This window comes from Marinobacter sp. BSs20148 (assembly GCF_000283275.1).
GTDB lineage: Bacteria > Pseudomonadota > Gammaproteobacteria > Pseudomonadales > Oleiphilaceae > Marinobacter > Marinobacter psychrophilus.
Map to the genome: position 1 here is coordinate 685,961 of NC_018268.1, position 115,343 is coordinate 801,303.

Annotated in this window: 94 protein-coding genes, 2 tRNA genes and 3 rRNA genes (1 of these 99 cut by a window edge); 74 read left to right on the forward strand and 25 right to left on the reverse strand. The window is 54.6% G+C overall.

The features are described from left to right. Positions 1-14: 14 nt before the first annotated feature. The 4 genes from MRBBS_RS03105 to MRBBS_RS03120 form a co-directional block, all read right to left on the reverse strand. On the reverse strand, positions 15-944 hold the full coding sequence (locus MRBBS_RS03105; protein WP_014869960.1) for a polysaccharide pyruvyl transferase family protein: 930 nt from the start codon (positions 942-944) through the stop codon (positions 15-17). 40 nt (positions 945-984) lie between these two features. Beyond that, positions 985-3,006, reverse strand: coding sequence for an O-antigen ligase family protein (locus MRBBS_RS03110; protein ID WP_014869961.1), 2,022 nt, complete (start codon positions 3,004-3,006; stop codon positions 985-987). A gap of 83 nt (positions 3,007-3,089) precedes the next feature. Further along, the gene (locus MRBBS_RS03115) at positions 3,090-3,995 is read right to left on the reverse strand and encodes a lysophospholipid acyltransferase family protein (RefSeq protein WP_014869962.1); all 906 of its coding nucleotides are present in this window, start codon (positions 3,993-3,995) and stop codon (positions 3,090-3,092) included. Then, positions 3,992-5,413, reverse strand: coding sequence for a mannose-1-phosphate guanylyltransferase/mannose-6-phosphate isomerase (locus tag MRBBS_RS03120; RefSeq protein ID WP_014869963.1), 1,422 nt, complete (start codon positions 5,411-5,413; stop codon positions 3,992-3,994). The genes MRBBS_RS03115 and MRBBS_RS03120 overlap by 4 nt, the downstream gene beginning before the upstream one ends. A gap of 133 nt (positions 5,414-5,546) precedes the next feature. Between MRBBS_RS03120 and MRBBS_RS03125 the strand changes: the two genes are divergently transcribed. Further along, positions 5,547-6,347: a glycosyltransferase family 2 protein gene (locus MRBBS_RS03125; protein WP_014869964.1), complete on the forward strand. Its 801-nt coding sequence runs from the start codon at positions 5,547-5,549 to the stop codon at positions 6,345-6,347. Between the two features lie 49 nt (positions 6,348-6,396). Here MRBBS_RS03125 and MRBBS_RS03130 read toward each other — a convergent pair whose 3' ends face one another. The 4 genes from MRBBS_RS03130 to lpxL are packed head-to-tail and all read right to left on the reverse strand — an operon-like array spanning position 6,397 to position 10,448. Continuing rightward, complete coding sequence (locus MRBBS_RS03130; RefSeq protein ID WP_041635049.1) at positions 6,397-7,437, reverse strand: glycosyltransferase; 1,041 nt, start codon at positions 7,435-7,437, stop codon at positions 6,397-6,399. Then, positions 7,434-8,567 (reverse strand): glycosyltransferase family 4 protein, encoded by a 1,134-nt coding sequence (locus MRBBS_RS03135; RefSeq protein ID WP_014869966.1) that lies wholly within the window; start codon positions 8,565-8,567, stop codon positions 7,434-7,436. Before MRBBS_RS03135 ends, MRBBS_RS03130 begins: the two co-directional genes overlap by 4 nt. Before the next feature lie 2 nt (positions 8,568-8,569). Continuing rightward, positions 8,570-9,514 carry a mitochondrial fission ELM1 family protein gene (locus tag MRBBS_RS03140; RefSeq protein WP_014869967.1) on the reverse strand — a complete coding sequence of 315 codons (945 nt, stop codon included), beginning with the start codon at positions 9,512-9,514 and terminating at the stop codon, positions 8,570-8,572. Then, complete coding sequence (gene lpxL / locus MRBBS_RS03145) at positions 9,498-10,448, reverse strand: LpxL/LpxP family Kdo(2)-lipid IV(A) lauroyl/palmitoleoyl acyltransferase (protein ID WP_083847096.1); 951 nt, start codon at positions 10,446-10,448, stop codon at positions 9,498-9,500. The genes MRBBS_RS03140 and lpxL overlap by 17 nt, the downstream gene beginning before the upstream one ends. A 144-nt stretch (positions 10,449-10,592) precedes the next feature. On the opposite strand from lpxL, the gene waaA reads away from it, so the two are divergent. Further along, a complete protein-coding gene (gene waaA, locus MRBBS_RS03150) occupies positions 10,593-11,846 on the forward strand; it encodes a lipid IV(A) 3-deoxy-D-manno-octulosonic acid transferase (RefSeq protein WP_014869970.1) in 1,254 nt (417 codons plus the stop codon). Between the two features lie 30 nt (positions 11,847-11,876). On the opposite strand, the gene MRBBS_RS03155 is transcribed toward waaA, so the two are convergent. Continuing rightward, on the reverse strand, positions 11,877-13,262 hold the full coding sequence (locus tag MRBBS_RS03155) for a TolC family outer membrane protein (protein WP_014869971.1): 1,386 nt from the start codon (positions 13,260-13,262) through the stop codon (positions 11,877-11,879). Positions 13,263-13,479: 217 nt separating this feature from the next. Here MRBBS_RS03155 and MRBBS_RS03160 point away from each other — a divergent pair, with 217 nt between their 5' ends. The 3 genes from MRBBS_RS03160 (at position 13,480) to cpdA (ending at position 15,554) form a co-directional block, all read left to right on the forward strand. Next, positions 13,480-14,100 carry an NUDIX domain-containing protein gene (locus MRBBS_RS03160; RefSeq protein WP_014869972.1) on the forward strand — a complete coding sequence of 207 codons (621 nt, stop codon included), beginning with the start codon at positions 13,480-13,482 and terminating at the stop codon, positions 14,098-14,100. Continuing rightward, a complete protein-coding gene (locus tag MRBBS_RS03165) occupies positions 14,097-14,582 on the forward strand; it encodes a DUF1249 domain-containing protein (RefSeq protein ID WP_014869973.1) in 486 nt (161 codons plus the stop codon). Before MRBBS_RS03160 ends, MRBBS_RS03165 begins: the two co-directional genes overlap by 4 nt. Before the next feature lie 156 nt (positions 14,583-14,738). Continuing rightward, positions 14,739-15,554, forward strand: a complete 816-nt coding sequence (cpdA, locus tag MRBBS_RS03170; protein ID WP_014869974.1) for a 3',5'-cyclic-AMP phosphodiesterase — start codon at positions 14,739-14,741, stop codon at positions 15,552-15,554. Between the two features lie 69 nt (positions 15,555-15,623). Here cpdA and metE read toward each other — a convergent pair whose 3' ends face one another. Further along, the gene (gene metE / locus MRBBS_RS03175; protein WP_014869975.1) at positions 15,624-17,951 is read right to left on the reverse strand and encodes a 5-methyltetrahydropteroyltriglutamate--homocysteine S-methyltransferase; all 2,328 of its coding nucleotides are present in this window, start codon (positions 17,949-17,951) and stop codon (positions 15,624-15,626) included. 147 nt (positions 17,952-18,098) lie between these two features. Here metE and MRBBS_RS03180 point away from each other — a divergent pair, with 147 nt between their 5' ends. From MRBBS_RS03180 to MRBBS_RS03190, 3 genes are all read left to right on the forward strand, one after another. Beyond that, complete coding sequence (locus tag MRBBS_RS03180) at positions 18,099-19,031, forward strand: LysR family transcriptional regulator (RefSeq protein WP_014869976.1); 933 nt, start codon at positions 18,099-18,101, stop codon at positions 19,029-19,031. Between the two features lie 80 nt (positions 19,032-19,111). Next, entirely contained in the window at positions 19,112-19,501 is a 390-nt protein-coding gene (gene gcvH / locus MRBBS_RS03185) for a glycine cleavage system protein GcvH (RefSeq protein WP_014869977.1), read from the forward strand. A 9-nt stretch (positions 19,502-19,510) separates the two neighbouring features. Continuing rightward, complete coding sequence (locus tag MRBBS_RS03190) at positions 19,511-20,707, forward strand: class I SAM-dependent rRNA methyltransferase (protein WP_014869978.1); 1,197 nt, start codon at positions 19,511-19,513, stop codon at positions 20,705-20,707. 37 nt (positions 20,708-20,744) lie between these two features. Here the strand turns inward: MRBBS_RS03190 and MRBBS_RS03195 are convergent, their stop codons facing one another. Further along, complete coding sequence (locus tag MRBBS_RS03195) at positions 20,745-21,401, reverse strand: HAD family hydrolase (protein ID WP_014869979.1); 657 nt, start codon at positions 21,399-21,401, stop codon at positions 20,745-20,747. Positions 21,402-21,597: 196 nt separating this feature from the next. On the opposite strand from MRBBS_RS03195, the gene MRBBS_RS03200 reads away from it, so the two are divergent. Genes MRBBS_RS03200 through MRBBS_RS03210 form a run of 3 tightly spaced genes read left to right on the forward strand, consistent with a single transcriptional unit; the run spans position 21,598 to position 25,746 of the window. Next, the gene (locus MRBBS_RS03200) at positions 21,598-22,125 is read left to right on the forward strand and encodes an RNA pyrophosphohydrolase (RefSeq protein WP_041635050.1); all 528 of its coding nucleotides are present in this window, start codon (positions 21,598-21,600) and stop codon (positions 22,123-22,125) included. 18 nt (positions 22,126-22,143) lie between these two features. Next, positions 22,144-24,456, forward strand: a complete 2,313-nt coding sequence (ptsP, locus tag MRBBS_RS03205) for a phosphoenolpyruvate--protein phosphotransferase (protein ID WP_014869983.1) — start codon at positions 22,144-22,146, stop codon at positions 24,454-24,456. A gap of 21 nt (positions 24,457-24,477) precedes the next feature. Further along, a complete protein-coding gene (locus tag MRBBS_RS03210; protein WP_014869984.1) occupies positions 24,478-25,746 on the forward strand; it encodes a patatin-like phospholipase family protein in 1,269 nt (422 codons plus the stop codon). 54 nt (positions 25,747-25,800) lie between these two features. Here the strand turns inward: MRBBS_RS03210 and hslU are convergent, their stop codons facing one another. From hslU to MRBBS_RS03235, 5 genes are all read right to left on the reverse strand, one after another. After that, on the reverse strand, positions 25,801-27,129 hold the full coding sequence (gene hslU / locus MRBBS_RS03215) for an ATP-dependent protease ATPase subunit HslU (protein ID WP_014869985.1): 1,329 nt from the start codon (positions 27,127-27,129) through the stop codon (positions 25,801-25,803). A gap of 12 nt (positions 27,130-27,141) precedes the next feature. Further along, positions 27,142-27,672, reverse strand: a complete 531-nt coding sequence (hslV, locus tag MRBBS_RS03220; RefSeq protein ID WP_014869986.1) for an ATP-dependent protease subunit HslV — start codon at positions 27,670-27,672, stop codon at positions 27,142-27,144. 116 nt (positions 27,673-27,788) lie between these two features. After that, positions 27,789-28,415 carry an SPOR domain-containing protein gene (locus tag MRBBS_RS03225; protein ID WP_014869987.1) on the reverse strand — a complete coding sequence of 209 codons (627 nt, stop codon included), beginning with the start codon at positions 28,413-28,415 and terminating at the stop codon, positions 27,789-27,791. Positions 28,416-28,423: 8 nt separating this feature from the next. Next, entirely contained in the window at positions 28,424-30,109 is a 1,686-nt protein-coding gene (gene argS / locus MRBBS_RS03230) for an arginine--tRNA ligase (RefSeq protein ID WP_041635450.1), read from the reverse strand. Positions 30,110-30,230: 121 nt separating this feature from the next. Next, complete coding sequence (locus MRBBS_RS03235) at positions 30,231-32,393, reverse strand: primosomal protein N' (RefSeq protein ID WP_014869989.1); 2,163 nt, start codon at positions 32,391-32,393, stop codon at positions 30,231-30,233. Positions 32,394-32,708: 315 nt separating this feature from the next. Here MRBBS_RS03235 and rpmE point away from each other — a divergent pair, with 315 nt between their 5' ends. Continuing rightward, positions 32,709-32,933, forward strand: a complete 225-nt coding sequence (gene rpmE, locus MRBBS_RS03240) for a 50S ribosomal protein L31 (RefSeq protein ID WP_014869990.1) — start codon at positions 32,709-32,711, stop codon at positions 32,931-32,933. A 249-nt stretch (positions 32,934-33,182) separates the two neighbouring features. Further along, positions 33,183-34,448, forward strand: coding sequence for a malic enzyme-like NAD(P)-binding protein (locus MRBBS_RS03245; RefSeq protein WP_014869991.1), 1,266 nt, complete (start codon positions 33,183-33,185; stop codon positions 34,446-34,448). A gap of 128 nt (positions 34,449-34,576) precedes the next feature. On the opposite strand, the gene MRBBS_RS03250 is transcribed toward MRBBS_RS03245, so the two are convergent. Continuing rightward, entirely contained in the window at positions 34,577-37,114 is a 2,538-nt protein-coding gene (locus MRBBS_RS03250) for a penicillin-binding protein 1A (protein WP_014869992.1), read from the reverse strand. Positions 37,115-37,307: 193 nt separating this feature from the next. On the opposite strand from MRBBS_RS03250, the gene MRBBS_RS03255 reads away from it, so the two are divergent. From MRBBS_RS03255 to MRBBS_RS03315, 13 genes are all read left to right on the forward strand, one after another. Beyond that, positions 37,308-38,372: a pilus assembly protein PilM gene (locus MRBBS_RS03255; RefSeq protein ID WP_014869993.1), complete on the forward strand. Its 1,065-nt coding sequence runs from the start codon at positions 37,308-37,310 to the stop codon at positions 38,370-38,372. Beyond that, positions 38,372-38,938, forward strand: a complete 567-nt coding sequence (locus MRBBS_RS03260; RefSeq protein ID WP_014869994.1) for a PilN domain-containing protein — start codon at positions 38,372-38,374, stop codon at positions 38,936-38,938. Before MRBBS_RS03255 ends, MRBBS_RS03260 begins: the two co-directional genes overlap by 1 nt. Then, positions 38,935-39,546 carry a type 4a pilus biogenesis protein PilO gene (locus MRBBS_RS03265; protein ID WP_014869995.1) on the forward strand — a complete coding sequence of 204 codons (612 nt, stop codon included), beginning with the start codon at positions 38,935-38,937 and terminating at the stop codon, positions 39,544-39,546. Before MRBBS_RS03260 ends, MRBBS_RS03265 begins: the two co-directional genes overlap by 4 nt. Positions 39,547-39,548: 2 nt before the next feature. Then, a complete protein-coding gene (locus MRBBS_RS03270) occupies positions 39,549-40,121 on the forward strand; it encodes a pilus assembly protein PilP (RefSeq protein WP_014869996.1) in 573 nt (190 codons plus the stop codon). Beyond that, a complete protein-coding gene (gene pilQ, locus MRBBS_RS03275; protein WP_014869997.1) occupies positions 40,121-42,238 on the forward strand; it encodes a type IV pilus secretin PilQ in 2,118 nt (705 codons plus the stop codon). The genes MRBBS_RS03270 and pilQ overlap by 1 nt, the downstream gene beginning before the upstream one ends. 139 nt (positions 42,239-42,377) lie before the next feature. Continuing rightward, positions 42,378-42,944 (forward strand): shikimate kinase AroK, encoded by a 567-nt coding sequence (gene aroK / locus MRBBS_RS03280; protein ID WP_014869998.1) that lies wholly within the window; start codon positions 42,378-42,380, stop codon positions 42,942-42,944. Next, positions 42,937-44,028, forward strand: coding sequence for a 3-dehydroquinate synthase (gene aroB / locus MRBBS_RS03285; protein WP_014869999.1), 1,092 nt, complete (start codon positions 42,937-42,939; stop codon positions 44,026-44,028). Before aroK ends, aroB begins: the two co-directional genes overlap by 8 nt. A 25-nt stretch (positions 44,029-44,053) precedes the next feature. Beyond that, a complete protein-coding gene (locus MRBBS_RS03290; RefSeq protein ID WP_014870000.1) occupies positions 44,054-45,652 on the forward strand; it encodes an SPOR domain-containing protein in 1,599 nt (532 codons plus the stop codon). A 220-nt stretch (positions 45,653-45,872) separates the two neighbouring features. Continuing rightward, a complete protein-coding gene (gene gltB, locus MRBBS_RS03295; RefSeq protein ID WP_014870001.1) occupies positions 45,873-50,321 on the forward strand; it encodes a glutamate synthase large subunit in 4,449 nt (1,482 codons plus the stop codon). A gap of 84 nt (positions 50,322-50,405) precedes the next feature. Continuing rightward, positions 50,406-51,824, forward strand: a complete 1,419-nt coding sequence (locus MRBBS_RS03300) for an FAD-dependent oxidoreductase (protein ID WP_014870002.1) — start codon at positions 50,406-50,408, stop codon at positions 51,822-51,824. A gap of 129 nt (positions 51,825-51,953) precedes the next feature. Then, positions 51,954-53,039: a uroporphyrinogen decarboxylase gene (gene hemE / locus MRBBS_RS03305; RefSeq protein WP_014870003.1), complete on the forward strand. Its 1,086-nt coding sequence runs from the start codon at positions 51,954-51,956 to the stop codon at positions 53,037-53,039. A gap of 54 nt (positions 53,040-53,093) precedes the next feature. After that, positions 53,094-54,473 carry a DNA repair protein RadA gene (radA, locus tag MRBBS_RS03310; protein WP_014870004.1) on the forward strand — a complete coding sequence of 460 codons (1,380 nt, stop codon included), beginning with the start codon at positions 53,094-53,096 and terminating at the stop codon, positions 54,471-54,473. Between the two features lie 261 nt (positions 54,474-54,734). Beyond that, positions 54,735-55,133, forward strand: coding sequence for a PilZ domain-containing protein (locus tag MRBBS_RS03315; protein ID WP_014870005.1), 399 nt, complete (start codon positions 54,735-54,737; stop codon positions 55,131-55,133). A 1-nt stretch (position 55,134) separates the two neighbouring features. Here the strand turns inward: MRBBS_RS03315 and ettA are convergent, their stop codons facing one another. Then, entirely contained in the window at positions 55,135-56,796 is a 1,662-nt protein-coding gene (gene ettA / locus MRBBS_RS03320; protein ID WP_014870006.1) for an energy-dependent translational throttle protein EttA, read from the reverse strand. 280 nt (positions 56,797-57,076) lie between these two features. On the opposite strand from ettA, the gene glyA reads away from it, so the two are divergent. The 9 genes from glyA to MRBBS_RS03365 all read left to right on the forward strand — a co-directional run bounded on the left by glyA (position 57,077) and on the right by MRBBS_RS03365 (position 64,567). Continuing rightward, on the forward strand, positions 57,077-58,330 hold the full coding sequence (glyA, locus tag MRBBS_RS03325; protein ID WP_014870007.1) for a serine hydroxymethyltransferase: 1,254 nt from the start codon (positions 57,077-57,079) through the stop codon (positions 58,328-58,330). Between the two features lie 69 nt (positions 58,331-58,399). After that, the gene (gene nrdR / locus MRBBS_RS03330) at positions 58,400-58,915 is read left to right on the forward strand and encodes a transcriptional regulator NrdR (protein ID WP_014870008.1); all 516 of its coding nucleotides are present in this window, start codon (positions 58,400-58,402) and stop codon (positions 58,913-58,915) included. Then, entirely contained in the window at positions 58,912-60,027 is a 1,116-nt protein-coding gene (ribD, locus tag MRBBS_RS03335) for a bifunctional diaminohydroxyphosphoribosylaminopyrimidine deaminase/5-amino-6-(5-phosphoribosylamino)uracil reductase RibD (protein ID WP_014870009.1), read from the forward strand. The genes nrdR and ribD overlap by 4 nt, the downstream gene beginning before the upstream one ends. Before the next feature lie 52 nt (positions 60,028-60,079). Beyond that, entirely contained in the window at positions 60,080-61,195 is a 1,116-nt protein-coding gene (gene ribBA, locus MRBBS_RS03340; protein ID WP_014870010.1) for a bifunctional 3,4-dihydroxy-2-butanone-4-phosphate synthase/GTP cyclohydrolase II, read from the forward strand. A 44-nt stretch (positions 61,196-61,239) separates the two neighbouring features. Further along, a complete protein-coding gene (ribE, locus tag MRBBS_RS03345; protein WP_014870011.1) occupies positions 61,240-61,716 on the forward strand; it encodes a 6,7-dimethyl-8-ribityllumazine synthase in 477 nt (158 codons plus the stop codon). After that, entirely contained in the window at positions 61,716-62,216 is a 501-nt protein-coding gene (nusB, locus tag MRBBS_RS03350; protein WP_014870012.1) for a transcription antitermination factor NusB, read from the forward strand. The genes ribE and nusB overlap by 1 nt, the downstream gene beginning before the upstream one ends. Positions 62,217-62,224: 8 nt before the next feature. Continuing rightward, positions 62,225-63,190, forward strand: coding sequence for a thiamine-phosphate kinase (gene thiL, locus MRBBS_RS03355; protein WP_014870013.1), 966 nt, complete (start codon positions 62,225-62,227; stop codon positions 63,188-63,190). A 41-nt stretch (positions 63,191-63,231) separates the two neighbouring features. After that, positions 63,232-63,762, forward strand: a complete 531-nt coding sequence (locus MRBBS_RS03360) for a phosphatidylglycerophosphatase A (RefSeq protein WP_014870014.1) — start codon at positions 63,232-63,234, stop codon at positions 63,760-63,762. A gap of 142 nt (positions 63,763-63,904) precedes the next feature. Next, positions 63,905-64,567 (forward strand): DUF2057 family protein, encoded by a 663-nt coding sequence (locus MRBBS_RS03365; RefSeq protein WP_014870016.1) that lies wholly within the window; start codon positions 63,905-63,907, stop codon positions 64,565-64,567. A 103-nt stretch (positions 64,568-64,670) separates the two neighbouring features. Here the strand turns inward: MRBBS_RS03365 and MRBBS_RS03370 are convergent, their stop codons facing one another. Beyond that, the gene (locus MRBBS_RS03370) at positions 64,671-65,639 is read right to left on the reverse strand and encodes a polyprenyl synthetase family protein (RefSeq protein ID WP_014870017.1); all 969 of its coding nucleotides are present in this window, start codon (positions 65,637-65,639) and stop codon (positions 64,671-64,673) included. A gap of 231 nt (positions 65,640-65,870) precedes the next feature. On the opposite strand from MRBBS_RS03370, the gene rplU reads away from it, so the two are divergent. The 4 genes from rplU (at position 65,871) to proB (ending at position 68,979) form a co-directional block, all read left to right on the forward strand. Continuing rightward, positions 65,871-66,182, forward strand: coding sequence for a 50S ribosomal protein L21 (gene rplU / locus MRBBS_RS03375; RefSeq protein ID WP_014870018.1), 312 nt, complete (start codon positions 65,871-65,873; stop codon positions 66,180-66,182). A gap of 34 nt (positions 66,183-66,216) precedes the next feature. Then, on the forward strand, positions 66,217-66,477 hold the full coding sequence (gene rpmA / locus MRBBS_RS03380; RefSeq protein WP_014870019.1) for a 50S ribosomal protein L27: 261 nt from the start codon (positions 66,217-66,219) through the stop codon (positions 66,475-66,477). Positions 66,478-66,627: 150 nt separating this feature from the next. Beyond that, the gene (gene cgtA / locus MRBBS_RS03385; RefSeq protein ID WP_014870020.1) at positions 66,628-67,821 is read left to right on the forward strand and encodes an Obg family GTPase CgtA; all 1,194 of its coding nucleotides are present in this window, start codon (positions 66,628-66,630) and stop codon (positions 67,819-67,821) included. 30 nt (positions 67,822-67,851) lie between these two features. Then, positions 67,852-68,979: a glutamate 5-kinase gene (proB, locus tag MRBBS_RS03390; protein ID WP_041635051.1), complete on the forward strand. Its 1,128-nt coding sequence runs from the start codon at positions 67,852-67,854 to the stop codon at positions 68,977-68,979. Between the two features lie 90 nt (positions 68,980-69,069). On the opposite strand, the gene rpsT is transcribed toward proB, so the two are convergent. Then, positions 69,070-69,339: a 30S ribosomal protein S20 gene (rpsT, locus tag MRBBS_RS03395; protein ID WP_014870022.1), complete on the reverse strand. Its 270-nt coding sequence runs from the start codon at positions 69,337-69,339 to the stop codon at positions 69,070-69,072. Positions 69,340-69,726: 387 nt separating this feature from the next. Between rpsT and murJ the strand changes: the two genes are divergently transcribed. From murJ to MRBBS_RS03455, 12 genes are all read left to right on the forward strand, one after another. Next, entirely contained in the window at positions 69,727-71,220 is a 1,494-nt protein-coding gene (murJ, locus tag MRBBS_RS03400; RefSeq protein ID WP_041635451.1) for a murein biosynthesis integral membrane protein MurJ, read from the forward strand. Between the two features lie 112 nt (positions 71,221-71,332). After that, on the forward strand, positions 71,333-72,313 hold the full coding sequence (ribF, locus tag MRBBS_RS03405; RefSeq protein WP_014870024.1) for a bifunctional riboflavin kinase/FAD synthetase: 981 nt from the start codon (positions 71,333-71,335) through the stop codon (positions 72,311-72,313). Positions 72,314-72,347: 34 nt separating this feature from the next. Then, on the forward strand, positions 72,348-75,167 hold the full coding sequence (gene ileS / locus MRBBS_RS03410) for an isoleucine--tRNA ligase (protein ID WP_014870025.1): 2,820 nt from the start codon (positions 72,348-72,350) through the stop codon (positions 75,165-75,167). Then, the gene (lspA, locus tag MRBBS_RS03415; RefSeq protein ID WP_041635052.1) at positions 75,167-75,697 is read left to right on the forward strand and encodes a signal peptidase II; all 531 of its coding nucleotides are present in this window, start codon (positions 75,167-75,169) and stop codon (positions 75,695-75,697) included. Before ileS ends, lspA begins: the two co-directional genes overlap by 1 nt. A gap of 5 nt (positions 75,698-75,702) precedes the next feature. Beyond that, positions 75,703-76,155 carry an FKBP-type peptidyl-prolyl cis-trans isomerase gene (locus tag MRBBS_RS03420; protein ID WP_014870027.1) on the forward strand — a complete coding sequence of 151 codons (453 nt, stop codon included), beginning with the start codon at positions 75,703-75,705 and terminating at the stop codon, positions 76,153-76,155. A gap of 14 nt (positions 76,156-76,169) precedes the next feature. Continuing rightward, complete coding sequence (gene ispH / locus MRBBS_RS03425) at positions 76,170-77,120, forward strand: 4-hydroxy-3-methylbut-2-enyl diphosphate reductase (protein WP_014870028.1); 951 nt, start codon at positions 76,170-76,172, stop codon at positions 77,118-77,120. A 189-nt stretch (positions 77,121-77,309) separates the two neighbouring features. After that, the gene (locus MRBBS_RS03430) at positions 77,310-77,807 is read left to right on the forward strand and encodes a GspH/FimT family pseudopilin (protein WP_041635053.1); all 498 of its coding nucleotides are present in this window, start codon (positions 77,310-77,312) and stop codon (positions 77,805-77,807) included. After that, positions 77,807-78,289: a type IV pilus modification protein PilV gene (gene pilV / locus MRBBS_RS03435; protein WP_144012682.1), complete on the forward strand. Its 483-nt coding sequence runs from the start codon at positions 77,807-77,809 to the stop codon at positions 78,287-78,289. The genes MRBBS_RS03430 and pilV overlap by 1 nt, the downstream gene beginning before the upstream one ends. Before the next feature lies 1 nt (position 78,290). After that, complete coding sequence (locus tag MRBBS_RS03440; RefSeq protein WP_050996581.1) at positions 78,291-79,397, forward strand: PilW family protein; 1,107 nt, start codon at positions 78,291-78,293, stop codon at positions 79,395-79,397. A gap of 4 nt (positions 79,398-79,401) precedes the next feature. Further along, on the forward strand, positions 79,402-79,911 hold the full coding sequence (locus tag MRBBS_RS03445) for a PilX N-terminal domain-containing pilus assembly protein (protein ID WP_041635055.1): 510 nt from the start codon (positions 79,402-79,404) through the stop codon (positions 79,909-79,911). A 44-nt stretch (positions 79,912-79,955) separates the two neighbouring features. After that, on the forward strand, positions 79,956-83,804 hold the full coding sequence (locus MRBBS_RS03450) for a pilus assembly protein (RefSeq protein ID WP_014870032.1): 3,849 nt from the start codon (positions 79,956-79,958) through the stop codon (positions 83,802-83,804). 55 nt (positions 83,805-83,859) lie between these two features. After that, a complete protein-coding gene (locus tag MRBBS_RS03455) occupies positions 83,860-84,282 on the forward strand; it encodes a type IV pilin protein (RefSeq protein ID WP_041635056.1) in 423 nt (140 codons plus the stop codon). On the opposite strand, the gene MRBBS_RS03460 is transcribed toward MRBBS_RS03455, so the two are convergent. The 3 genes from MRBBS_RS03460 to MRBBS_RS03470 form a co-directional block, all read right to left on the reverse strand. Beyond that, positions 84,283-84,858 carry a GspH/FimT family pseudopilin gene (locus tag MRBBS_RS03460; RefSeq protein ID WP_319795902.1) on the reverse strand — a complete coding sequence of 192 codons (576 nt, stop codon included), beginning with the start codon at positions 84,856-84,858 and terminating at the stop codon, positions 84,283-84,285. It lies immediately after the preceding gene. 111 nt (positions 84,859-84,969) lie between these two features. Continuing rightward, positions 84,970-86,343, reverse strand: coding sequence for a sigma-54-dependent transcriptional regulator (locus tag MRBBS_RS03465; protein ID WP_014870034.1), 1,374 nt, complete (start codon positions 86,341-86,343; stop codon positions 84,970-84,972). A gap of 8 nt (positions 86,344-86,351) precedes the next feature. Then, the gene (locus MRBBS_RS03470) at positions 86,352-88,022 is read right to left on the reverse strand and encodes a sensor histidine kinase (protein ID WP_014870035.1); all 1,671 of its coding nucleotides are present in this window, start codon (positions 88,020-88,022) and stop codon (positions 86,352-86,354) included. A 153-nt stretch (positions 88,023-88,175) separates the two neighbouring features. On the opposite strand from MRBBS_RS03470, the gene MRBBS_RS03475 reads away from it, so the two are divergent. Next, the gene (locus MRBBS_RS03475) at positions 88,176-89,840 is read left to right on the forward strand and encodes an NAD+ synthase (protein WP_014870036.1); all 1,665 of its coding nucleotides are present in this window, start codon (positions 88,176-88,178) and stop codon (positions 89,838-89,840) included. Positions 89,841-89,895: 55 nt separating this feature from the next. Here the strand turns inward: MRBBS_RS03475 and MRBBS_RS03480 are convergent, their stop codons facing one another. After that, on the reverse strand, positions 89,896-90,726 hold the full coding sequence (locus MRBBS_RS03480; RefSeq protein WP_041635057.1) for an outer membrane protein assembly factor BamD: 831 nt from the start codon (positions 90,724-90,726) through the stop codon (positions 89,896-89,898). Positions 90,727-90,871: 145 nt separating this feature from the next. Here MRBBS_RS03480 and rluD point away from each other — a divergent pair, with 145 nt between their 5' ends. From rluD to clpB, 3 genes are all read left to right on the forward strand, one after another. Further along, positions 90,872-91,849, forward strand: a complete 978-nt coding sequence (rluD, locus tag MRBBS_RS03485; protein ID WP_014870038.1) for a 23S rRNA pseudouridine(1911/1915/1917) synthase RluD — start codon at positions 90,872-90,874, stop codon at positions 91,847-91,849. Beyond that, positions 91,839-92,594 (forward strand): peptidoglycan editing factor PgeF, encoded by a 756-nt coding sequence (gene pgeF, locus MRBBS_RS03490; protein ID WP_014870039.1) that lies wholly within the window; start codon positions 91,839-91,841, stop codon positions 92,592-92,594. The genes rluD and pgeF overlap by 11 nt, the downstream gene beginning before the upstream one ends. A 163-nt stretch (positions 92,595-92,757) precedes the next feature. After that, positions 92,758-95,334, forward strand: coding sequence for an ATP-dependent chaperone ClpB (clpB, locus tag MRBBS_RS03495; protein WP_014870040.1), 2,577 nt, complete (start codon positions 92,758-92,760; stop codon positions 95,332-95,334). Between the two features lie 72 nt (positions 95,335-95,406). Here clpB and MRBBS_RS03500 read toward each other — a convergent pair whose 3' ends face one another. Further along, positions 95,407-95,868, reverse strand: coding sequence for a DUF4124 domain-containing protein (locus MRBBS_RS03500; protein WP_014870041.1), 462 nt, complete (start codon positions 95,866-95,868; stop codon positions 95,407-95,409). A 478-nt stretch (positions 95,869-96,346) separates the two neighbouring features. Here MRBBS_RS03500 and MRBBS_RS03505 point away from each other — a divergent pair, with 478 nt between their 5' ends. From MRBBS_RS03505 to MRBBS_RS03595, 19 genes are all read left to right on the forward strand, one after another. Next, complete coding sequence (locus tag MRBBS_RS03505) at positions 96,347-98,065, forward strand: acetolactate synthase 3 large subunit (RefSeq protein ID WP_014870043.1); 1,719 nt, start codon at positions 96,347-96,349, stop codon at positions 98,063-98,065. Between the two features lie 2 nt (positions 98,066-98,067). Then, on the forward strand, positions 98,068-98,559 hold the full coding sequence (gene ilvN, locus MRBBS_RS03510; protein WP_014870044.1) for an acetolactate synthase small subunit: 492 nt from the start codon (positions 98,068-98,070) through the stop codon (positions 98,557-98,559). Positions 98,560-98,631: 72 nt separating this feature from the next. Next, complete coding sequence (gene ilvC / locus MRBBS_RS03515) at positions 98,632-99,648, forward strand: ketol-acid reductoisomerase (protein WP_014870045.1); 1,017 nt, start codon at positions 98,632-98,634, stop codon at positions 99,646-99,648. Between the two features lie 89 nt (positions 99,649-99,737). Then, positions 99,738-100,586, forward strand: coding sequence for a CDP-diacylglycerol--serine O-phosphatidyltransferase (pssA, locus tag MRBBS_RS03520; RefSeq protein ID WP_014870046.1), 849 nt, complete (start codon positions 99,738-99,740; stop codon positions 100,584-100,586). Between the two features lie 582 nt (positions 100,587-101,168). Next, positions 101,169-102,709: ribosomal RNA gene (locus MRBBS_RS03525) — 16S ribosomal RNA — on the forward strand. Between the two features lie 110 nt (positions 102,710-102,819). Then, a tRNA-Ile gene (locus tag MRBBS_RS03530) sits at positions 102,820-102,896 on the forward strand. A 16-nt stretch (positions 102,897-102,912) separates the two neighbouring features. Next, positions 102,913-102,988, forward strand: a tRNA-Ala gene (locus tag MRBBS_RS03535). Between the two features lie 375 nt (positions 102,989-103,363). Beyond that, a 23S ribosomal RNA gene (locus MRBBS_RS03540) occupies positions 103,364-106,256 on the forward strand. A 99-nt stretch (positions 106,257-106,355) separates the two neighbouring features. Continuing rightward, positions 106,356-106,469 (forward strand): 5S ribosomal RNA (rrf, locus tag MRBBS_RS03545). Together the 16S, 23S and 5S rRNA genes with 2 tRNA genes alongside form the textbook arrangement of a ribosomal RNA operon. Before the next feature lie 225 nt (positions 106,470-106,694). Continuing rightward, on the forward strand, positions 106,695-108,245 hold the full coding sequence (locus MRBBS_RS03550; protein WP_014870047.1) for a 2-isopropylmalate synthase: 1,551 nt from the start codon (positions 106,695-106,697) through the stop codon (positions 108,243-108,245). Between the two features lie 40 nt (positions 108,246-108,285). Continuing rightward, positions 108,286-109,206, forward strand: a complete 921-nt coding sequence (locus MRBBS_RS03555; RefSeq protein ID WP_014870048.1) for a hypothetical protein — start codon at positions 108,286-108,288, stop codon at positions 109,204-109,206. A 3-nt stretch (positions 109,207-109,209) separates the two neighbouring features. Beyond that, entirely contained in the window at positions 109,210-109,698 is a 489-nt protein-coding gene (gene rimI, locus MRBBS_RS03560) for a ribosomal protein S18-alanine N-acetyltransferase (protein WP_014870049.1), read from the forward strand. 87 nt (positions 109,699-109,785) lie between these two features. Further along, entirely contained in the window at positions 109,786-111,375 is a 1,590-nt protein-coding gene (gene prfC, locus MRBBS_RS03565; RefSeq protein WP_014870050.1) for a peptide chain release factor 3, read from the forward strand. Between the two features lie 36 nt (positions 111,376-111,411). Further along, entirely contained in the window at positions 111,412-112,221 is an 810-nt protein-coding gene (locus MRBBS_RS03570) for a TatD family hydrolase (RefSeq protein WP_014870051.1), read from the forward strand. A gap of 183 nt (positions 112,222-112,404) precedes the next feature. Continuing rightward, positions 112,405-112,833, forward strand: coding sequence for a 50S ribosomal protein L13 (rplM, locus tag MRBBS_RS03575; protein ID WP_041635453.1), 429 nt, complete (start codon positions 112,405-112,407; stop codon positions 112,831-112,833). 12 nt (positions 112,834-112,845) lie between these two features. Then, positions 112,846-113,238 carry a 30S ribosomal protein S9 gene (gene rpsI / locus MRBBS_RS03580; RefSeq protein ID WP_007348971.1) on the forward strand — a complete coding sequence of 131 codons (393 nt, stop codon included), beginning with the start codon at positions 112,846-112,848 and terminating at the stop codon, positions 113,236-113,238. A 237-nt stretch (positions 113,239-113,475) separates the two neighbouring features. Beyond that, on the forward strand, positions 113,476-114,069 hold the full coding sequence (petA, locus tag MRBBS_RS03585) for a ubiquinol-cytochrome c reductase iron-sulfur subunit (protein ID WP_014870053.1): 594 nt from the start codon (positions 113,476-113,478) through the stop codon (positions 114,067-114,069). After that, entirely contained in the window at positions 114,069-115,301 is a 1,233-nt protein-coding gene (locus MRBBS_RS03590) for a cytochrome b (protein ID WP_014870054.1), read from the forward strand. Before petA ends, MRBBS_RS03590 begins: the two co-directional genes overlap by 1 nt. Next, positions 115,301-115,343: the beginning of a cytochrome c1 gene (locus MRBBS_RS03595; RefSeq protein WP_014870055.1), read on the forward strand. The gene runs 713 nt beyond the window's last position; only the first 43 of its 756 coding nucleotides appear in the window; it begins with the start codon at positions 115,301-115,303; its stop codon lies off the right edge, out of view. The genes MRBBS_RS03590 and MRBBS_RS03595 overlap by 1 nt, the downstream gene beginning before the upstream one ends.

Sequence of the window (115,343 nt, forward strand, 5' to 3'; positions counted from 1 at the left end):
CCCTGATAATCTTTTTAAATGTTACCACTTTTATAGTCCCTCGCGAGTTTATTGACCTGCCGTCGCAGCTTTTCAGTTATTTCCGCTACTTTTTTATCGGAACTCATGTTTGTTTCTGCTTTCGTGTCGATGGCTATTAATGCCTGAACCAACCGCTTTACATCGGTACTGGATGCTTTTCTAAATGATACCGGTAAGTTTTTCCACTTTTCGTTTTTTGAAATGAATTTTAGAGAATTCTTTTTTATATAATTTTCTAAGGATCGTTGGAGTGGTTGTCGTTTTTGATAAACCATAGGAAGTGTATGTAACTCGAGGTTTATTTTTAGTGCCTCACTCCAGTCCAACCATTTTTCTTCATTGAAGTTGGGGGCGAATCGTGTTCCGATCCAAGGTATGCGGAATGCATCGGCTGCTATGGCTCCGTGCATGGCTTCGGAGATTACTTTTTTGCAGGAGCGAACCTCTGAAATAAAGGTATCGACAGGTTGGCGCGTTGAAATTAATTTCAAGCCTGCTGCGTCGCAAATGGTCTCCCAGTCAATGTACTGCTCACTTCTATGATGCGGTATGAATGCTGTTTTGAAACTGCTCTCTACTGGATTGAGCTGCAAGGCCCTTAGTAGATATGCGCCGTCACCAACCACAAAATCTTCCGAGATGCCAAGCGTCTTTGCGGTTCTTGGACCACGCACACCATAAATCACGGTTCTACTGTCTAGCACTGCGTGATCCCGCTCCCACGCACCTGATGAGAATATGACAATTTTTTTTGCTTTAGACAGTGTTTTATTAAACCGCTTTGAAGTAAGCAAAGTGCCAATCCCAACCAGGTAAATGTTATCCGATGGGTCAAGGCAATCCCCAAGCAACTTTGGCCATAACCATTCATTGAGGTCATCGCCAAAATTAAAGTCGTCATTACGGCAGTACTCAATAATCATTCTATTTCTCTGTGATCGCTCTATAAAGAAAAAATCTCGTTCATAACTGCCTGTTTTTCAAAAGGCTATCTTTGCGAGAAAGAGTCCATAGGCCAACGTATTTGTTAAAGGTTACCTGGGCATAGGTAACAGCTGTCAAGTAACCGACTGCTCCGTCAAGAAACCCGAAACGTACAAAATATACTTGAATAAAAGTCAGTATTCCTCTCAAAGTTGGATAAATCATTGTCCGGGTTTTTTTACCACGCCGGTGTTTCTCCAAAGACCCAAGCCAGGCATATTTAGCACTTTTCTCCAGTGAGTGACCAAAGTCGCGATGGGTGTAGTGGGTAAGCCGGCCGCACAATGTTCTGGTTTTTCGGCCTTTAGGGATCAGAATACGTTCGTGTACCAGTGCGTCGGAAAAACGTACGCCTTCTCGGCGGAACAGTCTTAGTGGCGCTCGTCCGCTGCGGCCAAAATCCAGGCGCGTGCCGTAAATAGTCACCGCCCAGGGTAGTTTGTAGGCGTCTGCATCGGGCGCCGCGAGCCGGTGGTTAATTTCACGGCCCAACTCCGGGCTGATGCGCTCATCGGCATCCAGAGACAATACCCAGTCACCGGTTGCTTTTTCTAGAGCTCGTTGTTTTTGAACGCCAAATCCTGGCCAGTCTGTCACTTCTACGATATCCGCATATTGCTTTGCAATCTCTACCGTTCTGTCGGTGCTGCCGCTATCAAGAACGATAATTTCATCCGCCACAAGCCGCGCTGACTGCAGGCAGTCGGCAATATGATGTTCTTCGTTTTTGGTAATGATGGTCGCCGACACTTTTACCGATCGTCGGCCGGTATACGATGCGCCAAGTTCTTGGAACAGTGCAGCGGCGACACCCGAAATCGACAGCAGATAAAAGGTCAAAAACAGCGTGCGGTTGAACGTGGCTTCGGTCAATCCAAACAGGAAATAGCCGGCACTGATCATGGTGCCGGTCACCGCTAGGTGAGCGCTCGGCTTGTGCGTGCTGAACAGATGTCGGCCGAACAGTGTCAGCGGTATCAATAACAGAAGCGCCCAGCTTAGAATTCCCGGAATGCCGCTGGTGGCAGCGACATTGAAAAAGTCACTGTGGGCATGGCCGGTGCAGCATTGCAGCAGAACTTCCGGCGCCTGCCCTGATGCCACGGCGGCTTCTATGCCACGGCTGTAACCGCCAAGCCCTGCACCGGTCAGCGGATTTTCGCTGAACATCTGCCAGGCCTGGCCCCAGACTTCAAACCTGATGGAAATACCTGAGTCGGGATTGTTGTGCTGCATCAGGTTGCGGATGGAGCTTACCATGCGATCGTTGCTGACGAGAGCGCCGGCCAGAATAACGGGGATAACGACGGCCGCGACAATCCGCAGTCGCTTCCCAAACAGCGGTATTAACAGCAGCAAAAACACCGGTAGGGCAACAAGGTTGCTGCGGGTTTGCGAGAGCATGGCGACAAAAACGCTGGCAATACCCAAAAATAGCAGTAGAAAGCCCGCGGGTTGGCGCCGGGTATGCAAGAAGTAGATGCCGCCGGTTAGCGTTATCATGCCTCCCAAGAGCGCAATATTGCCAAAGCTGATGGGGTTTATTCCGCCTCCAAAACGACCAGTTAGCATCTGCCCCAGCGAACTATTATCGGAGATCATGGCCGCTGCCAGCAAAATTACCGTGGATGCCGATAGCAAAGCGGTGCTCGTGAACACCGTGGTTGCGCCAATGCGTGCGTAAGTAAGCGCCAGAAGCAGTGGCCATAGCAGAATGAAACGGGCGTGAGCACCGAGGGTTTTGCCACCCTCGTAACTAAAGCCTTCCAGGGCCCAGGAGGCTGTACTTATAAGAACAAAAAACCAGAAGGCAAAATGCAGCAACCGCAGTTCTTTGGGTTTGTCCCAGCCGTTGGCGTAAAGAGCCTTACGATAGCCGATTACCATACCCCCAATCGCAATAAGCAGCGTTGCACCCGCCAAAATGTCTGAAGACAAAAGGGATCCGCCAATGCCAAAGCAAAAAAGCAGAGCGACAAGCCATCGGCTAGGGGGTGTCATAGATTTATTCATCCAATATTAGGTGGTTAGCAAAGGCTTTTTATGTGCGGTTTTTAGCGTTTGTCGTTTGTCGTTTGTCGTTTTTAGCACACCTTGTCGGGGTTATAGGGGTTGATTTCCCCGGGTGGCCGATGTCTCAAACGCTTGTATTCCCATTGATACTGCGCCGGTATCTTGCGTATGCAATGCTCTATGGAGCGGTTCAGTGCTGTGGCGGCCTGCACCGGGTCTTTGCTGTCTATGTTTGGCTCTGTTTCGCGCACAACAATGCGAAAGCCCTCGGCGTTGTTGAGCCGTTCGGTATAGGTGATCAGCACTTTTGCACCAGTGCGTTGCATCAGTTTCGCAACCAGTGTCATGGTTTTAACCTCCATGCCGAAAAAGGGCGCAAAGGCGTTTCCAGCACCTCGGGGTGACTGGTCCGGAAGAATTCCGGCAACGCCGCCTTCCCGTAAAATGGAGGCTAGTCGTGCCAGCCCTCGGCGGTCGCCGCGCACCAGTTCCGAACCCAGGCGGCCGCGAACCCGAATCATGTAGTCCTCAAACTCTGCCATGTTCGGAGGGCTGTACAGAGCGGCCATTTTGTAGCGTGAAGAGAAGAATAGGCCTGCGAGTTCCCAATTCCCAAGGTGTGGTGCGAGCAGGATCAACCCACTGCCATCAGTCATTGCCTCGTTAATTAGCGCCAGGCCTTGCGTCTCTTTTATCAAATCAAGGCACTTTTCGACCGGCCACTCCCACATCAAGGGTACTTCGAGCATCGTCATTCCGGTGCTGGCCAATGAGGCTTTTGTTAGTTCGGCGCGTTCGGTCGACGTCAATTCTGGCAGGCAAATTGCCAAATTGGTTGCCGTGACGTCACGGGGCTGGGTTTGCAGCTTCCATAAGAACCACCCCACCATGCGGCCTAGCTTCTGGGCCGTGGCTAGTGACAAAGAGCCAGCGATGCCAAGCACACTGGTTATAAAAAAGTATTTCAGTTTTCTCATTTGCGCCCGTACCTATCTTCGTATCTCACAATGTCGTCTTCTCCGAGATAAGAGCCGGACTGCACTTCAATCAGCTCCAGATTGATGACGCCCGGATTTTCCAGCGAATGAACCTGACCGACAGGAATGTAGGTGGATTGGTTTTCCGTAACAAGGTAGGTTTTTTCGCCGTTGGTCACTTTTGCCGTCCCACTGACCACAATCCAGTGTTCGGCTCGGTGGTGGTGCATTTGCACCGACAGCTTGGCCCCGGGTTTTACGGTAATCCGTTTAACCTGGTAGCGTTCGCCGCTGTCGATGGAGTCGTACACGCCCCAGGGCCGGTAAACTTCTCGATGATTCAGGTGCTCGAAGCGCCCGTCAGCTTGCAGCTGCGCCACCAGTTTTTTTACATCCTGCACTTTGTCTTTATGGGCCACCAGCACCGCGTCTTTGGTTTCGATGATCACCAGGTCGTCTACGCCAAGGGTCGCCAGCAAACGGCTGTCGGCGCGTACCAGGGTGTTATGGGTGTCCAGAGTCATCACGTCGCCACTGGTACTGTTGCCGTGGGAATCTTTAGGGCTGACTTCCCACAGCGCAGACCAGGAACCGATATCGCTCCAACCAGCGTCTAGCGCCACAACCGCCGCAGCGTCGGTTTTTTCCATCACCGCGTAGTCTACCGATTCATTTGCGCATTCGGCGAAACGAGCTTCGTCAACACGGGTAAAATCAAAATCCTGGCTAACGTTTTCCATGGCTGCCTCGCAGGCGGCCAGAATATCCGGGCGATGTTTGCCCAGTTCTTCCAGATAGCGCCCTGCGCGGAACATGAACATACCGCTGTTCCACAGGTAGTTGCCGGACTTCAGATAGCTTTTGGCGGTGTCCATATCCGGCTTTTCAGCAAAGGCTTCGACCCTGTGGCCATGTTCATTGATTGCTTCGCCCTGGCAGATATAACCGTAGCCGGTTTCCGGATGCGTGGGCGTAATGCCAAACGTAACCAGCTTGTCTGCCAGTGCCAGGGTATTGGCCTGCTGAACACATCTTTGGAAGGCTGGCACGTTCTGAATAAGATGGTCGGCCGCCAAAACCAGCATGACAGGGTCTTCTTCGCCTTGCTGGCGAGCCTTTTGCAATTGCAGTGCGGCGAGCGCAATGGCCGGCGCTGTGTTGCGGCCGCAGGGCTCTAGTATAATATGGGCACCCTGAAAGCCCGCCTGACGCATTTGTTCGGCAGCAATGAAACGGTGTTGCTCATTGCAGATGATTAACGGCGGTTGCGCCGCTAGGCCATTGAGCCGGGCAACGGTGGATTGCAGCATCGACCACTTTGGGTCCGTCAGTTTCAGAAACTGCTTGGGATTCAGCTGGCGCGAAAGTGGCCAAAGTCGTGAGCCGGTACCGCCAGCCATAATGACGGGGTGAATCATGAGTTTACTCCGGGCCTGAGTTTGTGAAAGCTTTGGAAAAGCACCAACCTGAGGTGAAATACTTTACCATACTGGCATCGTAATAATGACCGGCCTGAGGCTTGAGTCGACTGCTTTAATGCCAGGAGCTGTGATGAAACTACCGCTATCCGTTTACTACATTACCCAGAACGAAGAGATGAGGCTCCCGGAGTCGCTGGCAAAGGTGATTGGCTGGGTTGATGAAGTCATTGTCGTGGACTCTGGCAGTACAGACAACACCAGGGATATTGTGAAATCGGCAGGTGCCCGGTTTGTGCACAATGATTGGTACGGCTTCGCGTGTCAGAAGGCGTATGCCGCAAGTCTTTGCCGCAACGACTGGGTACTGGATCTGGATGCTGATGAAATCCTGTCGGACGAACTTGTTGAAAATATAAAGGCGCTTTTCGAGGCACCCATCCCGGCTGACATAGCGGGCTTTAAAATGCGCTGGGTGTTGTCTCAACCGAACCCCGGGCACCCGTTCAGGCATGATAAAAGCAAGAAGATCCTGCGGCTATACAACCGGAAAAAGGCTGCAATTGAGGCGGAGAAAGATAGCAATAATGATCGGCCCCAAGTGAGGGAGGGGAAGGTAGAGTATCTAAAGGGAGATGTTCTCCACAGGACGCTTATATCGCTTGAACAGATGGAGAGAAAATACTGCCAGCTTTCATCAGAGCAAGCGCGGTATCTGGTGGCGAAAGGCCGAAAAATTTCCGCTGGCCGATTGTTTGTGGAATTCCCTCTCAAGTTTCTCAAATATTATCTGATTCACCGGCAGGTCATGAACGGCTGGTTTGGGCTCAGTGTTTCTATTACGGCTGCGAATAGAAATTTCATGAGGCTGGCCAAGGCAAAAGAGTTACAGATGCTGGCGGAGATAGATGGCCAGAGCCGCGCAGAAAAGTGATTTTAGGATAGACCAGAGATTGCGCAGAGCCACGGCGGGAATTGTGTGGTCAGTCCACGGATTTTTTGCCTAGAAGCTCATAATAAAAAGCTTCTGTCCGGCTTGCCATGGCCTCTAGGGTAAGCTCTCGGGAGGCACGCCCAAAGCATGCTTCCTGACTCTTCTTCAGGCCTCCCAGGCCGGCAAGTTGCACCGACAGGAGTGTCTGCAGCGCGTTCAGGCTGGTCGAGTCTGCCAGGCTTTCCGCAGGAAGAAGATCAAGCGCACCGTTGACCGGCGTTGACAGCACAGGACACCTTGCAAGTAACGCTTCAACCAGTGCATAAGGGAAACCCTCGCGCTCAGAACTGATTACGCAGACCGACGCTTGTTGCAGCCAGGCCGCAGGGTTGTCTTCGTAACCGGGTAGTTTTATGAACGTTTCAGCGCCAAGGCGTTGTACCTGCGCCTTCAATAGATCCATCCTGGAGCCATCGCCCAGAATGTAAAGTGGCAGTGGCGGTTTGAGCGCGGCCCACGCAGAAATCAGGTTGTCGAACTGCTTGACTGGCTCAAGGCGACCTATAGCCAGCGCAAAGGCTTGGACATCAGGAATCGCATTGGTTGTTCTAGCTCCGTCGTTCTGAGGCTTTACGCCGTTGTATATCAGCTTTGTATTGGCGTGCGAAAGGCGCTGATAGATCCCGGTACTGACGGCAATTACCCCGTCAAGCTTGCAGAAATCCTTATGGCTGGTTTTTGTCCCGTGGATAGTGCCCACCGTTATGTTTCCGTGTCTTCCCGTTCCAGACAGCAGTGCGGCAGCTTTATTGCCTTGGGCGTGGAGTACATCGGGTGACAGCTTGCGAATAATTTGCCTTAAACGCAGCTTAAGCAAGGGGTTCCGTCTTCCCCATTGAACCGGTAAAGGGTGGAAATTAACCCTGTGTGAAAAGCGTTGTCTGTAATCAGGGTGAGCAAGAACATGGACTTTATGGCCGCAGCGCGCAAGTTCCTCCGAAAGGTCGGCTGTATGCTTCTCCATGCCTCCCCAATTGCTTCCCGAAGTGGCGATTAGCTGAACGACGGTGAGATGGTCTGGTGCGCTCATGATGACGGGGGCGCTTTGCCAAGAACTTTGCGGTAGACCTCTAGTGTCGACTCTGTTTGCGCCTGAAGACGAAACCTGAAAGGGATCTCGATATTCGATGTTTTATCGTTCAACAGCCTGAGTGCAACCCGGGCGAATTCCCGGGTGTCATCGGGAGTTACAAGTCCGTCACGGAAGCATGCCTGTAATGTTTCGGCAGCACCACCGCGGTTGAATGCGGCAACCGGCGTGCCGGACGCCAGTGCTTCGGTAACCGTACGGCCGAAGGGTTCGGGTTTGGTGGACAGATGACACACTAGGTCTGCTAGCTGGTACAACTCAGCCATATCGCTGCGCTGGCCCAGAAAGCTGACGTGTTGCTGCAGGCCAAGCTCGGCACGGCGCTGGGTAAGTTCTTCCATAAAGTGTTTCTTACCCGGTTCGGCTCCGCCCACCACAATACCGTGGTAAGGCCGTTCGTTTGCTCCAACAGGGGTGTTATGAACCAGCTCAGCCATCACGTCTAAAAATTGTAACTGTCCTTTCCAACGGGTAATTCGCCCCGGCATCATTAGGATGCGTTTATCACTGAGCTGGGGATAGTTTTGTAACAAATCCTGGCGCCACTGCTCGGAAGGCAGACGCTTGCGGAAATAGTTCACGTCGACACCGCGCTGAATCACGGTAATCTTTTGCTCGGGCACAGAAAAATTGTCGATTACGTAGTCTTTTACGCAGTTCGACACCGCAATAATATGATCTGCTTTGGTCATCACCGCGCTGTAGGGGCTTACCGAATACATTCCATGGAAGCTGGTAACAATGGCCGGGCGCAATTGTTTGTCCAGGGTTTTCAACGCCAGTTGAATAATCCAGGCGGGCATGCGCGAGCGCACGTGCACAATATCGGGTTGCACCTCTTTCAGTAGCCGCGCCATTGGCCAGATCTGGCCAAATGAGGCCAGTGATTTGCGGTGTATGGGCAGGGTGATGTGGGTGCTGCCCTCTTGCTCCAGCATATCCGCCAGAGGTCCGCCGCTAGACACAACATAGGAACTGTGGCCCAAGTGCGTTAGCTGTCTGGCGAATTCGACGGTACCCCGCTCTACACCGCCACTGTGCAGCGCTGGCAGCGCCTGAAGAATTTTCATCGTTAAAGCCCAGTTGGTAAAAAGTGTGTCATAACCCAGCGTGCCGCAGCGTCTGCCTGCCAGAATAGAATACGTGATCCGGGGCTAACGGTCATAACCTTGTAGTGGTCATCCCAGGTGGCCACCAGATGCTGCTCCTGCATGGCGGCCAGGCCCAGGGCAACGCGGCTGCGGCGCTTAGCTGGCAGCTGAAACACCCCGGTGGGTACGCCAGAGGTTGCCGCTTCGCACACCATCGACATGCTATCGGGGGTTATCCAGGCGCAACGGCTGTGCGCCAATGCGGTGCTGAGCCAGTTCTCACCGGTATCCTGCGGGGTCAAGACCTGAATTCGGCTGGTTTCAAGCGCAGCCAACGCCTGCTGGCAGCTGGCGGGCGTCCGCCGGGAGCTGCTGATGATCCAGCTCCATTTTGGGTAGTTGTGCAGTAACTCATGAATCTGGGCCATTATCGTGTCATCGCTCCAGAAAAAATGCGCCGACGGGCCACCCACCAGAATTAATCCGCGTGGCTGGGTGCTCGGTTCTGCAACAGGGGTGATGGCGTTGATCGCGCCTTGAGTCAGAAACAGGTTCGGGCCCGGTTTCACCCGGTCGTGTTGGGGGATGATGGCTCCACTTACCCAGCGCAGTGGGAAGCCCGGTTTCATCAGCACCAGTGTGCGCGCACCTTTAACCTTGCGCAGGGCCAACAGTAAGCGATGGGATCCGGAGCCGGCGGCGATGATCAGGTCTGGCTTTGGTAGAGCAGGGTCGAGCACGGGCGGCCGCCCCAGGAGTACTCGCCATAGTGGCGTCTTGACGGTGCTCACGTCTACCCAGTGCAGCGAGGCGCCAGCCAGCACCCGCAGGCGGTTGCCAAGGCCTTTGAGTTGGTTGCGGTGGCCCGGCTTGTTGTCGGTTAGCAGCCAGATAACCGGACAGGATGTGTTAGCGTTTGCGGCCATAGAAGCCTGGGTCATCTGGATCGGGTCGGGTTTTGAAACGACGGTGCATCCATAGGTACTGGTCCGGTGAACGTTTTATTTCCTGCTCTATGGTCTGGTTGATCGCGGTTGCGTCAACAAGGTCGTCGCCACTTGGAAAGTTCTCCAGAGCTGGATGAAAATAAATGTCGTAGCCCGGTTTGCCGCTGCGGCGAAAGTGGCTGAAGGGCACCACCTTGCAGCCACTGCGTTCGGCAATGCGGGAGGTGGCAGTAATGGTGCCGGTTGGTATCCCGAAAAAAGGCGCAAACACGATGTCTTTGCGGCCGTAATCCTGGTCGGTAGCGTACCAGACTGCGTGGTTCTGTTTCAGACTGCGAAACAGTCCACGCAAGTCGCGGGCGCCATGCACCATGCCGTAGCGGCGTTCACGGGCCCGGGTCATTATCGCGTTCACCAACGGGTTGTTATGGTCCCGCTGCATGACGCTTGATTCTATGAAATGGGTGGCAAGGCTGCCCCCCATTTCCAGAGTACTGTAGTGCCCGCCGACCAACAGCACGCCTTTGCCGCCCTCGAGTGCGCGCTCGAAGTTCTCCAGCCCATGTAGGGTGGTAATGGCTTTGAGTTTGGCGGTATCGCAAAACCAACACACCCCAATTTCCAGCAAGCCAATGCCATTGGCGATAAACGATTTTTTGACCAATTCGCGTTGCTGCTGCTCCGTGAGTTGCGGAAAACACAGGCGAATGTTGGTTTCAGTGATGCGCCGCCGGCTGCTACTCAGGCGTAAAACCAGACGGCCCAGGCTGGAGCCGAGCCACCACTGCACGCGTAAGGGCAGCTGCGCTACCAGCCACATAAAAGACATGGCAGCCCAGGTAGGCCACCAGCGTGGGTGACGATACGCACTCAAGTCAGTATTTCGCGGTTGTTTACGGTATTTATTCTTCACTAAGGTCAAACTCGCACGTCTTGGAAATTTTGGGTAAGCCAGAGCTCCAGCATACCCAGGCGCTAGCAATAGCGGGTGCCGCTGTTAAAGGCAAATCGCTGGTGTTTGGTCTATGATAGCGCACTGCCTTATTCGGAGCCCGCTGTGCTGCAATTTATCTATTCCCAACTGATCCGCCTGCTGCTGCCTTACATTTTTCTGCGCCTGTGGTGGGGCGGTCGCCATTCTCCGCGCTTGCGCCGTAACTGGGCCCAGCGTCTTGGCTTTGCGCCGGCGGTCAGCGCACCTGTTATCTGGGTGCACGCAGTGTCGGTAGGGGAGACGATTGCCGCGGCACCCATGATACGGCGACTTTTGGAACGTAATCCGGATGTTACCATTTTGATGACGGCGATGACCGACACCGGGCTAGCCCAAGCTCAGAAAATGTTTGGCAATAAGGTGCAATACGCTTACGTGCCTTACGATACACCAGGCGCGGTAAAGCGTTTTCTGGCGCGGGTTCAGCCAAGTATTCTGGTTATCATGGAAACGGAGATCTGGCCTAATCTAATCAGCCAGAGCCGTAAAGCGCGCGTGCCTGTGTTTTTGATCAACGCGCGCCTGTCGGAGCGTTCGGCGCGGGGTTATGAGCGCGTTCGAAGTTTGGCGAGACCCGTCATGCAGAGCATTAGCTGGGTGGCGGCGCAAGCTGAACAAGATGCAGCGCGGTTTCGTCGAATTGGCGTGGCTGCTGACAAAGTTGCCGTTACTGGCAGTGTGAAGTTTGACGTGGACATTGAACCGCGGGTACGTGAGCAGGCTCAGCAGTTGAAGGCGCAGTTTGGCGGTCGCCCTGTCTGGATCGCCGGTAGCACCCACGATGGTGAAAGTAGGCAGCTGCTTAAAGCCCACCGAAAACTACTGGCGGCTGTACCCAATGCACTGATGATTATTGTGCCGCGCCATCCCGAGCGTTTCGAGCTGGTCGCCAGCGCTGTTAAAAAGGCAGGTCTCAGCCTCGCTCGTCGATCGTTGAACGATAGCCCCGCTGCTGCTCAGGTGTATTTAGGCGATACCATGGGCGAATTGATGATGCTGTATGGCGCCAGTGATCTTGCTTTTATTGGCGGCTCGTTGATTGAGCGCGGCGGCCACAATCCTTTGGAACCGGCGGCCTGGGGGATAGGGGTGATCTCTGGCCCCCACGTATTCAACTTCGAGTCGATTTATGAGTGCCTGCAGGAGCACGACGGAGTAACCATCGTAAAGTCTGCTGGGGAGTTGTTGGTGTGCCTGACTCGGCTATTAAATAATCAACAGGCGTTGCACGAAAGCGGTCAGCGCGCTTTGGCGGTAGTGAAAAGTAATCGAGGCGCTTTGGACCGTGTGGTGGCCGGCATAAGCCAGCGGGTTTAGGCCCGCCGGCTGAAAAATACGGCTACTGGCTTACTGGCTCATTGTTTGGCTGTTTAAGGTTGTATCGTCGTTGGCCAGGGCTTCGATGCCCGGTGCGTTTGCGCTCAGCCAGTTGTTCAGCTCTACCAGGTCCTGCGGGCTTAGGGTGCCAGCTGATTGCTTGAGCCGTAACGAGTTCACCACGTAGTCGTAACGGGCGTTGGCGAAGTCTCGCAGCGCTACATAGTAAGCGCGCTCAGCATCCAGCACTTCAACAATGTTACGTGTGCCTACGTCATAACCGGCGCGGGTGGCGTCTAGCGCGCTGCGTCGCGATATAATGGTCTGGTTCAGGGCCGACGCGGTTTCAATATTGTTGTTGATGGTCAGGAAGCGGCTGCGGGTGTCTACGCGAACGTCACGGCGCACCGTGTTCAGCGACTCTTCTGCCACGGTTAGCAAAGAGCGCTGCTGGCGCACACCGGCCTGAATGCCGCCGCCGGAGTAAAGCGGAACGTTTAGTTGGAAGCCAATGACGCCCTGAGTGGTGGTGCCGTTGCGCTGCTGAGTTAACGGGCCGCTGCTATCGAGTCCGCCGATTTTTGACTTACCATAAGAGGCTTGAAAATCCACCGTTGGATAATGCCCTGCCTTGGCCGCTTTCAAAGTTTCCTCGCTGGCTTTCAGGTCAAACATGGCTGCCTGAATGGTCCAGTTCTGCTCCAGCGCGGTGGTTTCCCACAAATCCGGATTCATCGGCTCGGGCGGGTTCAGGGGGAAGTTCTGGCGCAGATTTTCAAGCTGCTCTGTGTATTCGCCAGTTAAACGAGCCAGTTGCTCGCGGGCGATGTTAAGACTGTTTTCCGCAGCAATTCTCTGGCTGCGGATGTCATCAAACGTGGCGCGGGCTTCAAGCACTTCGGTAATCGCAATCAAACCCACATCGAAGCGTTCCTGGGCCTGGTCATATTGGCGCTGTATAGCCGTTTCGGTGGCTCGCAGGGTGGTCACTGTATCTTGCGCCCGCAGTACGTCAAAATAGGCGGAGGCCACATCAAGAATCAGCTGCTGTTGGGCAAGATGGTACTGAGCGCGAGCCGAGTCGGTCTGGAATTTGCTGGCATCGTAGTTGAACCAGGCGTCAGCGCGAAACACCGGCTGGGTCAACTGCAGGCCAAGCCCCAGGGTTGTGTAGTCCACATTCTGTGACGGGCCATCGCTATCCGTATAATTAGCGTCGGCGGAGGCGCCAAGCTGCGGCAGCAATTTGCTACGGCTAATATCGCTGGCCGCCTGCCGGGCTTCAAAACTGGCGCGGGCAGACGCAATACCGGAGTCGTAGGAAAGTGCTTTTTCGTAGGTTTGAATCAGGTCCATGGCAAATACGGGCGACACCGCAAAAAGGCCGATAAGCCCGGATAGCAATTGTTTCTTCATTTCATCTCCTGAAAACCTGTGCGCTTGGGCGAGAGCCCGCTTGATGGCAAGCAAATCTGTATCCCTCATTATGGCCAATTATCGCCGCCAGCTCTACCGTTGTAGAAGGCATGTATTAGAGCGCGCCAGTCAATCCTCAAACCAGCTCCACACCGTACTTGCAATTCATGCAGGCCAGCGACTATCTTTCAGAACTGTTTTTAGCTTAGGGCAAACCATGACCAAACCGTTCCAGTTTCAAGCCAACAACGTCAGCGTCGAAAAGCGTGAAACCGTGTTTCAGGGTTTTTTCCGCATGGACAAACTGTGGCTAAGCCACCCGCGTTTTGACGGCCGCACTATGCCCACTTTCACCCGCGAGTTGTTTGTCCGTGGCGACGCCACTTGCGTGCTGCCTTATGATCCGCAGCGCGATCAAGTCGTATTAATAGAGCAGTTTCGCCTAGGGGCGATCGGGCGCAACCAGTCGCCCTGGCTGCTGGAATTGGTGGCGGGCATGAACGAAGAGGGCGAAAACCCGGAAGACGTGGCCCACCGTGAAGCCGACGAAGAAGCTGGCTTGAGTTTTAAACGCCTGGACCCTATTTGCAGTTACCTGGTGTCGCCCGGTGGCACCACCGAAATGATTTACCTGTATTATGGTGAAATCAACAGCGCAAACGCTGGCGGTCTGTTTGGCCTTGAATACGAAAATGAGGACATTCGCGCCCACGTTCTGGCTGCTGAAGACGCCATAGCGATGATCAAGGACGGTCGTATCAACAACGCCGCCGCCATTATTGCTTTGCAATGGCTGGAGCTGAATCGCCCGCGCCTGCGGGAAGGTATGAATCGATGAATCAGTGGACCATGAAGCCCAAGCGCTACGTGCCAGATCTGCGGCAGCTGGGCGCCTTGGGTGATGGTAATTATCAAAGGCTGCATAAGCTGCGCCAGCTGGAAGCCGACGGTCAGCCCGTTGCAGAGTTTGAGCTTCACCGCGAACACCAGTACTTAGGCCGGGTGCGTATCGAAATTCTGCAAATCGCGCGCTTTACCGAAACTCTGCTGCTTGAGCAGGTGCACAACGCCGGGCGCTGGCTGAACAATCCGCAAATGACGGTGCGGGTGTATCACGACGCCAAGATGGCGGAAGTGATCAGTTGTTACCGTGACCGCCAGATTGCGCCGGTGAACGACTATCCCAATCGCTATATGCACCACCCCGATGAAAAAGCGCAGGTGAACAGTTTTTTGGCTGACTGGCTGGATTACTGCCTGCGTTTTGGCCACCTGCCAATGGAGCATGCGGTCTGGACATCGGGCGATTGTCAGAATTAATTCCGCCCAACCGTTTTGATAACCTGCTGAACCGCACAAAAACACGGTCTGAACTAGCCAGAATGTGACTTCTTTAGCATTCAGCAAAGGGTCTGCAAGCTCCGGGCAGCGTAAACTAGGGTTCACCCTTAACGACATGTTTGCCGGATCTGCCCGATGACGACTCAATCTTTGTTGCAAGAGCTGCGACCGCTAAGAGTTCTGCAGCTGACAGACCCCCACCTGAAAGCCGGCCGCGATGGTAAGTTGTTTGGCATGAACACTCGCGACAGTCTGGCCGCGGTGATTGATGACGTACTGAAACACTGCGGTCAGCCAGATTTGGTGCTGGCCACCGGTGATTTGGCACAGGATGGCAGCGTTGATGCCTACGAGGCATTGGCGCAGGCGCTGGCGAGATTTGATTGCGACAGCGTTTGGATTCCGGGTAACCACGACAATATCGAGCGGCTGTGGCCGGTTGCCCGCCGCTACCGTGCCGAGCGCAAACACCTGAAGCAGGGTGGCTGGCAGATTCTGATGCTGGACTCATCGGTCCCGCTCAAGGTGCACGGCGAGTTAACGCGGCAAGAGTTGGGCTGGCTAGAAGCAACCCTGGCAGCGAACCCCCGGTTGCCCGCGCTCATAGCTTTGCATCATCACCCAGTGGATATAACCGCCAACTGGATGGCCGACATCGGCCTGCACAATCGTGACGCTTTCTGGAAAATTATTAATCGCCACCCACAGGTCAGGGTGGTTACCTGGGGCCATATTCATCAGGAAGTGGACCGGCAGGAAAACGGCGTGCGCCTGTTGGGCACGCCCTCAACCTGTATTCAGTTTACCGCCGGCGCCCGTGAGTTCTCGGTTGAAGAGCGCCCGCCCGGGTATCGTTGGTTCGAGCTGGGCAGCGCCGGTGGGTTCACTACCAAGGTGCACCGGGCGCTGGATTTCAAGGTCGTACTGGATCGCGATGGCGGGGGCTACTAAGCTCCCATCTACTAAGTCACTATCTTATTGGGCCCTTGCCTACTAAATCCTTGTTTACTCCGCCCTATTTCAAGCGGCTTGCTCTGCCAGTTTCTGGCGCAGCTCTTTGGCGGCGTCTACCATGGCCCGCAGCGCTGGCTGCACTTCTTCCCAACGGCGGGTTTTCAGGCCGCAATCCGGGTTTACCCACAACCGCTGCGCCGGAATCCGTTCTGCTGCCTTGTTCATCAAGCCGGTAATCTGATCGACCCGCGGAATGTTCGGGGAGTGAATGTCGTAAACACCAGGACCAATGTCGTTAGGGTAGTCAAAGTTCTTGAAAGCGTTCAGCAGTTCCATGTCAGAACGCGATGTTTCAATGGTAATTACGTCGGCGTCCATGCGGGCGATGGCAGCAATAATGTCGTTGAACTCCGAATAGCACATGTGGGTGTGAATCTGGGTTTGATCACTCACGCCGTTAGCGGTTATGCGGAAAGCGTCTACCGCCCATTGAAGATAGCTGTCCCAATCGGTCTGGCGTAATGGCAGGCCTTCGCGCAGCGCGGCTTCATCAATCTGGATAATCTTCACGCCATCTGCCTCCAAATCTTGTACTTCCTCGCGAATGGCCAGCGCCAGCTGCAAACACGTGTCACGGCGGGGTTGATCGTCGCGCACAAAGGACCAGTTCAGAATGGTGACCGGGCCGGTCAGCATGCCTTTAAGCGGCTTGCTGGTAAGCGACTGGGCGTAGTTTATCCAGTCTATCGTCATCGCTTTTGGCCGCGAGATATCGCCGAACAGAATCGGTGGCTTCACACAGCGGGAACCATAAGACTGCACCCAACCGAAACGACTGAAGACATAGCCCTCCAGCTGTTCGCCAAAATACTCCACCATGTCATTGCGCTCGGCTTCACCATGCACCAGTACATCCAGTCCCAATTCTTCCTGCTGGCGGACACAGTGGGCGATTTCCTCGCGAATGCGCTCCTGGTAAGCGGCGGCGTCCAGCTCACCCTTGCGAAATTGCAGTCGGGTTTGGCGAATCTCAGCGGTTTGCGGAAAAGATCCGATGGTGGTGGTTGGAAAGGCCGGCAGATTCAAGTGCTGCTGTTGCAGCACAATGCGCTTGTCGAACGGGCTCTTGCGCTGGCCTAGTTCGGGCGTGATCGCCGCCACCGATGAGGCCACGTTTGGGTTGTGCACCCGCGGTGACCGGCGCCGGCTGGCCAGCGCTTCAGCGTTGGCGCTAAGTTCTGCAGCAACGGTGTCGCGGCCGTGGGTCAAGGCCCGGGCCAGCAAGTTCAGTTCTTCCAGTTTCTGTTGGGCGAAGGCCAGCCAGTTGTGTACTTCGGCATCAAGCTCGGTTTCTTGGGCAAGGTCCACCGGCACGTGCAGCAGTGAACAGGAAGGCGCTAGCCATAGCCTGTCACCCAGTTTCTGTTGTATTGGCTCCAGCCAGTCCAGTGTTGCTGTCAGGTCGGTTTTCCAGATGTTGCGACCGCTGATGATTCCCAGCGACAGCACTTTGTGGCTTGGCAACCAGTCAACCAGGCGTTGAACTTCCGCCGGTGCACTAACGGCGTCCAGGTGCAGGCCCGCCACTGGCAGTTCGCAGGCCAACTGCAAATTCTCCCGCAGCTCACCAAAGTAGGTCGTCAGCAACAGTTTTACAGGTGCAGATTTTAGCCGGTGGTAAGTCAGAGTAATGGCATGGCGCCAGTCGCTGTTGAGTTCGGTGACCAGCGCCGGCTCGTCAATCTGTACCCAGCTGGCGCCATTGTCCGCCAGGGTTTGCAACAGTTGGCCGTACACCGGCAGCAGTTTGTCCAGCAGGTCCAGGCGGTCGCTGTCGTCTTTGCTTTTGCCCAGAAAAAGATACGATACCGGGCCAAGAATCACCGGTTTTGCGGCAACGCCTTGCGCGCGAGCCTCAGCCAGTTGTGCAACCAGGCGATCGGCGTTCAGACTAAATTCCGTGTCGGCGTGAAACTCTGGCACGATGTAGTGGTAGTTGGTGTCGAACCACTTGGTCATTTCGCCTGCGTGACACTCGTTCGTCTCACCGGCATGGACATGGGCAGGGCCGCAGGCGTTGTCGCTGGCCGAACGGCCGCGGGCCACGCGAAAGTAATGATCCAACTCGGTGCCGTCCGCGGCGCTGGCGCGCTCGGGCAAATTGCCGAGGGTAGCGCTCATGTCGAGCACTTGGTCGTATAAAGAAAAGTCTCCTACGGGTACCCAGCTCAGCCCCTGCACCTTTTGGCACTGCCAATGTTGGGTGCGTAAAGAGGCTGCCGCAGACTGCAACTCGTCTGCGCTGAGTTTGCCTTGCCAGAAAGCTTCCTGGGCAAGTTTCAGTTCGCGCTGGGCGCCAATGCGGGGAAAACCCAGGTTGTGGGTAATGGTCATATTTATCTCCGGAATAAAGCGTGTGTGTTGATTGCTATTGGTTATGAGCAATCAGATTACCGCTGAGGAGTTATGAAAAATAATGGTATTATTTCACGTATCCATGAATTTTATTCACGTTAGGCTGAGCTATGATTGAGCAGATCTGTGATTGAACGTAACCATCTGGAGGTTCTGCGGGCCGTCGAAGCGGGTGGCTCCTTGACCGCCGCCGCCGAGCGCTTGCACCTGACCCAGTCGGCGCTGAGTCATTCCATCCGTAAATTGGAGCAGCAGCTAGGCACCCCTTTATGGTTGCGCGAAGGTCGGCAACTGCAGCTGACCCAGGCGGGCAAATACCTGCTGGCTCTGGCGAATCGTTTGCTGCCGCAATTCGAGCATGCTGAATTGCAAATCGATCAGTTCGCCCGCGGCCAGGCAGGCACGCTGCGAATTGGTATGGAATGCCATCCCTGTTATCAGTGGCTGTTAAAAGTGGTGGGGCCTTATCTGGGGCACTGGCCCACGGTAGACGTAGACGTAAAGCAGAAATTTCAGTTTGGCGGTATTGGCGCGCTCTTTGGCCATGACATTGATCTGCTGGTAACGCCAGACCCGCTGCATCGGCCAGGCCTGGTGTTTGAACCGGTGTTCGATTACGAGCAGGTGCTGGTGGTCCACAGTGGCCATCGATTGGCACACAACGATTGGATCAGCGCGCAAGATCTGGAATCGGAAACTCTGATCACTTACCCGGTGGCGGTGGAGCGCCTGGATGTATACACACATCTGTTACTTCCGGCCAACATTCGCCCGGCGCGGCACAAAACCATCGAAACCACCGATATTATGTTGCAGATGGTCGCTGCCGGCCGCGGTGTAGCGGCTCTGCCTCGCTGGCTGGTGCAGGAATACCAGCAGCGTATGTCCATTGTGCCGGTACAGCTGGGCGAAACGGGCATCGGTAAACAGATCTTTCTGGGCTGTCGCGAGCGCGACCGCAATGTGGATTACCTCAGCGCGTTTCTGAAGCTGGCCACAGAGGTTCGCTGGCAGGGCATTGCGCCAGGCGTTTTATCAGGTGTCGTATTGACGAATTAGCCAGACGAGACGCCCCTTGTTCAGCTAAAATGCGGCCAATCCGTTACTAAAAACTTATTTTAACTTATCAGGATTCGACCATGAGCGATGTTCCCTCTGATTTGAAATACCTTGAAACCCACCAGTGGGTGCGGGTAGATAAAAGCGGCTTGGCCACCGTGGGCATAACCGATTTTGCCCAACAGCAGTTGGGCGACGTGGTTTATATTGGGGTTCCGGAGCTGGGCGCTACCGTAACCGGCGGCGAAGAAGCCGGCGTGGCGGAGTCCGTTAAATCTGCCTCAGACGTATTCAGCCCGGTGACTGGCGAAGTGGTCGAAATTAACGAGTTGTTAGAAGACGAGCCAGAAAAAGTGAACGAAGACCCTTACGGCGAAGGCTGGCTGTTTCGGGTGAAAATGACCGACGACGGCGAGCTTGATGGCCTGATGGATGCAGACACTTACAGCGACCTGGTCGCAGCGGAGTAACAATCTTTTATGAATTTCCCGGTATTATACCTCCGCAAAGGCGCCGAGCGCCGACTGCGGGCAGGCCACTTGTGGGTCTACAGTAATGAAGTGGATATTAAGCGCTCGCCGCTGACAGGCTTCGAAGCCGGTGTTCAGGCAGAGCTGCGCGCATCGAACGACAAGCCTTTGGGCACCGTGTTTGTGAATCCCCATGCGCTGATTTGTGGCCGGCTGATTAGCCGTGACCCAACCCATGGCATGACTTCGCAACGGCTTACCCAGCGCATGGAAGTTGCGCTGGAATTGCGCCAGCGGCTGTTTAACAAGCCGTTTTACCGCTGGGTGTTTGGTGACAGTGATGGCCTGTCCGGGCTGGTGATTGACCGCTTTGGGGACACCGTGGTGGTGCAAATTTCCAGCGCCGGCATGGAACAGATGAAGGACGCCATTGTACGGGCAATACAAAGGCTGACCCAAGTTAGCTCTATTGTGCTGAAGAACGATGGCAAAATGCGCAAAGTGGAAGGTCTGGAAAGCTATGTGGAGCAGGCCCACGGCAGCGCCCCTGAAATGCTTCAACTGGAAGAAAACGGCGTCAAGTTTGAAGTGCCGCTGGCGGGCGGGCAGAAAACCGGCTGGTTTTACGACCACCGTATGAATCGTGCGCGTTTGCAGGCCTACGCGCCGGGCAAGCGGGTGCTGGATGTATTCAGTTACGTGGGCGGTTGGGGCATACAAGCCGCCAGTGCAGGCGCCACCAGCGTGACCTGCATAGACAGCTCGGCGTCAGCCATTGAGTCGGTGCATCACAACGCCCGCCTGAACGGACTGACGAATGTTGATACGATTGAAGGCGACGCCTTTGACGCGTTAAAAGCATTGGCGGATGAAAAACAGAAATTCGACATTGTGGTGCTAGACCCGCCTGCACTGATACCCCGCCGCCGTGACCAGAAAGCCGGTGAGCAAGCTTATGCGCGCCTGAATCAGCTGGGTTTGCGCCTGCTGGAGCGGGACGGCTTACTGGTGTCGGCATCTTGCTCTATGCACTTGTCCCAGGAAAAGTTGGTAGACATTATCCGCGGTAGCGGTCGCAAAATTGACCGCTTTGTGCAGCTGCTGGAGCAGGGCCATCAGGCGCCGGACCACCCGATCATTCCGGGCATTGCGGAAACCGATTACATCAAATCCTGTTTTGTGCGTTCGCTAACCGGGTTTTTATAGTCCCGGCTATCCAGCGCCTAAAAATTCGCTGGGGGAATCAGTCCCGCAGCGACATAACGGGCCAATCGCGCTCGCGGGCCATGGCTTCCAGGCGCGAATCCGGGTCGACCACCACCGGATTCGCAACCTGTTCTAGCAGTGGTGCGTCGTTGATGGAGTCGCTGTAGAACCAGGCGCCGTCCAATGACTCATTGTTTTCACTCAGCCACTGCGTCAGACGCGTTACCTTTCCGCCCTGAAAACTGGGCGTGCCCGACACCTCTCCGGTAAAGCGGCCATTCACCACTTCCGGGTTGGTGGCAATCAAGTGCTCAATGCCCAAAAGGTCGGCGATTGGCCTGGTAATAAAATGATTGGTGGCGGTAATAATCATCAGTGTATGGCCTTGGCTGCGGTGCTGGTGTAGCAGCTCGGCGGCTTTGGTTTGCAACATCGGTTGCACGTGGCTGACCATAAAACGCCCGTGCATGGTGTGCAGCTCGTCCTGTGAAAACTGCGCCAGGGGTTCCAGCACAAAACGCTGATAGCGAAACACGTCCAGCTCGCCGTTCAGGTAGTCCTGATAAAATCGGTCGTTGGCTTTGCGGTGTACATCGGCGTCTACAATGCCCTGCGCCGCCAGAAAAATGCCCCAGGCGTGGTCGCTGTCGCCATTCAGCAAGGTGTTGTCCAGATCGAATATGGCCAGAGTCATGGTGCTGCCTCGGTGATTAAGGTGGCTGAAAACCGGCACTTGCCAGCGTCTTGCAGTGCGCCGCAGTTTATCATGGCCGCACGCAAACAGTCGTGATTGCCGATTTCTTGGGATTCTGCAAGAATGAGAGCAACTTGGAAAAACCTGACCGTCGCATTTTGCTACGGTTAACCGACTATTAACGAGGTACTGTACCGTGATCGACTCAGACGGTTTCAGACCCAACGTCGGAATCATTCTGGCCAACCACAAAGGGCAAGTGTTGTGGGCGAGGCGCATAGGCCAAAACTCCTGGCAGTTCCCGCAAGGCGGAATTCATCAGGATGAAACACCGGAACAGGCATTGTACCGGGAGCTTGGGGAGGAAGTCGGGCTGTGTGCCCGCGACGTGGAAATTATCAGCTGTACGCGAGGCTGGTTAAGATACCGCTTGCCGCGGCGGATGGTTCGCCACAATTCGCACCCATTGTGTGTAGGGCAAAAACAGAAATGGTTCCTGTTGAGGATGCTTTCACCAGACGCGCAGGTATGCGTAGATGGAACCGATTCACCGGAATTCGACGGCTGGCAGTGGGTAAGCTACTGGTATCCGTTGGGGCAGGTGATCTCATTCAAAAAAGAAGTCTACCGACGTGCGCTGCGCGAACTGGCGCCGCGGCTGTTCCACAACATGGAGCAGGTGCGACGTGCCGAGCACAACCGGCGCTCGAAGGAACAATCATGACGACGGGCTAATCCCAACATGCTGAGTACATTGCGAACGATCGTCCAGGAAGTAAACAGCGCCCGCGACCTGCAGGAGGCGCTGAGCATTATTGTCTCGCGTGTGCAAAAAGCCATGAACACCGAAGTTTGCTCGGTGTATCTGCTAGACCCTGCTACCAACCGCTACGTACTGATGGCCACTGAAGGGCTGTACCGCAAAGCCGTTGGCAAAGTTAGCCTGGGTTATTCCGAGGGCCTTGTGGGCCTTGTGGGCTCGCGGGAAGAGCCGATTAATCTGGAGGATGCGCCTTCCCATCCTCGTTACCGTTACTTTCCTGAAACCGGCGAAGAACGCTTCCGCTCGTTTCTGGGTGTGCCCATTATTCACCATCGCCGCCTGATGGGTGTTCTAGTAGTGCAGCAGCGTGAGAGTTCGCGCAGTTTTAATGAAGGCGAAGAAGCCTTTATGGTGACTATCTCGGCTCAGCTCAGCGGGGTGATCGCCCACAGCGAGGCCACGGGCGCCATTGGTGGTTTGTCGCTCACCGGCGAGGAAGCGCATGACATCGGTTTTGACGGCGTGCCCGGAGCACCCGGCGTGGCCATTGGCACCGGTGTAACCGTTTACCCGGCGGCAGACCTGGACCTTGTGCCAGAAAAAACCACGGATGATATTGAGCACGAACTGGGCCTGTTCCAGTGCGCGGTAAGTGCCGTGCGCGGGGACATCGAGCGGGTCGCAGCACGATTGGCCTCGCAGCTGAGGCCGCAGGAGCAGGCGTTGTTTGATGTGTACCTACGCATGCTCAGCGATGAAGCCCTGCCGGACGAAGTTAACGGCAAAATTCGCGAAGGTAACTGGGCCCAAGGATCGCTGAAACAGGTTGTGCAGCAGTACGTGCGCAATTTCGAGATGATGGATGATCATTATCTGCAGGAGCGGGCGGTAGACGTGCGCGATCTGGGTCGGCGGTTGTTGTCGCATTTGCAGGAAGGCGAGCAAGCCAGCCTTGAATACCCCGAACGCACCGTATTGGTGAGTGAAGAGATCACCCCCGCTATGCTGGGCGAAGTGCCCAAGGGCCAGTTGGTGGGATTGGTGTCGGTGAAAGGTTCCAGCCACTCCCACGTGGCTATTCTGGCCCGCGCTATGGGCATACCCACGGTAATGGGGCTGGTCGACATACCCGTGAATCAGCTCGACGGCAAGGAACTGGTTGTCGACGGCTTCGAAGGTCAGATCTTCGCGTCGCCATCGGCGGATCTGCGCGCTTATTACCAAGTTATCTGCGACGAAGAAAATGAGCTGATTCGGGGTCTCGAAGCCCTGCGCGATTTGCCTTGTGAAACCACCGACCATCACAGGGTATCAATGCTGGTAAACACCGGGTTGATGACCGATGTGGTGCGGTCGCTGACTCACGGCGCCGAAGGCATTGGTCTGTACCGCACGGAAGTGCCGTTCATGATTAAAGATCGCTTCCCTTCGGAACAGGAACAGCGCGAATACTACCGCGAGCAGTTGGAAGCCTTTGCGCCTAACCCGGTGACCATGCGCACCCTGGACATCGGCGGCGACAAGTGCCTGACGTATTTCCCCATCCAAGAGGAAAACCCGTTTCTGGGCTGGCGTGGCATACGGGTCACCCTGGATCACCCGGAGATTTTCCAGCTGCAGGTGCGGGCGATGATGAAGGCCAGCGAAGGCCTGAACAATTTGCAGATCATGCTGCCAATGATCAGCAATATTTCCGAAGTAGAAGAGTCTCTTCATCTGATTTACCGCGTATATCACGAAGTGCGTAAAGACGGTTACAACATCCACATGCCAAAAGTGGGCGTGTTGATCGAAGTGCCGGCAGCGGTATATCAGATACGCGAATTGGCCGACCGGGTGGATTTTCTGTCGGTGGGTACCAACGATTTAACCCAATATTTATTGGCAGTAGACCGTAACAACCCCCGTGTGGCCCCGCTGTACCATTCTTACCATCCTGCTGTGCTGCAGGCGCTGGTACGTATTGCCCAAGACGCTCATGCCGTGGGCAAGCCGGTGGGTGTGTGTGGCGAATTAGCGGGGGACCCGGGCGGCGCCGTATTGCTGATGGCCATGGGCTACGATTCACTATCGATGAACGCAGCCAGCCTGCCAAAAGTAAAATCGGTGATTCGCAGTGTCAGCCTTGAGTGGGCGACAAATTTGTTAGCAGACATCCTGCTGCTTGATTCGCCCCATGTAATCAAAAGCTGTGTTGACTTGGCGCTGCGTAATGCCGGCTTTGGCCGCTATATGCGGCCCGGAAAATCCACTGGCAAAACGTTGGCAGAGGTAGCCTCGGCATCTGCCTGAATAACTCGAGAAGGCCAAGTTATGAGTAATGGCAAACTAACAAAAAAACCGAAGCCGACGACCGCAGCGAACGGCAAAAAACCCCGAATCGGTGTGGCGTTAGGCGGCGGAGGCCCGATTGGTGGTATTTACGAAATAGGGGCGCTGAGGGCACTTGACGAAGCTCTGGAAGGGCTAGATTTCAATGATCTGGATGTTTACGTAGGGGTAAACTCAGGGTCGTTTGTGGCGGCTCATCTGGTGAACCAGGTAACCACCGCCCAGCTGTGTCGAATTTTTGTGCGCAACGAATCCGAATTGCACCCGTTTCATCCCGGTGTTTTTTACCGTCCGGCCTTCGCTGAAATGGGCCGCCGTTTACTGGCCATACCGGGGCTGATTACCACCGCGCTCACCCGCTTCTTTCACAACCCCTACGATCAAAGCCTGCTGGAAGCCTTGACCATTCTGGCTCAAGCCGCACCCGCCGGGCTGTTCAATAACGAAGGCCTGCACCATTACTTAAGGCGCGCGTTCACCATGCTGGGCCGCACCAACGATTTTCGCCAACTCAAGCGCCAACTGTTCATTGTGGTCGCCGATGTGGAGAGTTCGAAGTCGGTGTGTTTTGGTGCGCCGGGGTTTGACGCCGTGCCCATTTCCAAAGCCATTCAGGCCAGCACGGCGTCGGCTGGCATTTACGTACCGGTGGAAATAGACGGCCATTACTACGTCGATGGAACCCTGCGTAAAGGCCTTCACGCATCGGTGGCGTTCGATCATCAGGCTGACTTGGTGCTGGCAATCAATCCTCAGGTACCGCTAGACGCCACTGCCGCCATGAAAGCCGGCACCTTGGCAGCCGGCGAGATGACCCGCTCTGGCATGCCAAATGTGCTGGCGCAAACCTACCGCACCATGGTGCATTCGCGCATGCAGTCCGGGATAGACCGTTACGCCCAGGACTATCCGGATAAGGACATTGTGCTGTTTGAGCCCCGCAGCGAAGACGCCATTCTGTTTGGCTCCAATGTGTTCAGTTTTGAATCCCGGCGTTTGCTGTGCGAACACGCCTACCAGGCTACTCGACGCGATTTGCGCCTTCGTGCTGCAGAACTGGAACCCAAATTGGCGAAATACGGCATTGCTCTGCGCCACGATTGTTTGAACGACACAGATCGCACAGTCAGCACCAGTCTGTTTGGCGAGTTACCACCGGCCACGTTAAAGGCAAAGTCGCAGACACAGAAAAGCCGGCGGGCGGCCGGCTTGCAAAGTGTTACCGGGCAGACAGAAAAGGCCCGATCTTGATAGCGCGCGACCAGAATGCATTTTTACCTTGGTCGCGGCTTTAGTTATCGCCCGCTACAGAATGTAGCGGCTTAAATCTTCATCTTCCGCCAATTTGCCAAGTTTCTCCTCGACGTACTCGGCGGTGACTTCGAACTCTTCCGTGATCTTGTCGCCGGCATCGAATGACAGGCTTTCCAACAGTCTTTCCAACATCGTGTGCAAACGTCGCGCGCCGATATTTTCGGTGTTCTCGTTCACTTTCCACGCCACTTCTGCCAAGCGGGTAATGGCGTCGTCGGTAAAGCTGAGCTTCAGGCCTTCGGCGCCCATCAATGCTTCATACTGCTGCACCAATGAGGCATCCGGCTCTGTCAGAATGCGCTTGAAATCGTTTGGCGTTAGCGCATGCAGTTCGACCCGAATCGGCAAGCGGCCCTGCAACTCTGGAATCAGGTCTGACGGCTTGGTCATGTGGAAAGCGCCAGAAGCAATAAAAAGGATGTGATCGGTGCGAATAGCGCCGTATTTGGTGGTGACCGTGCTGCCTTCAATCAGCGGCAGAAGGTCACGCTGAACGCCCTCGCGGGACACATCCGCGGAGTTGTTGTCAGAGCGTTTGGCCACTTTGTCGATTTCATCCAAAAAAACGATGCCGTTTTGTTCAACAGCTTGTACCGCTTTTTGTTTGATATCTTCTTCGTTTACCAGCTTGGCGGCTTCTTCATCCTTCACCCGACGTAGAGCATCAGCCACCCGCATCTTGCGGGTTTTGCGCTTGTCTTGGGACATGTTGGCAAACATGCTTTGCAGCTGGTTGGTCATTTCTTCCATACCCGGCGGTGCCATAATTTCGACACCGGCGCCGCTGTTGCGCAGATCAATCTCAATTTCTTTGTCGTCCAACTCGCCTTCCCGCAGTTTTTTACGGAACATCTGGCGGGTGGTCGATTCTTCCTTCGGCTTGATATCGTTGTTGACATCCCGCGCAGGTGGCAACAGGACGTCCAGAATGCGATCTTCCGCGGCGTCCAGAGCGCTGTTTTCGTGGCGCTTCATTTCCTGTTCCCGCAGCATTTTTACGGCTATATCAGCCAAGTCGCGAATGATGGAATCGACATCGCGACCCACATAACCCACCTCGGTAAATTTAGTCGCTTCCACTTTTAAAAAAGGTGCGTCCGCCAGTTTGGCCAGGCGCCGGGCAATTTCGGTTTTACCGACACCGGTGGGGCCAATCATCAGAATATTCTTGGGGCTGATTTCTTCACGCAGCTCGTCGTTGAGCTGCATCCGGCGCCAGCGATTGCGCAGGGCAATCGCTACCGCGCGCTTGGCTTCCTGCTGGCCAACAATGTGTTTGTCCAGTTCGAGGACAATTTCTCTAGGAGTCAGTGCAGACATGATCGCTCCGGCTTAATCGTTGGCAGAAAGCACTTCAATGGTGCGATTCTGGTTGGTGTAAATGCAGATGTCAGCCGCTATGATCAGCCCTTTTTCGGTAATCTCGCGGGCACTCATGTCGGTGTTTTCTAACAGCGCGCGGGCAGACGCCTGGGCGAAAGGGCCGCCGGAACCAATGGCAATCAGGCCCATTTCTGGCTCTATAACATCGCCGTTGCCAGTAATGATGAGTGAGACGGTTTTATCGGCCACCGCCAGCAGGGCCTCGAGTTTTCGTAACGCCCGGTCTGATCGCCAGTCTTTGGCCAGCTCCACTGCGGCGCGAGTTAGGTTGCCCTGGTGTTTTTCCAGTTGCGCTTCAAAGCGCTCGAACAGGGTGAACGCATCGGCGGTACCCCCAGCAAAGCCCGCCAAAACCTGGCCGTTGTACAAGCGGCGAACTTTGCGGGCGTTGCCTTTCATTACGGTATTGCCAAGGGACACCTGGCCGTCACCGCCCATGGTGACTTCGGCGTCACGGCGTACGGAAAGTATGGTGGTCATGTGGGCTCCAGTTGCCTGATCGAATGTGTTAGCGCAGTTATGGAGGCAGCGCCGCAATTTTCAAGGCAGAACGTTCAGCACTTAATTTTAGATTTACGCATCAGAATTAAAAGAGACTAGCTCTTTTTGGGGATTTTCCGCACCAGCGGCTGAATGCTGATAGACACCAGCTTGTCCACAGCAGCGTTCATTTGGCTGCGGGATGTGAACGGGCCGACATTCACCCGATACCAGACATTGCCCTCTTCCAGATCGATTTTTTGCACCGCTGCGCGTAAACCCTGGAACGCGATTTCGGCGCGCTGGCGTTCGGCATCTTCAGCTTTGCGGAACGAACCGGACTGCAGCAGGTAATCGACTTGCGGGCGCCCTGGGCTAGGCGTGTATTCGTCCACCGTAGAAGGCATTACCTCGGTTTCCGGCAGCATTTCGTAAAAACGGAATTGGGGTTTGGCGATTTCCGGTTTTATCAGCGCTGGTGTTTTGGCCGGTGCCTTCTGCTCAGTGGGCGCTGCGTCTTTGGCGGGTGCCTCGCTGCCAGGCAAACTGTTCAGGTACACAATAAAGCCGATGAAACCGCCCACAGCCGCCAGTGCCAATACCGATTTCATCGACAGGTTACCGTGTTGAGCTCGCGCCGGGGCGGCGGCTTTCGGCGCCCGGGTGCTGGCAGGCTTGCCCGCTTTTTGACGAGGCGTAGTGGCCTGGTTGGGTGACGATTTGCGGGCGTAGTCTCGCGACATTTTTGTGGTTACATCTCGTCCGGAGCACTAACGCCCAGCAGGCCTAAGCCATTTTCGATTACCTGGCGTACGGCCAAGTACAAGCTGATGCGGGCATCGCGTAGGGCGGTGTCTTCAATCAGCACCTTGTGGGCGTTGTAATAGCTGTGGAACAGGCCGGCCAATTCCCGCAGGTACTGGCTCAGGGTGTGGGGCTCGCGCTGGGCAGCGGCGCTGGCAACCAACTCTGGATATTTTGCCAATTGGTTGGCCAGTTCTTTTTCCTCATCCAGCGTTAGCAGAGTCAGGTCGCCTACGCATTCGTGACGGCCACGCTGCACGCCTTCGACCGCCAGCTTGCGCAACACGCTGCAGATGCGGGCGTGAGCGTACTGGATGTAATACACCGGGTTTTCGTTGGTTTGCGAGCGCGCAAGATCAATGTCAAAGGTCAGCTGGGAATCCACTCGCCGTGCGGCCAGAAAGAAACGGGTGGCGTCTCGGCCTACCTCTTCAATCAGGTCGCTTAGAGTGACATAACTGCCTGCGCGTTTGGAGAGTTTTACCTCTTCACCACCGCGGGTGACCATCACCATTTGGTGCAGCACATAATCTGGCCAACCTTCCGGAATACCGATATTCAACGCCTGCAAGCCGGCGCGAACGCGGGTAACAGTTGAATGGTGGTCGGCGCCCTGTTCGTTGATAACCGTGCTAAAACCGCGTTGCCACTTGTCCAGATGATAGGCAACATCCGGCAGAAAGTAGGTGTAGCCGCCGTCGGTTTTGCGCATAACCCGGTCTTTATCGTCTCCAAATTCGGTGGTTTTCAGCCACAGGGCGCCGCCGTCTTCGTAGGTGTAGCCGTTATCTTGCAGGCGCTTTACGGTGGCTTCAACCTTGCCGTCGTTGTACAGCGAGGATTCCAGGAAATACACGTCAAATTCGACGCCAAAGGCTTTCAGGTCAAGGTCCTGCTCGCGGCGCAGATAAGCCACGGCAAAATCCGTAATGGCTTCAAGGTTTTCCGGCTCGGCCTGGCCGGTCACTGAGCGGTCGTCTGCCGTAATCGTCTTTCCGGCTAGATAGGCCTCGGCCACGTCGGCAATATAGTCGCCGCGGTAACCATTTTCAGGCCAGCTTTGGTGATCTGGCGTCAGGCCTTTTACCCGAGCTTGAACGGATAACCCCAAGTTATTGATCTGGGCGCCAGCGTCGTTGTAATAAAACTCGCGGGTAACCTGATAGCCGTTGGCATCCAGTAGCCGACAAATGCAGTCACCTATTGCGGCACCGCGACCGTGGCCCACATGCAAAGGGCCGGTGGGGTTGGCGGAAACAAATTCCACCTGTACTTTTTCGCCCTTACCGCTGTGGTTGCAGCCAAAGTTTTCAGCTTGTTCCAGTGTCGTATTCACAACGCCAAAGGCGCTGGCCGTACTCATGAAAAAGTTGATAAAACCCGGCCCGGCAATCTCCACTTTGTCGACCGCTGCACTGGCCGGCAAATTGGCCACCAGCGCCTCCGCCAGTTTGCGCGGCGCACAGCGGGCAGACTTGGCCGCCACCAGCGCAATGTTACACGCGTAATCGCCGTGGGATTTGTCTTTGGTGTTGCCAATCTGTGGCGCAAAGCTTTGATCTGCTGGCAAAACGCCTTCAGATTGCAGCGCCGCCAGGGCAGACTGAAGCAGGTCGGAAACGGTCTCTTTCATGCTGTTGAATAGCTCGGCTGAACGGAAGTGGAAATGGGGCAGGGCGCCCACCAGAGTAGAAGTGCCACATTATCGCGGAAACTGATTTTGTAAGCAAAAGCCAGGGGAGTGATAGCGGGCACTAGCCTGTTTCCTGTGGATCTACGTCGATCATCCAGCGGCTGCCGGAGGGCAGTTTTTGTTGATCCAGATGCAGGCAAACGTTGGCGAGGGTCTTGCTCAGGCGCTTGCGGTTATCGGCGTTTATGACCAGCTGGGCGCGGTAGCGGTCGGCGCGACGGGCAATCAACGCTGGCAGTGGGCCCCAGATTTCCAGGCCCGGTGCCTGGGCCAGGGGTTTTATGGTGTCCAGTATCTGCAAACTTTTTTCCATGGTGTCGGCTTCGGCGCGGAATATGGCCATAGCGCGGTAAGGCGGCAGTTGGCCGCCTTCGCGCTCGACTAAAAGCTGTTCGGCCATATCCCCGTAGTGGCCCGTGCAAAGTGTTCTTAATAGTGGATGGTCGCTATGGCAAGTCTGCACCAGCACTGTGCCGGGCTTGTCGCCGCGACCCGCACGGCCGCTGACTTGCAGCAGGGTTTGTAGGAGCTGTTCAGGGGCGCGGAAGTCTACGCTGAACAGACCGCCGTCGGCGTTTATAACCACTACCAGCGTTACGTTGGCAAAATCGTGGCCTTTGGCCAGCATTTGAGTGCCCACCAGAATACAGGGCTTGCCGGTGTTCACGGTTCGTAGAATGGCTTGAATACTGCCTTTACGCTGGGTGCTGTCGCGGTCAACCCGCACCACCGGGGTGTCAGGGAAGGCGGTGGTCAGTATGTCTTCGCTGCGCTCGGTGCCCTGGCCGACGGGCTTGAACGCATCACTTTGGCACTTCGGGCACTGGTTCGTTGCGGCGGCCTGAAAGTCGCAGTGGTGACAGCGCATGGCGTTGTCACGGCGGTGGTAGGTCAGGCGGGTGTCGCAGCGCGGGCATTCGACCATGTGGCCGCAGTCAAAGCACATCATCACCGGCGCGAAGCCGCGGCGGTTCACATACACCAGCACCTGTTCGCCGTTGTCCAAAACCTGCTTGATTGCATTGAGGGCGGGGCGCGACAAGCCACCTTCTAAAGGCCGGCTACGAATGTCCAGCAGTTTTATTTGCGGTGGTCTGGCGTTGCCGGCCCGCTCCTCCAATGTGGCCAAGGTGTATTTGCCTTGCTGCGCGTTGTGCCAGGATTCCAGCGAAGGCGTGGCCGAGCCGAGTATTACTGGGCACTTGTTCAGGTGGGCGCGGTATACCGCAAGGTCGCGCGCTGAATAGCGAAAGCCATCGCCTTGTTTGTAGGAGCTATCGTGCTCTTCGTCCACAATCAGCGTGCGTAAACCGGTAAAGGGCAACAAAACCGCCGAACGGGTGCCAATGAGTATGACGGGTTCGCCGTGGCGTATTTTTAGCCAGGTGTCCAGGCGCTGGCTGTCGTTCAGTGCCGAGTGCCACACCACAATCCGCTGGCCAAAATAGCGCTGGAAGCGGGCCACGGTTTGCGGTGTCAGGTTTATTTCGGGCACCAGCACCAGGGCCTGATCCTGCTCACCCAAATGTTGCTTTAGATAGTGCAGATAGATTTCTGTTTTACCGCTGCCAGTGATGCCGTACAAAAGGCAGGCGCTAAAGCCCTGAGCCGGGTCTGGAAGCTGTGCTGCGGTATCTGTTTGTGCCGGTGATAACGTGGGTGCCGCAAAACTCTCTGTGGGTGTTGTTGCCAGCACGGGTTCGGCGGCTTCGATCAGCTGCTTTTGTTCCAAGGTCTTCAGCTGGCTGCGATTAAAGCCGGCGCTTAAGATGGCGCTTGTCGCAGCGCCTTGGGAATACTGCAAAAGCCAGGCTAGCAAGGCTTTTTGACGGTGGGCCTGCGGTGGCAACTCAGCACCGCTGCTGCGAGCTCGCCACCAGGCTTCGGTTTTGCGCAGTGCTGGACGGCCGCGCCTGAGCGCTGGCGGTAAAGCCGTAAACAGGCATTCACCCAGCGGGTGTTGGTAATAGTCGCTGGCCCAGCTTAGCAGCCGCAGTGTTTCCTTTGGCAGCGCAGGCCAGTTTTCCATAACACTTCGAACCGGCTTCAGTGATACCCCGGGCGGCGGGGTTACGCCAACCGCAGTAACCAGTCCGGTTATCTGCTGGCGGCCAAAGGGAACCTGTACCCGCTGGCCGGGCTGAAGGCTGAGGCCGGAGGCAAGGGTGTAGTCAAACAGCCTTCGCAGCGGGCGGTTCATGGCGATGCGTACAACCTTGGTCACGGGTTTTCCGCATTTAGATGGAAGCTATGCCTGGCAGGCGCTGCAACGGGTATTGGTGTCACGGTATATTCGTATCCTTGTGCAAGCGCCGGTTGCGGCGCCCTGCGCCGGTGGGCATGGGAATTCAGCAGTGTGGCGCTTGCCTGAGTGTCAGTTTGCAAGTAATATTCGCGCTCTGTTGGATGGGGCCGATTGTGCCCCGTCTCTCTTATTGATTCAAATATGCGGTGCCTGGCATACGGAACACTCTACGGAACATTCTTCGGAACAGCCGTAATCGTGACCAGGTGGCGGCATAACCTGACGAGGTTCGCCATGAAAGAAGGTATCCACCCGAAGTACGAAAACATCACCGCTACCTGTTCTTGCGGCAATGTGATCCATACCCGTTCTACCGTTGGTAAGGATCTGCAGTTAGACGTGTGTTCACAGTGCCACCCGTTCTATACCGGCAAGCAGAAAGTTATGGATGCCGGCGGCCGTATTGACCGTTTCCAGAAGCGTTTTGGCAGCCGTATTGTTGGCAAGAAAGAAGATTAATGCCAGCGAATTGCAAAAAAGCGCCCTCGGGCGCTTTTTTTTGTTCTAAAAAATGACGTATCTCGCTTCTGTGGCCGAACATACGCAATAAGACGTATTGACGCTTTACCGGACGCTGGGATGGCCCTTGTCGTTTTATGCGGCGCGGGCCATAATGTCGCCCCGCCATAAGTACATCGGTAGTTCAGTACACCGAAAGTTCAGTACGGCGGCTTTACACCCTTAAACGTGACAAACGGAATAGTGGCAATGTCTCAAGATCTGAAAGAAGCAGCCCTTGAATATCACGCCAAGCCGCGGCCTGGCAAGCTGAGTGTAGAAATCAGCAAGCCCACAAAAACAGCCCGCGATCTTGCACTGGCATACAGTCCCGGAGTTGCCGAGCCGGTCCGCGAGATCGCCCGTGACCCCGAAAACGCCTACAAATACACCATGAAAGGCAATCTGGTGGCGGTTATTTCTGACGGTTCAGCGATTTTGGGCCTGGGTAATCTTGGCCCACTGGCCAGTAAGCCAGTAATGGAAGGTAAGGGCGTTCTTTTCAAGCGCTTTGCCGGTATTGATGTATTTGATATTGAAGTCAATTCTGAAAGCCCTCAGGCTTTTATTGAAACCGTTGAACGCATTGCCGATACCTTTGGCGGCATCAACCTCGAAGATATCAAGGCGCCTGAGTGTTTTGAAATCGAGCGGGCGCTGATTGAAAAATGCAGCATACCTGTATTCCACGACGATCAGCACGGTACCGCCATTGTAACGGCCGCCGGTATGCTTAACGCGCTGGAACTGCAGGGCAAGAAAGTCGAAGAAACCACCATTGTGTGCCTGGGTGCCGGCGCTGCCGCCATTGCATGCATGAAGCTGCTGATCAGTTGTGGTGTGCGTTCCGAGAATATCTGTATGGTGGACCGCAAGGGTGTGATCCACTCTGGCCGCGACGATCTGAACCAGTACAAGGCGATGTTCGCCAACGATACCGATAAACGCACGCTGGACGATGCCATCGACGGTGCTGATGTGTTTGTGGGTCTTTCCGGCCCGGACTTACTGAGCGCTGAACAGCTCAAGAAAATGGCACCTAACCCGGTTGTATTCGCCTGTTCAAATCCGGATCCGGAAATTGATCCGGCGATTGCTAACGCAGTGCGCGATGACCTGATCATGGCCACAGGCCGTTCAGATTATCCTAACCAAGTGAACAACGTGCTGGGCTTTCCCTTCATTTTCCGTGGCGCTCTGGATGTTCGTGCCACAGTGATTAACGAAGAGATGAAGATTGCTGCGGTAAACGCTATCCGCGAACTGGCGAAAGAGCCGGTACCTCAAGAAATCTGCGAAGCCTACGGCGCTGACAGCTTCGAGTTCGGCAGGAATTACATTATTCCGAAGCCGATGGACGTGCGTTTGCTGGAAGTGGTTCCGGCGGCGGTTGCCCGTGCAGCAGTTGATACCGGTGTAGCTCGTAACCCATACCCGGCGCATTACCCGCTTAAATCCATGGACGATGTTATTTAATCGACCAGGCGTTAAGCGAATAAAAAACCGGCGGTGCCTATTAAATTTAGGTTTCGTCGGTTTTTTTGTGGGCACTCGGTTCTCTACTAAGGTCAACCGCGATACTCAGACCTGCTGCGGTCAGTTGCCTAGAACAGTTGCCGGGAAATATCGTCGGTGTCGCCAGTTCCCAGGCCGCCGCGTTCTTCCGCGCTAATGACCTCGGGTTCGTCTTCTTCACGGAACAGCTCAAATACGCCTTCTTCGCCGGGGCGGGCGCGCCTGCCGGTATCTGCATTAATGCGTACATTCACAATGCCATTCGGGCGCGGCATCTGCGCAGAGGGTGTTTGGTCCAGAGCGACTTTCATGTAGTCGATCCAGATCGGTAAGGCGGTGCTGGCGCCGAATTCGTTTCGGCCCAAGGGCGCTGGCTGGTCAAATCCGACCCAGGCAATAACCGCCTGCTGATAGTTGAAACCAGCAAACCAGGTGTCTATCTGTTCATTGGTGGTGCCGGTTTTGCCGGCAAGATCGTCCCTGTTCAGGGCGCTGGCACGGCGGCCGGTGCCCAGTTTGATTACATCGCGCATCATGGAGTGCAAAATATACACCGAGCGCTCGTCGGCCAGTCTTGGCATCCGTCGGGCCGGCGCTTGTACGATGTGTTCCAAAGGCTCGTCGCTCAATTCGGTCACAATGAAATCGTCGTTTACGTCACCGCTGTTATCCGTGTCCTGCAATCCAATTTCTTCAATTTCAACGGCGTTACCGCAGTTGCTGTCGCAAAGAATCACGTCGGGTGCTTGGTAGACGGCCATGCCTCGCGCGTCTTCAATTCGGCGGATCAGGAAAGGCTCTACGTCATAGCCACCGTTGGCAATAACGGCCATGCCCCGTGCCAGTTCCATCGGCGATAGCAAGCCACTGCCCAGTGCCAGCGATAAATTAGCGGGCATGTCTGCGGTGGGCACTTTTAGCTGTTCGAGGTAATCCAGCATTGGCTGGATGCCAAGGTCGCGCAACAAGCGGACAGACACTAGGTTGCGCGAGCGGTAGAGGGCTTCGCGTAGGCGTGTGGGGCCGTAGAACTGGCCGGATGAATTTTGCGGGCGCCAGGCAATTTCTTGGCCTTTCTCTTCGAGTACGATAGGCGAGTCGTTAATCAGCGTCGCCGGGGTAAAACCAGATTCCAGAGCGTTCAGGTAAAGAAACGGTTTAAACGTGGAGCCGGGCTGACGCTTGGCCTGGATGGCTCGGTTGTATTTGCTTTGCCCAAAGCTGTAGCCGCCGCCCAGCGCTTCAATGGCACCGGTTTCTGCGGTTAAGGCTATCAGCGCGCCTTCGACTCGCGGCACTTGATACAGCGCTACATTTTGCACGACGTCAGTGAGGGGTTGTGCTCTGCCGTCGTCGGCGGCTTGGGGAGCCGCGTTATTCAGCGCTTTCACATAAACCACATCGCCAGGACTGAGTACGTCTGACGGATTTTTTGGCGTCGGGCCGGTCAGGTTTTCGGTGCGGTAACGCTGAGCCCACGTCATGGTGTCTAACGTCATGGTCACGGGGCCAAGGAGGCGGGCGTGCAGTGTAGCCGTGCCGTTCTTGTCGTCGGTTTTCAGCACCACAGCAGGAATCAGCGGCCCGGTTCTCGGGTAAGAGCGCAAGGCCGTGGCGAGCTCGTTGGCGTCTAACGATTTGATGTCAATAGTCCCTACTGCACCGCGAAACCCGTGACGGCGATCATAGGCTTCCAGCCCCTGGCGCAAGGCATCAGTGGCGGTTTGCTGTTTTACGCTGTCTACGGTCAGGGTCACCGAGTAGCCATCGGTGTAGGCGTTATCGCCAAAGCGCCGAACCATTTCAGCGCGGGCCATTTCAGCGACGTAATCGGCGTCCACTTCGGTTTCGGTGGCGTTATAGGTGGCTGTCAATTCGGCATTAACGGCTTGTTCGTAATCGTCCTGAGAGATCATCTCAAGCTCTCTCATGCGCCCCAATATCCAGTTTCGCCGTGCCAGAGCGCGGCTTGGATTTGCTAGGGGATTAAAAGCTGAGGGTGCCTTTGGCAGGCCGGCGAGCATGGCCATCTGGGCCAGCGTTAATTCGCTCACGGTTTTGTTGTAGTAAACCTGGCTGGCGGCAGCAATACCGTAGGCGCGGTTGCCCAAATAGATCTTGTTGAGGTACAGCTCAAGTATCGTGTTTTTGTCCAGCTCACGTTCAATTTGCAGGGCCAGCAAAATCTCGTTGAATTTACGAATGAACGTGCGATCCCGCGACAAAAAGTAGTTTTTTGCCACTTGCATAGTGATGGTGCTGCCTCCGGACTGTATGTGGCCGGTAGAGGCCAGTTCCAGTGCGGCCCGCGCCAAACCTTTTATGTCAACGCCGAAGTGTTCATAGAAACGGGAGTCCTCTGCAGCGAGAAATGCTTGCAGTTGGCGCTCGGGAACTTGCTCGATTGTGACGGGTGTCCTTCTCTTTTCACCAAATTCTGCTATTAATTTGCCGTCCTGACTGAATATCCGCAGCGGTGTTTGCAGTTTTATATCGAATAACTGCTCCGCGGCGGGAAGGCCAGGCCGAAGATACAAATAGAAGCCGGAACCAAGGACAAGGGTGACACTCAGTCCGGTTAGAAAAAACCAGATAAAAAGACGAGATGTACGCATCAAATAGGACATTTTTTTCTGACAACAGTTGGATATAGGTCTATGATTTGAACCATTGCATTAGGAATGGAGAGTACTTCGCTGATACAAAAGCCCTGCGTTAAGAAGAATAGGGATTGTAATCGGAAAACAGAAGAAATTCTCTTAAATAAAAAACATACAAAGAGCATAACCGGCTGCAATTAACCAGTTATAGGGTGAGCGCGTGTTTGGATCTTTCGGAAAGAAATCCAGTGGTGTGCTGGGCTTGGACATAAGCTCAAGCTCGGTCAAGCTTTTGGAATTGTCAAAACAGGGCGACCGCTTTCGGGTTGAAAGCTATGCCGTCGAACCTTTACCTGCAAATGCTGTGGTGGAAAAAAACATCACGGATGTGGAAGCCGTAGGTGATGCGATCAAGCGCGTGGTGTCCAAATCCCGCTCTGGCGTCAAGCAAGTAGCCGTTGCCGTATCCGGTTCCGCGGTGATCACCAAGGTGATCCAGATGGATGGCGGTATCAATGAATTCGAAATGGAAGACCAGATCGCCCTGGAGGCAGATCAATACATTCCTTATCCGCTGGATGAAGTCGCGATTGATTTCGAGGTACAAGGTCCCTCTGAATCCAATCCGGATAAGGTTGATGTACTGATTGCTGCCAGCCGCAAAGAGAACGTTGATGTGCGCCAAGACGCACTGAACATTGCCGGACTGACCACCAAAGTGGTTGACGTAGAGGCTTATGCCCTCGAGCGTGCCTATCAACTGATTGAATCGCAATTGAACTCTCACGGCGACGATCTGGTCGTGGCGATCATGGATGTGGGCGCCACCATGGCCACGTTGAGCGTGATTGCCGAAGGCAAAACTGTGTATACCCGCGAACAGGTGTTTGGTGGCAAGCAGTTAACTGAAGAAATCCAGCGCCGCTATGGTTTGTCGCTGGAGGAAGCCGGCCTGGCCAAAAAGCAAGGTGGCTTGCCCGATGATTATGAAGCCGAAGTGCTGAACCCGTTCCGCGAGGCTGTGGTGCAGCAGGTCGCTCGGGCGATGCAGTTCTTTTTCGGTGCCAGCCAGTACAACTCGGTGGATTATGTGGTTTTGGCCGGCGGCACCTCGGCAATACCCGGGCTTGTTGACATGGTAGAGGAAAAAACGGGTACGCCCACGCTGGTAGCCAATCCGTTTGCGGACATGGCTGTTAGCTCGCGGGTCAATGCGTCGGCGTTGAGTAACGATGCTCCTTCGTTGATGATCGCGTGTGGTCTGGCAATGAGGAGCTTCGACTAATGGCAAGAATCAATCTTCGGCCTTGGCGTGAAGAGCTGCGCGCAGAAAAACAGAAACAGTTTGTGGTGCTGCTGCTGAGCGCTGCCATTATTTCAAGCGGCTTGGCGTTTTTGTGGAAAAACAACGTAGACAGCCGCATTGCTTATCAACAATCCCGCAATGCTTATATTCAAACAGCGGCCAGTAAGCTTGATGAGCAGATCAAGGAAATTGAAAGTCTGAAGCGTAAGCGCAATGAGCTGTTAGCGCGAATGAAAGTCATTCAGGATTTGCAGGGCAAGCGCCCGGTCATCGTGCGGGTATTCGACGAGCTGGTGCGTACCGTGCCCGATGGCCTGTATTTCAGCGATTTGAAGAAAGTCGGTGACCGCCTGGAATTGGTGGGTATGGCAGAGTCTAACAGCCGGATTTCATCGCTGATGCGTCAGTTTGAAGGCTCCGACTGGTTTACAAACCCCAATCTGTCCAACGTGTTGACTGCTGATGCCCGCCGTGCAGGTTACAGTCAGTTCAATTTGTCCGTCAGTCAGCAAACCCCTGGTATTGACGGGGAGGAGAAACAATGAGCCTTGCGGACTCGCTGAAAAGCCTGAACGAATTCGATATCAATGATCTGGACATGAGCAATGCTGGTATCTGGCCAGCACCGGTCAAAGCCATTGTGCTTCTGCTGGTGTTTGGTCTGATTATGGGTGGCGGCTACTGGTTCTTTATAAAAGACCAGTTTACGCAACTGGACAGGGTGGAAAGTACAGAGCTGGAACTGCGCAAGAATTATGAGAGCAAGGCTTTCCAAGTGGCTAACCTCAGCGTGTTCAAAGCGCAGATGGTAGAAATGGAAGAAACCTTTGGTGCGTTGGTGCGTCAGTTGCCAAGTGAAACCGAAGTGCCAGGCCTTTTGGAAGACATTACCAATACCGCTCTGGGTAGTGGTCTGGCTCTGCAGGAAGTGAAACTGCAGCCGGAGCAGAAGCGGGACTTCTACTCCGAACTGCCTATTAATATTCGAGTGTCGGGCTCTTACCATGAGCTAGCTACGTTTGTTAGCAGCGTGGCGAGCTTGCCGCGTATCGTGACTCTGCATGATTTGACGATTAAACCCATCGGAGCGGACAGCGAACAGCTGGATATGCAGGTTGTTGCCCGTACCTATCGCTATCGGGCCGGAGAATGAGCATGACGGTAAACCATGCCGGAAAAGCCTGTCTGGGTCTGTGCCTGGCATTGTCGCTGACAGCCTGTTCGCAGAGCAGCGGCTTTTCCGATCTCGACGCGTTTATGGAAGAAATTCGCGCAAAACCCCGGGGGTTTGTCGAACCACTCCCGGAGTTCAACGCTTACGAGGCCTTTAGCTATTCGGCGTCAGATCAGCGCTCGCCGTTTGAGCCACCCATCGACGTGCAGCTGACGATGATCAGCGAGCAGGAACAGCAAGCGATGAGTAACGTAAAGCCGGATATAGACCGGCCGCGGGAAGTGCTGGAGAACTTTGATCTGAAAGAACTGGATATGGTGGGGACTCTGCGCAACAGTGCAGGCATGCTGTTTGCCTTGTTAAAAGACAGCAGTGGTGGCATTCACCGTTTAAACAGCGGCAATTTTATCGGTAAAAACTACGGTCGAATTGTGGGTGTAGGCGAGACCCGCATCGAACTGTTGGAAATCGTGCCCGACGGCCGTGGCGGATGGGTAGAACGCCCGCGCCAACTGTCGCTGGACGAAGGTGATAGCGATGGAGTGGCACCATAATGAATAATAGCAACATGAATGCACAAAAATGCTTGAAGCCGAGGCTAGCGATGTTCAAAAAATTCAACGTAATTGTCTGCGCGGTAACCATTGGGTTGCTGTCCAGCCTTGCTAACGCTGCCACTTTGCAGGATGTGTCGTTTTCCTCTTTACCCGGGGATCGGCTGGAAGTGATTTTGCAGTTTGACGGCCCACCGCCTGAACCTACGGGTTACACCATTGATCGCCCCGCTCGTATTGCGGTAGACCTGAAAGACACCACCAGTGCCCTAGGTGCCCGCAGCTTGCCGCTCGGCAGCGGGAATGCGCAAAGCATGACCGTTGTTGAAACTAACGACCGTACCCGTCTTATTTTCAACCTGATTGAGCTGGTTCCTTACACCACTCAACGCAATAACAACGCGTTGGTGATGATTATTGGCGGCGATTTCGCAGATGTAGCCAGTAACGTTGCGGAATCTGACGGTGCCAGCCCTGTTGCCTCGTCAGCGGACGCAGCGCCAGAGTTAGTAGACGTCGATTTTCGCCGCGGTGCACAAGGTGAAGGCCGTGTGGTTGTGCGTCTGGCCAGTGCGACAACTCAAGTTGACCTGAGCGAGCTGGGCGGAAAAATTCGACTGACCATGCCGGATTTGACTGTGCCCGAGCGCCTACGCCGCCGTTTGGACGTGACAGATTTTGCCACGCCGGTACAGCGGATCGATACTTTTATTGAGGGGGGCAGTGCGGTTATAGAAATTCGTCCGGAAGGCGACTATGACTACATTGCGTACCAGTCCGGCAACGAATTTACTGTGAGTGTTGAACGGCTAAGCGAAGAAGAAGCAGAAACTCGGCGCGAAGAGAAGTTCCCATATTCCGGCGACAAGCTCTCGCTAAATTTTCAAGACATTGAAGTTCGGTCGGTTCTTCAGCTGATCGCCGACTTTACCGGTTTGAATCTGGTGGCCAGCGATACCGTTGGTGGTAGCATCACGCTGCGCTTGCAGAATGTGCCTTGGGATCAGGCGCTGGATCTGATTTTGAAAACCAAAGGTTTGGATAAGCGCCAGATTGGCAATGTATTACTGGTAGCGCCCGCCGATGAAATCGCCGCCCGTGAACGGCTGGAACTGGAAACAACCAAGCAGATCGCCGAGCTTGCCCCGGTGCGTTTGGACATCATTCAGGTCAATTACGCAAAAGCTGCCGAAGTAGTAGCGCTGGTGCAGGCTGACCAAGAGCTGATTTCTAGCCGCGGTTTCATTTCCTCAGACGACCGAACCAACACCATCAGTGTGCGTGAAACCATTGAAAAACTGGACGAGATCCGTCGCCTTGTGTCGACATGGGACGTACCCGTTCGTCAGGTTTCCATTGAAGCTCGGATTGTGCGCGCGCAAACCAACGTGGCCGAGAGCTTGGGCGTTCGCTGGGGCGGTGCATCTTTTGGTAATAATGGTAATAACTCGACGGTTGTAGGTGGTTCTCTTGATACGGTTGGTAGCGTAATGGGTGCCGGCGCTGCGAATTCAACCTCGGTAACCTTTCCGGGTGCATTGGCGGTAGATCTTGGCGTATCTGGCGACGGCGCCTCATCCTTTGCCGTGGGCTTCAGCGGCGGCGACTTCCTGGTAGACCTTGAACTGTCTGCGCTGGAAAGTGATGGCAAAGCGGAAATTGTGTCCCAGCCCAGAGTGGTTACCGCAGATCGTCAGACGGCGTCTATCAAATCGGGTCAGGAAATCCCGTATCAGGAAGCGAGCAGTAGCGGCGCCACAAGCACTTCTTTTAAAGAAGCGGTGTTGTCATTGGAGGTAACGCCGCAGATCACACCGGATGACAAAATCATCATGGATCTTGAAGTGACTCAGGACTCCCGTGGCGAAGACACCCCCAGCGGCCCGGCCATCAACACCAACTCGGTGACAACTCAGGTGCTGGTCGCCAACGGTGAAACCATCGTTTTGGGCGGTATTTTCGAATCGACCAACACTGAAACCACTACCAAGACACCGTTCTTGGGCGATATTCCCTACCTGGGGAGGTTGTTCAAGCGCACTCAGACTACAGAGCTGCGTAGCGAACTGCTGATTTTCATCACTCCGAAAATCATCAAAAACGACCTCGTTCGTTAAGTTATCTGCAACAAAAAACCGCCGCCTAAAAACGGCGGTTTTTTTTGTGCGTGTGAAACCCACGGCAGAACCGGACATTCTTATAGAATGGCCGCCCCTATGCTATTCTGACCGGCTTGAACCTTATTGAGCGGACGTTATGTTGTTGCCCAAGCGAGTTATTCTGGTTGGCCCCATGGGGGCCGGTAAAAGTACCATCGGCCGTATGCTAGCGCGTGAGCTGGACTATCGCTTTTTGGATACCGACCGAATTATTGAAGAGCGCTGCGGTGCCAACATTCCCTGGATTTTCGATGTAGAGGGAGAAGACGGGTTCCGCCAGCGCGAAACCGCCATGCTGAGCGAGCTGTCCACCGAGGCCGGTATCATTCTGGCGACCGGTGGAGGCGCGGTTGTGCGCGACGTGAATCATGAACTACTGCGTCGTAACTCGGTGATTGTTTACTTGCGCACATCGGTTGAACACCAGGTAGAGCGCACCCGTAAAGACCGAAATCGCCCGCTGTTGCAGACAGCGGATCCGGAAGCAGTTCTGCGCCACCTATTCGCGATCCGTGATCCTATTTACGCCGAGCTGGCAACTATCACTATGTACACAGATCGCAAAAGCCCGCGATTGGTGGTGCGCCAACTGGTTAATCTGCTGAACCCAAAAACACCCCGTCACATACGCCAGATTCGAAAGGAAGGTCGTCATCATGCCTGAATTACTCCGTAAACTTTTGGTAGACCTTGGCGAACGAAGCTATCCAATACTGATTGGCGAGCAGCTGTTGGGGCAATATGATTTGACGTCTTATGTCGGCGGTTCCCAGGTGATGATTGTGTCAAACGACACCGTGGCCCCGCTCTATCTGGAGCAGGCAAAAGCCTGTTTTGCAGGCAAACAGGTGGATTCGGTGATTTTGCCGGATGGCGAAAAACACAAAGACTGGCAAACCCTGAATCTGATTTTTGATGCACTGCTACAGCACAGGCACAATCGCATGACGACCCTGGTAGCTCTGGGCGGAGGCGTCGTGGGGGACATGACTGGATTTGCGGCGGCGAGTTACCAGCGCGGCGTAGCGTTCATCCAGATTCCAACAACGCTGCTGTCGCAGGTGGATTCCTCCGTTGGTGGCAAAACCGGGATCAATCACCCCTTGGGTAAAAATATGATCGGGGCTTTTCATCAGCCCCAAGCCGTGCTGATTGATATAGGTACCCTAGTGACGCTGCCAGACCGGGAAGTCTGTGCTGGGATGGCGGAAGTCATCAAGTACGGTCTGATTCGCGATCTGCCTTTTCTGCACTGGCTGGATCAGAATCTTGGATCTTTGCTTGAAAAGGATCCGCTGCAGGTCGCAGAGGCCATCTACCGTTCTTGCGTCTGTAAAGCGGAAGTGGTGGCTATTGATGAACGCGAAGGCGGCCTGAGAGCAATACTCAATCTTGGCCACACCTTCGGCCACGCTATCGAGACTTTTGCCGGCTATGGCAATTGGTTACACGGAGAAGCCGTTGGCACCGGCATGATGATGGCAGCGGATCTTTCCGCTCGCGAAAGTTTTATCAGTGCTGCCGAATGTCAGCAGATTTACAGCCTGATCAGCCGCGCCGGATTGCCGCCGCTGGCGCCTGCAGCGATGCGCCCGAACGACTTCATAGAGCTGATGGCAGTGGATAAAAAGAATGTAGATGGACAGCTCAGGCTGGTTCTGCTGCAGGCGGTGGGCGAAGCGGTTGTGACCGCCAAAACTGCGCGCAAAAACCTTGAAGCAACCCTGAACGCTTTTTGCCAGCGTTGAGCCCAGAGCCCGAGACGATATCGCCATGGTCAACGACGACAATCTGAACAGTCAGGAAGCCGGGGGTCTTTTCCCCCGCCTGCAGGAGCGCTTTGGTCTGCGGGCAGATCCTTCCGCGATGGAAGCGCCGTTTTTTACCGGTGCGCAGCGCCAATCAGCTCTTGAATCCTTGCGTCAGATGAGTGGTTTCGGCGACATGGCCGTGTTGGTTAGCGGCCCATCCGGGCTAGGCAAAACCCGCCTGCTGGCAGAACTTGTGCGCAGTGAATCGTCGCGGCTGGAGTTTCATCGCTTGGGTAGTGCAGCGTTGGGTAGCCCTCAGGCACTGGTGCGGGACTTGTCTATAGTAGCTCGCTGCCTGGATTTAGAGGCCGGCCCCAAGGCTGCCCTGTCGCAGTTTTTTAAATGGTCTGAGCAACGTGCCGGTAAAGGCCAGCGCATGGTGCTGCTGATCGATAATGCCGAGCAGGCGCCGGCAGAGCTGTTGAATCTTTTGTTTAACGGTTTTTTGGGCGCCAATCGTAGTTTGGCCGCTTTACCGGTGTTCGCCGGCACGGAAGCGCTGCCTGGCATGATGGAGCTTGCGCAGCAGGCTTCGGGAACGGTGCACCAGATTACACTGGCGCCTTTAAACCGGGATGAACTGGCGGAATATCTGCAGCCTAGGGTGAAGCTTGCCGGCGGTAATGCCGGTGAGTTGTTAAGCCCAGATCGCTTAAAGCAGATTTATACCCGCAGTCTGGGTAACTTTTGCGCGATTCAACGTATATCCCCCACTGTATGGCTGGATATGGCAGTAAGGGCTGCTCCTACACGGCACCGTGCCAAAATGCCCTGGCGTACTTTGGGGTGGCCGTTACTGGCGCTGGTTTTGCTGGCGGCCTCTTGGTGGTTTGTTTCCCGCCAGTACGACACAGTGATGAGCGAAGAAGACGCCAGCGCCCAGACGCAAACGTTACAGCCCGTGCGCAAAAGTATAACTGTCGGTCCGGAGGTAGCACCAGAGCAAGGCGCGGAAGCGCAGCCAACGCCGTCAATGGCCCTGGACGCACCAGAGCCGGTCGTTGCTACAGATGATTCGGAGCCCAAATTAGAGCGGGAGCCGGTGATACAGCCCGAATCCATGGCGCAGTCAATATCGCGCTCAGGCAACCAGCTTACGACAAGCGAAGGCTCTATTTCAGGCGGTGACACCACTAGAAAACAGGTTATTGATAATCCAGAGCCCGAACCCGCAACAGTAGTCGAGCCGGAGTTGGAAGTGGTGTCTAAAGTCCAAGCTGTGCCTTCGCCGCGAACCGCAGTGGAGGCAGTGCCTGCTCAAGTAGCTTTTACCCCGGCCAAGCTTGATCGCTTTGTGCCCTTGCTGCAGCGCCGCGGCAGTGGCGGCTGGACCATTCAGCTTGTGGCCGGCAACCTGGAGCAGACAGCATTGAATATTTTGCGTCGTTATCCGCAGGTAGATGCGATGGTATATACCCGTGGTGAACGTAACGGTAAGCAGTGGTTCATGGTGTTTCAAGGCATTTACCCCAGCAAGGATGCTGCACAGCAGGCGGTTCAAACTCTTCCCGCTGGCCTGGTGTCGGGGAAACCCTGGGTGCGTGAGAACCGGAGTTTGTAGTCCTGAATGTCCAAAATTGACTCGTTTTAGTGCACTGGTAGAATTACCTAGTTTTTGTGATCCGTACTGGTGCATAACGTTAGATATTTTAAATTGCCATTTGAGCAGTGAATTTTCATCTGCGTAGACTGGTGTACCTATGTTAAAAATGTCATAGAGCTATTCGTGTGATTTTCGGTGGCTCGATGATAATAAAGGCTTTTACAGAGAGATTGTGCTTATGACAACTGGCTTGTACCAACTCGGTGAATTCAAAGATAACTGTGGCTTTGGCCTGATTGCTCACACCAAGGGCGAAGCCAGCCATCAATTGCTACAAACCGCCATTGAGTCGCTAACGTGTATGACTCACCGCGGCGGTATTGCCGCCGATGGTAAAACCGGCGATGGTTGCGGGCTGTTGTTGCAAAGCCCGGACAGTTTTCTCCGCAAGGTGGCCCGTGCGCAGTTTGGCAAAGAGCCGGGTGATCTGTTCGCTGTGGGCCAGGTGTTTCTGAGCTCCGAAGAAGGCCCGGCGGCGGCCGCGAAGGCGGTTCTGGAAAGACGTCTGTGTGAGCAGGGGCTGGAGGTGATGGGATGGCGCGATGTGCCGGTCGATACTTCTTGCCTGGGCCCTATGGCGCTGGATTGTATGCCACGCATTGAACAAGTGTTTGTATTGCCTGCGGGTAAGCCAGAAAGTGAATTTGGCATTAGTTTGTTTGTTGGCCGCCGTTTTGCTGAGCGTGATCTGGCTGATGACAGCGAATTCTATATTTGCAGCCTGTCGCACCGCACGCTGGCCTATAAAGGCTTGATGATGCCTGCAGACCTGGCGAATTTCTATCGCGATCTGGACGACCCGGATCTGCAGACCGCCATTTGCGTATTCCACCAGCGTTTTTCAACCAACACCATGCCGCGCTGGCCGCTGGCGCAGCCATTCCGTTATCTTGCCCACAACGGCGAGATCAATACCATTGATGGTAACCGTAATTGGGCGATTGCCCGTGCAGCCAAATTTAGCTCGCCGCACCTACCGGACCTGAAAACGCTGCAACCGCTGGTTAACCTGACCGGATCCGATTCCTCTAGCATGGACAACATGCTGGAATTGCTGCTGGCAGGGGGTGTCGATCTGTTCCGCGCTGCGCGGATGATGGTACCGCCGGCATGGCAAAACGTAGACACCATGGACGCAGACCTGCGCGCCTTTTACGAATACAACTCCATGCACATGGAACCTTGGGACGGCCCTGCCGGCTTGGTATTGACCGACGGTCGCTACGCTTTGTGTATGCTCGATCGCAACGGCCTGCGTCCGGCGCGATGGGTACATACCACAAACGATTTTCTCACCGTCGCCTCGGAAATCGGTACCTACGGTTACAAGCCGGATGACGTAGTAGCCAAGGGTCGCGTTGGCCCCGGGCAGATGCTGGCCATTGATACAGAAACCGGCGAGATTCTGCACACCCGCGATATCGATCAACGTCTGAAAACGGCTCAGCCGTATAAACGTTGGCTGCGGGAAAACGCTCTGCGGGTAGAGTCGACACTGCATCAGGACGCCCCGGATTTCGAGCTGCTTGGCGCCGACGAACTTTTGGTTCACCAAAAGATGTTTAACGTGTCATTTGAAGAGCGCGACCAGATACTGCGCCCTCTGGGCGAGAACGGTCAGGAAGCAGTAGGTTCCATGGGCGACGATACGCCAATGGCTGTGTTGTCCAGTAAAGTGCGTCACCTAGCCGACTATTTCCGCCAAAAGTTCGCTCAGGTTACCAACCCTCCCATTGATCCGCTGCGCGAAGCCATCGTGATGTCGCTCGAAACTTGCCTGGGTGCCGAGCGCAATGTGTTCGAAGAAGCGGCCGAGCACGCCGACCGGGTGATTCTAAATACTCCGGTTTTATCGCCGGCAAAATTTCAGCGTATGTTGGTGAATGACCGTCCCGGTTTTGCAGTAGAGTCGATTGCGCTGAGCTATGCCCCGGAAGAGGGTCTCCAGCAGGCAATCAGGCGCGTGTGCGCCACTGCGGAACAGGCAGTACGCGATGGCAAGTCACAAATTCTTTTGCGTGACAGCGGGTTGCAGCAGGGCCACCTGCCAGTGAACGCGCTCATGGCTACCGGCGCTGTGCACCATCATCTTGTCGCTCAGGGCTTACGCTGCGACTCCAACATCGTGGTAGAAACCGGCTGGGCACGAGATCCTCACCATTTTGCGGTGCTATTCGGTTTTGGCGCCACAGCGGTTTACCCATACTTAGCCTACCAAGTGCTTAACGATCTGATTCGCACTGGCGAAATGCTGGTGGATCCTATCGACGCCAAGAATAACTATCGCAAGGGTATCAACAAGGGTTTGCTGAAAATCCTGTCCAAAATGGGCATTTCTACCATTGCCTCCTATCGAGGAGCCCAGCTGTTTGAGGCCATCGGTCTGGCCGATGAAGTGGCCGATCTGTGCTTCAAGGGTGTGCCCTGCCGGATTCAGGGCGCCGATTTCTACGACTTCCAGCACGACCAAGAGCAGCTGGCAAAGCTGGCGTGGAAGCCGCGCAAGCCACTGTCACCGGGTGGTATTCTGAAATACGTGCACGGTCAGGAATACCACGCCTTCAATCCGGATATTGTGGCCAAGTTGCAAGATGCCGTTACCAGTGGCGACTATCGCCAGTATCAGGAGTACGCCGGGTTGGTCAATCATCGGCCGGTGGCCACCCTGCGGGACCTGCTCGGGTTCCGCGAAGGCATCCAGCCGGTGGACTTGGCCGAGGTTGAGCCGGTAGAGCAGATTTTTACCCGCTTTGATTCGGCGGGGATGTCCCTGGGTGCACTGTCGCCAGAGGCCCATGAGGCCCTGGCGGTGGCCATGAACACTCTGGGTGGACGCTCCAATTCCGGTGAGGGCGGCGAAGACCCGGCTCGCTATGGCAACGAAAAACGTTCAAAAATAAAGCAGGTAGCCTCAGGTCGTTTTGGCGTTACCGCTGAATATTTGCGCAGCGCCGACGTTATGCAGATTAAGATTGCCCAAGGCGCTAAGCCGGGTGAGGGTGGACAACTGCCAGGCGGTAAAGTGAACGAGCTGATTGCTCGTTTGCGTTACTCGGTGCCGGGCGTAACGCTGATTTCGCCGCCACCACACCACGACATTTATTCTATCGAGGATTTGGCCCAGCTGATTTTTGATTTAAAGCAGGTTAACCCGCAAGCGCTAGTGTCGGTGAAGCTGGTGTCTGAGCCTGGTGTGGGCACTATCGCAGCGGGCGTTGTGAAAGCTTATGCGGATCTGATTACGGTGTCGGGTTACGACGGCGGCACGGCGGCAAGCCCATTGACGTCGATCCGCTACGCAGGTTCGCCCTGGGAACTGGGGCTGGCGGAGACTCAGCAGGCCCTGCGAGCCAACGATTTGCGCGGCAGAGTTCGCCTGCAAACCGACGGTGGCATAAAAACTGGCCTGGATGTGGTGAAGGCAGCCATCCTGGGTGCCGAGAGCTTTGCGTTTGGCACCACGCCGATGGTGGCGCTGGGTTGTAAATTCCTGCGAATTTGCCACCTGAACAATTGCGCCACCGGTGTGGCAACCCAGAATGAGCAGCTGCGTGAAGAACACTTCAAAGGCACGGTGGAAATGGCTATGAACTTCTTCCGGTTTGTAGCGGAAGAAACCCGTGAATGGATGGCACGGCTGGGAGTGCGCTCCCTGCAGGAGCTGGTAGGCCGCACAGACCTTCTGGTGCGTCTGCCGGGTGATACCGAACGCCAGCGCAAACTGGACTTGAACCGCCTGCTGAACAACGATCAGATTCCAGCGGATAAACCGCAAACCTGCCAGGTCCCACGCAACGAACCCTTTGATAAGGGCACGCTTGCGGAAAAAATGCTCAGCGACGTTCGCAGTGCCATCGACAACAAGAGCGGTGGTGCCTGGAGTTATCGAGTCACTAATTGTGACCGCTCCATTGGTGCGCGGCTGTCGGGTGAAATAGCCGCTCTGCATGGCAACCAAAGTATGGCAGACGCCCCCATTACGCTGGATTTGACCGGTACGGCTGGCCAGAGCTTTGGTGTGTGGAACGTCGCCGGCCTGAACCTGATATTAGAAGGCGACGCCAACGATTATGTGGGTAAAGGCATGACCGGCGGCAAGCTGGTGGTTTACCCCCCCCGCGGCAGTGTTTTCGAAGCTCGGGAAACCGCGATTATCGGTAATACCTGTCTGTATGGTGCTACCGGCGGCAATTTGTTTGCGGCAGGTACGGCCGGCGAACGCTTTGCCGTGCGCAATTCCGGCGCCCATTCGGTGGTAGAAGGTGCCGGTGACCATTGTTGTGAATATATGACGGGCGGCCTGGTGACGGTGCTGGGTCAAACTGGACACAACTTTGGTGCAGGTATGACCGGTGGTTTTGCTTATGTGCTGGACCAAGACAATACCTTTGTTGATAAATACAACCATGAGCTTGTGGAGATACAGCGAATCTCCAGTGAAAGTATGGAAGCCTATCGCAACCACCTGCGCAGCGTTATTCGTGGACACATTGCGGAAACTGCCAGTGAGTGGGGCCAGCAACTGCTGGCGAATTTCGACGATTACATTGGCCGGTTCTGGCTGGTGAAGCCCAAGGCCGCAAACTTGCGTAGCCTGCTGGCCAATACTCGGGCGCGCCCGGAATAAAGCCAGCGAGGGGCCGCCCGTTGACACCCAACGGATAGGCCCCGAAGTGAATCAGCGCGAACAGACGAATGTAGAGAGCTAACCATGAAAGAGCGACTGAATAACGACTTCCAGTTTGTAGAAGTAGGGCGGGTAGACCCGAAAAAGGTTCCGGCCCGCAAGCGCAAAAAGGAATTCAAGGAAATTTACACACCTATCACCCAGAATCAGGCGGCGTCCCAGTCTCACCGTTGTCTGGAATGTGGTAACCCATACTGTGAGTGGAAGTGCCCGGTACATAACTACATTCCCAACTGGTTGAAGCTGGTGGCTGAAGGCAACATCATGAAGGCCGTTGAGCTTTGCCATCAGACCAATTCGCTGCCCGAGGTGTGTGGGCGAGTGTGCCCGCAAGACCGCTTGTGTGAGGGTGACTGCACCCTGAATGATGGTTACGGCGCGGTCACCATCGGCTCGGTAGAAAAGTACATTACCGATACTGCCTTTGCTCTAGGCTGGAAGCCGGATATGTCTAAGGTGGTGCGCACCGACAAGCGCGTAGCGGTGATTGGGGCAGGGCCCGCGGGTCTTGCTTGCGCCGACGTGCTGGTGCGTAGCGGTGTAACGCCGGTCGTGTTCGACATTTATCCGGAAATTGGCGGGCTGCTGACCTTCGGTATCCCCGAGTTCAAACTGGAAAAGTCGGTAATGGCGCGCCGCCGCAACGTGTTTGAAGAAATGGGCGTTGAATTTCGCCTGTCCACGGAGGTCGGTAAACACATCCAGATGAGCGATTTGCTCAGCGACTTCGATGCGGTATTTATGGGTATGGGCACCTACACCTCCATGCAAGGTGATTTCCCCGGCGAAAATCTGGCCGGCGTTCATGCGGCTTTGCCATTTCTAATTTCTAACGTAAATCGCCGTCTGGGCTTCGAAGTCAGTACTGAGGACTTCATCAATATGCAGGGTAAGCGAGTGGTGGTGCTTGGTGGCGGAGACACTGCCATGGATTGCAATCGCACCTCCATTCGCCAGCAAGCCGCCAGCGTGACCTGTGCTTACCGTCGCGATGAAGCCAATATGCCCGGCTCACGGCGGGAAGTGTCGAATGCCCGCGAAGAAGGCGTGAACTTCATGTTTAATCGCCAACCGGTGGCTATCGTCGGTGACGGTCAGGTGGAAGGCGTGAAAGTGGTGTCTACCGAGCTTGGCGAGCCTGACGAAAACGGTCGCCGCCGTCCGGAAGTGATTCCGGGCAGTGAGGAAATCATTCCTGCAGACGCGGTGCTAGTGGCCTTTGGTTTCCGCCCCAGCCCGGCAGAATGGTTCGGCCAGCACCAGGTGAGCACCAGCGATTCCGGCTTGGTAACGGCGCCGGAGCAAGCGGATTTTGCCTTCCAGACCAGCAATCCCAAGGTGTTTGCCGGCGGTGACATGGTGCGGGGCTCCGACTTGGTGGTAACAGCCATATGGGAAGGTCGACAGGCCGCCGAAGGCATTCTGGATTATCTGGATATCTGAAGTTGGCGTTGATGTGAATCAGAGGGCGGCCTGTCAAAAACAGGTCGCCCTTTTTTATTGATACAAACGGGGTATCATTGTTTGCTGAATGTTATGACCTTTTAATGACTGAGAACGCTGGACATTTTTATGACTGAACTGAAAAACGATCGTTTCCTTCGCGCCCTGATGGGCCAGCCCGTAGACCGCACGCCGGTATGGATGATGCGCCAGGCCGGTCGCTATCTGCCGGAATATCGCGCTACCCGCGCCAAGGCCGGTGACTTTCTCAGTTTGTGCAAAAACACGCCGCTAGCCTGTGAAGTAACTCTGCAACCGCTGGAGCGCTTCCCGCTGGACGCAGCCATTCTGTTTTCTGACATTCTGACCATTCCTGACGCGTTGGGTCTGGGTCTGTATTTTGAAACCGGTGAAGGCCCGAAGTTCAAACACACCATCCGTTCGGCCGCTGATGTAGACGCGCTGCCAAAACTCAACGCTGAGGTCGATCTGGATTACGTGATGAATGCGGTGTCGACGATCCGCAGTGCGCTGAACGGACGGGTGCCGCTGATTGGTTTCTCTGGCAGCCCCTGGACCTTGGCCACTTATATGGTGGAGGGTGGTTCGTCGAAAGATTTCCGCGAAGCCAAAAAGCTTATGTACGGCCAGCCGGAAGTCATGCACAAGTTGCTGGACCACTTGGCGGATGCGGTCACCGATTACCTGAACGGGCAGATTCGCGCCGGCGCCCAAGTGGTGCAAATTTTTGACACTTGGGGCGGCGTACTCAGCACCTGGGCCTATGAAGAGTTCTCCCTGAAGTACATGCGCAAAATCATCGCTGGCCTGAATCTGGAAAGCGAAGGCCGTAAGGTGCCGGTGATTGTGTTCACCAAGAACGGCGGCCAGTGGCTTGAATCGATTGCCGATTGCGGTGCGGATGCCGTAGGCCTGGACTGGACGACTGACATTGGCGACGCCCGTGCTCGAGTTGGCGATAAGGTCGTGCTGCAGGGCAATATGGACCCAACCATGCTCTACGCGCCGCCCGCGCGTATCCGTGAAGAAGTGGGTGATATTTTGCGCCGCTTTGGCCATGGCACGGGCCACATCTTTAATCTGGGCCACGGCATTACGCCGGATGTAGACCCTGCCCACGCCGGCGCGTTCATAGAAGCGGTGGTAGAGCTGAGCCCGCAGTACCACCAGAAAAAAGAGCACCACCAAAACTAAGAGCACCACCAAAACTAAGAGCACCATTAAAACGAACAACACCAGAGCTGATTTATGGCCAAAGTGAAAACCGCATTTGTCTGCACCGACTGTGGTGCCGACTTCTCCAAGTGGCAGGGCCAGTGTACGGCCTGTAAGGAGTGGAACACTCTCAGTGAGGTGCGCGGCGTTTCGGCACAGGCCAATAAAAGCGCCCGCGGTTCCCGCTTCGAAGGTTTTGCCGGCAGCCTGTCGGCGGTGCAGAGCCTGAATGATGTCAGTTTGGCGGAACAGGTTCGCCTGAGCACCGGTATGGCGGAATTCGACAGGGTTCTGGGCGGTGGCCTGGTGGAAGGTTCGGCTGTATTGATGGGCGGGCACCCCGGCGCCGGTAAGAGCACCTTGCTGTTACAGGCTGTGTGCAACTTGGCAAGCTCGGTATCGGCACTTTACGTAACCGGCGAGGAATCTCTGCAACAGGTGGCCATGCGCGCCAAGCGACTTGGCCTGCCTACCTCAGATTTGAAAATGCTGTCAGAGACCAGCGTTGAGCGGCTGTTACAGGTCGTTGAAGTGGAAAAACCACGAATTCTGGTGATTGACAGTATTCAGGTGATGCACGTGGCCGATTCCGAATCGGCGCCCGGCAGCGTGTCACAGGTACGTGAAAGCGCGGCGTTTCTGACCCGCTTTGCAAAACAGACCGGCACCATTTTGCTGTTGGTGGGACATGTTACGAAAGACGGCAGCCTAGCCGGGCCAAAAGTGCTGGAGCACATGATTGATTGCTCCATTTTGCTGGAAGGCTCAAGCGATAGCCGCTATCGCACCTTGCGCGGTATTAAAAACCGCTTTGGTGCGGTGAACGAGCTGGGCGTGTTCGCCATGCTGGAGCAGGGCCTGAAAGAAGTGAAAAACCCATCCGCTATCTTTTTGAATCGTGGCGAAGAAGCTGCGCCCGGCAGTGTGGTGATGGTGGTGTGGGAAGGCACTCGGCCCATGCTGGTAGAAATTCAGGCGCTGGTGGATACGGCTCAGGGTAGTTATCCCCGGCGAGTGGCCGTGGGGCTAGATCAAAACCGGCTGGCCATGTTGCTGGCGGTTTTACACCGTCATGGTGGCATGCACGTGGCGGACCAGGATGTGTTTGTGAACGTGGTGGGCGGCGTGAAAGTCGCTGAAACCAGTGCCGATCTGGCACTTTTGGCGGCCGTTGTGTCGTCATTCCGCGACCGGGCGCTACCGCAAGATCTGATGATTTTTGGCGAAGTAGGTCTGTCTGGCGAAATTCGCCCAGTGCCCAACGGCCAAGAGCGGATTAACGAGGCGGCCAAGCATGGCTTTACCCACGCGCTGGTGCCAAAAGGCAACGCCCCGCGTAAAGCCATTAACGGCATGAAGGTTATTCCGGTGACAAAGCTGAGTGACGCGCTGACGGCTCTCGACGAACTTTAGCAAAATCTGCGCAAACATAGTGGTGAAAGAACAAGGCCAGGGACGGATTTCAAATCCGTCCCTAAAACCAAAGTGCAAGACCAGGGGCAGATTTGAAATCTGTCCCTAATGTCCCCAGTCTGGAGACCGGTTGTTGCCTAAGAAGTGGGAGGTTCCCTCTAATAGGGCGGAAAGCAGCTGTCACGCCGCCAACTATTGATGCTTTCGGTTTGTCTTGAGCCGGTCTATAGTCAACAGTAAGTCCGTTTTCAGGAGTTCTTTGTGACAACCCCCGCTACCGAGCAACGCCGTTTTCACCGCATTGAGTTTGATGCCGCCTGCGAAGTGCAGTGGCAAGAGCAGATCTGGCAGGCTCAGGTGCTGGATATTTCGCTGAAAGGCGTGCTTTTGCAACGTCCGCCGCAATGGGTTGTGGCAGTGGATGAGCTTTGTGAGATAACCGTATTTCTGAACGGTACCGAGGCTGGTATTGTGATGGCGGTGGTGTTGCGCCACGTCGAAGACCAGCACTTGGGGTTTCAGGTGCAGTACATAGATATGGATAGCGTCACGCATTTGCGCAGGCTGGTGGAGCTGAATCTTGGGGATCCTGCTTTGTTGGAGCGGGAATTAGGGAATCTGCTGACGCCCGTGGGCGTGCAGACTCCCAAAGCTTATTAAATCACGCTAACTTTTTGTACTTCATGCGTTGTGGCACCATGGCCGAATCGCCTTTGCGTTTCTTGTGGTCTTCGTCGTAGTCACTGAAGTTGCCTTCGTAATAAATCACTTCGCCGTCGTCTTCAAACGCCAAAATGTGAGTAGCTACCCGGTCTAGAAACCAGCGATCGTGAGAGATTACCAAAGCCGAACCAGGAAAGTTCAATAGGGCTTCTTCCAGAGCGCGCAATGTTTCTACGTCCAGATCGTTAGTAGGTTCGTCTAGCAGCAGCACGTTGCCGCCTTCTTTTAACAGGCTGGCCAGGTGCAAGCGATTGCGCTCGCCACCGGACAAGTCGCCCACCCGTTTTTGCTGGTCGGCGCCTTTGAAGTTAAAGCGGCCGGCATAGGCTCTTGACGGCGTTTCGTAGTTGCCTATCTTGATCGTGTCCTGGCCTTCGCTGAGCAGCTCCCAAACGGTTTTGCTGCCGTCCAGATCGCGATTCTGGTCAACATAAGCCAGCTTTACGGTCTCGCCGATGGTAATGCTGCCTGCATCGGGTTGGTCTTTGCCGACAATCATGCGGAACAGGGTCGATTTACCCGCGCCGTTACCGCCGATGATGCCTACGATGGCGCCTTGTGGTACCTGTAGAGACACGTCTTCATACAGCAGGTGATCGCCAAAGGCTTTGTTAATGCCGTTGACTTCAATCACCTGGTCACCCAAGCGGGGCCCGGGTGGAATGTACAATTCGTTGGTTTCGTTGCGCTTCTGGAATTCCTGCGAGCTCATTTCTTCAAAGCGCGCCAAGCGGGCCTTGCTCTTGGACTGGCGGCCTTTGGCGTTACTGCGCACCCATTCCAGCTCGTGTTTCACGGCTTTTTGATGTGAGGCTTCTTGTTTGGATTCCATCTCCAGGCGATTCTGTTTGTTTTCCAGCCATTGGCTGTAATTGCCTTCAAACGGAATGCCGTGGCCGCGATCCAGCTCCAGAATCCAGCCGGCAACGTTATCCAGGAAGTAACGGTCGTGAGTGATGGCTACAACGGTGCCTTCATAGTCGTGCAAAAATCGCTCCAGCCAAGCAACCGATTCGGCATCCAGATGGTTGGTGGGCTCGTCCAGCAGCAGCATGTCTGGGCCCGACAGCAGCAGGCGGCACAGTGCCACGCGGCGGCGTTCACCACCGGACAGGTTTTTTACCATCTGGTCCCAGGCCGGCAGGCGAAGGGCATCGGCGGCGACTTCCATTTTGCGTTCAATGTCGTGGCCGTCGGTGGCCTGAATTACAGCCTCCAGTTTTTCCTGCTTTTTGGCCAAGGCGTCAAAGTCGGCATCCGGTTCGGCATAAGCGGCGTACACTTGGTCAAGCTCTGCTAACGCGTTGTGAACTTCGGCCACGGCTTCGTCGACAATCTCCTTAACGGTCTTGCTGTCGTCCAGCTCTGGCTCTTGGGGCAGGTAGCCGACATTAATGCCGGGCTGAGGGCGGGCGTCGCCCGAATAATCCTGATCAATGCCGGCCATGATGCGCAGCAGAGTGGATTTACCCGACCCGTTCAAGCCGAGCACGCCAATTTTGGCGCCCGGGAAAAAGCTCAGGGAAATGTCCTTGAGTATCTCGCGTTTGGGCGGAACCACTTTGCCAACGCGGTTCATTGTGTATACGTACTGGGCCATAAGAGTGGAATCCTCCGGGGTTTCAAATGTGCGTAATTAACCGCAGTAAGGTAGCGAAATGGCCCAGTTATAGCAATTGAAGTAGATTTCACTGTATCTGGGGACAGATTTTAAATCTGTATCCAAGGTCAAATCTGTCCCCGAGTTGAACAGTACGGAATTATGTGTTGGCCTGCGTCAACAATCGCTGGCGGTTTAAAGGGTGATTTTACCCCCGACAATGAGCTATGATAGCGGGCTAAATTTTACGGTCAGCCAAGCACACAGAGGCAGCGCATCCATGTTTAATCGTGATATGAAAATCGCCGGTTTTGACGACGAGCTCTGGAACGCCATGCAGGCGGAGAGCCATCGCCAGGAAGCTCATATCGAGCTGATTGCGTCGGAAAACTACACCAGCCCGCGGGTGATGGAAGCGCAGGGCAGTGATTTGACCAACAAGTACGCGGAAGGTTATCCCGGCAAGCGTTACTACGGTGGTTGTGAGTTTGTAGACATTGCCGAGCAGCTGGCTATTGACCGTGCCAAAGAATTGTTCGGAGCGGCCTACGCCAACGTGCAGCCGCACTCTGGTTCACAGGCCAACTCAGCGGTGTTTCTAGCTCTGCTGAATGCGGGCGATACGGTATTGGGCATGAGCCTGGCCCACGGTGGCCACCTGACCCACGGCGCCAGCGTGAATTTTTCCGGAAAAATTTACAACGCTGTTCAATATGGTATCGACACCGATACAGGTCTGATCAATTACGACGACGTGGAGGCGTTGGCGGTGGAGCACAAGCCGAAGATGATCATTGCCGGCTTCTCCGCTTATTCGCAGTATCTTGATTTCGCCCGTTTCCGCGAGATTGCCGATAAAGTGGGTGCCTACCTGTTCGTCGACATGGCACACGTCGCTGGTTTGGTGGCAGCGGGTGTTTACCCTGACCCAGTCCCCCACGCTCACGTGCTGACCACCACTACTCACAAAACCCTGCGCGGTCCCCGCGGCGGGCTGATTCTGGCCTGTGACGACGAATCGCTGCACAAGAAGCTGAACTCCGCGGTATTCCCCGGTGGCCAAGGTGGCCCGTTGATGCACGTGATTGCGGCCAAGGCGATCTGCTTCAAAGAGGCTATGAGCCCCGAATTCAAGACTTATCAGCAGCAAGTGGTCAAAAACGCTGCGGCCATGGCCGAAGTGTTCGTTGATCGCGGTTTTGACGTGGTGTCTGGCGGTACCAAAAACCACCTGTTCCTGTTAAGCCTGATCAAACAGGACATCACCGGTAAAGACGCCGATGCAGCACTGGGCCGGGCTCATATTACCGTGAACAAAAACGCGGTACCGAACGACCCACGCTCGCCTTTCGTTACGTCGGGTCTGCGCATTGGTACGCCGGCTGTTACCACTCGTGGTTTTGCCGAAGCAGAATGTCGCGAACTTTCCGGCTGGATTTGTGACATTCTTGCCGACCTGAACGACGAAGCCGTGATTGACCGTGTGCGCGGGCAGGTTGAAGCCCTGTGCGCCCGCTTTCCGGTATACGCGTAAGTTGCCAGTTGTTACGCCAGGCCAGGCCCGTTTGGGCTGGGCCTGGGGTTCTCTCCAGAGTTTCTGATTATGCATTGTCCATTCTGTGGTGAAGACGATACCAAAGTGATTGACTCGCGCCTGGTGGCAGAGGGAAATCAGGTGCGTCGCCGCAGGGAATGTTTTTCGTGCCGCGAACGGTTCACTACCTTTGAAACTGCCGAGCTGGTTATGCCGCGGGTCGTGAAACAGGATGGCACACGGCAGCCTTTTGACGAAGAAAAGCTGCGTTCCGGGTTGATGAAAGCGCTGGAAAAACGCCCAGTCAGTATCGAACAAATAGATACCGCTCTGAGCCACATCAAGGCGCAGCTGCGTGCCACCGGCGAGCGCGAAGTAAAATCTATGCGTTTGGGTGAAGAGGTGATGGCTGAGCTGCGCCAGCTAGATAAAGTAGCCTATGTGCGATTTGCTTCGGTGTATCGCAGCTTTCAGGATGTGAACGAATTCAAGGAAGAAATCGAGCGTCTTACCGCCGGCAATGGTGATTCGGTTGCAGATGTAGCTAAGGCGCTGGCGGATTCGGGCGCGGAAAAAAAGTCATGATCACCACTCGCGACCGGGCCTTTATGGCCCGCGCTGTTCAGTTGGCCTGGCGTGGCCGTTATTCCACTCACCCGAACCCCCGTGTGGGCTGCGTGATTGCCCGCGGAGATCGCATTCTAGGTGAAAGCTGGCACGAACGCGCCGGAGAAGCCCACGCCGAAGTACGTGCGTTGAGCCTGGCCGGTACTGCTGCCCGCGGCTCTACGGCGTATGTCACCCTAGAACCCTGCAGTCATTTCGGACGCACACCGCCCTGCGCCAAAGCACTTATAGAAGCCGGCGTGGCACGGGTTTTTGCTGCTACGCTGGACCCAAATCCCAATGTGTCCGGGCGCGGGTTGGATATGCTCAGGGCTGCCGGTATTCGCGTTCATGTGGGTTTGTTGGCAGGCGAGGCCGCTAAGTTAAATCCGGGCTTTATGAAGCGTATGACCAGCGGGCGCCCGTGGGTACGGCTAAAAATGGCCGCCAGTCTGGACGGCCGCACGGCTATGGCATCGGGTGAGAGCCAATGGATTACCGGGCCAGAGTCGCGCAGTGACGTGCAGCGCCTGCGCGCCATGAGCGACGCCATTCTGACAGGAGTGGGTACGGTGCTGGCGGATGATCCGTCGCTAACGGTGCGGCGCGAAGAAATGGGCGATATTGGCAGCGCCACCGAGCCCGGGCGGCAACCGCTACGGGTAATTGCCGACCGCGATACCCGCACGCCAGCATCTGCGAAGATCTTCCGCGGCGGTAAAGTACAAGTATTCTGTGCTACGGCCTCGCTGGCGACCAGCGCGGCTCAGGATCTGGCTGCGTTGGGCATACGCCTGCGCGGCGTAGCCTGGCACGACAAGGGTGTAAACGTGGCTGAAATGTTGGACACGCTTGGCGACATAGGCATCAATGAAGTGCTGGTAGAGGCCGGGCCAACTCTGGCAGGCAGCTTTATTAGTGAGAATCTGGTGGATGAGCTCTGGCTCTATCAGGCCCCGGTATTCCTTGGCAGTACCGGGCGGCCAACGGCTAATTTGCCGCTGGAATCCATGGCAGACAAAATACAGTGGCAGGTGCTTGACCGGCGTCAGCTCGGCGCTGACCAGAGGCTGATTCTGGCGCGTCGCTAACTTTCAATTCACGGTGGCTCCGGGCAGGAGCGCTGCAAGGGTGCAACCTCGTATGGCACTGAATACGATCGAAGATATTGTTGAAGATATTCGTCAGGGCAAAATGGTTATTTTGATGGACGACGAGGATCGCGAGAACGAGGGCGATCTGGTCATGGCAGCCGAGCATTGCGAGGCCGAGCACATCAATTTTATGGCGCGTTTTGGTCGTGGGCTGATCTGCATGCCGATGACCCGCGATCGGTGTAAGCAGCTGGGCCTGTCGCTGATGGTCAACCAAAATGCTTCCGGTTTTGGTACTAAGTTTACTGCGTCTATTGAAGCGGCAGTGGGTGTTACCACCGGAATTTCAGCTGCTGACCGCGCTCGGACGGTGCAGGCAGCTGTAGGCCGCGATGCCCAACCATCAGATTTGGTGCAGCCGGGCCATATTTTCCCGCTGATGTCAGACGCCGGCGGCGTGCTCAGCCGCGCTGGCCACACCGAAGCTTGCTGCGATCTGGCTGCGTTGGCGGGTTGTGAACCGGCGGGCGTGATCTGTGAAATCATGAAAGATGATGGCTCTATGGCGCGGCGCGAAGATCTCGAAGCCTTTGCCGCCGAGCACAACCTGAAAATCGGAACCATCGCAGACCTGATTCACTATCGCACCACCAACGAACGCACGGTTGAATGCATAGAGCAAAACGAGCTGGACACCGAATACGGCCTGTTTAAGCTGCACACTTACCGTGACAGCATTCATGGCACCATTCATCTGGCCTTAACCATGGGGGACATTTCCCCAGAGCAGTCGGTGCATGTGCGTGTACACATTACCGATACCCTGCGCGACTTGCTGGGAGCCCGCCGGCGCGATTCTCGTAGTTGGCCGTTGCATCGGGCGCTGCAGAAAGTGGCTGCTGAGGAGCTCGGTGTTGTAGTTTTGCTTAACGGCGCTGAAGACAGTTACAACCTGGAAGACCGTATTCAGGAATTCTATGAACATGGCCGTAGCGGTGCCGGCAAAGACAGCTCTGGCGTGTACTTTACGGTGGGCACTGGTTCGCAAATTCTGCGAGATATTGGTGTGGGCAAAATGCGCCTGTTAAGCCCGCCGATGAAATTCTCCGCCATTTCCGGCTTTGATTTGGAAGTGGTCGAGTACGTGCCTTATATCCCCGAATGATCAATCCGCTGCCGTATGCTGCGGCAGCCTGACAGGAGCCACCGATGGCGGAAGTTCAAGTAATTGAAGGCGATTTTATCCACTGCAGCGGCCGTTATGCTCTGGTTGTGGGGCGTTTTAATGGTTTTGTGGTAGAGAGCCTGGTGGACGGTGCTCTGGATACCCTGACCCGCCACGGTATCGCGGATGAAGACATTGTTGTCATTCGTGTACCAGGTGCTTACGAAATGCCGTTGGCGGTCAAGCGAGTTGCAGAAACCGGCAATTACGACGCCATTATTGCCCTGGGCGCTGTTATTCGTGGTGGCACGCCGCACTTTGAGTACGTTGCTGGCGAAGCTGCCAGTGGTTTGGGTGCTGTCAGCCTGGAAACCGATATTCCGGTAGCCTTTGGTGTTCTGACTGTGGATTCCATCGAACAGGCTATTGAACGTTCAGGCACCAAGGCCGGTAATAAAGGCGCAGAAGCGGCCGTTACAGCGCTTGAAATGGTCAGCCTGTTCAAGAAGCTGGGTGAGTAATGAGCCTACCCGAAGACACTATACCCGGTTCAACCCCCGAGCCGACTTCCAGCCCGGGAAAAGCCGCCCAGCCCAAAGCCGGTGACCGCCGCCGCGCCCGTGGAATGGCGATGCAAGGGCTATACCAGCGCCATTTCAGCAAAAGCGCAGTTTCTAACATTGAAGCCGAGTTCATGGTCGATAACGACATGAGCAAAGTGGATCTGTTGTATTTTCGTGACCTGCTGCACGGCACCAGCCGTGAGCAGGCTGAATTGGACCGCTTGATCGAACCGTTTCTGGATCGCCCGTTGCAAGAGGTAGATCCGGTAGAACTGGCCATTGTGCGCTTAGGCGCCTATGAGCTGAAATTCCGCTTGGATGTGCCCTACAAGGTCGTCATTAATGAAGGCATTGAAATGGCGAAACGCTTTGGCGGTACCGAGGGCCACCGGTTTGTAAACAGCATACTGGACAAATTAAGCCGGCGGCTGCGGCTGGCTGAAATCCGCCCGCGTTAGTGGCTGCCATGGGCGAGTTTGAGCTGATTCGCCGTTACTTTGCGCCAATGGCGAAGGCGACGAAGCTCGCCTTAGACGGCTCCGGTTTGTTGCTTGGAGTGGGTGACGACTGCGCTATTCAGCGTGTGCCTGCCAATCAAGACTTGGTGTTTTCAGTGGACACGCTGGTTGAAGGTGTGCACTTTCCGCTTGGTTATTGTCCTCGCTTTTTGGGGTGGCGCGCGCTCGCTGTGGCAGTGAGTGATCTGGCCGCTATGGGCGCACAGCCGGTGTGTTTTACACTGGCTCTGACCTTACCTGCCGCCGATGAAGCCTGGCTGGAAGGCTTTGCCGCCGGACTGGCCGAGGCCGGCCAACAGTTTGGCATTGTGCTGGCGGGAGGTGATACGACTCGAGGCCCCCTGACGCTGAGCCTGCAAGTGCATGGCACTGTTCCCCAGGGTCAGGCTCTGCGTCGCGACGGCGCACGTGAGGGAGACCTGGTGTGCGTTAGCGGCCAGCTGGGTGATGCCGGTGCAGCGCTGGACTTTTTGTACGACACGGCTCCCGCGACTGACGCAACAAGTGTACTGCAGCGCTACCATTACCCGCAGCCACGGCTGGAATTGGGTATTGCGCTGCGTTCGGTGGCTTCAGCAGCGGTTGATATCTCTGATGGGTTGCACGCCGATTTGCTGCATATTTTGCGAGCCTCTGGAGTGGGTGCAACCATCGATCTTGCAGCACTACCTCTGTCGGCAGCCCTGCGGCAGATCAAGGGCGAGGCCGCGGCAGGGTTTGCATTGCAGTCCGGCGACGATTACGAACTCTGCGTAACCGTTCCAGAACAGCGCTGGGCCGCCGCCAGCCGCGAGTTGCAACAGCAGCTGACGGTTATCGGGCAGGTGCAGCGGGAGCCAGGCTTGCGGCTAAATGCAGACGCAGGTATGGTTTATTCACAGCGTCCGGGCTTCGATCACTTTTCTATCACTTAGCAGCGGGTGGCCGACATTCTTCATACTGCGTCAGGGCCCCGATGAGCCAGAACGACTTTTCAACAGGACCGGATTTGCCGGAAGGCGTATTGCCACCCGGATTTTTGCGCGATCCTGTTCACCTTCTTGCGTTTGGCTTTGGCAGCGGCGCAATGCCCCGTGCACCCGGAACCTGGGGCAGTCTGGCGGCCATTCCTATCTGGTATACGTTTTCCTGGCTACCCCAGCCCATATACTGGGCCATTGTGGCTCTGGCGTTTATTGTGGGAGTGTGGCTGTGCGGAAAAACCGCCCGCGATCTGAAAGTGCACGATCATGGCGGTATTGTCTGGGACGAGTTTGTGGGCATGTGGATTGCCTTGGGGTTGTTTTCAGACCACATCGTTGGCGTATTACTTGCGTTCGTCATGTTCCGCTTGTTTGACATTATAAAGCCGTGGCCCATTAATTGGCTGGACGAGCGCCTGCCTGGGGGCTTCGGTATTATGGTGGATGACGTAGTGGCCGCCATAATGGCCTTGGTTTGCCTTTATTTGATTGATTTATGGATTATGCCGCAGGTTTTTTCCTGACAACGGCATGGTTTTTGTGAAACTGGCTCTGTGGCGCTTGCCCTGCTCACGGTCGCTGGTCAGAATGCGTAGAACAAAAGCTGGCTGTAGCCGATACAGTTGATTTTGCACCTTTTCTTTATTGTTGCATCAAGGAGATTCAATGAATCATCGCCGTCTGTCTGGCTCGTTTTCTGTTTTCAGGTTGCTGCTTCCTGCCGTTATGCTGGTCGTTCTTGCTGGCTGTTCCAGCTCCATGAGCCGTGTAGAAACCTGGCAAGGTAACCCGGCCCAGGCCGTGAATGCGGCGACCTTGAAAGCACCGGGAGAAATTCGGGTAACGGCGGTTAACGGGCGCTCCGTGGGCAACTTCCTGATGGATGATCTGGCGCTCGACTACGCTCTTTTGCCCGGGCAGAACGATGTGGTGTTTGTGTACAAAACCATCTGGGCAAAGACCACCGTCGTGGATAATGGCGAGTCCAAGGTTGATATTGTTGAAAGCAAGCCGCAGTTGGCCAACTTTGACGCCAAAGCCGGCACTGTCTACGAGTTCCGTTTTGACAAGCCGACAACGCGCAGAGAAGCCGAGCGTGAGATGAAAGATTTTTCAGCGGAGATTGTAAGCAGTGCTGGCCAGGTAGCGACCGTATCAACGAATTACGTGCCAAGCCAAGCACTCGCCAGAACACCTATTCCGGGAATAGCCGGCGTTCAAGCGACGTCAGCCGCAGCGCAAGGCAATGCTCTGGACACTCTGAAGGCTGTGTGGGCAAACGCCTCAGACGAAGAGAAGAAAAACTTCCTGCGCTGGGCTTTCGAATAACGCTCACGTTTTGGAAAGGCTGCGTGCCACAAAAAAACCTGCATCGCAACGATGCAGGTTTTTTTGTGGGTATTAAGGGTTTTGATTGCTAGGTGGCTGCTGTTTAGCTGATGCGGGCAACCGCAATGTCGGTCAGCAGGTGGAGCGCGTCGAGGTGTTCGCTAGCGGGTAGACTTTGCAAGCAGTCCTTGGCCTGTTGTGCCTGATCTTTGGCTTTGTCCATGGCGTAATCCAGCGCGCCGGTGGTGTTTATAATCGCCAGAACCGGTTGCAGATCGTCTAGCCCGCCCTTGCGGATCGCGCGGCGAATCAGCTGTTTTTCGTCATCGCTGCCGTTGGCGATGGCATAAATCAGCGGTAATGTGGTTTTACCTTCGGCCAGGTCGTCACCCACGTTTTTACCCATGGTTTCGGCGTCACCGCGATAGTCCAGTACGTCGTCCACCAGTTGAAATGCCAGCCCCAGATGCTTTCCATAATTCTTCAGCGCTTCTTCTTGGGCGTGGTTTGCGCCGGCTAGCAAGGCGCCGGAGTGCGAAGATGCTTCGAACAGCATCGCCGTCTTGTTATGAATCACCTGCATGTACTGGTTTTCGGTCAAGTCTGGGTTCTTCACATTCATCAGTTGCATTACTTCGCCTTCGGCTATCACCGCGGTGGCGTGTGATAGCACCTTCATAATTGGCAGGCTTTCCAGCTCGACCATCATTTCAAACGCGCGGGCGTATAGAAAGTCGCCCACCAGCACGCTGGGTGCGTTGCCCCACTTGGCGTTGGCGGTGCTGCGCCCCCGGCGCATGTCGGAGGTGTCTACCACGTCGTCATGGAGCAGGGTGGCGGTGTGCAAAAATTCGATAACAACGGCCAGTTTCAGGTGATTGTCTTCGCTATAGCCGGAAGCGCGGCTTGCGAGCAGAACCAGTAGGGGCCGCAAGCGCTTGCCACCGCTTTCAATGATGTACTGCGCAATTTTTTCGACCATCGGAACATCGGATGACAAACGCTGGATGATCAGTTCGTTAACGCGGCTGAAGTCGTCTGCCACGGTGTCGTAGATGCGTTGGGCTGTCATGAAGGGTTCCGGTGTTTGGCTGTGTTGTTGCTGTCGATAAAACAGGTGGGTCGCGGCAATGCTAGGTAACAAGGCGAAGAGTGTCAACACAGCTTGTATTGCGTGGCGGCTTTTCGTACAATCACGCGCCCAACTCATCCCAACCTGCGCTCCCTGCTATAGGGTTGCCAAAGCGCTTCCCTTAGAACCAGGTGGATAAGAGCAGGGATGGGTCAATCGCGGAGAGTAGACATGTACGCAGTTATTGTTAGCGGTGGCAAACAGCACCGTGTGAAGGAAGGCGAAACTCTGAAGCTGGAGAAGCTGGAAGTAGAAACCGGTAGTAACATTGAGTTCGACCGTGTTTTGCTGATCGCCAACGGCGACGACGTTAAAGTAGGCGCACCAGTTGTTGAAGGGGCCAAAGTGACTGCGGAAGTTGTCAGCCACGGTCGTCACGACAAGATCCAGATCATCAAGTTCCGTCGCCGGAAGCATTCTATGAAGCGTCAGGGCCACCGTCAGTGGTTTACTGAAGTAAAGATCACGGGTATTCAGGGCTAATCTCGGGAATCACCCCTTAATTAGGAGGCTTATCATGGCTCATAAAAAAGCAGCAGGTAGTACCCGTAACGGTCGCGATTCCGAGTCGAAACGACTTGGTGTGAAGCGCTACGGCGGCGAAAGCGTATCCGCAGGCAGTATCATTGTTCGTCAGCGTGGCACCCGCTTTCACCCAGGCACTAACGTTGGACTTGGCAAGGATCACACCTTGTTCGCGAAAGCCGAAGGTCAGGTGAAGTTTGAAGTAAAAGGCCCTAAGAACCGCAAATATGTAAGCATCGTCTCAGCTGCATAAGTAGTGGTCTCCGAAAGCCCCGCACTGCTTCATTGAGGCTGCGGGGTTTTTTGGTTTGTAGGGTTTCGCTTTTAGTGCACAGTTATCAGCAAGAGCTTCAGCCAACATCGTAAAGAACAGCAGCCAATACCATAAAGAGCAACAGCTAATATGAAATTTGTAGACGAAGCCACCATCATTGTGGAAGCAGGTACGGGCGGCCACGGTTGCCTGAGTTTCCGCCGTGAAAAATACGTGCCCCGGGGCGGGCCTGACGGTGGCGATGGTGGCGATGGCGGTTCTGTGTATCTGGAGGCCAACGATGCCCTGAACACTTTGATTGACTACCGCTTTCAGCGCCAGCACAGAGCCCATAACGGCCAACAGGGTTCCGGCCGCAATTGCACCGGTATCAAAGGCGAAGATCTGGTGCTGCCGGTACCGGTAGGCACCACCATAGTGGACATGGACACGCACGAAGTTCTGGGTGACCTGACCCGCATAGGTCAGCGCCAGAAAGTCGCTCAGGGTGGTTTTCACGGCCTGGGTAACACCCGCTTCAAGTCCTCTATTAACCGTGCTCCACGGCAGACTTCGAAAGGCTCTGAGGGTGAAACCCGGAATCTGCGGCTAGAGCTGAAAGTACTGGCCGATGTGGGGCTGTTGGGTATGCCCAATGCCGGTAAATCGACCTTCATTCGTTCTGTATCTGCGGCGACGCCAAAAGTGGCGGACTATCCGTTTACCACCCTGGTGCCAAACTTGGGCGTGGTCAGAGTGCAAAATCACCAGAGTTTTGTGATTGCCGACATCCCCGGCCTGATCGAAGGTGCAGCCGAAGGCGCCGGTCTGGGCATCCGTTTTCTGAAGCACCTGGTGCGTACCCGCCTACTGCTTCACTTGGTAGACGTGGCCCCCTATGACGGTTCATCGCCGGCCTATGCGGTAAAAGCCATCGCCCACGAGCTTGAAAAATTCAGCGAAACCCTGGCCAATCGCGATCGCTGGCTGGTGCTGAATAAAGTCGACATGGTGCCGGAAGACGAGCGTGAGGCCCGCTGTCAGGCCATTGTTGATGAGCTGGAATGGAAAGGTCCGGTATTCAGCATCTCTGCCCTGAGCGGCGAAGGTACCAAACCCCTGACTCAAGCCGTTATGCGCTGGATTGAGGAGCGTGCGGCAGAAGAGGCTGAAAACCCCGAAGCGGCCGAGCAGGAAGCAGTCCGCCGCCGCCAGATGGATGAAGAGGCCCGCGCCCGCATTACCGAAGAAAAGATGGCTCGCCGCGCTGCCCGCGAAGAAGACAACGATGACGACAACGACGACGATGATGGTGACGTAGAAGTGGTTTACGCCCCGGAGTAGGTGGCACCTGTAAGAGACCGTATTCAAATCATGACTGAACGCGCCCAGCTGCACCAGGCTCGCCGCCTGGTGGTAAAAATTGGAAGTGCTCTGCTAACCAACGACGGTAAAGGCCTCGATGTGCCTGCTCTGGGCTGCTGGGTAGACCAGATGGCGGCGCTAGTGCAAGCCGGTGTCGAGCTGGTGGTGGTGTCATCTGGCGCTGTTGCCGAGGGCATGAGCCGGTTAGGCTGGACTCGCCGGCCGCAGCAGGCGCATGAATTGCAGGCAGCCGCGGCTGTAGGGCAGATGGGATTGGTACAAACCTGGGAGGCACAGTTCAAGCGCCACGGCATACACACTGCCCAGATTCTTCTGACCCACGACGACCTGTCTGATCGCAAGCGTTATCTTAATGGCCGCAGCACCCTGCGGGCGTTATTGGAGTTGGGCGTCGTGCCGATCGTGAACGAGAACGACACGGTGGTGACCGATGAAATCCGTTTTGGTGACAACGATACCCTAGGTGCGTTGGTGGCCAACGTGGTCGAGGCCGACGGCCTGATTATCCTCACAGATCAGCTGGGTCTGTTTGATAAAGACCCGCGCAAACACAGCGACGCAACATTGGTGAACGAGTGCTTCGCCAGCAATCGCAACTTGGATGCTATGGCCGGCAGCAGCGCCGGCGCGCTGGGCCGCGGGGGCATGCAAACCAAGCTTCGTGCGGCGCGGTTAGCGGCACGCTCAGGGGCCTTCACGGTGATTGTGGGCGGGCGCATCGACAATGTTCTGGGCCGGCTGCGTGAACGCGAGGCGCTAGGTACGCTTTTATTGCCGGAGCAGGGCCGTGTAGCGGCTCGCAAACAGTGGCTGGCCAGTCACCTGCAAACCCGGGGTGCTTTAGTGATTGATGATGGCGCGGCGCGGGTGTTGCGACAGGGTGGCCGCAGCTTGCTGCCTGTGGGCGTTACCCGTATCAGTGGTGAATTCCGCCGCGGCGAGATGGTGGCGTGTCTGGATGAGCAGGGTAATGAAGTGGCTCGTGGCCTGGTGAATTACGACGCTGCTGCTGCACGTTTGATTGCTGGTCAGTCCAGTGATCGCATCATGGAATTGCTGGGCTTTATGACCGGTGAAGAGCTGATTCACCGCGACAACATGGTGATTGCCTCTTAGGTGGTGGTAGTTTGTTGGCGTTATTTCTCGCCGTTTCTGCAAGCATAAAAAAACCGGCCAGCTGGCCGGTTTTTCGTGCACTAAATTGGCTTACGCCGCTTGCAGTGCCTTCACCTTGACATTCAGGCGGCTCTTAATGCGAGCAACCTTGTTCTTGGGGAAGATGCCTTTGTTGATCATGCTGTCCAGAATCGGCTGGGCTTGCAGAAAAGCAGCTTTCGCGCCTTCATAGTTGCCTTCAGCGATTTGAACATGAATCTTTTTCATGTACGTACGAGCCATGGAACGCAGGCTGGTGTTGTGCTTACGACTGTTCTCGTTTTGACGTGCACGCTTTTTGGATTGCGGGGAATTTGCCACCGTAAAACTCCTGAAAGTACTTGAATTCGTTGCTGAATATTTGGTTTGAGAGCGCCAGATGCAGTTACAGTAACTGTTCAGTCACCCGTATCGCAACTCTCTTTCATCGCGGGCGCGCCAGATCCAGCGCGTCGAAATAAATGACGCGGAATTGTGCCGCTAACGGCGAGACTTGTCAAGTCAAAAGTGATCAATGCCAGCGGATGCAAGGCTTGTGATAAACTCCGGTCTCTCCATTTTTTCGGTCAAAACACCATGTCTGAGCAGTCTCCCGGGCCCCGAGGCCCGACACCCGAATCGCCACGCCCATCAGAGCCGTCGGTGCCCGCCGTGAGCGCAATTAAACCTGCGCCGGGCCTGCTGCGTTCATCGGGTGTCGTAGGGGTGATGACCATGACGTCGCGGGTGCTGGGGCTGGTGCGGGATATGGTGATTGCTCGCTATTTTGGTGCCGGTGCCGGTGCCGACGCGTTTTTTGTGGCCTTCAAGATTCCTAATTTTCTCCGCCGATTGTTTGCCGAAGGTGCTTTTTCGCAAGCGTTCGTGCCGGTGCTGTCGTCTTATCGTGAAAACCAGCCGGCAACTGAAGTCAAGCGCCTGGTGGATGCGGTTGCCGGCTCGTTGGGCCTGGTACTGCTGGGGGTCACTCTGGTAGCCATGCTCGGCGCGCCGGTGCTGACGGCGGTGTTTGCCCCGGGTTTTTTGGGTGACGACATAAAATTTGCACTAGCCAGCGACATGTTACGAATCACCTTCCCTTATTTGTTGCTGATCTCGTTGACGGCGTTCGCCGGTGGCATTCTCAACAGCTATGACCGCTTTGCTGTTCCCGCGTTTACACCGGTGTTGCTGAACCTGGCGATGATTGCTGCCGCTGTCTGGCTAGCGCCGCTTATGAACGAGCCGATAATGGCGCTTGCTTGGGGTGTGTTAATTGCCGGTGCGCTGCAGCTGTTTTTTCAACTACCGTTTTTGATGCGTCTGGGTTTGATGCCGCGGCCCCGGGTGGATTACCGCCACGAGGGCGTTAGCCGGATTCTGAAGCTGATGGTGCCGGCCCTGTTCGGCGTATCGGTAAGCCAGATAAACCTGCTGCTGGACACCGTTCTTGCCTCGTTTCTGCAAACCGGCAGTGTGTCGTGGCTGTACTATTCCGACCGCCTTGCGGAGTTGCCTTTAGGGGTGTTCGGCATAGCCATTGCAACGGTGATTTTGCCCAGTTTATCGCGTAAGCACACAGCGGACTCAGCGGATCAGTTCTCTGCCACTCTGGATTGGGCGGTGCGAGCGGTGTTAATCATTGGTGTACCGTCTGCGCTGGCCTTGGGATTGCTGGCTGAGCCGCTCATTGCCACTCTGTTTCATTATGGCGAAGTGACTGACTACGATGTGGCCATGTCGGCTCAAAGCCTGCGCGCTTATTCTTCGGGCCTGCTGGCATTCATGGTCATTAAGGTGCTGGCGCCGGGCTTTTTTGCCCGCCAGGACATTCGCACCCCGGTGAAAATTGGCATCATCGCCATGGTCGCTAATATGGTGCTCAACCTGATACTGATCTTCCCCTTGGCGCACGCAGGCCTGGCGCTGGCCACATCGCTGTCGGCTTGGCTCAACGCCTTTTTGCTGTGGCGCGGTTTGAAGGCCATCGGTGCCTGGCGCAGCCAGCCCGGCTGGGGCAAATTCGGGCTGCAGCTTGCGTTGGCGAACGGCGCGCTGGTGGCGGTGATTTTGTGGCTCAACGCGCCGGTGAATCAGTGGCTGGCGGCCGGCGGTTTTCAGCGCTCCCAGGATATGGCAATACTGGTGATTGCAGGCACACTTGCGTACTTTGTTACACTGGCGCTGGCCGGGGTGCGTATAAGACATTTTCGCCACAGGTAAGGTATAATTCCGCGCCTTATCATGTGCCAAACGCTTATAGGCTCTAATTTTTGGCACGACTTTATTGCCGCAATTCCTTGGCAATATTCACTAGCAAAGAGGTTTGCTTTGCATGCGCTTGATTCGCGGCCTGACCAACCTGAAAACGCTGTCGCAATCGGGCGAAGGCCCACTGGCGCGCGGCTGCGTTGCTACCGTGGGCAACTTTGACGGGGTGCACCGCGGCCATCAGGCGATTCTGGAACAGGTAAAAACACAAGCCGCAAAGCATAACTTGCCCTCGGTAGTGGTGATTTTTGAGCCCCAGCCTCAGGAGTTCTTTCGCGGTGTGGATGCGCCTCCGCGGTTGACCGGTTTCCGCCAGAAAGTGGAATCTTTGCGAGCGCAGGGTGTTGATGCGGTGCTGTGCCTGCGTTTCGACGAGCACTTTCGCCAGTTTTCGGCCTGGGGCTTTGTGGATAGCCTGCTGATTCAGGGCCTGGCGGTGAAACACCTGGTGGTAGGAGACGACTTCCGTTTTGGTTGTGACCGTTCCGGTGATTTTAATTTTTTGGAGAAAGTGGGCGCTGACGCCGGCTTTACGGTTGAAAACACTCGCACCGTGGTGATCGAGGGCGACAGGGTTAGCAGCACTCGCATCCGTAAACTGCTGGCTGATAACCAGTTAGATAGCGCCGAACATTTGCTGGGGTGGAAATATCACATTACTGGCCGCATTGTTTATGGACGCCAGCTGGGGCGTGAGATTGGCGCGCCAACGGCGAATATCCGCCTGGCCCAAATGCCCGCCTTGCAGGGTGTTTACGTGGTAAAAGTAAAGTTGGCCGATGGCACCCTGCACGACGGCATTGCCAATATTGGCTTGCGACCGACCGTCGACGGCAAACACCCGGCACTGGAAGTGCACCTGTTTGATTACGCCGGCATGCTTTACGGTCAGAGGCTTGACGTCACCTTCCGCCAAGGCCTGCGTGATGAAGTCCGCTTTGAATCGGTGGACGCCCTGAAAACCCAGATTGCCAAAGATTTTAGCAGCGCCCGGCACTGGCTTGCTGAGAGCCTGGCTGCGACCCGTACTGCGAAAAAAGACTGACCTAAACTGACCCAATAGAGCACGCACAGCCATCATGAGCGACTACAAGCACACTCTGAATCTGCCGGAAACCGCTTTTCCCATGCGCGGTAACCTGGCCAACCGCGAGCCTGAAATGCTCAAGCGTTGGCAGGACCTGAACGTTTACGGCAACTTGCGCGAACAGCGCGCCGGGCGTAAAAAGTTTATTCTTCACGATGGCCCTCCTTACGCCAACGGCAGCATTCACATTGGGCACGCGGTTAACAAAATTCTGAAGGATATGATTGTTAAGTCCCGTGGCTTCATGGGCTTTGATGCGCCTTACGTGCCCGGTTGGGACTGCCATGGCCTGCCTATCGAGCACAAAGTAGAGCAGAAAATTGGCAAAGCCGGTGTAAAGGTAGATTACAAAACCTTCCGCCAGGCCTGCCGCGATTACGCCACCAAGCAGATTGCCGGCCAAAAAGCCGACTTTATCCGCTTGGGCGTGATGGGTGAGTGGGACAAGCCTTACTTGACCATGGACCCGAAAGTAGAAGCGGGCATTGTGCGTGCGCTGGGCAAAATTGTAGACAAGGGCCACTTGGTGCGCGGTTACAAACCGGTCTACTGGAGCGTGGTAGGGCAGTCGGCTCTGGCTGAAGCGGAAGTAGAATATCAGGACAAGACCTCTACCCAGATCGACGTGCGCTTTACCGCAGTGGATCAAGCCAAAGCCCTGTCGCTGTTCAATACCAGCGCCGGTGAAGGCGAAGTGTCCGTCGTTATCTGGACAACCACGCCCTGGACCATTCCCGCCAATCAGGCGGTTTCATTGGGCGCCGAGCTGGATTACTCGCTGGTGCAAGCCGATGTTGGCGCCGGTCCGGAGCGAATGATTCTGGCCAGCGCTATGGTAGAGGGCGTTATGGCACGCTGGGATGTGGCCGGTTACCAAGTGCTGGCTCAATGTACCGGTGCCCAGCTGGAGCATTTGGCGCTGCAACACCCGGTTTATGACAAACACGTCCCGGTGATTCTGGGCGATCACGTTTCTACCGATGCAGGTACCGGCGCCGTTCACACCGCGCCAGACCACGGTGTGGAAGACTTTGTAGTGGGCAAAACCTACGGCATTGGCACCCTGAATATGGTTCAAGCCGATGGCACCTACACCAGCGCTACTGGTGAGTTCGCCGGCGTTCACGTATACAAAGCTGATGACCCGGTCTGTGACGCTTTGACCCGTGAAGGCAAACTGGTACGCAAAGAAAAGTTCCGCCACAGCTTTCCCCACTGCTGGCGCACCAAAACGCCGCTGATTTACCGTGCTACACCGCAGTGGTTTATCAGTATGGAAAAGGAAAACCTGCGCGCCGACGCTCTGGAAGCGATTAAGGGCATTCGCTGGGTGCCTACCTGGGGTCAGAACCGCATCGAAGCCATGGTGCGCCAGTCGCCGGACTGGTGCGTATCGCGCCAGCGCACTTGGGGCGTGCCGATTACTTTGTTTATCCACAAAGAAACTCAGGATCTGCATCCGAACACCCAGAGCCTGATCGAAAAAGTGGCTCAGGCTATCGAAGTCGATGGCATTGATGCCTGGTATGACCTGGATACCCGCGAGCTTCTGGGTGACGACGCCGATCACTACGAAAAAGTGTTGGACACCCTGGACGTGTGGTTTGATTCCGGTGTGACCCACGAATCGGTATTGCGGGTGCGCGAAGAGCTGGGCCAGTTCCCGGCCGATTTGTACCTGGAAGGTTCTGACCAGCACCGCGGCTGGTTTCAATCGTCCCTGAAAACGTCCATTGCCATCAACGGCGTGGCACCTTACAAGCAGGTGCTCACCCACGGCTTTACGGTGGATGGCAAGGGTTACAAAATGTCTAAATCCTTGGGCAACGTGATCGCGCCGCAAGAGGTGACTAACGACCTGGGCGCCGACATTCTGCGCCTGTGGGTAGCGGCCACCGATTACAGCGGCGAAATGACGGTCTCCAAAGACATTCTGCGGCAAAGTGCCGACGGTTATCGCCGCATCCGCAACACCGCGCGCTTCCTGATGAGTAACCTGACAGGTTTCGATCCAACCAAGCACACAGTCGCCCCGGCCGACATGATGGCGCTGGACCGCTGGATGGTAGATCGCACCCTGCAATTGCAGAACGAAATCCACGAAGACTATGAAAACTACGCCTTCCTGAAGATTTACCAGAAAGTGTACAACTTCTGTGAATCCACTCTGGGCGGCTTTTATCTCGACATCATCAAAGATCGCCAGTACACCACCCAGGCCGAAAGTCTGACGCGGCGTTCGTGCCAGACCGCGCTCTACCATGTGGCCGAAGCGCTGGTGCGTTGGGTTGCGCCGATTTTAAGCTTCACCGCCGATGAAATCTGGCAGCACCTGCCGGGCGAGCGCGGCGAGACCGTATTCTACGAAACCTGGTACCAAGGCCTGAGCGAAATGCCGCAGAGCGTGGAGCTGGGCCGTGATTACTGGCGCGACATTTCAGCTGTCAAAGAAGCGGTGAACAAGCGCCTGGAAGACGCCCGTAAACAAGGCGTTATCAAAGGTTCCCTAAGCGCAGAAGTGACGCTGTTCTGCGATGGCGAGTTGGCCGAGAAACTAAAGCACTTAGGCGAAGAATTACGCTTTGTGCTGATCACCTCGGAAGCGGACGTCAAGCCGGCAAGCGAGGCCGTTGACGCCGAACAAACCGGTTATGAAGGGCTGTTGGTGCAAGTGCGCCCCGCCAGCAATACCAAGTGCGAGCGCTGCTGGCACCACCGCGCCGACGTGGGTAGCCACGCAGACCACCCCGATTTGTGCGGCCGCTGTGTTACCAACGTGTATGGCTCGGGTGAAACCCGCGCCTTCGCCTGATGGGGTCTGCTATGGGAAAATCCGGCGATGGCGCTGAGCCCCGTGCGGGCAAACTGAGGTGGTTGTGGCTGACGGCGCTGGTGATTGCTCTTGATCTGGGCACCAAGGCAATGGCCACCACCATGCTCAGCTACGGTAACCCGGTACCTGTGATGCCGCTGTTTAACTTTACGCTGCTGCACAACACCGGCGCCGCCTTTAGTTTTTTAGCCGGTGCCGCAGGCTGGCAGCGCTGGTTCTTTGTGATCCTGGCGTTGGTGGTCAGCGTAGTGCTGGTGCTATGGCTGAGAAAGCTGGAACGCCATGAAACCTGGTCTGCCATTGCTTTCGCGCTGATTCTTGGTGGCGCTTTGGGTAATGTGTACGACCGTGTGGTGCACGGTTACGTGGTGGATTTTCTCCATTTTTATTGGCAGAACTGGCACTTCCCAGCCTTTAATCTGGCCGACACCGCCATCACCATCGGCGCCGCCATGATAATACTCGACACGTTTCGCAAACCCGCCGATGCGGGCACAAAAGGCGACTGACTACTATGAAAGAACTCCCTGTAGACAAAGGCACTCGGGTTACCCTTCATTTTGCGCTGAAATTCGACAGCGGCGAAGTGGTTGATACCACCTTCGACAAAAACCCGGCCGTCCTGGACATTGGCGATGAAAATCTGCCACAGAATTTTGAAGCCTATCTGATGGGTATGAAAGCCGGTGACAAAGCCAGCTATCAGGTGCCACCGGAAAAAGCCTTTGGCCAGCGCAACCCCAACAACTTACAGGTGATGAAGCGCCATGTATTCGGAGCCGACATGGTGCTGGAGCCAGGTGTGGTGGTCTCCTTTGCTGACGCGCGTCAGCAAGAGCTGCCAGGTACCATTAGCCGGGTAGAGGGCGACGAGGTAGAAGTGGACTTCAACCACCCGCTGTCTGGGCGTACACTGACCTTCGACGTAGAAATTATAGACGTAGAGCCGGTAGGCCCTGCGCACTGACCTTCAGGAACTTTATGCAAATTCGTCTGGCAAACCCCCGTGGATTCTGCGCCGGTGTCGACCGCGCCATTGATATCGTTAATCGCGCTCTGGACGTGTTTGGTGCACCTATATATGTACGCCATGAAGTGGTGCACAACAAATCCGTGGTAGATAAACTGCGTAAGCGCGGCGCTATCTTCGTGGAAGAACTGAGCGAAGTGCCAGACGACAAACTGGTGATTTTCAGCGCCCACGGAGTGTCCCAAGCCGTGCAAAAAGAGGCCGCTGACCGCGGCCTGAAAGTCTTTGACGCCACTTGCCCACTGGTCACCAAAGTACACATAGAAGTCATGCGTTACAGCCGTGATGGCAGCGAATGCGTACTGATTGGCCACCATGGCCACCCGGAAGTAGAAGGCACCATGGGTCAGTATAACTTTGCCAACGGGGGCGATATCTACCTCGTGGAAAACGAAGCCGACGTAGCAAAGCTGGACGTTAAAAATCCTGAAAAGCTGGCCTATGTCACCCAAACCACCTTGTCTATGGATGACACCGCCCGGGTAATCAATGCCTTGCGCGCCAAATTTCCGAAGATTGAAGGTCCGCGCAAAGACGATATTTGCTACGCCACCCAAAACCGCCAGGACGCCGTCAAAAAAATGGCCGACGACTGCGATTTGATGCTGGTGGTCGGCTCCCCCAATAGCTCCAATTCCAACCGCTTGCGCGAGCTGGCTGAGCGCATGGGCACACCGGCCTATCTGATTGATGAAGCCGCACAAATTGACCCTGCTTGGCTAGACGGCAAAAAATCCATCGGCGTAACCGCTGGAGCTTCCGCCCCTGAAGTACTGGTAAGTGCCGTGATTGCTCGCCTGCGTGAACTTGGCGGTGATGTGCCGGAGGAGATTGCCGGGCGAGAGGAGAATATTGTGTTCTCTATGCCGAAGGAATTGCGGATTGATGCGGTGAATCTCTAATTCAGGGGGTTTCCAATACCTTCTAACCTAAGCAAACTGCCAAGCCAATCTGCCCTGAGTTCGCGTGGTGGCTTTGCAAATGTATGACCAGTAACCGCTGATCCTGCCAGTTCTACCGTTCATCCTTCCCGCGCTCGCAGCTTTTTACCATATTTCGTATTGTTAATGTGTCACTAATGAGAGAGAACTATGCCTGTTTCTTATCGGTACGCCGGATTTACATTGATAGAGTTGCTGATAACCCTTGCGGTGTTAGCGATTGCTGTCGCGATTGCCGTCCCCTCTTTTCAGGGCGTGATCAGGAGCAATCAGTTGACGACGGAAGCGAACACGTTTGGTTCTGCTCTGCAGCTAGCGCGTAGTGAGGCGGTCAAGCGAGGGGAGGAAGTGAGCGTGAGCGCTGGGGGTGCCAGTTTTGTGGCTGGGTTTTGCGTGCATAGTGGTGCCACCTGTACGACTACCGGCGCTACTCCCACCCAAATTCGTCAGTATGATGCGCTTGATTCCGCCGCAACAAGCGGTGTTACCAGAATAATCTTTAATAATATGGGTGAATTGGGTAACGCTGCTGCGGTCAGCGTGGTTATAAGCCCAGCGAGCTGTGTGTCTGGGGAAGTTAACGGTAGAAGACGCGTATCTGTAGGGCTGGGAGGGCACGTGAACGTATCTTCGGAGGACTGTCCTTGATGAGTTCGCTCAAGCCATCTTTTCGTAATGTTGAGAGGGGTCACCGCTCGATGAAAAACAATGCCGGATTCGGGATGATCGAAATACTGGTTTCGATGCTGGTGCTCGCGATCGGGCTTCTCGGGCTGGCGTCACTTCAGACAACGGGTCTGACGCAAAGTGCCGAGACTCGAAACCGGAGCCAAGCCATCCTGTTGGCCGATGACATGTTTGAGCGGATCAGGGCCAACCGGGACAGTATCAACTCCTATGCCGTAGCTGCTGCGGGCACTGCGCCTACCTGTAACAGTGCTTATAAAGTGGCAAATACTGACGTGGTTGCGGACGATATCGCTGAGTGGCAGAACAGCCTGGGCTGTCTTTTGCCAGGTGGCAACGGTGCGGTTCAGGTTAATGCTGGTGTTGTCACGGTTGATATCACCTGGAATACCAATACTGGAAATAGTGTTGATGGCAGTGTGACCATGGAAGCGAGGCTTTGAGATGACTATATTCGTTCAAAAATTGCCGTATCCGCATGACAGGCAGTCAGGCCTTTCCTTGGTCGAGTTGATGATCGCCTTGGCTCTGGGATTGGTGTTGACCTTAGGTGTAACCCAAGTTTTTCTTGGGTCTAATAAAACCTACCGAACAAACGATGCGATTGGATTCCTGCAAGAGAATCTAAGATTCTCGATGTCCCGCATTAGCCGAGACGCTCGCATGGCTGGGTATTACGGCTGTTTGATCGGGGAACCAACAGAGCACCTGAACATTAGCAGCGCGGACTATAAAAGTGAACTTTATGATTTTGACCGCGCGGTTATCGGTTGGGAAGCGCCTGATACGGGGCTTGGCAAAGAATACGAAATTGTTGGGCTGAGTGCTGGTAGTGGAGGATGGACCAACGGTAGTTCTGACACTTTGCCTGCCGTTATTTCCAATAACGCTATTCCGGGTTCAGATATCTTGGTGCTTAGCGGCACGGCTAGGGCGGACGTAGTCCTCGACGGTAACCCTTCGCCACCGGCCAACACAATAAGTACAAAGGATGACTCTGGTATAGAGCAGGACCGGGTCGTCCTGGTTGTCATGGGTGATTGCACCGGTGCTGACCGGTTTCAGAAAACCAACGCACCTAATTCAAAGACCATCACCAAGGGTGTTAGTAATAAACCCGGCAATACCAATGCCACAGACCTGCTTGTGCATACTGATGAATCTCAGGTGTACCGTTACCGAACTACCGGATATTTCGTTGGAGTTGGTGTGGGTGGTGAGCCTGCTCTTTTTCAGGTGCCGCTCGAACCAGGGGTTGCCAACACGCCGGTTGAATTGGTCAGTGGTGTTGAAAGCATGCAAGTTTTGTACGGGCTTAAAGCGCCAGCCGCGAGAGCAGCTGAGCGATACGTGCCAGCTAGCTCGGTAGCCGACTGGAGTGATGTGGTCAGCGTTCGTGTCGCAATGCTGATGCGCTCCGACGACCAGATACTGGAAGAGGACAACGCACAAACATTTAATCTGGTGGGAACAGAAATAGACCCCGGCGCGGATCGGCGTGCCCGCCTGGTTGCAACATCAACCACTGGTATAAGAAACAGGCTGGAGTGATTCGATGTACCGAGCTGGACGATTTTCAAGTAATGCAGAGACCGGATCAGTGCTGATCGTGTCTCTTGTGATGTTGCTGCTGCTGAGCCTGATCGCATTGGCGGGTATGCAGACCACTATTATGCAAGACCGAATGGCGGCAAATATGCTGGATAAAGATATGGCTTTTGAAGCGGCGGAGGCGGCTCTGCGCGAGGCCGAGGCGAATCTGAGGACGAGTGTTCCCTTCGTCTTCTCTGGCGCCAATGGTCTGTACCTGGTTGGCGCCAGCAACCGTCCTGACTGGCCTGCTGACACCAGTGATAACGGTAACAGTGTGATTACGTACAGCGGTAGTTTTCCAGATGTTGATGCGCAGCCAAAATACGTGGTTGAGCAGATTGATACGATTGTGCCCCCGGGCTGCGATCTCAGCTCTTATTGTGAGCCCGTGTACTACCGGGTAACGGGTGTTGGCTTCGGTGGTTCTGATACGTCGGCAGCCGTCCTTACAACTGTGTTCAGAACAAAGTAATGCCTTGCCAGATGAACTGGCTGGGTTGTTGCGGGAGATAGTCTATGAATAATATAAGTCAAGCTTTTGGGAAATCTGAAAAAGGCTCCCGTTCAAGGATTTATTCCTTTCTGGCCGCATTGCTGGTGGGTATCGCTCCAATGCAGTACACGTCTGCCGCGGTTTCTCAGGTTCCTCTGTACCTTGGAGGTGGGGGCGTGCCGGGTAACCTCGTACTGACGCCGTCGGTTGAATGGCCAACTGTTCAGAGCCTGGCTAACCTTGGTACCTACTCAGCGAGCATCCCGTTTGAAGGCTATTTTGACTCGGCTAAATGTTACAAGTATAGCTTCGCAGGCTCTAATGATGCAGGGAACCACTTCTTTCCCTCAAGCAATACAAGCAGCAGAACCTGTGCTGGTAGTGGAGATTGGAGCGGTAACTTTCTCAATTGGGCGACAACACAGACCATAGACCCATTCCGCAAGGTTCTAACCGGTGGCTATCGCGTAAAGGACACTGCAAAGGAGACCTGGCTGGAGAAGGCGCGCCATCCTGGGCAGAACTCGGTGGAGATAAAAACACTCAATGACAAGAATACTATAGAGGGTGCTACTCCTTTTGTAGTTGATAAAATCAGAATACGAATTCACGGCCTGGAGAAGAATGTCAGGTTTAGTCTGGATGACGACTCGTACAATGCCTACGAGGTTGATTATGATCCCGGCAACTTTCCTCAGAAAACGATTCCCGTTAGTGGTGGTAACGATATAACGAAATTCAGCTATCTGACAGCGATCAGAGTGAAGGTCTGTGATTCCAGTGTTGGATTGGAAGATAACTGTAAAGAATACAGTCAGGGATGGAAGCCTGAGGGGGTGATGCAGCAGAATTCTGATCGTATCCGGTACAGCGTATTCGGATACCTTAACGATAATAACATCAGCCGGGATGGCGGTGTGTTGCGTGCCCGGCAGAAGTATATCGGCCCCAAGAAGTTTGTTAAGGGACAGGGCTTTATAGATAACCCCAATAAAGAGTGGGATCCTGTAACAGGCGTAATGATCAAAAACCCGGATGCCGCAGATGCCAGTGCCACACCAGGGACCATAGTTGACAGCGGTGCCATGAACTACATTAATAAATTTGGTCAGCTGAATACTAACAACTTTAAGTCGATAGACCCTGTCAGTGAGCTTTATTACGCGGCAACGCGCTATCTCAAAAATCAGGGAAACGTTGCCAGTTATTCAGACCTGAGCACTAACACTGGCACCAGGGACAAGCAGACCGATAATTTTCCAGTCATTGCGACATGGGATGATCCCATGCAGTTTGAGTGTCAGCCAAACGTGATCTTGGGGATCGGTGATACCAACACCCATAGAGATAAAAACCTTCCGGGTAATAATACTTACCGAAACGACGAGCCAACGATGCCTGGCAGCGTTTCCAGTGATAACACTATAGACGTAGTGACTGCCACGAATCGCGTTGGCGAGATTGAAGGTATTGGGAATATCGGGAATACACAGTCTTTTTCTGGAAGAAATAACTCCGCCTACATGGCTGGCTTGGCGTATGACAACCACACGGTCGATATGCGCTCAGATCTGGCCGGCAAGCAAACAGCTGCGACTCACTGGGTAGATGTGCTCGAAAATCAGGTGTTGCAAGGCACAAGTACGAATCAATATTACCTGGCCACAAAGTATGGTGGCTTTGATGTTCCTGATAGCTTTGATCCGTATTCGAGAACCGCTAGCTTGCCAGACGAATGGTGGAACAGCCCGGGGAATACCGTATCCTGGGGCAATACGAGCTTTAAGCGTCCTGATAACTTCTATATCGCTGGCAGAGCGGATCTGATGATCGAGAGCCTGCAGGAAGCCTTCAAGAATATTTCGGCTGAGCTTGCGAGTTCTTCTTCGTCCGTCGCTGCCAACTCAACGTCTCTGCAGAGTGACACGGCCATTTATCAGGCATCTTTTAACAGCTCGTTGTGGAGTGGTGAAATCAGCGCGTACACGCTTACGGGTGCCACTATCTCTGCCGCTCCGGTCTGGACAGCCTCAACGATTCTGGACGCCAGAGATAATAGCGATATGACCAACAGGAACATTCTGACGGCAGTGCCTTTGGATAATGTTTCGGGGACCTTGTTAAGTACCACGGGCAGCAGCTTTAAGTGGGCACAGTTAGACGCAGCGCAACAAGCCAGTCTGGCGAAAACTGCGACTAGCGGTTCAAGCGTATCGACCAGCGTGGCTCAGGACCGCTTGAATTATTTGAGGGGTGATCGAGCGAAAGAGCGCACTACGGCGAATCAAATTCGTGAGTTTAGACAGCGTGGGAGCCGCCTTGGCGACGTCATAAATTCATCGCCTGTGTACGTGGGCCAAGAGAATTATGGCTATTATCGCCTTGGTTCCCAAGCGGCTTTTAGCGGTATTACAAGCTATGCAGATTTTCGGGATACTAGCACCTACAAAAACCGACCGCCATTCCTGCTCGTTGGTGCCAACGATGGCATGTTACACGCTTTCGACGCTTCGATTGCGACGGGAGGTGATGGAGGCAAGGAGCTCTTCGCATATGTTCCGGCCGGAATTTACGACAACCTTTGGGAACTGACGGATCCGAATTACAGCCACAGGTACTTTGTTGATGGTACGCCCAGGGTTTCGGATATGTGGCTGGGAAGTACGCTGGGATGGAAAACGGTTGCAGTCGCAACGACCGGAGCAGGTGGGCGCTCAGTCTTCGCCCTTGATGTAACGGATCCTGAGAACATGGCTACAACAAATGTGTTGTGGGAGTTTTCCCACAACGACATGGGGTTGACTATGCAGCAGCCAGCCACGTTCGCCCTGCCCACGGGTAAATTCGGCGTTGCTGTCAGCAGTGGTTATGATACCTCGCTGACTAATGGCAAAGTCTGGTTTCTGAACGCCGCGAATGGCCAGGTAATCAAAGAGATTGCTATACCGACCAACGGGGCCGAGCTGGGCTCTCCGCATGTTATAGACACGAATGGCGATCGTATCGCTGACAGAATGTACGTTGCGGACACCGGTGGCGCAGTTTGGCGCATCGATCTGGATGATTCTGATGTTGCTAACTGGGATGCGCCGACTAATTTAAAATCTGGCGGAGCAACGGTGCCATTGTTCCAGGCGGCGACTGGTCAGGCGATTACTGCAGATCTTGTTGCAGCGCTAAATGAATCCGGCGAAGTGATGGTGTTTTTTGGCACTGGTAGTTTCCAGAATATCGGCGAGAACGTAGTCGGAAACTCGCCAACCGTTGAATCTTTCTATGGAATTATTGATCGTGGCGCTGTGGTTGCAAGAAACACTCTGCTTGAGCAAGAAATTGTTGCGGAGACAACCGTTACTGGCAATCGGTTCCGCCGGGTCACCAAGAATTCGCCAACGGGCACCTTCAACGGCTGGTATATGGATTTGGTCGTAGAAGCCATTAACGGTGGTGGTGGTCCCAAAGGCGAGCGTGTTATTTCGCAGGCTTTGGTGAGGACAGACCGTGTTATTTTCCCGACCCTGATACCATCCGAAGATCCCTGTGCTGCAGGGGGCCAAAGCTGGTTGATGGAGTTGGCGCTGTACAGCGGTGCGCAGCTCGATTACGAGGTCTTCGATGTTAATAATGATGGTGTTATTGATGAGAACGATACGATTCCCGGTGAGGACAAAGACGGCGATGGAAACCCGGACCCCGAACCGCCATCCGGTATAGATCCTGATATCGGCATCATCCAGAAGCCTACAGTTATTGAAGACTGCGTGAACGGAGAGGAGTGTAAAATAGTGAGTGGCTCTTCCGGTCAAGCGGAAACCATTATCGAAAAAGCGATCCAGACCGGTGGGCGTGTTAACTGGGAACAGCTTCGATAAAGGAAAGCCCGGGGTCCTTGTGACCCCGGGCATTATTTTTTTGTGAGTGGAACTGATGACTATAAAACGACCTTTAGTACAGAATGGCTTTACACTAATTGAGCTGATGATCGTTGTTGCGATTATCGGAATTATCGCCGCAATTGCGTATCCGTCTTACCAGGACTATGTAGAGAAAACTCGCAGGAACCTGGCTAAGGCTGACCTTCTTGAATTGGCTCAGTGGATGGAGCGCCGTTACGCCACCGGTTTCGATTATCAGGCATCAGGAGGCGGTTCGCCCACGCTTCCTTTCGATACATCTCCCCGGAATGCTGCAGAGCCAACAGCATACAATATCTCATTTACTGCAACGGTCACGAAAAGCGCATTTAACCTTCAGGCAGTGCCTACTACACTGCAATCAGGCGACTCCTGTGGCACGTTGACAGTGAACAATCAGGCTGTCAAAAGTCCAATCACTGCAGGCTGCTGGTAATTAACAGGACAGATCCTGGCCACTTGAGCCTTCTGCGATACCATTGTTATTGGTATCGCGGGACCAGGTAAGGCGCCCGCCGAAGTTCACTCGGGCCTGCACCAACAGTTCGGCGGATTTTGACGCAGGGCACCAGGTAAGGTTCCCGATCGTACCTCGTACGCCCCCGTCCGGCCGATACTGAAAGTACCTGCGGGGGCCGTGAGAAGAGTTGCTGGGTTTGATGTCGCCATGAGCCGCCAGAGACGATAATCTAATCAGTTGGGTTTGTGATGTGAGTTCAAGGGAACTATCCGGATCACGAAATATCGCTGTGGGTAATGACCAGTCGTTAACGCATTGATTATTTTGGTTTAGGGGACAAATCGTAACGAGGGTTCTTTCAGTAACTGCTGTATATCGCGCGGTTGCGAAGGCTCGTTCAATATTGGATCGGGTTGCAGTTGCCTGAGTGTGTTCACTCAGCCGCTGCATGCCCGGCGAAGCTACGTTGATCAGAATTGCAAGGATTGCAATAGTGACGAGCAGCTCAAGAAGCGTAAAGCCTGTTTGCGCAGAGTTCATAGTATCGGCCATCCGTGGCTTGCTTTGACTTAATTAACGCTCAATCCTTGAGCTGTATCTCACACGAGTATAGCAACACAAAGCTTCTTTTCTTAGCGGGCGATCACAAACAAAGATAAGACTTCACTCCAACCCCAACTTCTTCAACTTATACCGCAGCGCCCGAAAACTAATCCCCAACTTTTTCGCCGCCGCTGTTTTATTCCAACGCGTTGCTTCCAACGCTTGCTCAATAGCCTTGCGCTCTATGCTCTCAAGATATTCCTCCAGGTCCAGGCCTTGCTCTGACAGTTCTGTCATTGACTCAGCTGCAGGTGCCAGCAAAGGCGAATCCATGCTGCTACAAGAGCTACCAAGCTGAAGGTTGCCGTTGTCAATAACGTCACCGTCGCAAAGGGTAAACGCCCGCTCCAGTATGTTTTCAAGTTCACGCACATTGCCCGGGAAATGGTAGCCCTTTAAATAGTCGACGGCGGAGTCGGTAAGAGCAATGGGAGCGCATTCGTATTCGCGGGCGATGCGCTGCAGGATGTGCCTGGCAAGCAGCGCTATGTCGCCGCTGCGTTCACGCAGGGGCGGCACGCGAATTTCAATCACGTTAATGCGATAGAACAGGTCCTGTCGGAACAGGCCATTTTGCACCAGCCCCGGAAGGTCTTTATGAGTTGCGCTAAGTACGCGGATATCAACAGGTACCTCGTGGCTGTCGCCCACCGGGCGTACGGCTTTTTCCTGAATGGCCCGCAGCAGCTTTACTTGCATGGGCAGCGGTAAATCGGCAATTTCATCCAGAAACAGGGTACCGCCGTTGGCGCTTTGAAACAGGCCTGCTTTGTTATCGACGGCTCCGGTAAAACTGCCTTTTTTGTGGCCAAAAAACTCGCTTTCCATCAATTCAGATGGAATGGCGCCGCAGTTCACGGCTATGAACGGCCCATCACATCTGGGGCCTTGCTGGTGAATGGTGCGCGCGACCAGCTCTTTACCGCTGCCGGATTCGCCTTGAATAAAGACCGGCGCCTGGCTGCGGGCCAGTTTTCGGGCCTGATTGCGTAAGGTTTGAATCTGGGCAGAATTACCCAGCAGCAAACCCGGGTCACTATTGTCTTCTGGCGTAGGCCCTGGGTTCTGGGCCAGTTTCAGGGCGGTGTTGACCAGTTCCCGCAGCCGCGGTAGCTCAACGGGCTTTGACACAAAATCAAAAGCACCTGCTTTCAAGGACTCAATAGCGGTGTCCATACTGCCGTAGGCGGTTATAACGGCGACTGGCGTGTTGGGCGCATGCTGCTGAATCCATTGCACCAGCTCTATGCCTTTGCCATCTGGCAGGTTCATATCGGTCAGGCACACATTTGGCGTGTGCTTTTGCATGCCTGCGATCCCCCCTGCCAGAGTGCCCGCGGTGAACGTTTTCAGACCCATACGGTTGAGGGTGATCTCTAACAGGTCACGGATGTCGGGTTCGTCGTCTACGATCAGCGCGGTTAGTTTGGTCATATTTCCCTTCAAATCACACGCCCGGGATGGGCAAACATAATGCGAAAGCAGCAACCTGGCCGTTTGGTGTTAATCAGCGACAGGTGGGCCTGATTCGCCTCACATAATTCTTTTGCCAGATAAAGACCCAGGCCGGTGCCGCTTTTGTCAGTTGTAAAAAACGGTTCGAATACAGACGAGGTGTTTGCTTTGGCAATTCCCGGGCCGTAATCCTTGATATCAATGTAGGCACAGGCGCCGTCGGCGGCGATTCCTGCAAGTATTTCTATTTTAGCCTTGCCAGAGTGCAATTGGCTGTAGCGTAAGCCATTGTCGCATAGGTTGATCAGAATTTGTTCCAACTGGCTGGCGTCAAAACGTGCTGTGGGGTGAGCTCTAGGCTGAACGCTAAGGCGGATAAGCACGGGTTTATGTTGACTGTAGGTTTGCAGGAAATCGTCACGAAACTGTTCTAACCAGGGCTGCAGATCAATCGACTCGGCGGTTGAGGTTTCACGGCGAGACACACCCAGCACATTCTCTATAATGGCGTTCACACGTTTTGAGTGGCGATGAATAATCGCCAGCATCTTTTGGTCTGCCGTATCCATATTCGGCGACTCGTCCAAAAGCTGCGCGGCGTGGCTGATGGCCCCCAGCGGGTTGCGAATTTCATGGGCGATGCTGGCCGTTAATTGGCCCAGTGAGGCGAGCTTCATTTGTTGCGCTTGCTGGGTTACGCGGCTGATGTCTTCCAGAAACACCAATACTAGCTCGCCGGTGTTTTGGTCCAGGTGCGCAAACGTGGCTTGTATGGGGGGCGACGTGCTTGTGGGCTGAAATGGCGCGATGATTTGCTGCGGATGCAGCAGCCAGCTTTTGAATCCGGTTAGCAGGCTTGCGGGCAGAAGGTGCGCGCCCGTTGTTTTTTCGGTTTCTGCTAGCTGCGCAGAAACCGTATACCCTGCCAGCATCTCGCTGGCAGCGGCGTTCATTAGGCGAACCTGGCCTTCACGGTCTAACACCAGTATACCGGTGCGCATGCGCTGAATGATTTGTTGGTTAATCTGCTCCAGCTCGGCGAGGCTTCGGGCACGACTGTTGGCAAGAGTTTCGCTGCGGCGCAGGCGGATGGCGATGTATTGCAAAGCAGCGGCGGTCACAAAATAAACAATACCCAATGACCCGGCCCTCACCACGTCATCGGCACTTTTGCCCTGTTCCAGCATGGCCCAAAGTGCAATGGCCAGTGAACTGAGAGTGGCTAAGGCAGCGTAAAATGTACCCGTGCGCCCTGGCGTCATGATGTTGCCAGCGGCGACTGATACGATCACCAAGTTTGCCATGCCATTGGTGATGCCGGAACTGCTGACCAGCAGGCCATGAATAATCAGTATATCCAGCAAAATGGAGACGCTGATGTTGCGTTCACTGGGCTGGAAACCGGTAAGCATTAACACGGCTATAAAGGCGTTTACGGCCAGATAGGAGATTACGCCTGCCTGAAAGTAGTCCAGTTGGCGGAAGCGGCCGTCAAAACTGGTGGTATCCACCAGCAGTAGCCCGATAAGCAATATGCCCAGCACCAGACGATAGTAGTTATAAACCCGAAACAGCTCGCCGCGCTGGCGTGTGCTCAGCAAGTCGCCGGCACTGGCCACTGGTGCCGTCGTTTTGGAAAGCGTGGAAGACGCTGTCATAAATAGTGCCATATACACGGTGGAGGCAGCTTTTAGCTGCCAGTAGTAGTGGTGGTGTTGACGCCTACGCCCACTAAGGGCGCTGCCGCAGACTTGGCGCGGCTGCGCATTTATAATAGCCCTTTTTAAGGCATCAGTAACAGGAACCGACCTATGTCGTTAACAGCGGATCAGCCCCGATCCCCACAAGCACCGGGCCCTTTGCGCTTGGTGATGGTTCAACAGGATTTTTTGGTCGGTGACATACCGGGCAACGCCCAGCGGATTGTTGCGGCGGTAAGGCAAGCCGATGACCAGCACCAGGCTGACATTGTGGTATTCCCCGAGTTGGCGCTGACCGGCTATCCACCAGAGGATTTGTTGCTGCGGCCAAGCCTGGACATTCGCGTACAAGCGGCAATCGATGAAATCTGCGGGGCAGGGTTGGCACCGGTTGTGGTGTTTGGTGCACCGGTGCGTGAAAACGGCAAACTCTATAATGCTGCGCTGGTGATGGAAAACGGCAAGATTAGCCATCGTTATTTCAAACAGTGCCCGCCTAACTATCAGGTTTTTGATGAAAAACGCTATTTCGCCAGTGGGTTTGAGTCATTGGTTGTCAGTTTGCGGGGCGTTGATGTCGGTATTACGGTGTGCGAAGACTTGTGGGCAGAGGGTCCGGTTGAGACTGCCGCAGCGGCTGGCGCAAAACTGGTGCTGAATCTGAATGCGTCGCCGTATTCCCAGGGCAAGCAGCTGCGGCGTAAAGCTCTGGTTCAACGTAAGGCCAAAGCCGCTGGCGTGCCCATTGTGTACGTCAACCTGGTTGGCGCTCAGGACGAGTTGGTGTTTGATGGTGGCTCGCTGGTGGCCGACGGCAAAGGCGAGATTGCTGCAGAAGCACCGCAGTTTGAACAGGGCCTGTTCATTGTAGACTTTGAATGTGGAGAAACCTGCCAGCCGGTTACTCAACCATTATCACCGCCGCTGTCCGCAAGCGCGGCGGTTTATCAAGCGTTGGTGATGGGTGTTCGGGATTATGTGGGGAAAAATGGCTTCAAGTCTGTGGTATTGGGTTTGTCAGGGGGTATCGACTCGGCGCTGACGTTGGCCATAGCGGTGGACGCGCTGGGCAATGCGCAGGTGCGGGCGGTGATGATGCCGTTTCGCTACACCTCGGATATTAGCCTGCAAGACGCAGAGGCCCAGGCCAGCACTATGGGCGTGCACTACGATGTGTTCTCAATCGAACCCATGTATGATGCCTTTATGGCAACCTTGGCCGAGCCCTTCACCGGCACCATCGTAGATACCACCGAGGAGAATCTTCAGGCTCGCCTGCGGGGTGTTTTGCTGATGTCGCTGTCGAACAAATTCGGCTCTTTGGTGCTGACCACGGGCAACAAAAGCGAGATGGCGGTCGGCTACTCTACTCTTTATGGCGATATGGCCGGCGGCTTTGATGTGCTCAAAGATGTTGCTAAAACCCAGGTGTTTGAGCTGTCGCGTTATCGTAATACGGTGGCGCCGGTTATACCCGAACGGGTGATTACACGGCCGCCGTCGGCTGAGCTGGCGCCAGACCAGAAAGATGACGACAACCTGCCAGGTTATGACGTTCTGGATGCCATTTTGCAGCGCTATGTCGAACAGGATGAAAGCGCCGAAGTGATTATTGCCGCAGGCTTTGACCGCGCGGACGTAGAGCGGGTGATTCGTCTGGTGGATATCAACGAATACAAGCGCCGGCAGGCGCCAATCGGTATGCGGATTTCAGAGCGGGGCTTCGGTAAAGACCGCCGTTATCCCATTACCAACGCTTGGAAAAGCGGCGTATAAAAAATCGGAGGCCGTTTATGGCCCCCGATTTAGCGACTTGCGAACAGCGACGTTATTAGTCGCCCATCAGTCCAAAGGTGATCACGCTGGTAAGGGAGCGGTTCTCTTTGCGCAGAATATCGGGCTCAAATTCCCCGTTTTGGTTAAACGCTTTGCTGTCCGGAAAGTTTGTCCGCAGCAGCGAAATGGCGTCTTGGCTGCCTTTGCTTATGTCCATAAAGCGAAATGTCTCCGCTAGAATAACGATGGCTTCTTCCACCACGGGCGAGCTGGGGTAATTCTCCACCACATAGCGGGCGCGGTTATTGGCTGCAATATAGGCTTCCCGCGTGATGTAATAGCGAGCGGCGTGAAGCTCCAGCTCGGCCACACGGTTGCGCACCGCAATCATCCGCTGGCGAGCATCGGCGGCGTACAAGCTGTCAGGATAGCGGTTGAGCAACTCGGAAAAGTCGCGGAACGCCTGCAGCTGTTCGCCCGGCGCACGGGCATTGGCGTCTATCGGGAAGTAGCGCGCCGCCAATCCAATGTCCAGGTTGTAAGAGGCCAGGCCACGCATGTATAGGGCGTAGTCACCGTGTTCGCTTTGCGGGTTCAGTCGCAAAAAGCGATCCGCCGCAGCGCGGGCGCCTTCCAGATCAAGATTCTGGTAGCGTGCAAAAATAAGGTCAAGCTGGGCTTGCTCGGCGTAGCGGCCAAACGGATAGTAGGTTTCGAGAGCATCCAGATTGGTTTCCGCTTCGTTGAAATTGCCCGAATTCATGGCGCTGCGGGCGTTCTCGTAATAGGTTTGCTCGGGTAATACCTGCTCTTGCTTGTTTGTGGCGCAGGCGCTGAGTAACACAACCACTACGGACACTACCCATAAACGGACAACTGATCTCATGCCGGAATCCCGTATAATGTCGAAAAGTTCAAAGAGCCTCCATTGTAACGAGGAAGGCACTGGATGTGCAGTAGAAGCACAGCAGAAGCCCGGCTGTTTGTCATAATATACGCCAAACGTAACACAACCAGGCCCTGGGGGCTTAATGTCAGCTGAAAACCGAATTATCGCCAGTTTTGTAATACCACCCAAACTGAGCGACAAGCGCCTTGACCAGGCCGCCGCAGAGCTAATGCCCGAGCACTCACGCTCGCGCCTGCAATCTTGGGTAAAAAGTGGCGCCCTGACTGTGAACGGCGGTCAGTGCAGGCCCCGTGATAAAGTGATGCTGGGTGACAAACTCGAGCTGGATGCCGAACCGGAAGCGCAGGTGACCTGGCAGGCAGAAGCCATCACTCTGGATATTGTTTATGAAGACGAGCACATACTGATCATCAACAAGCCAGCCGGTTTGGTGGTGCACCCGGCGGCTGGCCATGCCGACGGTACCTTGGTGAACGCCATACTAAATATAGCGCCGGAAGTAGAAAATCTGCCGCGAGCCGGCATTGTGCACCGCCTGGATAAAGATACCTCCGGCGTTATGGTGGTGGCGCGCAGCCTGATTGCTCACACTTCGCTGGTAAACCAGCTGCAAACCCGCACCATGGGCCGTGAGTACGAAGCCGTTGTAGTAGGCACCCTGACCGGCGGCGCTACTGTGGATGCCCCAATCGGGCGCCACCCCACCGAACGTAAAAGGATGGCGGTGGTGAAATCCGGCAAGCCGGCCGTTACGCACTACCGCGTGATTGAGCGCTTTGCTGCTCACACCCATGTACGCTGTAAGCTGGAAAGCGGACGTACCCACCAGATTCGTGTGCATCTGACCCACGTAAAACACCCGCTGGTGGGCGATCCTGTCTACGGCGGACGCCTGCGTTTGCCCAAAGGCACCACCGAAGAATTACGCGAAGTGCTGTCTGGCTTCCATCGCCAAGCCCTGCACGCGCGTCAGCTGACCCTGGAACACCCGCAAACCGGCGAAACAATGAGTTGGGATGTACCCTTGCCAGAGGATTTTCAGCTGCTGCTGGCAGCACTGCGTAAGCACGTAAAAGATATGGAAAGCGATGAATTCTGATCTGCCGTTAATCGCGCCGGTCTGGCCAGCTCCGGCCAGCGTGCAGGCGTTCAGCAGCACCCGCCAGGGCGGCGTTAGCGCGGCGCCCTGGGATCAACTGAATTTGGGCGGTCACGTTAACGACCGCCCTCAGCACGTAGCCGCCAACCGTCAACGGTTGGCGGATCATCTTGGTTTGTCGGCGCAACGTTTTGCCTGGTTAAATCAGGTGCACGGAACCGTGGTTGTCGAAGTAACAGCCCGGAACCTAAGCCAACTTCCGCCCGCTGACGCCAGCTACACCCGCGAACCTGACGTGGTGTGCGCCATCCTCACCGCCGACTGCCTGCCGGTCCTACTCTGCAACCGCCAAGGAACGATAGTCGGCGCAGCCCACGCCGGCTGGCGCAGCCTTTGCGGTGGCGTGTTAGAAAACCTGATAGCAGCAATGGCTGAACCCGCCGAAAATCTGATGGCCTGGTTCGGTCCTGCCATCGGCTCCGACCAGTTCGAAGTAGGACCAGAAGTGCGCCAGGCGTTTATCAACTACGGCCCGCAAGCATCCAGCGCGTTCGCAAGCCGGGGCGCACGTCCCGGCCACTACATGGCCGACATTTACCAACTGGCAAGGCAGCGTTTGCAACAAGCGGGCGTTAGCTCGATAGATGGTGGCGGCCTATGCACCGTTAGCGATGCCCAGCGCTTCTACTCCTTCCGCCGCGACGGCCAAACCGGCCGAATGGCCACGCTGATCGCTTTTCAGTAAAGCAGCAGCTTTTTTAAATGCTAGCGGTAACTGACCCCCGTCAATTTTCTGACACTCCATCGGTTACTAGCTTGAAGTCTGCCTATTCGCCCCTACATTAAGTAACAAAGCAGATTCAATAGGCCGATACCGGCCCATTGCACAAAGAACCGGAGCGCCCTTCATGAGAATCGACAAGCTAACCAGCCGCCTGCAAAGCGCTCTGGCCGACGCGCAGTCCCTTGCTGTTGGCAAAGACCACAATTTTATAGAGCCGTTGCACTTGATACAGGCCCTGTTAGACCAAGAATCCAGCTCCATTAAACCGCTGCTGAAACAGGCTGGCGGCGAGCCCACCCGAATTCGCCAAGCGGTCATTAAAGAAATTGAGAGCCTGCCCGAAGTGAAAGGCAGCGCTGGCGACGTTGCCATGTCCAACGATATGGGCCGCCTGTTTAACATTGCCGACAAACTCGCGCAAAGGCGTAAAGACCAGTTTGTCTCTAGCGAACTGATGTTGCTGGCAGCGCTGGAAGATCGCGGTAGCCTGGGACGGGTTCTTCGCGAACAAGGTGTGGACAAGGCCGCGCTGGAAAAAGCCATCGAAAACGCCCGCGGTGGGGAATCCGTTGATGACGCTGGCGCCGAAGAAAATCGCCAGGCATTGGATAAATACACCATCGACCTGACCGAAATGGCCGAGTCGGGCAAGCTTGATCCAGTGATTGGTCGTGACGACGAGATCCGCCGCACCATTCAGGTACTGCAGCGCCGTCGTAAGAACAATCCGGTATTAATTGGTGATCCTGGCGTGGGTAAAACCGCCATTGTGGAAGGTCTTGCCCAGCGTATTGTGAATGGCGAAGTACCCGAAGGCCTGAAAAACAAGCGCGTATTGTCTCTGGATATGGGCTCGCTAATTGCCGGTGCCAAATTTCGTGGTGAGTTCGAAGAACGCCTGAAAGCTGTGCTGAAAGAACTAACAAAACAGGAAGGTCAGATCATCCTGTTTATTGACGAAATTCACACCATGGTGGGTGCCGGTAAGGCCGAAGGTTCGATGGATGCTGGCAATATGTTGAAGCCGGCGTTGGCCCGCGGTGAGCTTCACTGCGTGGGCGCGACCACTCTGGATGAGTACCGGAAACACATCGAAAAAGACGCGGCCCTTGAGCGCCGATTCCAGAAAGTGCTGGTAGACGAGCCTAGCGAAGAAGACACCGTTGCTATACTGCGCGGCCTAAAAGAGCGCTATGAGGTGCACCACGGTGTTGAGATAACCGACAGTGCCATTATTGCTGCCGCCAAACTGTCGAGTCGTTACATTGCCGACCGTAAACTGCCGGACAAAGCCATTGATCTGGTGGACGAGGCTGGAAGCCAGATTCGTATGGAAATGGACTCCAAGCCCGAACCGCTGGACCGCCTGGAACGCCGCCTGATTCAGCTGAAGATTGAGCGCGAAGCGCTGAAAAAAGAGACTGATCCGGCATCGAAGAAACGTCTGGAAGAACTCTCCAGCGTGATTGACGGGGTGGAGCGTGAATACGCTGATTTAGAGGAAGTTTGGAACGCTGAAAAGGCCGCCTTACACGGCTCGCAGAAGATCAAAAGCGAGCTCGAACAAGCGCGAACCGAATTGGAGAGTGCCCGGCGGGCTGGTGACCTTGGCCGAATGTCCGAGTTGCAATACGGTCACATTCCTGAGCTTGAGCGCCAGCTGGATATGGCAAGCCAAGCCGAGATGATGGAAATGACCCTGCTGCGCAATCGGGTGACCGAGGAAGAAATTGCAGAAATCGTCTCCAAGTGGACCGGTATTCCGGTGTCGAAAATGCTTGAGGGCGAACGCGATAAATTGATGCGCATGGAAGAGGCCTTGCACAAGCGGGTGATCGGACAAAACGAGGCCGTAGAAGCGGTGGCCAACGCCGTGCGCCGCTCCCGCGCCGGGCTGTCGGACCCGCATCGTCCCAACGGCTCCTTTTTATTCCTCGGCCCCACCGGTGTGGGAAAAACTGAGTTGTGTAAGGCATTGGCATCGTTTCTGTTTGATACCGACGACGCCATGGTGCGCATAGACATGTCGGAGTTTATGGAGAAGCACTCCGTAGCGCGGCTTATCGGTGCGCCCCCGGGTTATGTGGGCTATGAAGAGGGTGGTTACTTGACCGAAGCTGTGCGCCGGCGGCCTTATTCCGTGCTTTTGCTGGACGAGGTAGAAAAGGCGCACCCGGATGTGTTCAACATTCTGCTGCAGGTTCTTGACGATGGACGTCTGACCGACGGCCAAGGCCGCACCGTCGACTTCCGCAACACCGTGATAGTGATGACGTCTAACTTGGGCTCTGGAATTATCCAGCGGCATGCGGGAGAAGAAAACTACGACGCCATGAAAGCCCTGGTGATGGACGAAGTCGGCACTCATTTTCGTCCAGAGTTTATAAACCGGGTAGACGAAGTGGTGGTGTTCCATCCCCTGGAAGCAAACCAGATCCGTGGCATCGCCAAAGTGCAGATCGAGCTTCTCGACAAGCGCTTGCGGCAGCAGGACATTGCTCTGGAACTGGACGAAAGCGCGATGACGTTGCTTGCCAATGTCGGTTACGACCCAGTTTACGGTGCAAGGCCGCTGAAGCGAGCGATTCAGCGGATGATCGAAAACCCTTTGGCGCAACAGTTGCTGCAAGGCAGCTTCGGCCCCGGGGATACCATTTGCACCGGTGTTGAAGAGGGCGCGCTGGTGTTTAGCAAGGCCTAGCAGGCCTTGAAACTGTGATGGTTACGCTGTAATGCATTGAATGTACCCTGAACATGCCCGTTACGGGCGGGTTCAGGGTGCTTGTTCAGCACCGCAGTTTTGTTCAACGATGTCTTCGTACGTCTGTTTTTGCTGCGAGACCTCGTCTGGGGTCAGGAATCGTTGCTCGCCATTCTCGGTTATTCGGATACGGGAATTGTTGCTTATTATCTCAAGATTCTGTTGCGCGGCGTCGCAGTTTGTTTTTCGTTGCGCCTGGCGGGTAGCCGCAGCATCAAATGCGCGTGATTCTTCGCTGGCGGCCCGCTGACGCTGCTCCAGCTCGTTCAGCTGTTGCTGGGCTGATGAATTACTGTTCACCAAATTGGACTGGCCAGACCTTACGCTAATCTGCTCAGCTTGAGTGCCTGTAGGCTGGCGATCGCCAAAGTGGGTAACGCCGTCTGCATCGGTCCACTTGTACACCACCGTTGCATTCGCCATGGCTGGCACCATCGCCAATAACAGAGCCATTGTTTTCAGTTGTATTGTCATCGTTTATTGTCCGCTGTGGTTAACCTGTCGCAGGAAACGGGTGACTGGTCAATTATGCTGTAGTCATAGCGTATTAGGACAATTATGTCAGCTCATTTGGTTTTTTTCTTTTGACTGGTTCAAATAAGTAACAGTCTATTTAGCCAAAGCGGCTATTGACAGGGAGTTTCCCGCTGTCAGAATTACTAATTGCCTGAATGCGGGAGGGGATGTAGTCGGCAATCCCGTTCATATTTCCCCCGTTTATTACCGCGCCCAACACACCGCCCATTGTTGCGGTTATGGTTGTTGCTTACGTGCAATCTGTCGACTGGCTGTTCTCCGCAACCCTCAGGAGAGCGGCTGGCCGGGAGACAACCTTTGTTGGCTGGGGCGTGATGGAGTATCGGTTCAGCTTTCACAAAAAGCCACACAACCGTATATCTAGGTAGCCGGGGTGGTACCCCGATTAAATCATTTGAAGAAGAGGGTCGAAAACGTGGAGTTATTGTCTGGCGCCGAAATGCTCATCCGTTCGCTACAGGATGAAGGCATAGAGAACATTTATGGCTATCCGGGTGGAGCAGCCCTGCATATATACGATGCTCTGTTCAGGCAGGATACCGTCAAGCACATCCTGGTCAGGCACGAACAAGCGGCGGTGCACATGGCTGATGGCTATGCCCGTGCTACCGGCAAAGCGGGTACAGTGCTGGTCACCTCGGGGCCGGGTGCGACAAACACCATCACCGGTATTGCGACTGCTTTTATGGATTCCATTCCGATGGTGGTCTTGTGTGGGCAAGTCGCATCAACGTTGATTGGCGAAGATGCCTTCCAGGAAACCGACATGATCGGTGTTTCCCGTCCGGTGGTGAAGCACAACCTCAGCGTGCGCCACCCGTCCGAAATTCCGGAAATCATTCGCAAGGCCTACTACATTGCGACAACCGGCCGACCTGGCCCAGTGGTTGTGGACATTCCAAAGGACATGACCGCACCTAATGATCGCTACGAGTATGTGTTTCCGAAAAAAACCAAATTGCGGTCTTATAATCCCGCCATTCGTGGCCACGCCGGGCAGATTAAAAAAGCAGTGGACATGCTGCTGGCGGCCAAGCGACCGATTGTGTACGCCGGCGGGGGTGTCATTCTAGGCAGGGCCTCTGGTCAACTGACTGAAATGGTGCGCGGCTTGGGGTACCCCATCACGAATACCTTGATGGGCATAGGCTGTTATCCTGCGAGCGACCAGCAGCACATTGGTTGGTTGGGCATGCACGGCACTTACGAAGCCAATATGGTTATGCATCACGCGGACCTTATTCTGGCTGTCGGTGCGCGCTTTGACGACCGCGTTACCAACGCGACCGAGAAGTTCTGCCCGGGCGCCCGCATTATCCACATCGACATCGATCCGGCGTCGATTTCCAAAACCATCAGCGCCGATGTGCCCATTGTTGGGCCGGTGGATTCTGTGCTGAAAGAAATGCAGTCGCTGATCAAAGAAAGCAAAGTCAGGCCCGACGTCGATGCGCTGGCATCCTGGTGGAAGCAGATCGACGAATGGCGCGCTTTTCACGGTATGCGCTACGAAACGAGTGATGACGTTATTAAGCCACAGGAAGTGGTGGAAATGGTGCACCGCCTGACCAACGGCGATGCCTATGTCACCACCGACGTGGGGCAGCACCAGATGTTTGCCGCTCAGTACTACAAGTTTGACAAGCCCAACCGCTGGATCAGCTCCGGTGGTCTGGGTACCATGGGCTTTGGCTTGCCGGCAGCGATGGGCATAAAACTGAACTTTCCGGATGAAGAGGTGCTCTGCATCACCGGCGAAGGCAGTATTCAGATGAATATTCAGGAGCTGTCGACCTGTAAGCAATACAGCTTGCCGGTGAAGATCATCAACCTGAATAATCAGGCTCTCGGTATGGTTAAACAGTGGCAGGATATGAATTACGGGGCACGCCACTCGCATTCTTACATGGACTCCTTGCCGGACTTCGTCAAACTCGCGGAGGCCTATGGCCACGAGGGTATGAAGATTACGCGCAAGGAAGACTTGGAGCCCATGCTCAAAAAAGCACTGGCCATGAAAGACAAGCTGGTGTTCTTGGATATTTACGTAGACCCTTCTGAGCACGTCTATCCGATGCATGTGGCCCGTGGCTCAATGAAAGATATGTGGCTCAGCAAAACGGAGAAGGTGTAATCATGCGTCGAATCATTTCTGTTTTGTTGGAAAATGAGCCGGGCGCGCTGTCGCGGGTAGTGGGTCTGTTTTCACAGCGCAACTACAACATTGAAACCCTGACGGTTGCACCTACCGAAGACCCAACGATGTCGCGTTTGACTGTAACGACGACCGGTTCTGAGCGGGTGATTGAGCAGATTACCAAGCAGCTGAACAAGCTGATTGAGGTGATCAAGCTCGTTGATCTCACCGAGGGTGCCCATATCGAGCGTGAACTCATGCTGGTGAAGCTGAAAGCAACGGGCTCCCAGCGCGCTGAAATCAAACGCACCGTAGACATTTTTCGTGGCCAGATCGTTGACGTCACCAGCTCGGTGTATACCGTGCAGCTGGCGGGCGACAGTGCCAAGCTGGATGGCTTTATTCAGGCTATTGGTGCAACCAGTGTTCTGGAAGTAGTGCGTAGCGGTGTATCCGGTATTGCTCGCGGTGAAAAAGTGCTCAGCCTTTAAGGCTATTGATTTCAAAAAATTCATAACGTAGAACGCAGGCCCTCAGGGCCGCTCAAACAATAGAGGTTAGTCATGCAGGTTTATTACGATAAGGATTGTGATCTTTCGATCATTCAGGGCAAAAAGGTAGCCATTATTGGTTTTGGTTCCCAAGGGCATGCCCATGCCTGCAACCTGAAAGATTCTGGTGTAGACGTGACGGTTGGTTTGCGCGCTGGTTCGTCTTCCATTGCTAAGGCAGAAGCCTATGGCTTGAAAACGGCTGATGTACCTTCAGCTGTTGCAGCTGCCGACGTGGTGATGGTTTTGACACCAGACGAGTTCCAGTCACAGCTTTACCGCGACGAAGTTGAACCGAATCTGAAACAGGGCGCTACTCTGGCATTCGCTCACGGTTTTGCTATTCACTACAACCAGATCGTTCCCCGTAAAGATCTGGATGTGATCATGATCGCCCCTAAGGCGCCTGGTCACACTGTACGGACTGAATTTGTCAAAGGCGGCGGTATTCCTGACTTGATTGCCATCTACCAGGATGCATCCGGTAACGCTAAAAACCTTTCCCTGTCTTACGCCAGTGGTTTGGGTGGCGGCCGTACCGGGATTATCGAAACCACGTTTAAAGACGAAACTGAAACCGATCTGTTCGGTGAGCAGGCGGTTCTGTGTGGTGGTGCGGTTGAGCTGGTAAAAGCCGGTTTCGAAACCCTGACCGAAGCTGGTTATGCGCCTGAAATGGCTTATTTCGAATGTCTGCACGAGCTCAAGTTAATTGTCGACCTGATGTACGAAGGCGGCATTGCCAACATGAACTATTCCATCTCTAATAATGCAGAGTATGGCGAGTATGTGACAGGCCCAGAAATCATCAACGCGGAATCCCGTGCGGCCATGCGCAACGCGTTGAAGCGTATTCAGAGCGGTGAATATGCCAAGATGTTCATTGCCGAGGGTGCTCTCAACTACCCATCCATGACGGCTGCACGTCGTATTAACGCTGCCCATCCTATTGAGCAGACTGGCGAAAAGTTGCGCGGTATGATGCCGTGGATCTCTGCCAACAAGATCGTAGATAAAGACAAAAACTAAAAGCCCAGGCTTTCGGTTTTGTAAGACGCGGCCCGTGTGGCCGCGTTTTTCGTATATACTGCGGCCAAATACTTTCCGGAGTAATTGGAATGACTGACGAAAAGAAATCTACCGAATCTAATCCGGCCAACAAGCCAGATGTGTCTGCTTCTGCTGGCAAAGGTACGGAAGACGTTCATGAGCTCCCGCCGGGAGAAGTTATTGAAGAAGAGTTGGTTGGAGGGGCGCCTGTTCGCCACAAAGGTATTTTCCTGCTGCCCAATGCGCTCACTACAGCGTCTTTGTTTTCGGGTTTCTACGCGATTGTCTCTGCCGCCAACGGCATTTTTGACAACGCTGCGATTGCCATCTTCGTGTCTATGATTCTGGATGGGCTGGATGGGCGCGTTGCGCGCATGACGAACACCCAAAGCAAATTTGGCGAAGAGTATGATTCCCTGGCCGATATGGTGGCCTTTGGTGTGGCGCCGGGGTTGGTGGCGTTCTTCTGGTCGCTTAATGGTCTGGGTAAGTTGGGTTGGGCGGTAACCTTTATCTATGTAGCCGGAACGGCTCTGCGCTTGGCTCGCTTTAATACTCAGATCGGTTCGGTTGATAAGAAGTACTTTGTTGGCTTGCCAAGCCCTGCGGCAGCAGCTGCCGTGGCAGGAATGGTCTGGTGCTTTCATGCGTTCGAGCCAGCGGCTTGGTTAACGGCTCTAACACTGTTTGTGGTCGCCGGTGCTGGAGTGTTGATGGTCAGCAATGTTCTGTACCAGAGTTTCAAAGATCTCGACATGCGAGGAAGGGTGCCGTTCGCAGCGATTTTGCTGGTGGTGCTGATTTTTGTGGTCATTGCGCTGGATCCCGCCACCGTGTTGTTCAGTGCTTTCTTGGTATATGCGTTGACAGGGCCAGTGCGGGCCTTATTTCGTAAAAAGCCCCGTCGCCCAGCGTAATATGGGGTGTAAGTAAGTTGTGGGTAGAGTATAAAGAAGGGGCTCCGGCCCCTTTTCTGATTGAGTAGAGCGCGCGGGTGTAGGCTGAAGCAAGGGTAAACCGAGATGCGAGGAATCTTTTTCACATTCGCCGTTGACGTGTACCGAGAAGTCTGTAGAATGCGCATCTCGCTTGAGGGACAGCCGGTTACAGAGGGGCAGGAATTGAGCGAGAACTGTTTGGTAAGACGTTGAAAAGTTTAGGAAATCTGATTTAAACTTTGAACGCGAAAACGGTTGACACGGTTCGGATACGCTGTAGAATGCGCCTCTCGAATCAAGCATTACCAGCCGGTTGATTCGGCGGTTTTGGAAGGAAGATCTTCCGGAGCGGCTCGAAAGAAACGGTTGACAGGACAGCGAAACGATGTATAATTCGCCTCCTGATTGAGTCACGGCTCAAACGCTCTTTAAAAAATTAACCAAGTAATTCGTGTGGGCGCTGACTGGAGTATTTCGGTAAGAAATACCAAGTCAACGACTCGTCAAGAATTGAGTTTTTGTACTTGAGCAGATTTAAGATCTTCGGATCTTGTATGATTTAAACTGAAGAGTTTGATCATGGCTCAGATTGAACGCTGGCGGCAGGCTTAACACATGCAAGTCGGGCGGAAACGATGGTAGCTTGCTACCAGGCGTCGAGCGGCGGACGGGTGAGTAATGCTTAGGAATCTGCCTAGTAGTGGGGGATAGCCCGGGGAAACTCGGATTAATACCGCATACGCCCTACGGGGGAAAGCAGGGGATCTTCGGACCTTGCGCTATTAGATGAGCCTAAGTCGGATTAGCTTGTTGGTGGGGTAATGGCCTACCAAGGCGACGATCCGTAGCTGGTCTGAGAGGATGATCAGCCACATCGGGACTGAGACACGGCCCGAACTCCTACGGGAGGCAGCAGTGGGGAATATTGGACAATGGGCGCAAGCCTGATCCAGCCATGCCGCGTGTGTGAAGAAGGCTTTCGGGTTGTAAAGCACTTTCAGCGAGGAGGAAGGCCTTAAGATTAATACTCTTGAGGATTGACGTCACTCGCAGAAGAAGCACCGGCTAACTCCGTGCCAGCAGCCGCGGTAATACGGAGGGTGCAAGCGTTAATCGGAATTACTGGGCGTAAAGCGCGCGTAGGTGGTTATGTAAGCGAGATGTGAAAGCCCCGGGCTCAACCTGGGAACGGCACTTCGAACTGCATGGCTAGAGTGTGGTAGAGGGTAGTGGAATTTCCTGTGTAGCGGTGAAATGCGTAGATATAGGAAGGAACACCAGTGGCGAAGGCGGCTACCTGGACCAACACTGACACTGAGGTGCGAAAGCGTGGGGAGCAAACAGGATTAGATACCCTGGTAGTCCACGCCGTAAACGATGTCAACTAGCCGTTGGGGATCTTGAATCCTTAGTGGCGCAGCTAACGCACTAAGTTGACCGCCTGGGGAGTACGGCCGCAAGGTTAAAACTCAAATGAATTGACGGGGGCCCGCACAAGCGGTGGAGCATGTGGTTTAATTCGACGCAACGCGAAGAACCTTACCTGGCCTTGACATGCAGAGAACTTTCCAGAGATGGATCGGTGCCTTCGGGAACTCTGACACAGGTGCTGCATGGCCGTCGTCAGCTCGTGTCGTGAGATGTTGGGTTAAGTCCCGTAACGAGCGCAACCCCTATCCCTAGTTGCTAGCAGGTAATGCTGAGAACTCTAGGGAGACTGCCGGTGACAAACCGGAGGAAGGTGGGGATGACGTCAGGTCATCATGGCCCTTACGGCCAGGGCTACACACGTGCTACAATGGCGCGCACAGAGGGCTGCAAACCCGCGAGGGGGAGCCAATCTCACAAAACGCGTCGTAGTCCGGATCGGAGTCTGCAACTCGACTCCGTGAAGTCGGAATCGCTAGTAATCGTGAATCAGAATGTCACGGTGAATACGTTCCCGGGCCTTGTACACACCGCCCGTCACACCATGGGAGTGGATTGCACCAGAAGTAGTTAGTCTAACCTTCGGGAGGACGATTACCACGGTGTGGTTCATGACTGGGGTGAAGTCGTAACAAGGTAGCCCTAGGGGAACCTGGGGCTGGATCACCTCCTTAAACGATGCCGAACGCTTCGGTCAGAGTCCACACGAATTACTTGGTTGATTAATTAAAGAGAGCAAAGGGTCTTTCAGGCCCAGCGGTCTTGTTGAAAAACAAGCGAAACCGGGTCTGTAGCTCAGTTGGTTAGAGCGCACCCCTGATAAGGGTGAGGTCGGTGGTTCAACTCCACCCAGACCCACCAGACTTGCATAGCTTTTGGGGCTATAGCTCAGCTGGGAGAGCGCCTGCCTTGCACGCAGGAGGTCAGCAGTTCGATCCTGCTTAGCTCCACCATTATACAAATGGTCTGAATAACCTGAAAACCCTGAGAACCCTGAGAACCCTGAATGTCCTGACTTCGGTCAGTGTACAGAAAAAAGTATTTCAGTTTAGCGTCCGCTAAGTCTGAAGTTCTTCTTTCTGATCACTGGGTCAGATTTGCTCTTTAACAAATTGGATGAGATAGAACACGAATACTTTTCTCTACGGTCTTTGAGGAAAGTGTTCAAGTGATAACGATTTTTTCAAGCGTTATCCGGTGTTGTCGTTGAAGTGGTTGTTTATAACTTCGAGTGACGGTCTCTAATGTTCCCTGGAACACTCCTGTTCGACTTCGGTTGAGCGGCGGTGGGCTTGTGTCATTGGTGATCAGTTGTCTTGGGGTTATATAGTCAAGCAACTAAGCGCATACGGTGGATGCCTAGGCAGTCAGAGGCGATGAAAGACGTGGAAGCCTGCGATAAGGTTCGGGGAGCTGGCAAACGAGCTGTGATCCGGACATTTCTGAATGGGGAAACCCACCCAGTTTAGGCTGGGTATCTTACACTGAATACATAGGTGTAAGAGGCGAACCGGGAGAACTGAAACATCTAAGTACCCCGAGGAAAAGAAATCAACCGAGATTCCCTAAGTAGCGGCGAGCGAACGGGGACTAGCCCTTAAGCTAGACAACTGGTAGGAGAAGGCTCTGGAAAGTGCCGCCATAGTGGGTGATAGCCCTGTATCCGAAACCTGAGTCTAGTGAAATCGAGTAGGACGGGGCACGAGAAACCTTGTCTGAATATGGGGGGACCATCCTCCAAGGCTAAATACTCCTGACTGACCGATAGTGAACCAGTACCGTGAGGGAAAGGCGAAAAGAACCCCTGTGAGGGGAGTGAAATAGATCCTGAAACCGTATGCGTACAAGCAGTCGGAGCAGACTTGTTCTGTGACGGCGTACCTTTTGTATAATGGGTCAGCGACTTATGTTCAGTGGCGAGGTTAACCGTTTAGGGGAGCCGTAGGGAAACCGAGTCTGAATAGGGCGATTTAGTCGCTGGGCATAGACCCGAAACCGGGCGATCTATCCATGAGCAGGTTGAAGGTTGAGTAACATCAACTGGAGGACCGAACCCACTGTCGTTGAAAAGCCAGGGGATGACTTGTGGATCGGAGTGAAAGGCTAATCAAGCCCGGAGATAGCTGGTTCTCCCCGAAAGCTATTTAGGTAGCGCCTCGGACGAATACCACAGGGGGTAGAGCACTGTTTCGGCTAGGGGGTCATCCCGACTTACCAACCCGATGCAAACTCCGAATACCTGTGAGTACTATCCGGGAGACACACGGCGGGTGCTAACGTCCGTCGTGAAGAGGGAAACAACCCAGACCGCCAGCTAAGGTCCCAAAATTCCAGTTAAGTGGGAAACGATGTGGGAAGGCTCAGACAGCTAGGAGGTTGGCTTAGAAGCAGCCATCCTTTAAAGAAAGCGTAATAGCTCACTAGTCGAGTCGGCCTGCGCGGAAGATGTAACGGGGCTCAAACTGGATACCGAAGCTGCGGCTGCATACTTTGTATGCGGGGTAGGGGAGCGTTCTGTAAGCCTGCGAAGGTGAGTTGAGAAGCTTGCTGGAGGTATCAGAAGTGCGAATGCTGACATGAGTAACGACAATGCGAGTGAAAAACTCGCACGCCGGAAGACCAAGGGTTCCTGCGCAACGCTAATCGGCGCAGGGTGAGTCGGCCCCTAAGGTGAGACCGAAAGGTGTAATCGATGGGAGACGGGTTAATATTCCCGTACCTTGAATCACTGCGATGGAGAGACGGAGAAGGCTAGGTAAGCCGGGCGACGGTCGTCCCGGTTTAAGCGTGTAGGGAGGGGACTTAGGCAAATCCGGGTCCTCAATTCTGAGACGTGATGACGACTGCCCATGTGGCGGGAAGTTATTGATGCCATGCTTCCAGGAAAATCTTCTAAGCTTCAGGTGATTTGAGACCGTACCCCAAACCGACACAGGTGGTCAGGTAGAGAATACCAAGGCGCTTGAGAGAACTCGGGTAAAGGAACTAGGCAAAATGGTGCCGTAACTTCGGGAGAAGGCACGCTGGTGGTATGTGACACCCCTTGCGGGTTGAGCAGAAGCCAGTCGAAGATACCAGGCCCCTGCGACTGTTTATTAAAAACACAGCACTGTGCAAACACGAAAGTGGACGTATACGGTGTGACGCCTGCCCGGTGCCGGAAGGTTAATTGATGGGGTTAGCATTCGTGCGAAGCTCTTGATCGAAGCCCCGGTAAACGGCGGCCGTAACTATAACGGTCCTAAGGTAGCGAAATTCCTTGTCGGGTAAGTTCCGACCTGCACGAATGGCGTAACGATGGGGGCGCTGTCTCTACCCGAGACTCAGTGAAATTGAAATCGCCGTGAAGATGCGGTGTATCCGCGGCTAGACGGAAAGACCCCGTGAACCTTTACTATAGCTTCACAGTGAACTTTGAACATGTTTGTGTAGGATAGCTGGGAGGCATTGAAGCGTGAACGCTAGTTTGCGTGGAGCCAACCTTGAAATACCAGCCTGGCATGTTTGAGGTTCTAACTCTGTCCCCTTATCGGGGATGAGGACACTGTGTGGTGGGTAGTTTGACTGGGGCGGTCTCCTCCTAAAGCGTAACGGAGGAGCACAAAGGTGGGCTAAGTACGGTCGGACATCGTACGGTTAGTGTAATGGCACAAGCCCGCTTGACTGCGAGACAGACACGTCGAGCAGGTACGAAAGTAGGTCATAGTGATCCGGTGGTTCTGTATGGAAGGGCCATCGCTCAACGGATAAAAGGTACTCCGGGGATAACAGGCTGATACCGCCCAAGAGTTCACATCGACGGCGGTGTTTGGCACCTCGATGTCGGCTCATCACATCCTGGGGCTGAAGCCGGTCCCAAGGGTATGGCTGTTCGCCATTTAAAGTGGTACGCGAGCTGGGTTTAGAACGTCGTGAGACAGTTCGGTCCCTATCTGCCGTGGACGTTGGAGATTTGAGGAAAGCTGCTCCTAGTACGAGAGGACCGGAGTGGACGAACCTCTGGTGTTCGGGTTGTCACGCCAGTGGCATTGCCCGGTAGCTATGTTCGGATAGGATAACCGCTGAAAGCATCTAAGCGGGAAGCCCCTTCCAAGATGAGATCTCCCTGGGCCCTAGAGGCCCCTGAAGAGCCGTTCAAGACCAGGACGTTGATAGGTTGGGTGTGTAAGCGCTGCGAGGCGTTGAGCTAACCAATACTAATTGCTCGTGCGGCTTGACTATATAACACCCAAGACAATTGCGGATATCGCAGCGAAAAAATCATTATCACGGCCCTTAAAGCCAATGTTCTATCTCATCCCCCAGTGATCAACCGTTTTGTCTGACGACCATAGCGGCCTGGTACCACCTGATCCCATCTCGAACTCAGAAGTGAAACAGGCCTGCGCCGATGGTAGTGTGGTTCGCCCATGTGAGAGTAGGTCATCGTCAGACTCTTATTGCTAATTGCCCCGACAGCTCACGCCGTCGGGGCTTTTTTTTGCCTGAAATACAGCAGGCAAAGGTCTAATCTGTACCCGGTGGGTCACCGGTTCCAGGCTAGGGGACATGCCAGGGAGCAGATTTCAAATCTGTTCCCTGGTATGTCCCCTATTCGTGAAATCTGTCCCGGTGATATACTGCGAGTCTAAAGCCCAATAAGCCTGATGGAGTTGCTGCATGTCTGCCAATGATCACCTCGTCATATTTGATACCACTCTACGCGATGGCGAGCAAAGCCCCGGCGCCACCATGAACAAGGCCGAAAAGCTGCGCATTGCCAAAGCATTGGAAAAACTGCGTGTTGACGTCATTGAGGCCGGCTTCGCCATAGCCAGTCAAGGCGATTTCGAAGCGATCAAAGTGATTGCAGAAACCATTAAAGACGCCACAATATGCAGTCTGGCGCGGGCCACTGATGGTGACATTGATCGGGCTGCCGAGGCTGTGAGCCCGGCAAATCGTAGCCGCATCCACACATTCATTGCGACATCTCCTATCCATATGAAGCACAAGCTGAATATGACGCCTGACGAGGTGGTAGAGCAAGCTGTGCGCGCGGTTAAACGAGCGCGTAATCACGTTGCCGATGTGGAATTTTCGTGTGAAGACGCGGGTCGTTCCGAGTTGGATTTTCTATGCCGCATCATTGAGGCGGCGATTGACGCTGGTGCTACAACCATCAATATCCCGGACACAGTGGGTTACGCTATACCCCATCAGTTCGGCAACACCATGGCTCAGTTGTTGAACCGCATTCCCAACGCCGACAAGGCTATTTTCTCGGTTCATTGCCACAACGACTTGGGGCTTGCCGTTGCAAACTCTTTGGCGGCTGTTTCCCAAGGCGCACGCCAGGTTGAATGCACTATTAATGGTTTGGGCGAGCGCGCCGGTAACGCCTCCCTGGAAGAGATTGTCATGGCGGTTCGAACCCGCCAAGACTACTTCAATCTAGATACCCGCATAGACGCCACCCACATAGTGCCGGCTTCCCGTTTAGTGTCGACCATTACCGGTTTCCCGGTACAACCTAACAAAGCGATTGTAGGCGCTAACGCTTTTGCCCACGAGTCCGGTATTCACCAAGATGGCGTGCTCAAGCATCGCGAAACCTATGAAATCATGAGGGCTGAAGATGTCGGCTGGCACACCAACAGCCTGGTGATGGGTAAGCATTCTGGCCGCAATGCATTCCGCACGCGTTTGCTAGAGCTGGGCATCCAATTTGGCACCGAAACCGAGCTGAATGAGGCTTTTGCTCGCTTCAAGGCACTTGCGGACTTGAAACACGAGATTTTTGACGAAGACTTGCAGGCGATTGCTAGCAATACCCGTCAAAAAGACCAGTTAGGGCGCTTCGGGTTGGTGTGCATGAAAGTGTGTTCGGAAACCGGTGTGATTCCGAAAGCCGATCTGACGATCACCATGGATGACAAAGAGCACCGTGTTCAAGCGGAAGGCAGTGGCCCGGTCGATGCGACATTCAAAGCCATTGAGTCATTGGTGGATTCTGGTTGCAAGCTTCAGCTCTACTCGGTGAACAACATCACCAGTGGTACTGATTCACAAGGTGAGGTTACGGTGCGCCTTGAGCGCGGTGGTCGCATTGTTAATGGAGTAGGGGCAGACACTGACATCATTATTGCATCCGTTAAAGCATACATAGCTGCGTTGAATTTGATCAGTGCGGGTGGTATACGGCACCATCCGCAAGGAGCAGATGTATAAAGGTTATCAAGATGCGTTTGAATAATTTGGCAGGATGTTAATGCGAACTCACGAAGCGGAACGGCAATTTTATTTGGCGATGTCCGGTGTGCAGCTCTGGTACGCTCGCGAGCCGCTACCGGGTGCTGCGCCTAGCCCTGAATTTGTGTTTCCGGTAGAGCGCGCTCTAACGACTCCAGTGCTACCAGTGCCTGCCGGCAACCCTGCTACGCCCGTTCACGCGCCTTCTTCGGCCCACTTGCCTAAAGCCAAACCGTTGCGCCGGGCAGATCCTGCGGCTGCCGCTCGCATTGCCGATCTGCAGTCGCTGATGAAAGCGGGAAAAACCGAGGCACCCCAGCCTGATCGCCCTCGCAAACCGATAGAAGATGTTCCTACCAGCACGCGTTTGGCTCCTGACCCGGCGCCCGCACCGGTTACGGACGCGTCGCAGCCGGTGAAGATCGCTCCTGTGCCAGCGGCGCTGTCGCCAACAATACGCCATCCTGACCCGCTTGTGCCACCAGTCGATCCGCTAAAGGTTACCCTGGCGTTTTGGCAGGGCCGAGATGTCAGTCTGATAGCGGCACTCTCGAGCGACGCCAGCGTCAAGTTGCAACAAGCGCTAGCGCACAATATTTTGCGAAGCCTCGGCGAAAAGGAGTCGAGTGAATGCGTAACCGTAAACTGGCCGGTGTTTAACAACCTTCTGGTGCCTGGCAACCAGTCACAGGATCTGGTTGGCGTTTTGAAACCGATTTTATCCGGCTTGGACGCCCAACATCTGATCGTACTGGGTGCGAATGCTGACGACCACTTAAGCGCTGATCATGCTGGGGGCGCCGTGCCATCTTGGCTAGCGGAAGCATTGCCGACGTTAAAACAGCCGTTGATGGCTTTCAGGTTCAGCCTTGCCGAACTTGCGGCGCAGCCTCAGTACAAAAGGGACCTGTGGAGTGCAATCAGGGAATGGGTGAGCTGAACCATGGGTGATCGAACTAAGGCTTATCAGCAGGTGGCTCAGGGCGATCTGATCATCGACAACTTGACTCCGAAAGAGTTGCCGACAATTCTTGAAATAGAGCGCGGCTGCCATTCTAACCCTTGGTCTGCAGGTATCTTTGAAGATTGCTTCAAGTCCACTTACCGGCTGTGGGCCGCGCGCCGCAATGGTGAGCTTGCCGGCTTCGCGGTGGTGGCCTATCAGTATGATGAAGCTCACCTGCTGAATCTTTGCGTAGCACCGGCGGCGCGCGGCCTGGGTGTCGCACGGCGGCTGTTACAGTATCTGATTGCACGGTCTGGCCACGATGGTATGCAGCTGTTGTTGCTGGAGGTTCGCCACAGCAATCGGCCTGCCTACCGGTTGTATTGCTCTGAGGGCTTTGAGCAGGTTGGTGTGCGCCCAGATTATTATCCTGCGCCCAATGGCCGTGAAAACGCTCGGGTGATGACGCGCCCCTGTTTGCTCTAAGCCACTGCACCGGGGTTCGCGTCTAAGTGCCTTAAGCTCTATAATGACGCCCTTTTCAGCGCTTTCTATTCAGGTTGTCTTGTTACTATGTCGAATCCTTCCCAGCTTTCAACGGAAGTGGCTAACCGTCGCACTTTCGCGATTATTTCCCACCCGGACGCCGGTAAAACCACTATTACTGAAAAGGTATTGCTGTTCGGTCAGGCTATTCAAAGGGCAGGCACCGTAAAAGGCAAAAAATCCGGCCAGCATGCCAAATCAGACTGGATGGAAATGGAAAAGGAGCGGGGTATTTCCGTCACCACCTCGGTTATGCAGTTTCCCTACCATGGCAGTTTGATCAACCTGCTGGATACACCGGGCCACGAAGACTTTTCCGAAGATACCTACCGCACCCTGACAGCCGTAGACTCTTGCCTGATGGTCATAGACAGCGCCAAAGGCGTTGAGGCGCGCACCATCAAGCTGATGGAAGTAACGCGCCTGCGTGATACGCCTATCATCACGTTCATGAACAAACTGGATCGGGAGACCCGTGATCCGGTAGATCTGATGGACGAAGTCGAAAGGGTTCTCAATATTGCCTGTGCGCCTATTACCTGGCCTATCGGCATGGGGAAAAGTTTTAAAGGGGTGTATCACCTGCTGCGGGATGAAGTCATTCTGTATCACACAGGGCAAGGCCACATGATTCAGGAAGAGCGAATTATAAAGGGTCTGGACAATCCCGAGCTTGAGACCGCCCTGGGGGGCTATGCCGCAGAACTGCGTGACGAGGTAGAGCTGGTGAAGGGTGCGTCTCACCAATTCGATCAGCAGGCTTTTCTGGCCGGAGAGTTAACGCCGGTATTTTTTGGTACTGCGCTGGGCAATTTCGGAGTTGATCACATGCTGGATGGTCTGGTGGAGTGGGCGCCTGCGCCGCAACCCCGGCAGACTGATCAGTGTCTGGTGCAGCCGGTGGATGAAAATTTTTCTGCTTTCGTATTTAAAATACAGGCCAACATGGATCCACAGCACCGCGACCGCGTTGCCTTTTTGCGGATTGTCTCTGGCCAGTATGCGCCCGGAATGAAAGCGCGCCACGTGCGGCTGGGCAAAGATGTACGCTTTTCTGATGCGCTTACCTTCATGGCTGGCGACCGGGAGCGTGCAGAGGAAGCATTTGCGGGTGATATTATCGGTTTGCATAACCACGGTACTATCCAGCTGGGGGATACCTTTACCTCCGGTGCCGACATGAAATTTACCGGTATTCCCAACTTTGCGCCTGAACTGTTCCGTCGCATCCGTTTGAAAGATCCGCTTAAGGCCAAGCAGCTGCAAAAAGGACTGATTCAGCTGTCAGAAGAGGGCGCTGTTCAGCTATTCCGCCCGCTGCGCAACAACGACTTGATCGTTGGTGCTGTTGGGGTGCTGCAGTTTGACGTAGTGGTCAGTCGTCTGAAAACCGAATATAAGGTAGAGGCCATTTACGAGCCGATTAACGTATCCACGGCGCGCTGGGTAACCTGCAGTGACGAGCGCAAGCTGGACGAGTTTAAGCGTAAGAATAACGACAATCTGGCCCTCGATGGCGCTAATCAGCTTGCGTATATTGCGCCGACTATGGTGAATTTGGGCTTGGCCCAAGAGCGTTATCCCGACATAGAGTTCCATAAAACCCGGGAGCATTGATTTTACCCGTTGCCATTTGGTTTAGAGGTCGACGTAATGCTGGTTGACGTCCATTGTCATTTCGATTTCCCCCAGTTTGACGGGCAGCGTGAGCAATTGATGGGCGAGTTGCGTGGGCAGGGCATTGGCGGACTGGTGATACCTGGCGTTCGCTGCGCCGATTGGCCGAAAGTACAACAAGTCGCTATGGCTCATTCTGGTGTTTTTTACTGTTTGGGCATTCACCCTTGGTATATTGACGAACATGGCCCTGAGGATCTGCAGCAGTTGCGGGACCATTTGACTAACGCAAGCGAGCTATGTGTAGGTGTTGGTGAGTGCGGGCTAGATCGGCTTCGGGGTACTCTGAGCGAGCAGACGCCATGGTTTGAAGCCCAGGTGAGAATTGCCGCCGAGTATCGGCGAGCGCTGGTGATCCACTCCGTTAAAGCCCATGATGAAGTTGTCGCGGTATTAAGGGCGGCGAGCTGGACGGGTAATGCGTTGGTTCACGGCTTTTCCGGTAGCTATCAGCAAGCGGTAAAATTGATAGATCTGGGTTGTATGTTAGGGGTGGGTGGTGTGATTACTCACGCCAAGGGCGGTAAAACACGCGACACGTTAACGCGTGTGCCCGCCTCCGCTTTGGTTTTAGAGACAGACGCACCAGATATGGCACCGGCCGGTGTTCGGCAAGGCCAGAACTCTCCGCAGTATCTGCCGGATATACTGCGAGAACTGGCCCTACTGCGTGGCGTTGACGAATCCGAGTTAGCAGCTGTCCTGCTCGAAAATAGCTGTCGACTCTATGGTTCTGCGCTACAAGCGAAGTTTTGTGGGTCGCAACTGGGTGATTACCGAAACTGACGATATCGGGGTTGGATTTTTTTGCGGCCTAAAGTATACTTCGCGACCTGGCTTTTCAAGGCGTTGATACTGTCTCAGCCCCGAACAGTTCAGCGCAACCAACAGGTAGAGAAATCTGCTGCTGTTATTCTTCAGCTTAAAGCAGGTTTTAACGATTATTTTATAGCGTTCAAGGCGGAATCAATGAAGACTCTGAGTGCGAAACCAGAAACTGTAAAACGTGACTGGTACGTTGTAGACGCAGCCGGCAAGACGCTGGGTCGTCTTTCAACCGAAATCGCCCTTCGTCTGCGGGGCAAGCATAAGCCTGAGTACACCCCCCATGTAGACACTGGCGATTATATTATTGTTATCAACGCCAGCCAGGTGCGGGTTACCGGCAAGAAGGCATCTGACAAGATGTACTACAGCCATACCGGCTTCCCGGGTGGAATCAAATCCATCAGCTTTGAGAAGTTGATCGCAAAGGCCCCTGAGCAAATCATCCAGAAGTCTGTCAAAGGCATGCTTCCGAAGGGTCCGCTTGGTCGTGCCATGTTCATGAAGCTGAAAACCTATGCCGGCGCTGAGCATCCTCACGCAGCCCAGCAGCCCAAAGAACTCGACATTTAACGGAAGGCGGATATGTCTGTAGCACAAAATTACGGTACCGGTCGCCGCAAAACCTCCACGGCTCGTGTATTTATCAAGCCGGGAAGCGGTAGCATTTCAATCAACGGTCGCACCATCGAAGAATTTTTCGGTCGTGAAACCTTGCGTATGATCGTGCGTCAGCCTTTGGTTGTTGCCGAGTCTGTGGATCGTTTTGATATCAACGTCACGGTAAAAGGCGGTGGTATTAGTGGTCAAGCCGGCGCTATACGCCACGGTTTAACGCGCGCTTTGATGGAATACGACGAAACATTGCGTCCAGCCATGCGCAAAGCGGGTTATGTAACCCGTGATGCCCGTGAAGTTGAGCGTAAGAAAGTGGGTCTGCGCAAAGCGCGTAAGCGTCCTCAGTTCTCCAAGCGTTAATTTTTGCTGGAGCAGACACAAAAACCCGGCTTATTGTCGGGTTTTTTTTCGCCTGTATAGCTCGCAACCAAATTGACTTGGCGCATGGAAAGCCGCTGTGGCGGCTTTCTGACTTGTAAGGAAGTGGTAATTTCATTACTATTTGTGCGCTTATAATCTTGTGTTGTGAAGTCCTTTTAGATGCGCATTGTTGCGTTTTTTGCAGCGTGTGTCATCGCCTGATGGGAGAAAACCATAATGAAAAATGGCGACGTAAGCCATGGTCGGCGCCGGTTTTTGGTCGGTGCTACGGCTGCGGTCGGCGGGGTTGGGATTGTTGGTGCTGCGGTACCTTTCGTGGCGTCCTGGAATCCCAGTGCGAAAGCGGAAGCTGCGGGCGCACCGGTGACTGTCAATATTGAGAAAATTGAGCCGGGTCAGCAGATCACTGTCGAGTGGCGGGGTACTCCAGTTTGGATTATCCGTCGTACAACTGAGATGTTGGATAATATTGAAAAGCTCAGCGACCAGATGAAAGATCCCCAGTCCGAAGCGGATCAGCAGCCGACATACGCCAACGACGTTTTTCGTTCGATAAACCCAGAGTACGCTGTTCTAGTGGGTCTGTGTACACATTTGGGTTGTGTGCCGTCGTATCGGCCCGAGGTAGCTCCGTCCGATCTGGGCGAAGATTGGTTGGGCGGTTTATTTTGCCCCTGTCACGGTTCCCGCTACGACATGGCCGGCCGCGTTTATGATGCGCAGCCTGCACCCCTGAACCTCGTGGTTCCGCCTCATAGGTACGATGACGACATGACCCTCACCCTTGGTCTTGATCCGGAGGTTGCGTAATGTCAAAACTCATACAGTGGGTAGACGAACGTCTCCCAATTGTTGAAGCCTGGAACAAACACCTGGCGAAATATTACGCGCCAAAGAACTTCAACTTTTGGTATTTCTTCGGTTTTTTGGCCATGGTTGTCTTGGTTAACCAGTTGGTTACCGGTATCTGGCTGACCATGAGTTACAACCCCTCCGGCGAAGGCGCTTTTGCCTCGGTGGAGTACATCATGCGTGATGTGCAGTGGGGCTGGTTGTTGCGATACCTGCACTCTACCGGCGCTTCTGCGTTTTTCATTGTTGTCTACCTGCACATGTTTCGCGGCCTTCTATATGGCTCTTATCAGAAGCCCCGTGAGCTGATCTGGCTGTTTGGCATGTTGATTTATCTGGTCCTGATGGCTGAAGCCTTCATGGGATACTTGCTGCCATGGGGCCAGATGTCCTACTGGGGTGCTCAGGTCATTGTGAATCTGTTTAGTGCTATTCCGGTGATTGGTGAAGACCTGTCGCTGTGGATTCGTGGTGACTACCTGATCTCTGGTATTACCTTGAACCGCTTCTTTGCTCTGCACGTTGTGGCTTTGCCTATCGTGTTGCTTGGGCTGGTAGTGCTGCACATTTTGGCGCTGCACGAAGTGGGTTCGAACAACCCTGACGGCATCGACATCAAGAAACACAAAGACGAAAACGGCATCCCGAAAGATGGTATTCCGTTCCATCCGTACTACACCGTGCATGATTTGATGGGTGTGGGCGTATTTTTCTTCATTTTCTTCATTGTGGTGTTCTTCTTCCCGGAAATGGGAGGTCTATTCATCGAGGCACCGAACTTTGAGCCTGCCAACCCGCTGAAGACGCCTGCTCACATTGCTCCGGTATGGTATTTTACGCCGTTCTACGCGATGTTGCGTGCGGTGACGGTTGACTTTTTGGGGTTGTCTGCAAAGTTCTGGGGTGTGGTGGTAATGGGTGGTGCAATCGCCATACTGTTCGTTCTGCCTTGGCTTGATCGCAGTCCGGTTCGTTCTATGCGTTATAAAGGCTGGATGAGCCGTGTGGCGTTGGCGGTCTTTGCCGTCAGCTTTGTCGTGCTGGGTTATCTTGGCCTGGTACCGACTACTGTCGGCCGCACCATAGCCGCTCAGATCCTGACCGTGTTTTACTTCCTTTTCTTCATTCTTATGCCGTTCTATACGCGCATGGAGAAAACCAAGCCAGTTCCAGAGAGGGTGACAGGATAATGAAAAAGCTGATTCTTGGTCTTTTCATGGTCATCCTGCCGG

What these genes read in the sequence shown, in the direction of transcription:
- MRBBS_RS03420 (WP_014870027.1), top strand. Translation starts at nt 75,703, where the DNA reads ATGAAAGAACTCCCTGTAGACAAAGGCACTCGGGTTACCCTTCATTTT.
- MRBBS_RS03440 (WP_050996581.1), top strand. Translation starts at nt 78,291, where the DNA reads ATGACTATATTCGTTCAAAAATTGCCGTATCCGCATGACAGGCAGTCA.
- MRBBS_RS03475 (WP_014870036.1), top strand. Translation starts at nt 88,176, where the DNA reads ATGTCGTTAACAGCGGATCAGCCCCGATCCCCACAAGCACCGGGCCCT.
- MRBBS_RS03465 (WP_014870034.1), bottom strand. Translation starts at nt 86,343, where the DNA reads ATGACCAAACTAACCGCGCTGATCGTAGACGACGAACCCGACATCCGT.
- MRBBS_RS03160 (WP_014869972.1), top strand. Translation starts at nt 13,480, where the DNA reads ATGACCAAACCGTTCCAGTTTCAAGCCAACAACGTCAGCGTCGAAAAG.
- lspA (WP_041635052.1), top strand. Translation starts at nt 75,167, where the DNA reads ATGGGGTCTGCTATGGGAAAATCCGGCGATGGCGCTGAGCCCCGTGCG.
- gcvH (WP_014869977.1), top strand. Translation starts at nt 19,112, where the DNA reads ATGAGCGATGTTCCCTCTGATTTGAAATACCTTGAAACCCACCAGTGG.
- pilV (WP_144012682.1), top strand. Translation starts at nt 77,807, where the DNA reads ATGAGTTCGCTCAAGCCATCTTTTCGTAATGTTGAGAGGGGTCACCGC.
- prfC (WP_014870050.1), top strand. Translation starts at nt 109,786, where the DNA reads ATGTCGAATCCTTCCCAGCTTTCAACGGAAGTGGCTAACCGTCGCACT.
- MRBBS_RS03265 (WP_014869995.1), top strand. Translation starts at nt 38,935, where the DNA reads ATGAGCCTTGCGGACTCGCTGAAAAGCCTGAACGAATTCGATATCAAT.
- argS (WP_041635450.1), bottom strand. Translation starts at nt 30,109, where the DNA reads ATGAAAGAGACCGTTTCCGACCTGCTTCAGTCTGCCCTGGCGGCGCTG.
- glyA (WP_014870007.1), top strand. Translation starts at nt 57,077, where the DNA reads ATGTTTAATCGTGATATGAAAATCGCCGGTTTTGACGACGAGCTCTGG.
- ptsP (WP_014869983.1), top strand. Translation starts at nt 22,144, where the DNA reads ATGCTGAGTACATTGCGAACGATCGTCCAGGAAGTAAACAGCGCCCGC.
- MRBBS_RS03165 (WP_014869973.1), top strand. Translation starts at nt 14,097, where the DNA reads ATGAATCAGTGGACCATGAAGCCCAAGCGCTACGTGCCAGATCTGCGG.
- rpsI (WP_007348971.1), top strand. Translation starts at nt 112,846, where the DNA reads ATGTCTGTAGCACAAAATTACGGTACCGGTCGCCGCAAAACCTCCACG.
- rplM (WP_041635453.1), top strand. Translation starts at nt 112,405, where the DNA reads ATGAAGACTCTGAGTGCGAAACCAGAAACTGTAAAACGTGACTGGTAC.
- MRBBS_RS03500 (WP_014870041.1), bottom strand. Translation starts at nt 95,868, where the DNA reads ATGACAATACAACTGAAAACAATGGCTCTGTTATTGGCGATGGTGCCA.
- rpmA (WP_014870019.1), top strand. Translation starts at nt 66,217, where the DNA reads ATGGCTCATAAAAAAGCAGCAGGTAGTACCCGTAACGGTCGCGATTCC.
- ispH (WP_014870028.1), top strand. Translation starts at nt 76,170, where the DNA reads ATGCAAATTCGTCTGGCAAACCCCCGTGGATTCTGCGCCGGTGTCGAC.
- aroK (WP_014869998.1), top strand. Translation starts at nt 42,378, where the DNA reads ATGTTGTTGCCCAAGCGAGTTATTCTGGTTGGCCCCATGGGGGCCGGT.
- MRBBS_RS03455 (WP_041635056.1), top strand. Translation starts at nt 83,860, where the DNA reads ATGACTATAAAACGACCTTTAGTACAGAATGGCTTTACACTAATTGAG.
- MRBBS_RS03140 (WP_014869967.1), bottom strand. Translation starts at nt 9,514, where the DNA reads ATGGCCGCAAACGCTAACACATCCTGTCCGGTTATCTGGCTGCTAACC.
- ettA (WP_014870006.1), bottom strand. Translation starts at nt 56,796, where the DNA reads ATGGCCCAGTACGTATACACAATGAACCGCGTTGGCAAAGTGGTTCCG.
- MRBBS_RS03270 (WP_014869996.1), top strand. Translation starts at nt 39,549, where the DNA reads ATGACGGTAAACCATGCCGGAAAAGCCTGTCTGGGTCTGTGCCTGGCA.
- MRBBS_RS03480 (WP_041635057.1), bottom strand. Translation starts at nt 90,726, where the DNA reads ATGAGATCAGTTGTCCGTTTATGGGTAGTGTCCGTAGTGGTTGTGTTA.
- ribE (WP_014870011.1), top strand. Translation starts at nt 61,240, where the DNA reads ATGGCGGAAGTTCAAGTAATTGAAGGCGATTTTATCCACTGCAGCGGC.
- metE (WP_014869975.1), bottom strand. Translation starts at nt 17,951, where the DNA reads ATGACCATTACCCACAACCTGGGTTTTCCCCGCATTGGCGCCCAGCGC.
- ribBA (WP_014870010.1), top strand. Translation starts at nt 60,080, where the DNA reads ATGGCACTGAATACGATCGAAGATATTGTTGAAGATATTCGTCAGGGC.
- rplU (WP_014870018.1), top strand. Translation starts at nt 65,871, where the DNA reads ATGTACGCAGTTATTGTTAGCGGTGGCAAACAGCACCGTGTGAAGGAA.
- MRBBS_RS03460 (WP_319795902.1), bottom strand. Translation starts at nt 84,858, where the DNA reads ATGGCCGATACTATGAACTCTGCGCAAACAGGCTTTACGCTTCTTGAG.
- MRBBS_RS03110 (WP_014869961.1), bottom strand. Translation starts at nt 3,006, where the DNA reads ATGACACCCCCTAGCCGATGGCTTGTCGCTCTGCTTTTTTGCTTTGGC.
- MRBBS_RS03300 (WP_014870002.1), top strand. Translation starts at nt 50,406, where the DNA reads ATGAAAGAGCGACTGAATAACGACTTCCAGTTTGTAGAAGTAGGGCGG.
- MRBBS_RS03445 (WP_041635055.1), top strand. Translation starts at nt 79,402, where the DNA reads ATGTACCGAGCTGGACGATTTTCAAGTAATGCAGAGACCGGATCAGTG.
- hslU (WP_014869985.1), bottom strand. Translation starts at nt 27,129, where the DNA reads ATGTCTGCACTGACTCCTAGAGAAATTGTCCTCGAACTGGACAAACAC.
- pssA (WP_014870046.1), top strand. Translation starts at nt 99,738, where the DNA reads ATGACTGACGAAAAGAAATCTACCGAATCTAATCCGGCCAACAAGCCA.
- MRBBS_RS03470 (WP_014870035.1), bottom strand. Translation starts at nt 88,022, where the DNA reads ATGACAGCGTCTTCCACGCTTTCCAAAACGACGGCACCAGTGGCCAGT.
- MRBBS_RS03135 (WP_014869966.1), bottom strand. Translation starts at nt 8,567, where the DNA reads ATGAAAATTCTTCAGGCGCTGCCAGCGCTGCACAGTGGCGGTGTAGAG.
- rimI (WP_014870049.1), top strand. Translation starts at nt 109,210, where the DNA reads ATGGGTGATCGAACTAAGGCTTATCAGCAGGTGGCTCAGGGCGATCTG.
- gltB (WP_014870001.1), top strand. Translation starts at nt 45,873, where the DNA reads ATGACAACTGGCTTGTACCAACTCGGTGAATTCAAAGATAACTGTGGC.
- MRBBS_RS03250 (WP_014869992.1), bottom strand. Translation starts at nt 37,114, where the DNA reads ATGTCCTATTTGATGCGTACATCTCGTCTTTTTATCTGGTTTTTTCTA.
- ribF (WP_014870024.1), top strand. Translation starts at nt 71,333, where the DNA reads ATGCGCTTGATTCGCGGCCTGACCAACCTGAAAACGCTGTCGCAATCG.
- rluD (WP_014870038.1), top strand. Translation starts at nt 90,872, where the DNA reads ATGTCAGCTGAAAACCGAATTATCGCCAGTTTTGTAATACCACCCAAA.
- aroB (WP_014869999.1), top strand. Translation starts at nt 42,937, where the DNA reads ATGCCTGAATTACTCCGTAAACTTTTGGTAGACCTTGGCGAACGAAGC.
- nrdR (WP_014870008.1), top strand. Translation starts at nt 58,400, where the DNA reads ATGCATTGTCCATTCTGTGGTGAAGACGATACCAAAGTGATTGACTCG.
- clpB (WP_014870040.1), top strand. Translation starts at nt 92,758, where the DNA reads ATGAGAATCGACAAGCTAACCAGCCGCCTGCAAAGCGCTCTGGCCGAC.
- pilQ (WP_014869997.1), top strand. Translation starts at nt 40,121, where the DNA reads ATGAATAATAGCAACATGAATGCACAAAAATGCTTGAAGCCGAGGCTA.
- cgtA (WP_014870020.1), top strand. Translation starts at nt 66,628, where the DNA reads ATGAAATTTGTAGACGAAGCCACCATCATTGTGGAAGCAGGTACGGGC.
- radA (WP_014870004.1), top strand. Translation starts at nt 53,094, where the DNA reads ATGGCCAAAGTGAAAACCGCATTTGTCTGCACCGACTGTGGTGCCGAC.
- MRBBS_RS03365 (WP_014870016.1), top strand. Translation starts at nt 63,905, where the DNA reads ATGAATCATCGCCGTCTGTCTGGCTCGTTTTCTGTTTTCAGGTTGCTG.
- MRBBS_RS03360 (WP_014870014.1), top strand. Translation starts at nt 63,232, where the DNA reads ATGAGCCAGAACGACTTTTCAACAGGACCGGATTTGCCGGAAGGCGTA.
- murJ (WP_041635451.1), top strand. Translation starts at nt 69,727, where the DNA reads ATGACCATGACGTCGCGGGTGCTGGGGCTGGTGCGGGATATGGTGATT.
- MRBBS_RS03190 (WP_014869978.1), top strand. Translation starts at nt 19,511, where the DNA reads ATGAATTTCCCGGTATTATACCTCCGCAAAGGCGCCGAGCGCCGACTG.
- ilvC (WP_014870045.1), top strand. Translation starts at nt 98,632, where the DNA reads ATGCAGGTTTATTACGATAAGGATTGTGATCTTTCGATCATTCAGGGC.
- MRBBS_RS03195 (WP_014869979.1), bottom strand. Translation starts at nt 21,401, where the DNA reads ATGACTCTGGCCATATTCGATCTGGACAACACCTTGCTGAATGGCGAC.
- MRBBS_RS03105 (WP_014869960.1), bottom strand. Translation starts at nt 944, where the DNA reads ATGATTATTGAGTACTGCCGTAATGACGACTTTAATTTTGGCGATGAC.
- ribD (WP_014870009.1), top strand. Translation starts at nt 58,912, where the DNA reads ATGATCACCACTCGCGACCGGGCCTTTATGGCCCGCGCTGTTCAGTTG.
- MRBBS_RS03550 (WP_014870047.1), top strand. Translation starts at nt 106,695, where the DNA reads ATGTCTGCCAATGATCACCTCGTCATATTTGATACCACTCTACGCGAT.
- MRBBS_RS03590 (WP_014870054.1), top strand. Translation starts at nt 114,069, where the DNA reads ATGTCAAAACTCATACAGTGGGTAGACGAACGTCTCCCAATTGTTGAA.
- MRBBS_RS03555 (WP_014870048.1), top strand. Translation starts at nt 108,286, where the DNA reads ATGCGAACTCACGAAGCGGAACGGCAATTTTATTTGGCGATGTCCGGT.
- hemE (WP_014870003.1), top strand. Translation starts at nt 51,954, where the DNA reads ATGACTGAACTGAAAAACGATCGTTTCCTTCGCGCCCTGATGGGCCAG.
- rpmE (WP_014869990.1), top strand. Translation starts at nt 32,709, where the DNA reads ATGAAAGAAGGTATCCACCCGAAGTACGAAAACATCACCGCTACCTGT.
- MRBBS_RS03115 (WP_014869962.1), bottom strand. Translation starts at nt 3,995, where the DNA reads ATGAGAAAACTGAAATACTTTTTTATAACCAGTGTGCTTGGCATCGCT.
- MRBBS_RS03370 (WP_014870017.1), bottom strand. Translation starts at nt 65,639, where the DNA reads ATGACAGCCCAACGCATCTACGACACCGTGGCAGACGACTTCAGCCGC.
- thiL (WP_014870013.1), top strand. Translation starts at nt 62,225, where the DNA reads ATGGGCGAGTTTGAGCTGATTCGCCGTTACTTTGCGCCAATGGCGAAG.
- cpdA (WP_014869974.1), top strand. Translation starts at nt 14,739, where the DNA reads ATGACGACTCAATCTTTGTTGCAAGAGCTGCGACCGCTAAGAGTTCTG.
- MRBBS_RS03130 (WP_041635049.1), bottom strand. Translation starts at nt 7,437, where the DNA reads ATGAGCGCACCAGACCATCTCACCGTCGTTCAGCTAATCGCCACTTCG.
- MRBBS_RS03450 (WP_014870032.1), top strand. Translation starts at nt 79,956, where the DNA reads ATGAATAATATAAGTCAAGCTTTTGGGAAATCTGAAAAAGGCTCCCGT.
- MRBBS_RS03225 (WP_014869987.1), bottom strand. Translation starts at nt 28,415, where the DNA reads ATGTCGCGAGACTACGCCCGCAAATCGTCACCCAACCAGGCCACTACG.
- hslV (WP_014869986.1), bottom strand. Translation starts at nt 27,672, where the DNA reads ATGACCACCATACTTTCCGTACGCCGTGACGCCGAAGTCACCATGGGC.
- petA (WP_014870053.1), top strand. Translation starts at nt 113,476, where the DNA reads ATGAAAAATGGCGACGTAAGCCATGGTCGGCGCCGGTTTTTGGTCGGT.
- MRBBS_RS03120 (WP_014869963.1), bottom strand. Translation starts at nt 5,413, where the DNA reads ATGATTCACCCCGTCATTATGGCTGGCGGTACCGGCTCACGACTTTGG.
- MRBBS_RS03260 (WP_014869994.1), top strand. Translation starts at nt 38,372, where the DNA reads ATGGCAAGAATCAATCTTCGGCCTTGGCGTGAAGAGCTGCGCGCAGAA.
- proB (WP_041635051.1), top strand. Translation starts at nt 67,852, where the DNA reads ATGACTGAACGCGCCCAGCTGCACCAGGCTCGCCGCCTGGTGGTAAAA.
- MRBBS_RS03570 (WP_014870051.1), top strand. Translation starts at nt 111,412, where the DNA reads ATGCTGGTTGACGTCCATTGTCATTTCGATTTCCCCCAGTTTGACGGG.
- ileS (WP_014870025.1), top strand. Translation starts at nt 72,348, where the DNA reads ATGAGCGACTACAAGCACACTCTGAATCTGCCGGAAACCGCTTTTCCC.
- nusB (WP_014870012.1), top strand. Translation starts at nt 61,716, where the DNA reads ATGAGCCTACCCGAAGACACTATACCCGGTTCAACCCCCGAGCCGACT.
- MRBBS_RS03430 (WP_041635053.1), top strand. Translation starts at nt 77,310, where the DNA reads ATGCCTGTTTCTTATCGGTACGCCGGATTTACATTGATAGAGTTGCTG.
- MRBBS_RS03210 (WP_014869984.1), top strand. Translation starts at nt 24,478, where the DNA reads ATGAGTAATGGCAAACTAACAAAAAAACCGAAGCCGACGACCGCAGCG.
- MRBBS_RS03245 (WP_014869991.1), top strand. Translation starts at nt 33,183, where the DNA reads ATGTCTCAAGATCTGAAAGAAGCAGCCCTTGAATATCACGCCAAGCCG.
- MRBBS_RS03155 (WP_014869971.1), bottom strand. Translation starts at nt 13,262, where the DNA reads ATGAAGAAACAATTGCTATCCGGGCTTATCGGCCTTTTTGCGGTGTCG.
- ilvN (WP_014870044.1), top strand. Translation starts at nt 98,068, where the DNA reads ATGCGTCGAATCATTTCTGTTTTGTTGGAAAATGAGCCGGGCGCGCTG.
- MRBBS_RS03290 (WP_014870000.1), top strand. Translation starts at nt 44,054, where the DNA reads ATGGTCAACGACGACAATCTGAACAGTCAGGAAGCCGGGGGTCTTTTC.
- pgeF (WP_014870039.1), top strand. Translation starts at nt 91,839, where the DNA reads ATGAATTCTGATCTGCCGTTAATCGCGCCGGTCTGGCCAGCTCCGGCC.
- MRBBS_RS03125 (WP_014869964.1), top strand. Translation starts at nt 5,547, where the DNA reads ATGAAACTACCGCTATCCGTTTACTACATTACCCAGAACGAAGAGATG.